Source organism: Citrobacter sp. Ce129 (genome assembly GCF_030334545.1).
GTDB classification, from domain to species: Bacteria; Pseudomonadota; Gammaproteobacteria; order Enterobacterales; family Enterobacteriaceae; genus Citrobacter; species Citrobacter europaeus.
Genome location: NZ_JAOWDS010000059.1, coordinates 230,687 through 337,721, shown reverse-complemented (window position 1 = coordinate 337,721; position 107,035 = coordinate 230,687). Strand labels below are relative to the sequence as shown.

At 53.1% G+C, this 107,035-nt stretch carries 93 protein-coding genes and 1 pseudogene (1 of these 94 only partly in view); 39 read left to right on the top strand and 55 right to left on the bottom strand.

Annotated features, from left to right (window positions below):
* Positions 1-145: 145 nt before the first annotated feature.
* Positions 146-712, bottom strand: coding sequence for a D-glycero-beta-D-manno-heptose 1,7-bisphosphate 7-phosphatase (gene gmhB, locus OGV77_RS11150; protein WP_087051041.1), 567 nt, complete (start codon positions 710-712; stop codon positions 146-148).
* 189 nt (positions 713-901) lie between these two features.
* Here gmhB and metN point away from each other — a divergent pair, with 189 nt between their 5' ends.
* From metN to OGV77_RS11115, 7 genes are all read left to right on the top strand, one after another.
* On the top strand, positions 902-1,933 hold the full coding sequence (gene metN, locus OGV77_RS11145) for a methionine ABC transporter ATP-binding protein MetN (RefSeq protein WP_043018505.1): 1,032 nt from the start codon (positions 902-904) through the stop codon (positions 1,931-1,933).
* Positions 1,926-2,579, top strand: a complete 654-nt coding sequence (locus OGV77_RS11140; RefSeq protein WP_003018471.1) for a methionine ABC transporter permease MetI — start codon at positions 1,926-1,928, stop codon at positions 2,577-2,579. Before metN ends, OGV77_RS11140 begins: the two co-directional genes overlap by 8 nt.
* A 44-nt stretch (positions 2,580-2,623) precedes the next feature.
* On the top strand, positions 2,624-3,439 hold the full coding sequence (metQ, locus tag OGV77_RS11135; RefSeq protein ID WP_006686809.1) for a methionine ABC transporter substrate-binding lipoprotein MetQ: 816 nt from the start codon (positions 2,624-2,626) through the stop codon (positions 3,437-3,439).
* Positions 3,440-3,555: 116 nt separating this feature from the next.
* Positions 3,556-3,960, top strand: a complete 405-nt coding sequence (gene rcsF, locus OGV77_RS11130; protein WP_043018504.1) for an envelope stress sensor lipoprotein RcsF — start codon at positions 3,556-3,558, stop codon at positions 3,958-3,960.
* Positions 3,957-4,664 carry a tRNA (N6-threonylcarbamoyladenosine(37)-N6)-methyltransferase TrmO gene (gene tsaA, locus OGV77_RS11125; protein ID WP_087051040.1) on the top strand — a complete coding sequence of 236 codons (708 nt, stop codon included), beginning with the start codon at positions 3,957-3,959 and terminating at the stop codon, positions 4,662-4,664. The genes rcsF and tsaA overlap by 4 nt, the downstream gene beginning before the upstream one ends.
* Before the next feature lie 113 nt (positions 4,665-4,777).
* A complete protein-coding gene (gene proS / locus OGV77_RS11120) occupies positions 4,778-6,496 on the top strand; it encodes a proline--tRNA ligase (protein ID WP_043018502.1) in 1,719 nt (572 codons plus the stop codon).
* Positions 6,497-6,549: 53 nt separating this feature from the next.
* On the top strand, positions 6,550-7,374 hold the full coding sequence (locus OGV77_RS11115; protein ID WP_087051039.1) for a YaeF family permuted papain-like enzyme: 825 nt from the start codon (positions 6,550-6,552) through the stop codon (positions 7,372-7,374).
* 66 nt (positions 7,375-7,440) lie between these two features.
* Here the strand turns inward: OGV77_RS11115 and nlpE are convergent, their stop codons facing one another.
* From nlpE to OGV77_RS11100, 3 genes are read right to left on the bottom strand one after another with little or no spacing between them, the layout of a single operon-like run.
* Entirely contained in the window at positions 7,441-8,142 is a 702-nt protein-coding gene (nlpE, locus tag OGV77_RS11110; RefSeq protein ID WP_087051038.1) for an envelope stress response activation lipoprotein NlpE, read from the bottom strand.
* 30 nt (positions 8,143-8,172) lie between these two features.
* Positions 8,173-8,595, bottom strand: coding sequence for an alternative ribosome rescue aminoacyl-tRNA hydrolase ArfB (gene arfB / locus OGV77_RS11105; RefSeq protein ID WP_047406060.1), 423 nt, complete (start codon positions 8,593-8,595; stop codon positions 8,173-8,175).
* Complete coding sequence (locus OGV77_RS11100) at positions 8,592-9,137, bottom strand: YaeQ family protein (RefSeq protein ID WP_003018497.1); 546 nt, start codon at positions 9,135-9,137, stop codon at positions 8,592-8,594. Before OGV77_RS11100 ends, arfB begins: the two co-directional genes overlap by 4 nt.
* 188 nt (positions 9,138-9,325) lie before the next feature.
* Between OGV77_RS11100 and OGV77_RS11095 the strand changes: the two genes are divergently transcribed.
* Both OGV77_RS11095 and rof read left to right on the top strand, forming a co-directional pair.
* Positions 9,326-9,526, top strand: coding sequence for a YaeP family protein (locus OGV77_RS11095; RefSeq protein ID WP_003018499.1), 201 nt, complete (start codon positions 9,326-9,328; stop codon positions 9,524-9,526).
* Positions 9,513-9,773, top strand: a complete 261-nt coding sequence (gene rof, locus OGV77_RS11090; RefSeq protein ID WP_003018503.1) for a Rho-binding antiterminator — start codon at positions 9,513-9,515, stop codon at positions 9,771-9,773. The genes OGV77_RS11095 and rof overlap by 14 nt, the downstream gene beginning before the upstream one ends.
* Positions 9,774-9,826: 53 nt before the next feature.
* Here rof and tilS read toward each other — a convergent pair whose 3' ends face one another.
* The 20 genes from tilS to rpsB form a co-directional block, all read right to left on the bottom strand.
* Complete coding sequence (gene tilS / locus OGV77_RS11085) at positions 9,827-11,119, bottom strand: tRNA lysidine(34) synthetase TilS (RefSeq protein WP_286502656.1); 1,293 nt, start codon at positions 11,117-11,119, stop codon at positions 9,827-9,829.
* Positions 11,120-11,180: 61 nt separating this feature from the next.
* Positions 11,181-11,570 (bottom strand): VOC family protein, encoded by a 390-nt coding sequence (locus tag OGV77_RS11080; RefSeq protein WP_043018497.1) that lies wholly within the window; start codon positions 11,568-11,570, stop codon positions 11,181-11,183.
* 66 nt (positions 11,571-11,636) lie between these two features.
* A complete protein-coding gene (gene ldcC / locus OGV77_RS11075; RefSeq protein WP_043018496.1) occupies positions 11,637-13,775 on the bottom strand; it encodes a lysine decarboxylase LdcC in 2,139 nt (712 codons plus the stop codon).
* A 99-nt stretch (positions 13,776-13,874) separates the two neighbouring features.
* On the bottom strand, positions 13,875-14,834 hold the full coding sequence (accA, locus tag OGV77_RS11070) for an acetyl-CoA carboxylase carboxyl transferase subunit alpha (RefSeq protein ID WP_043018495.1): 960 nt from the start codon (positions 14,832-14,834) through the stop codon (positions 13,875-13,877).
* A gap of 12 nt (positions 14,835-14,846) precedes the next feature.
* Complete coding sequence (dnaE, locus tag OGV77_RS11065) at positions 14,847-18,329, bottom strand: DNA polymerase III subunit alpha (protein WP_043018494.1); 3,483 nt, start codon at positions 18,327-18,329, stop codon at positions 14,847-14,849.
* A 24-nt stretch (positions 18,330-18,353) separates the two neighbouring features.
* A complete protein-coding gene (gene rnhB, locus OGV77_RS11060) occupies positions 18,354-18,950 on the bottom strand; it encodes a ribonuclease HII (protein ID WP_047406069.1) in 597 nt (198 codons plus the stop codon).
* Positions 18,947-20,095 (bottom strand): lipid-A-disaccharide synthase, encoded by a 1,149-nt coding sequence (lpxB, locus tag OGV77_RS11055; RefSeq protein WP_003829168.1) that lies wholly within the window; start codon positions 20,093-20,095, stop codon positions 18,947-18,949. The genes rnhB and lpxB overlap by 4 nt, the downstream gene beginning before the upstream one ends.
* Positions 20,095-20,883, bottom strand: a complete 789-nt coding sequence (gene lpxA, locus OGV77_RS11050) for an acyl-ACP--UDP-N-acetylglucosamine O-acyltransferase (RefSeq protein ID WP_047406073.1) — start codon at positions 20,881-20,883, stop codon at positions 20,095-20,097. The genes lpxB and lpxA overlap by 1 nt, the downstream gene beginning before the upstream one ends.
* Before the next feature lie 3 nt (positions 20,884-20,886).
* Entirely contained in the window at positions 20,887-21,342 is a 456-nt protein-coding gene (gene fabZ / locus OGV77_RS11045) for a 3-hydroxyacyl-ACP dehydratase FabZ (protein ID WP_003018528.1), read from the bottom strand.
* A gap of 103 nt (positions 21,343-21,445) precedes the next feature.
* The gene (lpxD, locus tag OGV77_RS11040; protein WP_043018491.1) at positions 21,446-22,471 is read right to left on the bottom strand and encodes a UDP-3-O-(3-hydroxymyristoyl)glucosamine N-acyltransferase; all 1,026 of its coding nucleotides are present in this window, start codon (positions 22,469-22,471) and stop codon (positions 21,446-21,448) included.
* A 3-nt stretch (positions 22,472-22,474) separates the two neighbouring features.
* Entirely contained in the window at positions 22,475-22,960 is a 486-nt protein-coding gene (gene skp / locus OGV77_RS11035; RefSeq protein WP_016151765.1) for a molecular chaperone Skp, read from the bottom strand.
* A gap of 122 nt (positions 22,961-23,082) precedes the next feature.
* Entirely contained in the window at positions 23,083-25,497 is a 2,415-nt protein-coding gene (bamA, locus tag OGV77_RS11030) for an outer membrane protein assembly factor BamA (protein ID WP_043018490.1), read from the bottom strand.
* Positions 25,498-25,526: 29 nt separating this feature from the next.
* A complete protein-coding gene (gene rseP / locus OGV77_RS11025) occupies positions 25,527-26,879 on the bottom strand; it encodes a sigma E protease regulator RseP (RefSeq protein ID WP_043018489.1) in 1,353 nt (450 codons plus the stop codon).
* A gap of 11 nt (positions 26,880-26,890) precedes the next feature.
* Positions 26,891-27,748, bottom strand: a complete 858-nt coding sequence (cdsA, locus tag OGV77_RS11020) for a phosphatidate cytidylyltransferase (RefSeq protein WP_087051036.1) — start codon at positions 27,746-27,748, stop codon at positions 26,891-26,893.
* 12 nt (positions 27,749-27,760) lie between these two features.
* Positions 27,761-28,519, bottom strand: coding sequence for a (2E,6E)-farnesyl-diphosphate-specific ditrans,polycis-undecaprenyl-diphosphate synthase (gene ispU / locus OGV77_RS11015; protein ID WP_003018543.1), 759 nt, complete (start codon positions 28,517-28,519; stop codon positions 27,761-27,763).
* Between the two features lie 187 nt (positions 28,520-28,706).
* On the bottom strand, positions 28,707-29,903 hold the full coding sequence (gene ispC / locus OGV77_RS11010; protein ID WP_087051035.1) for a 1-deoxy-D-xylulose-5-phosphate reductoisomerase: 1,197 nt from the start codon (positions 29,901-29,903) through the stop codon (positions 28,707-28,709).
* 110 nt (positions 29,904-30,013) lie between these two features.
* Positions 30,014-30,571, bottom strand: a complete 558-nt coding sequence (gene frr / locus OGV77_RS11005) for a ribosome recycling factor (protein WP_043018486.1) — start codon at positions 30,569-30,571, stop codon at positions 30,014-30,016.
* A 139-nt stretch (positions 30,572-30,710) separates the two neighbouring features.
* Entirely contained in the window at positions 30,711-31,436 is a 726-nt protein-coding gene (gene pyrH, locus OGV77_RS11000; protein ID WP_005132114.1) for a UMP kinase, read from the bottom strand.
* A 145-nt stretch (positions 31,437-31,581) separates the two neighbouring features.
* Complete coding sequence (gene tsf / locus OGV77_RS10995; RefSeq protein WP_016151759.1) at positions 31,582-32,433, bottom strand: translation elongation factor Ts; 852 nt, start codon at positions 32,431-32,433, stop codon at positions 31,582-31,584.
* Positions 32,434-32,688: 255 nt separating this feature from the next.
* Positions 32,689-33,414, bottom strand: a complete 726-nt coding sequence (rpsB, locus tag OGV77_RS10990; protein ID WP_016151758.1) for a 30S ribosomal protein S2 — start codon at positions 33,412-33,414, stop codon at positions 32,689-32,691.
* Between the two features lie 450 nt (positions 33,415-33,864).
* Here rpsB and map point away from each other — a divergent pair, with 450 nt between their 5' ends.
* The 4 genes from map to OGV77_RS10970 all read left to right on the top strand — a co-directional run bounded on the left by map (position 33,865) and on the right by OGV77_RS10970 (position 38,786).
* Complete coding sequence (gene map / locus OGV77_RS10985) at positions 33,865-34,659, top strand: type I methionyl aminopeptidase (protein ID WP_043018485.1); 795 nt, start codon at positions 33,865-33,867, stop codon at positions 34,657-34,659.
* 102 nt (positions 34,660-34,761) lie between these two features.
* Positions 34,762-37,434, top strand: a complete 2,673-nt coding sequence (glnD, locus tag OGV77_RS10980) for a bifunctional uridylyltransferase/uridylyl-removing protein GlnD (protein ID WP_087051034.1) — start codon at positions 34,762-34,764, stop codon at positions 37,432-37,434.
* Positions 37,435-37,465: 31 nt separating this feature from the next.
* Positions 37,466-38,290 carry a 2,3,4,5-tetrahydropyridine-2,6-dicarboxylate N-succinyltransferase gene (gene dapD / locus OGV77_RS10975; protein WP_043018483.1) on the top strand — a complete coding sequence of 275 codons (825 nt, stop codon included), beginning with the start codon at positions 37,466-37,468 and terminating at the stop codon, positions 38,288-38,290.
* Between the two features lie 109 nt (positions 38,291-38,399).
* Positions 38,400-38,786, top strand: coding sequence for a DUF3461 family protein (locus OGV77_RS10970; protein WP_003018562.1), 387 nt, complete (start codon positions 38,400-38,402; stop codon positions 38,784-38,786).
* 87 nt (positions 38,787-38,873) lie between these two features.
* Here the strand turns inward: OGV77_RS10970 and cdaR are convergent, their stop codons facing one another.
* The 3 genes from cdaR to dgt form a co-directional block, all read right to left on the bottom strand.
* On the bottom strand, positions 38,874-40,031 hold the full coding sequence (gene cdaR, locus OGV77_RS10965) for a DNA-binding transcriptional regulator CdaR (RefSeq protein ID WP_043018482.1): 1,158 nt from the start codon (positions 40,029-40,031) through the stop codon (positions 38,874-38,876).
* Positions 40,032-40,179: 148 nt separating this feature from the next.
* The gene (gene degP, locus OGV77_RS10960; protein ID WP_043018481.1) at positions 40,180-41,613 is read right to left on the bottom strand and encodes a serine endoprotease DegP; all 1,434 of its coding nucleotides are present in this window, start codon (positions 41,611-41,613) and stop codon (positions 40,180-40,182) included.
* A gap of 129 nt (positions 41,614-41,742) precedes the next feature.
* Positions 41,743-43,260 carry a dGTPase gene (gene dgt, locus OGV77_RS10955; protein WP_043018480.1) on the bottom strand — a complete coding sequence of 506 codons (1,518 nt, stop codon included), beginning with the start codon at positions 43,258-43,260 and terminating at the stop codon, positions 41,743-41,745.
* A gap of 83 nt (positions 43,261-43,343) precedes the next feature.
* Between dgt and mtnN the strand changes: the two genes are divergently transcribed.
* Genes mtnN through OGV77_RS10940 form a run of 3 tightly spaced genes read left to right on the top strand, consistent with a single transcriptional unit; the run spans position 43,344 to position 45,496 of the window.
* Complete coding sequence (gene mtnN, locus OGV77_RS10950; protein ID WP_043018479.1) at positions 43,344-44,042, top strand: 5'-methylthioadenosine/S-adenosylhomocysteine nucleosidase; 699 nt, start codon at positions 43,344-43,346, stop codon at positions 44,040-44,042.
* Positions 44,035-44,835, top strand: coding sequence for a vitamin B12 ABC transporter substrate-binding protein BtuF (gene btuF, locus OGV77_RS10945; RefSeq protein WP_043018478.1), 801 nt, complete (start codon positions 44,035-44,037; stop codon positions 44,833-44,835). The genes mtnN and btuF overlap by 8 nt, the downstream gene beginning before the upstream one ends.
* Positions 44,836-44,872: 37 nt before the next feature.
* Complete coding sequence (locus OGV77_RS10940; protein WP_043018477.1) at positions 44,873-45,496, top strand: TRIC cation channel family protein; 624 nt, start codon at positions 44,873-44,875, stop codon at positions 45,494-45,496.
* 119 nt (positions 45,497-45,615) lie between these two features.
* Here OGV77_RS10940 and erpA read toward each other — a convergent pair whose 3' ends face one another.
* The 3 genes and pseudogenes from erpA to clcA all read right to left on the bottom strand — a co-directional run bounded on the left by erpA (position 45,616) and on the right by clcA (position 47,463).
* On the bottom strand, positions 45,616-45,960 hold the full coding sequence (gene erpA, locus OGV77_RS10935) for an iron-sulfur cluster insertion protein ErpA (RefSeq protein WP_003018581.1): 345 nt from the start codon (positions 45,958-45,960) through the stop codon (positions 45,616-45,618).
* Positions 45,953-46,018: pseudogene (gene yadW, locus OGV77_RS10930) on the bottom strand (small protein YadW). The gene erpA and the pseudogene yadW overlap by 8 nt, the downstream one beginning before the upstream one ends.
* 23 nt (positions 46,019-46,041) lie before the next feature.
* Complete coding sequence (gene clcA / locus OGV77_RS10925) at positions 46,042-47,463, bottom strand: H(+)/Cl(-) exchange transporter ClcA (protein WP_043018476.1); 1,422 nt, start codon at positions 47,461-47,463, stop codon at positions 46,042-46,044.
* Positions 47,464-47,631: 168 nt separating this feature from the next.
* On the opposite strand from clcA, the gene hemL reads away from it, so the two are divergent.
* Positions 47,632-48,912 (top strand): glutamate-1-semialdehyde 2,1-aminomutase, encoded by a 1,281-nt coding sequence (gene hemL, locus OGV77_RS10920; protein WP_087051033.1) that lies wholly within the window; start codon positions 47,632-47,634, stop codon positions 48,910-48,912.
* Between the two features lie 114 nt (positions 48,913-49,026).
* Here hemL and fhuB read toward each other — a convergent pair whose 3' ends face one another.
* From fhuB to hrpB, 11 genes are all read right to left on the bottom strand, one after another.
* On the bottom strand, positions 49,027-51,009 hold the full coding sequence (fhuB, locus tag OGV77_RS10915) for a Fe(3+)-hydroxamate ABC transporter permease FhuB (protein WP_087051032.1): 1,983 nt from the start codon (positions 51,007-51,009) through the stop codon (positions 49,027-49,029).
* The gene (gene fhuD, locus OGV77_RS10910) at positions 51,006-51,896 is read right to left on the bottom strand and encodes a Fe(3+)-hydroxamate ABC transporter substrate-binding protein FhuD (RefSeq protein WP_087051031.1); all 891 of its coding nucleotides are present in this window, start codon (positions 51,894-51,896) and stop codon (positions 51,006-51,008) included. Before fhuD ends, fhuB begins: the two co-directional genes overlap by 4 nt.
* On the bottom strand, positions 51,896-52,693 hold the full coding sequence (gene fhuC / locus OGV77_RS10905; protein WP_003845793.1) for a Fe3+-hydroxamate ABC transporter ATP-binding protein FhuC: 798 nt from the start codon (positions 52,691-52,693) through the stop codon (positions 51,896-51,898). Before fhuC ends, fhuD begins: the two co-directional genes overlap by 1 nt.
* Before the next feature lie 46 nt (positions 52,694-52,739).
* Complete coding sequence (gene fhuA, locus OGV77_RS10900; RefSeq protein ID WP_047406107.1) at positions 52,740-54,989, bottom strand: ferrichrome porin FhuA; 2,250 nt, start codon at positions 54,987-54,989, stop codon at positions 52,740-52,742.
* A 222-nt stretch (positions 54,990-55,211) separates the two neighbouring features.
* On the bottom strand, positions 55,212-56,177 hold the full coding sequence (locus OGV77_RS10895; protein WP_231130612.1) for a fimbrial protein: 966 nt from the start codon (positions 56,175-56,177) through the stop codon (positions 55,212-55,214).
* Positions 56,178-56,266: 89 nt separating this feature from the next.
* Positions 56,267-57,262, bottom strand: a complete 996-nt coding sequence (locus tag OGV77_RS10890; RefSeq protein ID WP_087051029.1) for a fimbrial protein — start codon at positions 57,260-57,262, stop codon at positions 56,267-56,269.
* Between the two features lie 14 nt (positions 57,263-57,276).
* A complete protein-coding gene (locus tag OGV77_RS10885) occupies positions 57,277-59,760 on the bottom strand; it encodes a fimbria/pilus outer membrane usher protein (RefSeq protein WP_087051028.1) in 2,484 nt (827 codons plus the stop codon).
* Between the two features lie 31 nt (positions 59,761-59,791).
* Positions 59,792-60,505 (bottom strand): fimbrial biogenesis chaperone, encoded by a 714-nt coding sequence (locus OGV77_RS10880; RefSeq protein ID WP_080625713.1) that lies wholly within the window; start codon positions 60,503-60,505, stop codon positions 59,792-59,794.
* Between the two features lie 51 nt (positions 60,506-60,556).
* Positions 60,557-61,099, bottom strand: a complete 543-nt coding sequence (locus OGV77_RS10875; protein ID WP_075145189.1) for a fimbrial protein — start codon at positions 61,097-61,099, stop codon at positions 60,557-60,559.
* Positions 61,100-61,760: 661 nt separating this feature from the next.
* The gene (gene mrcB, locus OGV77_RS10870; protein ID WP_075145190.1) at positions 61,761-64,301 is read right to left on the bottom strand and encodes a bifunctional glycosyl transferase/transpeptidase; all 2,541 of its coding nucleotides are present in this window, start codon (positions 64,299-64,301) and stop codon (positions 61,761-61,763) included.
* 135 nt (positions 64,302-64,436) lie between these two features.
* Positions 64,437-66,866: an ATP-dependent helicase HrpB gene (gene hrpB, locus OGV77_RS10865; protein ID WP_170928018.1), complete on the bottom strand. Its 2,430-nt coding sequence runs from the start codon at positions 66,864-66,866 to the stop codon at positions 64,437-64,439.
* A 73-nt stretch (positions 66,867-66,939) separates the two neighbouring features.
* Between hrpB and thpR the strand changes: the two genes are divergently transcribed.
* The 15 genes from thpR to panD all read left to right on the top strand — a co-directional run bounded on the left by thpR (position 66,940) and on the right by panD (position 80,411).
* The gene (gene thpR / locus OGV77_RS10860) at positions 66,940-67,470 is read left to right on the top strand and encodes an RNA 2',3'-cyclic phosphodiesterase (protein ID WP_043018465.1); all 531 of its coding nucleotides are present in this window, start codon (positions 66,940-66,942) and stop codon (positions 67,468-67,470) included.
* 15 nt (positions 67,471-67,485) lie between these two features.
* Positions 67,486-68,190 (top strand): DNA/RNA nuclease SfsA, encoded by a 705-nt coding sequence (gene sfsA, locus OGV77_RS10855; protein ID WP_043018464.1) that lies wholly within the window; start codon positions 67,486-67,488, stop codon positions 68,188-68,190.
* 177 nt (positions 68,191-68,367) lie between these two features.
* Positions 68,368-68,823, top strand: coding sequence for an RNA polymerase-binding protein DksA (gene dksA, locus OGV77_RS10850; protein WP_003018625.1), 456 nt, complete (start codon positions 68,368-68,370; stop codon positions 68,821-68,823).
* A 70-nt stretch (positions 68,824-68,893) separates the two neighbouring features.
* Positions 68,894-69,790, top strand: a complete 897-nt coding sequence (gluQRS, locus tag OGV77_RS10845; RefSeq protein WP_087051026.1) for a tRNA glutamyl-Q(34) synthetase GluQRS — start codon at positions 68,894-68,896, stop codon at positions 69,788-69,790.
* Between the two features lie 71 nt (positions 69,791-69,861).
* Positions 69,862-71,259 carry a polynucleotide adenylyltransferase PcnB gene (pcnB, locus tag OGV77_RS10840; protein WP_204363990.1) on the top strand — a complete coding sequence of 466 codons (1,398 nt, stop codon included), beginning with the start codon at positions 69,862-69,864 and terminating at the stop codon, positions 71,257-71,259.
* 51 nt (positions 71,260-71,310) lie between these two features.
* Positions 71,311-71,802 carry a 2-amino-4-hydroxy-6-hydroxymethyldihydropteridine diphosphokinase gene (folK, locus tag OGV77_RS10835; RefSeq protein ID WP_043018461.1) on the top strand — a complete coding sequence of 164 codons (492 nt, stop codon included), beginning with the start codon at positions 71,311-71,313 and terminating at the stop codon, positions 71,800-71,802.
* Between the two features lie 364 nt (positions 71,803-72,166).
* Positions 72,167-72,760: a fimbrial protein gene (locus tag OGV77_RS10830; RefSeq protein ID WP_043018460.1), complete on the top strand. Its 594-nt coding sequence runs from the start codon at positions 72,167-72,169 to the stop codon at positions 72,758-72,760.
* Positions 72,761-72,938: 178 nt separating this feature from the next.
* Positions 72,939-73,673, top strand: coding sequence for a fimbrial chaperone (locus OGV77_RS10825; RefSeq protein WP_043018459.1), 735 nt, complete (start codon positions 72,939-72,941; stop codon positions 73,671-73,673).
* A gap of 31 nt (positions 73,674-73,704) precedes the next feature.
* Positions 73,705-76,341: an outer membrane usher protein gene (locus OGV77_RS10820; RefSeq protein ID WP_087051025.1), complete on the top strand. Its 2,637-nt coding sequence runs from the start codon at positions 73,705-73,707 to the stop codon at positions 76,339-76,341.
* Positions 76,328-76,897, top strand: coding sequence for a fimbrial protein (locus OGV77_RS10815; RefSeq protein ID WP_043018458.1), 570 nt, complete (start codon positions 76,328-76,330; stop codon positions 76,895-76,897). The genes OGV77_RS10820 and OGV77_RS10815 overlap by 14 nt, the downstream gene beginning before the upstream one ends.
* A 14-nt stretch (positions 76,898-76,911) precedes the next feature.
* The gene (locus OGV77_RS10810; RefSeq protein ID WP_043018457.1) at positions 76,912-77,532 is read left to right on the top strand and encodes a fimbrial protein; all 621 of its coding nucleotides are present in this window, start codon (positions 76,912-76,914) and stop codon (positions 77,530-77,532) included.
* An 11-nt stretch (positions 77,533-77,543) separates the two neighbouring features.
* Positions 77,544-78,128, top strand: a complete 585-nt coding sequence (locus OGV77_RS10805; RefSeq protein WP_043018456.1) for a fimbrial-like protein — start codon at positions 77,544-77,546, stop codon at positions 78,126-78,128.
* A 146-nt stretch (positions 78,129-78,274) separates the two neighbouring features.
* A complete protein-coding gene (gene panB, locus OGV77_RS10800) occupies positions 78,275-79,069 on the top strand; it encodes a 3-methyl-2-oxobutanoate hydroxymethyltransferase (RefSeq protein WP_047406146.1) in 795 nt (264 codons plus the stop codon).
* 11 nt (positions 79,070-79,080) lie between these two features.
* Entirely contained in the window at positions 79,081-79,935 is an 855-nt protein-coding gene (panC, locus tag OGV77_RS10795; protein ID WP_286502655.1) for a pantoate--beta-alanine ligase, read from the top strand.
* A 95-nt stretch (positions 79,936-80,030) separates the two neighbouring features.
* Positions 80,031-80,411: an aspartate 1-decarboxylase gene (gene panD, locus OGV77_RS10790; RefSeq protein ID WP_000621526.1), complete on the top strand. Its 381-nt coding sequence runs from the start codon at positions 80,031-80,033 to the stop codon at positions 80,409-80,411.
* Between the two features lie 6 nt (positions 80,412-80,417).
* Here panD and OGV77_RS10785 read toward each other — a convergent pair whose 3' ends face one another.
* From OGV77_RS10785 to OGV77_RS10770, 4 genes are all read right to left on the bottom strand, one after another.
* Entirely contained in the window at positions 80,418-81,647 is a 1,230-nt protein-coding gene (locus tag OGV77_RS10785; RefSeq protein WP_043018453.1) for a polysaccharide deacetylase family protein, read from the bottom strand.
* Between the two features lie 61 nt (positions 81,648-81,708).
* Entirely contained in the window at positions 81,709-82,149 is a 441-nt protein-coding gene (locus OGV77_RS10780) for a PTS sugar transporter subunit IIA (protein ID WP_043018452.1), read from the bottom strand.
* A gap of 103 nt (positions 82,150-82,252) precedes the next feature.
* Positions 82,253-83,023, bottom strand: a complete 771-nt coding sequence (locus OGV77_RS10775) for an ABC transporter permease (RefSeq protein WP_008786229.1) — start codon at positions 83,021-83,023, stop codon at positions 82,253-82,255.
* Positions 83,020-83,946 carry an ABC transporter ATP-binding protein gene (locus tag OGV77_RS10770; RefSeq protein ID WP_047406150.1) on the bottom strand — a complete coding sequence of 309 codons (927 nt, stop codon included), beginning with the start codon at positions 83,944-83,946 and terminating at the stop codon, positions 83,020-83,022. The genes OGV77_RS10775 and OGV77_RS10770 overlap by 4 nt, the downstream gene beginning before the upstream one ends.
* 108 nt (positions 83,947-84,054) lie before the next feature.
* Between OGV77_RS10770 and can the strand changes: the two genes are divergently transcribed.
* On the top strand, positions 84,055-84,717 hold the full coding sequence (can, locus tag OGV77_RS10765) for a carbonate dehydratase (protein WP_043018450.1): 663 nt from the start codon (positions 84,055-84,057) through the stop codon (positions 84,715-84,717).
* Between the two features lie 69 nt (positions 84,718-84,786).
* Here can and hpt read toward each other — a convergent pair whose 3' ends face one another.
* On the bottom strand, positions 84,787-85,323 hold the full coding sequence (gene hpt, locus OGV77_RS10760; RefSeq protein ID WP_042312274.1) for a hypoxanthine phosphoribosyltransferase: 537 nt from the start codon (positions 85,321-85,323) through the stop codon (positions 84,787-84,789).
* A 203-nt stretch (positions 85,324-85,526) separates the two neighbouring features.
* Between hpt and OGV77_RS10755 the strand changes: the two genes are divergently transcribed.
* On the top strand, positions 85,527-87,917 hold the full coding sequence (locus OGV77_RS10755) for a glucose/quinate/shikimate family membrane-bound PQQ-dependent dehydrogenase (protein ID WP_087051042.1): 2,391 nt from the start codon (positions 85,527-85,529) through the stop codon (positions 87,915-87,917).
* Positions 87,918-87,951: 34 nt separating this feature from the next.
* Here the strand turns inward: OGV77_RS10755 and OGV77_RS10750 are convergent, their stop codons facing one another.
* Both OGV77_RS10750 and cueO read right to left on the bottom strand, forming a co-directional pair.
* Positions 87,952-88,473: a hypothetical protein gene (locus OGV77_RS10750; protein WP_087051023.1), complete on the bottom strand. Its 522-nt coding sequence runs from the start codon at positions 88,471-88,473 to the stop codon at positions 87,952-87,954.
* A gap of 121 nt (positions 88,474-88,594) precedes the next feature.
* Positions 88,595-90,211, bottom strand: coding sequence for a multicopper oxidase CueO (gene cueO, locus OGV77_RS10745; protein ID WP_087051022.1), 1,617 nt, complete (start codon positions 90,209-90,211; stop codon positions 88,595-88,597).
* Positions 90,212-90,364: 153 nt separating this feature from the next.
* Between cueO and OGV77_RS10740 the strand changes: the two genes are divergently transcribed.
* The gene (locus tag OGV77_RS10740; protein ID WP_003018667.1) at positions 90,365-90,712 is read left to right on the top strand and encodes a YacC family pilotin-like protein; all 348 of its coding nucleotides are present in this window, start codon (positions 90,365-90,367) and stop codon (positions 90,710-90,712) included.
* 33 nt (positions 90,713-90,745) lie between these two features.
* On the opposite strand, the gene yacL is transcribed toward OGV77_RS10740, so the two are convergent.
* Positions 90,746-91,108: a protein YacL gene (gene yacL, locus OGV77_RS10735; protein ID WP_043018447.1), complete on the bottom strand. Its 363-nt coding sequence runs from the start codon at positions 91,106-91,108 to the stop codon at positions 90,746-90,748.
* Positions 91,109-91,282: 174 nt separating this feature from the next.
* Positions 91,283-93,880, bottom strand: a complete 2,598-nt coding sequence (gene acnB / locus OGV77_RS10730; RefSeq protein ID WP_016151723.1) for a bifunctional aconitate hydratase 2/2-methylisocitrate dehydratase — start codon at positions 93,878-93,880, stop codon at positions 91,283-91,285.
* 448 nt (positions 93,881-94,328) lie between these two features.
* On the opposite strand from acnB, the gene OGV77_RS10725 reads away from it, so the two are divergent.
* Together OGV77_RS10725 and OGV77_RS10720 are read left to right on the top strand one after the other, a co-directional pair.
* Entirely contained in the window at positions 94,329-95,906 is a 1,578-nt protein-coding gene (locus OGV77_RS10725; RefSeq protein ID WP_087051021.1) for a DUF3300 domain-containing protein, read from the top strand.
* Positions 95,907-95,916: 10 nt separating this feature from the next.
* Positions 95,917-96,711: a DUF2950 family protein gene (locus OGV77_RS10720; protein WP_087051020.1), complete on the top strand. Its 795-nt coding sequence runs from the start codon at positions 95,917-95,919 to the stop codon at positions 96,709-96,711.
* Between the two features lie 65 nt (positions 96,712-96,776).
* Here OGV77_RS10720 and traT read toward each other — a convergent pair whose 3' ends face one another.
* From traT to pdhR, 5 genes are all read right to left on the bottom strand, one after another.
* Complete coding sequence (traT, locus tag OGV77_RS10715) at positions 96,777-97,508, bottom strand: conjugal transfer complement resistance protein TraT (protein WP_043018444.1); 732 nt, start codon at positions 97,506-97,508, stop codon at positions 96,777-96,779.
* A 194-nt stretch (positions 97,509-97,702) separates the two neighbouring features.
* Positions 97,703-99,127: a dihydrolipoyl dehydrogenase gene (gene lpdA / locus OGV77_RS10710; RefSeq protein ID WP_003829486.1), complete on the bottom strand. Its 1,425-nt coding sequence runs from the start codon at positions 99,125-99,127 to the stop codon at positions 97,703-97,705.
* A gap of 175 nt (positions 99,128-99,302) precedes the next feature.
* Complete coding sequence (aceF, locus tag OGV77_RS10705) at positions 99,303-101,195, bottom strand: pyruvate dehydrogenase complex dihydrolipoyllysine-residue acetyltransferase (protein ID WP_043018443.1); 1,893 nt, start codon at positions 101,193-101,195, stop codon at positions 99,303-99,305.
* 14 nt (positions 101,196-101,209) lie between these two features.
* Positions 101,210-103,873 (bottom strand): pyruvate dehydrogenase (acetyl-transferring), homodimeric type, encoded by a 2,664-nt coding sequence (gene aceE, locus OGV77_RS10700; RefSeq protein WP_043018442.1) that lies wholly within the window; start codon positions 103,871-103,873, stop codon positions 101,210-101,212.
* Positions 103,874-104,036: 163 nt separating this feature from the next.
* Positions 104,037-104,801, bottom strand: coding sequence for a pyruvate dehydrogenase complex transcriptional repressor PdhR (pdhR, locus tag OGV77_RS10695; protein ID WP_003018699.1), 765 nt, complete (start codon positions 104,799-104,801; stop codon positions 104,037-104,039).
* A 564-nt stretch (positions 104,802-105,365) separates the two neighbouring features.
* Between pdhR and aroP the strand changes: the two genes are divergently transcribed.
* Together aroP and OGV77_RS10685 are read left to right on the top strand one after the other, a co-directional pair.
* Positions 105,366-106,739: an aromatic amino acid transporter AroP gene (gene aroP / locus OGV77_RS10690; RefSeq protein ID WP_008786209.1), complete on the top strand. Its 1,374-nt coding sequence runs from the start codon at positions 105,366-105,368 to the stop codon at positions 106,737-106,739.
* Positions 106,740-106,896: 157 nt separating this feature from the next.
* Positions 106,897-107,035 carry the 5' portion of a glycoside-pentoside-hexuronide (GPH):cation symporter gene (locus OGV77_RS10685; RefSeq protein ID WP_047406163.1) on the top strand. 1,268 nt of this gene lie beyond the right edge of the window, so 139 of the gene's 1,407 nt are visible here — the first part of the coding sequence; it begins with the start codon at positions 106,897-106,899; its stop codon lies beyond the right edge, outside the window.

The window sequence follows — 107,035 nt, the reverse complement described above, 5'->3', positions numbered from 1 at the left end:
AATTTTTCTCTTCAATCAACCGGCTGTTTGTGTGAAGTGATTCACATCCGCCGTGTCGATGGAGGCGCATTATAGGGAGTCGACTCAGGAAGACAAGCGGAAAAATGCATTTTTGTTTCAACCGCTCACCTTTTATCCATTACGCTTACTTTTGCTGCTTTTTTATTGCCATTGGCAAGTCTGCCAGACTGTTTATGACCAAATCTGCCGCATTTTCTGCTTCCGGGGTAACAGGTTTACCCGTGCGCACCAGTACCCTAGTGCCAACATTCGCAGCCGCCGCCGCCTGCATATCTTCTATTTTGTCGCCTACCATATAAGAAGCGGCCATATCGATGTGCAGGAAGTCTCGGGCGGAGATCAACATTCCAGGATGCGGTTTACGGCAGTCGCAGACCTGACGATATTCTTCTATAGTTCCTTGCGGATGATGTGGGCAATAGTAGATACCATCCAGATCAACGTCGCGATCCGCCAGCGACCAGTCCATCCATTCGGTCAACGTTTCAAACTGTGCCTCAGTAAATTTACCGCGAGCGATACCAGACTGGTTGGTCACGACGATCAGTGCGTAACCCATGCTTTTAAGTTCACGCATGGCATCAATAACGCCGTCGATAAACTCGAACTCGTCAATCTCATGTACGTAACCATGGTCCACATTAATGGTGCCGTCACGGTCGAGAAAAATTGCGGGTACAGATTTTGCCACCTTTTATAGCTCCTGAATAAGGCATGTGGCTCTAGTATCGCATGTTTCGGCGGGCAAGAAAGTGCTCATCGTGCAAAGCTAGATTGATTTAGACGTCTGGATGCCTTAACATCCATCTTGTTGACGGCTTCGACCGTACCAGACAGACGAAAATGCCACGGCTAACTTAATTACGATAATAAATAACCAATGATTAAACTTTCGAATATCACCAAAGTGTTCCTGCAGGGGACTCGCACCATTCAGGCGCTTAATAACGTCAGCCTGCACGTTCCTGCCGGGCAGATTTATGGCGTCATTGGCGCCTCGGGTGCCGGTAAAAGTACGCTCATCCGCTGCGTTAACTTACTTGAACGCCCTACCGAAGGCAGCGTTCAGGTTGGCGGTCAGGAGCTGACGACGCTTTCTGAGTCAGAACTGACTAAAGCTCGCCGTCAAATCGGCATGATTTTCCAGCACTTTAACCTGCTATCTTCCCGTACCGTGTTTGGCAACGTCGCGCTGCCGCTGGAACTGGATAACACGCCAAAGGAAGAGATCAAACGCCGTGTAACAGAGTTGCTTGATTTAGTCGGTCTTGGCGACAAGCACGATAGCTATCCGGCCAACCTTTCCGGTGGACAAAAACAACGTGTGGCGATCGCCCGTGCGTTGGCAAGTAATCCCAAGGTGCTGCTGTGCGATGAAGCTACCAGCGCACTCGATCCGGCAACAACCCGTTCGATTCTGGAATTATTGAAAGACATTAACCGTCGCCTGGGACTCACCATTCTGCTGATTACCCACGAGATGGACGTTGTAAAACGTATTTGTGACTGCGTGGCGGTCATCAGTAATGGTGAACTGATTGAGCAGGACACCGTCAGCGAAGTGTTCTCACACCCGAAAACGCCGCTGGCACAGAAATTTATCCAGTCCACGCTGCACCTGGATATTCCGGAAGATTATCTGGAACGTTTAAAAGCGGAGCCGGAAGCCGACAGCGTGCCGATGCTGCGTATGGAATTCACCGGTCATTCGGTCGATGCACCATTACTCTCTGAGACGGCCCGTCGCTTTAATGTGAATAACAACATTATTAGTGCGCAGATGGATTATGCCGGCGGCGTGAAGTTCGGCATCATGCTGACTGAAATGCACGGCACACAAGAAGATACACAAGCGGCCATTAACTGGTTGCAGGAACACCATGTAAAAGTAGAGGTACTGGGTTATGTCTGAGCCGATGATGTGGCTGCTGGTTCGCGGCGTATGGGAAACGCTGGCAATGACCTTTGTGTCCGGTTTTTTTGGCTTTGTGATTGGCCTGCCGGTTGGCGTGTTGCTGTACGTAACCCGCCCTGGGCAAATCATTGAGAACGCGAAGCTCTATCGTACGCTCTCTGCGCTAGTGAACATTTTCCGTTCCATCCCATTTATCATCTTGCTGGTGTGGATGATTCCGTTCACCCGCATGATCGTGGGTACCTCTATCGGGCTGCAGGCCGCTATCGTCCCGCTGACCGTTGGCGCCGCGCCTTTTATCGCCCGTATGGTGGAAAACGCGCTGCTCGAAATCCCGACCGGGCTGATTGAAGCCTCGCGTGCAATGGGCGCTACTCCGCTGCAGATTGTGCGTAAGGTATTACTGCCAGAAGCACTGCCAGGACTGGTCAATGCGGCCACCATCACCCTCATTACGCTGGTTGGTTACTCGGCGATGGGCGGTGCCGTCGGTGCAGGTGGTCTTGGACAGATTGGTTATCAGTACGGCTATATTGGTTACAACGCTACCGTAATGAATACAGTACTGGTATTGCTCGTCGTTCTGGTTTATTTAATTCAGTTATCCGGCGATCGCATCGTTCGGGCTGTCACGCACAAATAACGTTGCACACAACACTAAAAACTCATTAAGAAAAGGAAATAAGCATGGCGTTCAAATTCAAAACCTTTGCGGCAGTTGGAGCCCTGATCGGTTCTCTGGCACTTGTGGGTTGCGGTCAGGATGAAAAAGATCCTAACCACATCAAAGTGGGCGTTATTGTTGGCGCAGAGCAGCAGGTTGCAGAAGTCGCGCAGAAAGTGGCTAAAGAAAAATACGGTCTGGACGTTGAGCTGGTCACGTTTAACGATTACGTTCTGCCTAACGAAGCGCTGAGCAAAGGCGATATCGATGCTAACGCCTTCCAGCACAAACCGTACCTGGATCAGCAGATCAAAGATCGCGGTTACAAACTGGTTGCCGCAGGTAATACTTTTGTTTACCCGATTGCGGGTTACTCCAAAAAAATCAAATCATTGGATGAGCTGCAGGAAGGTTCTCAGGTCGCGATTCCAAACGACCCGACTAACCTTGGCCGTTCCTTACTGCTGCTGCAAAAAGTGGGCTTAATCAAACTGAAAGACGGTGTTGGCCTGCTGCCGACCGCACTGGACGTGATTGAAAACCCGAAAAACCTGAAGCTGGTTGAACTGGAAGCGCCGCAGCTGCCGCGTTCTCTGGACGATGCGCAAATCGCACTGGCGGTCATCAACACCACCTACGCCAGCCAGATCGGCCTGACCCCGGCAAAAGACGGTATCTTTGTTGAAGATAAAGATTCTCCGTACGTAAACCTGATCGTGACTCGTGAAGACAATAAAGATGCTGAGAACGTGAAGAAATTCGTTCAGGCATACCAGTCTGATGAAGTGTACGAAGCAGCAAACAAAGTCTTCAACGGCGGTGCTGTTAAGGGCTGGTAATTTTAGGCTGTTTACAGAATCTGTAATATCATCAGGACGGGCGCTTGCCCGTCTTGTCATTTATGCAAGCACCTGATTCAATATCTGACGTTTAGATCATTCATTGAGGAAATATTATGCGTGCTTTACCGATCTGTTTAGTAGCACTCATGCTGAGCGGCTGTTCTATGTTAAGCAGATCCCCTGTTGAACCCGTTCAAAGCACCGCTACCCCGCCTAAAGCGGAGCCGGAAAAACCAAAAGCACCGCGCGCGACGCCGGTAAGAATCATTACTAACGCTGAAGATTTAGTGGGTAAACCGTTCCGCGATCTCGGCGAAGTTAGCGGCGAATCCTGCCAGGCATCCAACCAGGATTCCCCTCCGAGCATTCCAACCGCACGCAAACGCATGCAGATTAACGCCTCTAAAATGAAAGCGAATGCGGTATTGCTGCACAGTTGCGAAGTGACCAGCGGAACGCCGGGTTGCTATCGCCAGGCGGTTTGCATCGGTTCTGCACTGAACATTTCGGCGAAATGAGCCATTTTCAGTTCGAGCAAATAGGCGTTATCCGCTCACCCTATAAAGAAAAGTTCGCCGTGCCACGCCAGCCAGGTCTGGTGAAAAGCGCCAGCGGTGAACTGCATTTGCTCGCACCTTATAACCAGGCCGATGCCGTTCGCGGCCTGGAAGCCTTCAGCCATTTGTGGGTGATTTTTGTTTTTCACCAGACGATGGAAGGTGGATGGCGTCCAACCGTGCGCCCTCCCCGTCTTGGCGGCAACGCCAGAATGGGTGTTTTCGCCACGCGTTCAACGTTTCGTCCTAACCCTGTTGGCATGTCATTGGTTGAGCTGCGGGGCATTCGCTGCCATAAAGAGCACGTCATCCTCGAGCTTGGCGGGCTGGATCTTGTTGATGGCACGCCGGTAGTGGATATAAAACCGTATCTGCCGTTTGCCGAATCGCTGCCTGATGCTCGCGCCAGCTATGCTCAGAACGCGCCGCAGGCCAGTGTAGATGTGACGTTCAGTAAAGAGCTCACTGAGCAGCTATTAAAGCTCGAACAACGTTACCCGCATCTTCGTCAGTTTATTGCCGAAGTGCTGGCGCAGGATCCACGCCCTGCCTACCGTAAAAACGAGGAAGAAGGCAAAACCTACGCCGTCTGGCTGCTGGACTTTAACGTTCGCTGGCGCGTCACGCCGTCAGGATTTGAGGTCTTTGCGCTGGAAGCCCGCTAATTTGCGTCGCCTACTCTTTTGACATCCCTTTCTCGCTGGTAAACTAAACCACTTTTGTTTTGTGCCAGGCTCATTTTGAGCCTGTTCGATCGTTCAACTGGAACCGTAACAACATGCGTACTAGCCAATATTTGCTCTCCACTCTGAAGGAGACACCTGCCGACGCCGAGGTCATCAGCCACCAGCTGATGCTGCGCGCCGGGATGATCCGCAAGCTGGCCTCCGGGTTATATACCTGGCTGCCGACCGGCGTGCGCGTCCTGAAAAAAGTCGAAAACATCGTGCGTGAAGAGATGAATAACGCCGGTGCGATCGAGGTGTTGATGCCGGTCGTTCAGCCTTCTGAACTGTGGGAAGAGAGCGGCCGTTGGGAACAATATGGTCCGGAACTGCTGCGTATTGCTGACCGTGGCGATCGTCCGTTCGTACTCGGCCCAACGCATGAAGAAGTGATCACAGATCTGATCCGTAACGAGCTGAGCTCCTACAAACAGCTGCCGCTGAACTTCTATCAGATCCAGACCAAATTCCGTGACGAAGTCCGTCCGCGCTTCGGCGTGATGCGTTCCCGCGAATTCCTGATGAAAGATGCCTACTCTTTCCACACCTCTCAGGAATCCCTGCAGGAAACCTACGACGCGATGTACGCCGCGTACAGCAAAATCTTCAGCCGTATGGGTCTTGATTTCCGTGCGGTACAAGCGGATACCGGTTCTATCGGCGGCAGCGCCTCTCACGAATTCCAGGTGCTGGCGCAGAGCGGTGAAGACGATGTGATCTTCTCCGACTCCTCCGACTATGCAGCAAACATCGAATTCGCCGAAGCCGTGGCGCCGAAAGAGCCGCGTGCGGCAGCAACCCAGGAAATGACGCTGGTCGATACGCCGAACGCTAAAACCATCGCCGAGTTGGTTGAGCAGTTCAACCTGCCTATCGAAAAAACCGTGAAAACCCTGCTGGTGAAAGCGGTTGAAGGCAGCAGCTACCCGCTGGTTGCGTTGCTGGTTCGTGGCGATCACGAGCTGAACGAAGTCAAAGCGGAAAAACTGCCGCAGGTTGCCAGCCCGCTGACCTTCGCCACCGAAGAAGAAATTCGTGCGCTGGTAAAAGCAGGTCCAGGATCGCTGGGGCCAGTGAACATGCCGATTCCTGTGGTTATCGACCGTACCGTTGCGGTAATGAGTGATTTTGCCGCCGGTGCCAACATCGACGGTAAACACTATTTCGGTATCAACTGGGATCGCGACGTGGCTACGCCAGAAGTTGCTGATATTCGTAACGTCGTCGCCGGAGACCCAAGCCCGGATGGCAAAGGTACGCTGATGATCAAACGCGGTATCGAAGTGGGCCACATCTTCCAGCTGGGGACCAAGTACTCTGAAGCGATGAAAGCCGCCGTTCAGGGCGAAGATGGTCGTAACCAAACGCTGACCATGGGCTGCTACGGTATCGGGGTTACTCGCGTGGTAGCTGCCGCTATTGAGCAAAACTTTGACGATCGCGGCATTGTATGGCCAGACGCTATCGCCCCGTTCCAGGTGGCGATTCTGCCAATGAACATGCACAAGTCCTACCGTGTGCAGGAGCTGGCTGAGAAGCTGTACGCCGAGCTGCGCGCGCAGGGTATTGAAGTACTGATGGACGATCGTAAAGAGCGTCCGGGCGTGATGTTTGCCGATATGGAACTGATCGGTATTCCACACACTATCGTGCTGGGCGACCGTAACCTCGACAACGACGATATCGAATACAAATACCGTCGTAACGGCGAGAAAGAGCTGATTAAAACCGGCGACATCGTCGACTTCCTGGTCAAAGCCATTAAAGGCTAATACCGACAAAAGGCCCTGATTATCAGGGCCTTTTTTTACATGGATTGTATAAAATGGCTAAACCAGCGGCGTATTATCGCCTGCTCTTCCCCTTCTTTTTTCTGCTTTCAGCCTGCACGCTTGACGTCAGTCAACAGAATTCATCTGCAACCGCCGTCGATGCCCAGGCAAAAAAATGGGCGATAAAATTCCAGCGACAAAGCTCCTTTACTGCTAAGGCATTGCATGAGATTACAGATACCGAACTCAAGCCTGGCGATCTGTTATTTTCTTCTAGCCTTGGGGTTACCTCATTCAGTATCCGCGCGTTCAGTACTTCTTCTGTCAGCCATGTTGCCGTTTACCTGGGTAATAATGAAGTTGCAGAAGCAACCGGGGCGGGCGTGCAAATCGTTTCTCTTGAGCAGGTGGAAAAGCACAGCGATAAGCTTTTTGCCCTGAGGGTCCCCGACCTCACTCCACTGCAGGCCGAAGAAATCAAAATATTTACCTATAAAATCAAGGACAGCGGCTATAACTATCGCGGCATCGCAGAATTTATTCCGTTTATGATGACCAGGCAAATATGTTCGTTAAATCCTTTCTCAGAGGATTTTCGCCAGCAGTGCGTCAGTGGACTGGCGAAAGCACAACTGAGCAATGCCAGCGAGGGAGAAAAGAAGGCGTGGTTTTGCTCCGAATTCGTGACTGATGCGTTTGCCAAAGCCGGGCACCCGCTAACGATGGCGCAGTCGGGTTGGATTAGCCCTTCCGACCTGATGCATATGCGCGAAGGCGACATTTCCGCGTTTAAGTCTGAAACGAAGCTGCAGTATGTCGGCCACCTGAAGTTAGGTATTTATATCAAAACGAGTCGTTTTGTTGGATTGATCCGATAAAACCTTATCAGCCGAAAACAGGAAAACTGTCCGGGAAATCACCGGACAGTTTTTAAAAGCGACAGATTAATTTTCGCAACTCTGCCCAGGGATAAACTTAATTTCTTTATCCGCTATTAACGTTTTCACGGGCGCGCCCGTATCCGGATTTGCTTCCATCGTGAAGTGCCCTTCCACCGTGAGCAGCACCGCCTTATCCGTTGCGCCACGCGCAACCAGATAATCTCGCTCCAGTTGTGCATTGTTCGCGACAGAAACACGCTTACCCGTTGTGCAGTCGGTAAAGATTGCGGCATCCGCCATATAGAAATACATCCCCCGCATCGGCATTGGCGTCACCGGTAAGCTGGCGGAAACCGGCTGGAGCGTGTAGTTGAACTGTGACTCAATCGGGTTACCTTCACGATCGAGCATCTCCAGCGCTTCACCTTTTGCCCGGTAGTACGACTTTTCACCTTTACTGTCAGTCAGCACCAGTTTGTCGGCAGTGCGCGCCCATGTACCATAAGAGGCAAAAGAGGACGGTTCATCCCGCACGCCCTGATAGCGTTCGTTCATCACCCATGTGCCGTCTTTTTCCAGGAACAGAGAAGTTTCAATTCCTTCGCAGTCCGCGCAAGGCAAAATGCCACGCCAGCTTTGCTGCATCGGTTTTAATTCTGCCGCCCGCGTCGGCTGTAGTACTTCGACTTCAGTACGGTTGTTACAGCCGATCAAGGAAAAAAGCGTACATGCAGCGACTACGGACAATATTGCTGTTTTCACTATGAATTCCTTATAAATTTTTATTCCTGCTCGTCAGTCTTGTGTTCGACGAACTCTCCCGCGCAGTGCTTTCACTGTGGACTTTTGCGCCTTCGATGACAACCTGCGCTCTTTCGAGGCGCGCGTAGGGCGAGTTGCCTGTCGGCTTTTTTGCACTGCGGTTAATTCTTTTATTACCGCGACCAGTCGGGCGATTGCCGCTTCCCGATTAAGCTCCTGGCTACGGTATTCCTGTGCCTTAATGATAATCACGCCATCACCGCTAATCAGATGATGGCTGGCGGCAAGCAGTCGTTCCTTATAATACTCTGGCAGGCCAGAGGCCCGAATGTCAAAGCGCAAATGGATAGCCGTCGAGGTCTTGTTAACGTGCTGACCGCCCGCGCCCTGCGCCCGAATCGCCGTGATTTCCAGCTCATTGTCAGGGATAGAGACGTTTCGGGAGATAACAATCATGAACGCGGCTGCCACGCGGTCAGATGAATTTCCAGATTGTTCTGAGAGTCAGACAACCAGATAGCGCCGTCCTGGATAGTCGCCTGCAGCGCCATTGTACGACCAGCAAAATCACTCAGTTGCGCCAGTTGTTCATCATCCAGATACCACACGGTCAGATTTTTAAACTGCGCGCACTTGTTCTGGTTTTGCTGCCACCAGATCTGGGCCGCACGGCTGTTGTAAGCAAACAGGGCAACCTCACCAGACTGGGTACAGGCTTTTTTAATACGGCGCTCATCCGGCAAACCCAGCTCAATCCAGAGATCAATGCCCAGATGGTCGTTACGCAGCCATGCTTCAGGCTCGTCTTCCGCGCTCAGGCCACGCGTGAACTGCAGCCGTTCATCGGCATATTTAATCCATGCCAGCAGGCGCAGCATCATGCGCTCCTGGGTTTCAGAGGGGTGACGCGCCAGCGTCAAGGCCGCGTCAAGGAACTGGTTGCGGTCGAGATCCGCTACGTTGACAACGGCTTTATAAATTGTCGCTTTAAGCGCCATGAGAGAACTCCTTTCGAATCAGGCGCACATTGTAGCGAAAACTGCGGCAAAAGGCTGCTAACTGCTCCTCTATCAAGGCGCTGATATTGCTTGAATGAGTATGGTATAGTCACCTTGCTAAACAGAGTTTATCTTCGTAGGCTTAGACTTGCATCCACGGTTAAGTCAGAATGCTGACAGGAGGGCATGTGGAAAAATATTGTGAGTTAATACGCAAGCGGTACGCGGAAATCGCCAGCGGAGACTTAGGGTATATCCCGGATGCGCTGGGTTGCGTATTGAAGGTGCTTAATGAAGTGGCGGCAGACAGCGCCCTTCCAGAGTCGGTCAGGGAAAAAGCGGCGTATGCTGCCGCGAACTTACTGGTGAGCGATTATGTCAATGAATGAAACGTATCAACCCATCAACTGCGATGATTACGACAATCTTGAACTCGCCTGCCAGCACCATTTGTTACTGACGCTGGCGCTAAAAGATGGCGAAGTTTTGCAGGCGAAAGCGAATGACCTGGTTTCGCGTAAAAACGTGGAATATCTGGTCGCCGATGTCGCGGGTGAAACCCGGGAGCTTCGTCTCGACAAAATTGCCAGCTTCAGCCACCCGCAAATCGGTACCGTGGTGGTCAGCGAATCTTAATTTTCTTGTACCTTATCAGGCCTAAATGACCAGGCCTGATAAGCGCAGCGCCATCAGGCATGCCAAACCAGACTCACACCAGCCCCATCTTCCGCTATACCCTCACGCGTCACAAAAACACCCGCAGCCGCTATCAGCGTTTCGCCATAAAACAACAGCGGCGTGGTATCTCGACGCCAGGGTGGGATCCCCTGCTCCTGCCAGATTTTCTTTAATTTACGTCCACCGTTACGCCCGACAATATGCAATACGCCTGGCGCTTTAAAACGAATGCTGACGGCTTCATCCGCTTGTGGCATACGCAATTCACCAGCAGAGATGAGCTGCACAGAGCCTAACCCAACTGGCAGCGTCAACGGCGTTTCCCAGCATGGCCACGGGATGACGGTTTCACTTTGCCCATCGACCGGTTTGACCCACCATAGCTGTGACTGATAGCGACGGACCTCGTATTCTCCAAGTCGAAAACAGGGAGAAGCATCTTCCCGCGCCAGCGCCACTTCCTGCCAGATACGTTCCAGTCCATCACGGGAAGGCATCGGTGCATTTAACCCCGCCAGCCAGCGACGAAGCAGAGCGGCACGCCGTACGCCGCTCATTGTCATTAACGGCGTCAGTAACAGTGTGCCCTGGACAGTCACACATTGCGCTAAATCGTTGGCCAGCAGTTCATCCAGTAAACTTTCCTGCTCGGCGCACAGCGCGGCGCTGCGGGCAACGGCTTGCGCGAAGTGCGGCCAGCGCTGTTGCAGTTGCGGGATAACGCGCAGACGCAGGAAATTGCGATCGTAGGCATCATCCTGATTACTTTCATCTTCGATCCAGCATAATTCATGCTGCCGCGCCCATGTTTCAAGCGCCTCTCGCGTTTGCGCCAGCAACGGTCGAATCAGTTGGGTTCCGGCGAACGGTGAGTTTTCGCCCATGGCAGAAAGTCCGGCAGGACCGCTGCCGCGCTTAAGCGCCAGCAGAAAGGTTTCACACTGGTCATTGAGATGCTGGGCGGTCATCAGCACCTCGCCCGGTAGTAAGGTCTGTGCAAATGCCTGATAGCGCGCGCGTCGCGCCTGAGCTTCGATGCCCAGACCATCATCCTCAAGATGGACTCGTTCAACCACCAGCGGCACCTGCCACTGCGCACATACCGACTCACAGTGCTGCACCCAACTGTCTGCCTGCGGGCTTAATCCGTGATGAATATGGATTGCGCGTAAAGCGAGCTCAGGATTTTGCGCTCGCCACAGCACCAGTTGATGCAGCAGTACGGTAGAGTCCAGCCCGCCGCTAAAGGCGACCAGAATCGATTGAGAATTCAGCAGTGAAGTGTTCAGCGTGAGTGTCGTCATGATGGTTACTTACAAGGGCATTGCCCGGCACGTTACCGGGCTAACGCCACAATGACAAGCCTTACAGCTCGTACAGTTCGAGCGGTAATCCGTCAGGATCGTTAAAAAACGTAAAGCGTTTGCCGGTAAACGGATCGATACGCACGGATTCGCACTTCACGTGGTGAGCTTCCAGATGCGCAATCGCTTTTTCCACGTCGTCCACGCTGAACGCCAGATGGCGTAAACCGCAGGCTTCCGGTCGACTCGGGCGGCAAGGTGGAAACGGAAAAGAAAAAAGCTCAATCACATAATGACCGTTCAATGCCAGATCGCCTTTCCACGAGTCACGTTCTTCCCGGTAGGCTTCGCTGATTAGCGTAAAGCCCAGCACATCGCAGTAAAATGCCTTACTCGCCGCGTAGTCCGTCGCAATGATAGCAATATGGTGAACCTGTTTTAATCCCAGCATAGGGTCATCGCCTCTTTCGTTTTTCTGTCAGCACGTTACTCATGCGTAATGGGTTCAGGCAAGTCGTTATGCCATTTTTAAGACTCTCACACGATACACGCCGTCCTCACCCAGTTTAGCGCCATGAATATCGGTTTCAAATCCAGGATAATGCTGGCCCACTGAACACAACATCAGCAGAAAATCGAGTACAGCGCGGCTATTGGCAGTGATCATTTCTCCAGGCATCAGGAGCGGCACGCCGGGAGGATAAGGCAGGATCATATTAGCGGAAATGCGCCCCACCAGTTGATCAAGCGCGACGGTTTCAACCTCACCTTTGATCTGCCGCTGCCAGGCCTGGTGCGGCGTCATTTTCATCTCCGGCAAGGTATCAAATGCCCGCAGCATCAGCCCGGAGAGATCGTGTTGACGGATGAGCTTATGGATCCCCTGCGCCAGATCCTGAATACGCATATTGCGATAGAAATCGGGATCCTCGGCATACAGATCCGGCAGCATATTTTTCACGCGTAAATTCAGATCGTACGAGCGCTTAAATTCCGTCAGGCCGCGCAACAGCCCCATCGCCCGGGTTTTATCAATGCCGATACTGAACAGGAATAACAGATTATACGGTCCTGTTTTCTCGACAACGACGCCGCGTTCATCAAGGAATTTCGCCACCAGCGCGGCAGGAATCCCCTCTTCACTCATATTTCCCTGTTCATCCATCCCCGGCGTCAGAATCGTGACTTTCACCGGGTCGAGGAACATGTGGTCGGCATCAGCATCGACAAATCCGTGCCAGTCTTCACCAGGCGCTACTGGCCAGCACTCCGCTTCATCTACCTTTTCCGGCTGCCAGATATCAAAGAACCAGCCATCTGATTCTTCGCGTAGCCGCTGCACTTCTTTGCGAAAATGCAGTGCTCGTTCCACCGAACGATTGATTAACCGCTTGCCTGAATTGCCACGCAGCATTGCCGCCGCCGTTTCTATCGACGCCACTATCGGGTAGCTCGGAGACGTGGAGGTGTGCATCATAAAGGCTTCGTTGAACGTGTCTTCGTCGTAATCGCCCTTAATGTGGATCAGAGAAGCTTGTGACAACGCCGCCAACATCTTGTGGGTGGACTGGGTCTCAAAAATCACCTTTCCCGGTACCCGTTCACCGCTCATCCCGCTTTTCCCCTGATAGATCGGATGAAAATGGGTATACGGCACCCAGGCAGAATCAAAATGGATGGAGGGCACATCCAGGGTTTGCTTGATCCAGTTGGTGTTATACAGCAGGCCGTCATAGGTGGAGTTGGTGATCACCGCATGTACCGGCCATTGCGCCTGAGGGGTCTCTTCTACCTTGCGTTCAATACTTACGCGGGTAAATTCCCGGCGGGGTATACCGCCCAGGATCCCCAGCGCGTTACGCGTAGGCTTCAGCCAGATGGGCACGACATCGTTCATCATCAGCAAATGCGCCAGCGACTTATGGCAGTTGCGGTCGATCAGCAGCGTACTGCCTGCAGGCGCGGCGTACATGCCAACAATCTTGTTCGACGTCGAGGTGCCGTTGGTCACCATATAGCTCTGCTCGGCGCCAAAAGTGCGCGCAATATACTCCTCCGCTTCCAGATGCGGCCCGGTATGATCCAGCAACGAGCCCAGCTCGGTCACAGAAATTGACACGTCGGCTTTCAGCGTATTGCCGCCAAAGAAATCATAGAACAGGCAGCCGACCGGGCTTTTCTGATACGCCGTTCCCGCCATGTGTCCGGGCGTGCAGAAGGTATACTTTCCTTCCTTCACATAGGTAAACAGCGCTTTGGTGAAAGGAGGCGTGATGTTATCGAGGTATTCGCTGGTATACTGGCGAATGCGGGTGGCAATGTCCTCAGACTGGCCCAGCGCATACTCAAAAAACCACAACGCCATGCGCAGGTCGTGCGCGCTGACATCCATCGTCGAATGGGTATTAATAAAGGCGTAGAGCGGGAGATACTCGTTGAGCTGGTTGATATCACTGCACAGCTCCAGGCTATATTCATCCCAGTCAAAAATGACGCCGCAAATTCGCGGGTTGTGTTCGATAAACTTCAGCAGGTCGACGCTGTTCTGCGGCCAGATAATCTGAAACCCCTGCTGTTGCAGCGCACGCTCAAGTTCCTTGATGGGCTCATCTTTATAAAAGACGCCATGCGGTCCCATGATGGCAATGATATTCATTCGTTCCTCCTGGAAAAACCTTAGTTAATCATAGCCTGGCCAAACCACAGGTAAAAAAAAGGGCCACAGCATAGTGGCCCTTTTCAGAATTAATGCAGTTTACGCGTAACCGTAGCTCATCAGACGCTGGTAACGACGGTTTTTCAAATCTTCTTTGCCTAACACGTCGAGGTCGGCGAGATCGGCCAGCAGCTGTGCCTTCAGGGACGCAGCCATGACTTCCGGGTTGCGGTGCGCGCCGCCCAGCGGTTCCGGGATGATAGAGTCGATAAGCTTCAGCTCTTTCAGACGCGGCGCGATAATCCCCATCGCTTCTGCGGCCAGCGGCGCTTTGTCGGCGCTTTTCCACAGAATGGAGGCGCAACCTTCCGGGGAGATAACGGAATAGGTGCTGTATTGCAGCATGTTCACTTTATCGCCTACGCCGATCGCCAGCGCGCCGCCGGAACCACCTTCACCGATGACGGTGCAGATTACCGGTACGCTCAGACGCGACATTTCACGCAGGTTGCGTGCGATCGCTTCAGACTGACCACGCTCTTCCGCGCCCACGCCCGGGTAAGCCCCTGGGGTATCGATGAAGGTAATGATCGGCATATTGAAACGCTCGGCCATTTCCATCAGACGCAGCGCTTTGCGATAGCCTTCCGGCGCTGGCATGCCGAAATTGCGACGGATTTTTTCTTTGGTCTCACGGCCTTTCTGATGACCAATAATCATCACCGGACGGCCATCCAGACGCGCGATGCCGCCGACAATAGCTTTATCATCCGCATAGGCACGATCGCCCGCCAGCTCATCAAATTCATCAAATGCCAGGCGGACATAATCCAGGGTGTACGGACGCTGTGGATGGCGCGCCAGCTGGGCTACCTGCCATGCGCCGAGATCGGCGAAGATTTTACGCGTCAGTTCTACGCTTTTTTCACGCAGACGATGCACTTCTTCATCGATGTTAATATCCAGTTTCTCATCCTGACGGCTAACCGCAGTCAGAGAATCGATTTTTGCTTCCAGCTCTGCAATCGGCTGTTCAAAATCAAGGAAATTCAGACTCATAGTATTCCTGTATTAGTCAAACTCCAGTTCCACCTGCTCCGAACCAATAAGGCCACGGAGATCGTTTAGCAAACGATCGCTCGGAGAGACACGCCACGTTGCGCCAAAACGCAATCGCGCACGTGCATCCGCCCTCTGATAGTAGAGATGTACTGGAATTGTCCCCGAGCGGTGGGGTTCCAGAGACTGACGGAGTCGGTTTAAAAGCTGGTCATCAATTTGCCTGTCCGTCAGCGAGATAGCAAGCCCGCGAGCATATTTTTCCCGGGCTTCGTCAATATCCATGACTTCACGGGCCATCATTTTAAGCCCGCCGCTGAAGTCATCAAAGCTGACCTGTCCGCTGACGATAAGTATGCGGTCTTTTTCCAGCAATTGCTGGTATTTATCCAGGGCATCGGTAAACAACATAACTTCCAGACGCCCGGAACGGTCATCCAGGGTACAGATGCCGATACGATTGCCGCGCTTGGTGACCATTACCCGCGCAGCAATGACGAGCCCCGCAGCCGTGGTGACTTTACCACGTTCTGTCGGATGCATGTCTTTCAGCCTGTGGCCTCCAACATAGCGCTCAATTTCTTTTAGATACTGATTGATGGGATGTCCCGTCAGGTAAAGCCCTAACGTTTCACGTTCCCCTTCTAATACCACCTGCTCCGGCCATGGAGTACAGTTGGCATAAGACTGTTCAATTTGTTCCGGCTCTTCCGCCAGCACGCCAAACATATCAGCCTGACCAATAGCCTCGGCTTTCGCATGCTGATCGGCGGCTTTGAGCGCATCGTTGAGCGAATTCATCAACGCCGCGCGATGTGGTCCAAGGCGGTCGAACGCCCCGGACATGATTAACTTTTCCAGCACCCGACGGTTGAGTTTTTTGATATCCGTGCGGGCACAGAGATCAAACAGCTCGCGGAAATAACCACCTTCGTTGCGCGCCTCAATAATAGCTTCAATTGGCCCTTCACCCACGCCTTTTATCGCGCCGATGCCGTAGACAATCTCACCATCATCATTCACGTGAAAATGATAAAGCCCGGAGTTGATATCCGGCGGCAGGATTTTGAGCCCCATACGCCAGCACTCATCCACCAGCCCGACCACTTTCTCGGTGTTATCCATATCGGCCGTCATTACTGCCGCCATAAACTCGGCTGGGTAATGCGCCTTCAGCCACAGCGTCTGGTAAGAGACCAACGCATAGGCAGCGGAGTGCGATTTGTTAAATCCGTAACCGGCGAATTTCTCCACCAGGTCAAAGATTTTCATCGCCAGTTCGCCGTCGACGCCGCGCTTTTTCGCCCCTTCCTCAAAGGTGCCGCGCTGCTTAGCCATCTCTTCCGGCTTTTTCTTACCCATCGCACGACGCAGCATGTCCGCGCCGCCAAGGGTATATCCGGACAGCTCCTGGGCAATCTGCATAACCTGTTCCTGATACAGGATAATGCCGTAGGTCGGCTCCAGCACCGGTTTCAGACACTCATGCTGCCATTGTACATCCGGGTAGGAAATCTCTTCGCGACCATGCTTACGGTCGATAAAGTTATCTACCATCCCCGACTGCAGCGGACCAGGACGGAACAGGGCCACCAGTGCGATCATATCTTCGAAGCAGTCAGGCTGCAGACGTTTGATAAGATCTTTCATGCCGCGGGATTCAAGCTGGAAGACCGCCGTGGTCTCCGAGCGTTGCAGCATGTCGAAGCTTTTCTTGTCATCCAGCGGGATCGCGGCGATATCCAGCGGCGGCTCGCCGTTTTTTTCACGGCGCGCGTTGATCATTTCCAACGCCCAGTTGATGATGGTGAGCGTACGCAGACCAAGGAAGTCGAACTTCACAAGGCCGGCATATTCCACGTCATTCTTATCAAACTGAGTAACCGGGTGCAGCCCCTGTTCATCGCAGTACAGCGGCGCAAAATCGGTAATTTTGGTCGGCGCGATAACCACGCCACCGGCGTGCTTACCGGCGTTACGCGTGACGCCTTCCAGCTTACGCGCCATATCAATCAGCGCTTTAACCTCTTCATCTGCCTCATAAATTTCCGGCAGTTGGGGCTCGGCTTCAAAGGCTTTGGCCAACGTCATGCCCGGATCGGGCGGCACCAGTTTCGAAATACGGTCAACGAAGCCGTACGGGTGACCGAGCACACGGCCCACGTCACGGATAACCGCCTTAGCCGCCATGGTACCGAAGGTAATAATCTGCGAAACCGCATCACGACCGTACATTTCTGCCACGTGCTCGATGACCTGGTCGCGTTTCTCCATACAGAAGTCAACGTCGAAGTCGGGCATTGAGACACGTTCCGGGTTCAGGAAACGTTCGAACAGCAGGTCAAATTCCAGCGGATCCAGGTCGGTAATTTTCAGTGCATAGGCGACAAGCGAGCCGGCGCCGGAACCACGTCCCGGGCCTACCGGTACGCCGTTATCTTTCGACCACTGGATAAACTCCATAACGATCAGGAAGTAGCCTGGGAATCCCATCTGGTTGATAACTTTAAGTTCAATCTCCAGACGTTCGTCATAAGGTGGGCGCTTCTGCGCGCGAACTTCTGGGTCAGGGAACAAAAATTCCAGACGTTCTTCCAGACCTTCGCGTGATTTTGCCACGAGGAAATCCTCAGTGGTCATATCACCAGTCGGGAACTGCGGCAGGAAATACTCGCCCAGACGCACCGTCACATTACAACGTTTGGCTATCTCGACGGTGTTTTGCAGCGCTTCCGGAATATCCGAGAACAGCTCACACATCTCGTCTTCACTGCGCATATACTGCTGCGGTGAATAGTTACGCGGGCGTTTCGGGTCATCAAGGGTGAACCCGTCGTGGATTGCCACGCGGATTTCATGCGCGTCAAAATCACCGGTTTCAAGGAAGCGAACATCGTTGGTCGCCACCACCGGAAGACCACGCGTTTCAGCCAGTTCTACTGCGGCATGCAGATAATTCTCTTCATCTTGCCTGCCGGTGCGGATAAGTTCGAGGAAGTAGCAATTGGGAAAATGTTCTTCGTAAAACCCCACGCACTCATCAACCAGTGCGCTATTACCGCGCAGCAGGCTACGCCCGACGTCGCCCATGCGACCGCCGGAAAGCAAAATCAAACCTTCTTTAAGCTCGACCAGCCAGTCCCTGTCGATGACCGGCCCTTCTGCGCCATAACCACGCTGATAGGCTTTCGATATCAACAACGTCAGGTTCTGATAGCCGGTATTGTTTGCGGCCAGCACGGTGAGCTGTGTGAGTTCATCGCCCAACAGCTCGCTGCGGACATGAAAATCTGCGCCAACTATCGGCTTGATACCCGCACCGTGACCCGCTCCGTAAAACTTCACCAGACCACACAGGTTGGTAAAATCGGTGATCGCCAGCGCAGGCATGCCTAACGCGGCCGCCTTTTTCACCAGCGGCCCGGTTTTCGCCAGCCCATCGATCATGGAGTAGTCGCTGTGCACCCGCAGGTGGACGAAACGAGGTTCAGACATCTTCAGATTCCTTCGACACAAGAATCAGGACGTGAGTCCCAGTGCGCGTTTGACGGGGCCAAAACTACGGCGATGGTGCTCGGTTGCACCATGCATTGCCAACTTTTCCAGATGAAAAGCGGTTGGATAGCCTTTGTGCTGTGCAAAGCCATACTGCGGGAACACCGTATCCAGGGCCGCCATTTCAGCGTCACGGGTGACTTTTGCCAGTATCGACGCCGCGCTAATCTCCGCCACGCGGCTGTCGCCTTTGACCACCGCCATCGATGGCACCGGTAATGCCGGGCAACGATTGCCGTCAATTAATACGTATTCCGGCGCAATATGCAGACCCGCAACCGCACGCTGCATGGCCAGCATGGTGGCATGCAAAATATTCAGTTCGTCGATTTCATGCGGTTCTGCACGCCCCAGACTCCAGCTTAACGCTTTTTCTTTAATTTCATCAAACAGCGCCAGGCGACGTTTTTCTGACAGTTTTTTTGAGTCGTTAAGACCGATAATCGGGCGAGCCGGATCCAGAATGACGGCGGCGGTGACAACGGCGCCGACCAAAGGACCACGTCCAACTTCATCCACACCCGCCACTAAATGCGTATGTGGATACACAAACTCAATCATTGCGCTAACTCCAGGACCGCATCCGCCGCCTGCTCATCAGCATTACAACGGATCTGCTGGTGCAGTTCACGGAATGTGTCGTGCATTGCATGGCTGGTTTTACCATTCGCCAGCAACGGCAACAGCGCTTGCGACAGCGCCTGCGGTTCACACTCTTCCTGCAACAGCTCTTTAACCAGTTCTCTTCCCGCCAGCAGGTTAGGTAGCGAAACGTAGTCTGTCTTCACCAGACGCTTCGCCAGCCAGAAGGTGAAAGGTTTCATTCGGTAGCCAACCACCATCGGGCATTTTGCCAGCATACATTCCAGCGCGGCGGTACCTGAAGCCAGCAGTGCAGCATCGCTGGCCACCATTGCTTCACGTCCCATCCCGTTGAGCAGATGAACAGAAAGCTCCGGTGCTACTTCAGCTTTAATTCGCTCAAACTGCTCGCGACGTTTGGCATTCACCAACGGCACCACCACTTCGAGATCCGGATAATGCTGACGTAACAGCTGCGCCGTTTTCAGAAAATCGGCACTGAGCATCTCCACTTCTGCGCCACGGCTTCCAGGCAATAGCGCCAGGCAGTGAGCGTCATGGGGAATGCCCAGAACATCGCGTGCCGCGTTTTTATCCGGATCCAACGGCATGGCATCCGCCATGGTATGGCCGATAAAGCGACACGGGACGTTAAATTTGTCATAAAACGCTTTTTCGAAAGGCAGAAAGGCCAGCACCATATTGGTGGATCTGCCTATTTTGAAAACGCGTTTCTGTCGCCAGGCCCAAACAGAAGGGCTGACGTAATGAATGGTTTTAATGCCCTGCTTTTTCAGGTTCCCTTCAAGGGTAATGTTGAAGTCAGGCGCATCAATACCAACAAAAACATCCGGCTTTAAGTCGGTGAACCGGCGAGTAAGATCGGCGCGAATATGCAGTAAACGGCGCAGGCGTCCGAGCACTTCAACAATGCCCATTACCGCCAGCTCTTCCATTTCGTACCAGGCTTCACAGCCTTCGGCCTGCATCAGCGGACCCGCCACGCCAACAAAACGCGCATTCGGAACGCGAGCCTTGAGCGCACGGATTAACCCTGCACCAAGAATATCGCCGGAGGTTTCTCCGGCGACGAGGGCAATCGTTAAAGGACGCTGCTCAGTCATTAACGAATCAGGCCACGCGTTGAGCGCTCAAAGAAGTCGCTGAAAGCCTGAACTTCGGGATACTGTTTCGCCAGTTCCGCGATTTCTGGTTTCACTTCTTCCAGCGTTTTACCACTACGGTACAACGCTTTGTAGGCGTTACGAATCGCGGTAATCGCTTCGCGGGTGAATCCACGACGCTTCAGACCTTCGATATTGACGCCAAACGGCGTCGCGTGGTTGCCCTGGGCGATAACGTATGGAGGCACGTCCTGGGCTACGCCAGAACAGCCGCCAACCATCACATGCGCGCCAATGATGCAGAACTGATGCACCGCAGTCATGCCGCCGATGATAACAAAATCATCAAGCGAAACATGTCCGGCAAGCGTGGCGTTATTCGCCAGAATACAGCGGTTGCCTACCGTACAATCATGCGCGACGTGCGCATTAATCATCAGTAAGTTATCGCTGCCCACCTTCGTCACTCCACCGCCCTGCACTGTGCCACGATGAATGGTGACGCTTTCGCGGATGCGGTTGCGATCGCCAATTTCCACGCGGGTCGGTTCGCCAGCATATTTCAGATCCTGGTTAACTTCGCCGATGGAGGCAAACTGATAGATCTCGTTATCGCGACCAATTTTTGTATGGCCATTCACGACAACGTGAGACTTCAGTACGGTACCCTCACCAATTTCAACATGGGGTCCAACAATACAAAATGGGCCAATGTGAGCGTTAGCGCCAATGCTGGCGCCGTCTTCCACAATGGCGGTTGGGTGAATAAAGGCGGATTTATCAATCACGTATCAGGCCTCCCGGCTACGGGCACACATCATCGTTGCTTCGCACACAACTTTACCGTCGACCAGCGCAACCCCTTTAAAACGGGTCAGGCCGCGGCGCGTTTTCTCGAAAGTCACTTCCATGATCATCTGATCGCCTGGCACGACAGGACGCTTAAAGCGCGCTTCGTCAATACCCGCGAAATAGTACAGTTCGCCTGGTTCCAGCTTTCCTACGCTTTTAAACGCGAGGATACCGGTGGCCTGCGCCATCGCTTCCAGAATCAGTACGCCTGGGAAAATAGGTTTACCCGGAAAGTGGCCCTGGAAGAAAGGCTCGTTAACGGATACATTTTTCACTGCGCGCAGAAAACGACCTTCTTCAAAATCCAGCACGCGGTCAACCAGCAGAAACGGAAAACGGTGCGGCAGAAGTTCTAAAATCTCTTCAATATGCAGAGTATGAGTGTTAGTAGTCAAAATACTCTTCCTGTCAAAATATACTAAAAGGCAATAATAACACGGCCTGTCGCAATCGTATGAATGGGACAGGCCGAAAAGTCAGACATGCAAAAAAGGTGTTTTAGTCTTGTTGATTAACCTTGCGCTCAATCGCTTTGAGACGCTTGCTCATATCATCAATATTCATCACCAGTGCAGCTGTTTTACGCCATACCTTGTTGGGCTGTAGCGGAATGCCTGAGGAATAGACGCCAGGTTCAGTGATAGGACGCATCACCATACCCATGCCAGTAACCGTGACTTTATCGCATATTTCCATATGCCCATTGATCACGCTGGCGCCACCAATCATGCAGTAACGGCCAATCTTCAGGCTACCCGCCATAATGACGCCACCGGCTACCGCCGTATTGTCGCCAATCACAACGTTATGCGCAATCTGGCACTGGTTATCAATGATAACACCATTGCCGATCACAGTATCGTCCAGAGCACCACGGTCAATAGTGGTACAAGCGCCGATCTCGACGCGATCGCCGATAATCACCCGACCAAGCTGTGGGATCTTCACCCAGTTACCGCGATCGTTCGCGTAACCGAATCCATCAGATCCGACGACAGTACTGGACTGGATCAGGCAATTCTCACCGATCTGAATATCGTGGTAAATCGTCACATTCGCCCACAAGCGAGAACCTGCGCCGATTTTTGTATTTTTTCCGACGAAGCAGCCTGCGCCGATAACGACGTTATCGCCCAGTTCTACGCCAGACTCAATGACCGCATTTGCGCCCACAGAGACATTATTACCCAGCTTCGCCGTCGCATCGATCGCTGCACTCGGTGCAATGTTTTGTGCGGGCTGCGGCGTGGTATCTAAGATTTGCGCCATGCGTGCATAGGTCAGGTAGGGATTCTTCACTACCAGCGCTGCACACTTAGCAAAAGGAAGATCGTCCTGCGTCATCACAACGGCAGAGGCCTGGCATACGCCTAAGTGTTCACGGTACTTAGGATTCACCATGAACGTGATATTGCCAGTTTGCGCAGATTGCATGGACGCTACGCCGGTGATGACGATATCGCCATCACCGTGTAATTCTGCATCCAACTGCTCTGCTAAATCAGCCAGTCGAATTGAAGGCATTACTTATTTAACCTGTTTCAGTACGTCAGCGGTGATGTCTTTTACATCGCTGCTGTTGTATGCAACGGTGTTAGCGTCAACAACCAGATCGATGCTCTGGCTGTTAGCAACAGATTTCACAGCTGTCTGGATACGAGTAACCAGTTTGCCACGTTCTTCGTTGGAACGACGCGCACGATCCTGCTCAAAAGCCTGAGCTTTCTGAGAGAAAGTCTGACGCTGAGCCATAACGTCTTTTTCCAGCTTGGTACGATCGCTACCCGCTTTCATGGATTGCAGACGCTGCATTTTAGATTGCAGATCGGATTCCATACGCTGCAGTTCGCTGGCACGGCCTTTGAACTCGTTTTCCAGCGTAGCAGAAACGCCCGTCTTCTGTGCAACCTGTTGGAACAGGCTACCCATGTTGACGATTGCAATTTTGTCAGCAGCCTGTGCGGACGTTGCCATCGCTAAACCGAGACCTGCAGCTAATAACCACTTTTTCACAATTAACTCCTTACCATCCCATTTGCACCCGAAGGTACAGTTCTTTGCGTGGCCAGGCGATCCCATGCAAGATCGCCTAAAGTCAGCGCTACACTACCACTACATTCCTTTGCGAAGAACAATTACCAGGTTTTACCAATGTTAAACTGGAACTGTTCCGCTTTGTCTCCATCGTACTTCTTGAACGGCTGGGCGTAGGAGAAAACCAACGGCCCCAATGGGGACATCCATTGTAAAGCGATACCCGCGGACATACGGATATTGCTTGGATCGCTGTAGTCCGGATAACCAGAGTACTTAGCTGAATCCCAGTTCGTATCCCAAACGGTACCCATATCCCAGAAGAACGAGGTACGGACCGAGTTGGCATACTTGTCGCTGATAAACGGCGTCGGGGTGATGAATTCCAGGCTGGCGACAGCCATGGCGTTACCGCCCACCGCATCATCCGATTCACACGGTGAAGTATTGCTGGCGTCACACTCGTTATCATAATTGTCATCGTCGTGATAACGATTAGCCGGTAAATAGACAGCCTTCGGACCGATGGTATTGGACTGGAAGCCACGCACGGTGCTGGAACCACCGGCATAGAAGTTCTCGTAGAACGGCATCTCTTTGCCGCCTATTCCATCACCGTAACCCCACTTGGTACGACCCAGAACAACCCACTTGTGATCGTCATCGATCGGTACATAGGTCGCGGTATCCAGCGTCGCTTTGTAGTATTCGTTGTCAGAACCCGGAATGGTCACTTTACCGTTCAGGTTGACACGCGTACCTTCCGTTGGGAAGTAGCCACGGTCCAGCTTGTTATATGTCCAACCATAGTTGAAGGTGAAGTCGTCTGATTTGAAGCTATCAGCGTCAGGATTTTCACCCATGGATTCCAGATAACGTTGCATCGCAACCTGTGGATCCATGTTAGACAAGGAGTTATGTACATAACCGACACCCGCACGCAACGTGTTGTATTCGTTAATCGGGAAGCCAAGCGTTACGTCAGTACCATAACTTTTGTTGGTATAGTCAGACAGGTCTGCGTCATCCGCTTCAAAATCGTTATAAAAGACGCGGCCACCGAGACTCACACCATCAACGGTGAAGTACGGGTTAGTTACAGACAACTCAGTATAGGTCTGGTAGTCGTTTTTGGTGCCGTTAATTCCGACAGAATAACCGGTACCTAACCAGTTATCTTGCTGGACACCGGCCTGGAAGCTCACACCGCTCTCAGTACCGTAACCGACGCCGAAGTTAAAGCTACCGGTGTTACGCTCTTTGACCTTGTAGACCACATCAACCTGATCCGGGCTGCCCGGTATACGCTGAGTATCGGTATCAACGGTTTCAAAGTAACCCAGACGGTTCAGACGCTCTTTACCCTGATCGACCAGATCGCTACCCAACCAGGCACCTTCCATCTGGCGCATTTCGCGACGCAGAACGGAATCTTTAGAGGTGTCGTTACCTTCAAAACGAATCTTACGCACATAGAAACGGTTACCCGCATCTACGTTTACACGTAATTTAACGGTTTTATCGGCATCGTTGATTTCAGGCTGCGATTGTACGCGCGGATAGGCATAACCATAGCGACCCAGAAGCTTCTTGATATCATCTTCCATTTTGGTCACTTTGGTGCCGTTATAGAGTTCGCCTGGCTCGATTTTAGTCAGGGTCTCAATTTCGGCGGAATGCCCGGCCAGGTTACCGCTCACCTGTACCCCAGAAAGCTTGTACTGCTCGCCTTCAGTGATGTTAACGGTGATATAGATACCTTTTTTATCCGGCGTCAGGCTGACCTGGGTAGAATCGATATTGAAGCGAGCATAACCGCGATCCAGATAGTAACTGCGCAGGGTTTCGAGGTCGCCCGCCAGTTTCTGTTTCTGGTATTTACGATCGCCCACTACGTTCCACCACGGCACTTCATCACGCAGTTGGAAATGAGAGATCAGTTCGTCGGTCGAGAAGGCATGGTTGCCGACGATGTTGATCTGTTGGATCTTCGCCGAAACGCCTTCCTGGAAGACCAGCTTGAGGTCAACGCGGTTACGCGGCAACGGCGTTACCACCGCTTTCACACTGGCGCTGTACTTACCGACGCTGTAGTAGAAATCTTCCAGCCCTTTTTCGATATCGGCAAGCGTGGTGCGATCCAGAGACTCGCCAACACGTACGCCAGACGCCTCGAGGTTTTGCTTGAGCATGTCATCTTTCACCGATTTGTTACCGGAGAAAGTGATGCTGGCAATCGTCGGACGTTCTTTTACCTGAACCAGAAGGGTATCACCATCGCGCAGGACGCGGACATCCTCAAAGTTACCGGTGGCGAACAGAGCACGAATGGTATTACTGATGTCTTCATCATTAACCGTGTCGCCTGTGCGCACCGGCATACTGAGGAGAGCCGCACCAACGGCGACTCGCTGTAGGCCTTCGAAATGAATGTCCTTCACTACGAACCCTTCAGCACCGTATACGGTGGCGCTGCTAAACAGCAGCGACGCTATGAGCAACTTTTTCATCGCCATCGTTATTATGCGTTCTTCCTAACACTCTCTTACAACCGAGAGAAATCATTGAAAAGTGCAAGCCCCATTAACAACACCAGCAAGATAGAGCCAATGCGATAACTAAAGTCTTGAACCCGCTCGGATACCGGACCGCCCTTCAGCTTTTCAATCGCCAGGAACAGCAGATGCCCCCCGTCAAGAACGGGCAACGGAAACAGGTTGATTATCCCTAAGTTCACGCTGATAAGCGCAAGGAACATCAGGTAATAAATAACCCCGAACTCCGCTGACATCCCAGCCCCCTGGGCGATAGAAATCGGCCCACTGAGGTTGTTCAGTTTTACATCACCGGTAATCAATTTTCCCAGCATACTGACCGTCAGCTTCATCAACTGCCACGTTTTATCCGAGGCTTCGAGGATGGCGCTGAATGGCCCATACTGGCGTACAGTCTTATACTCATCAGGCAGAGGAATAACTTTAGGCACCACGCCCGCAAAACCTTCTGCCTTTCCGTTAACCTGTTTTGAATCTGGGGTTAACGTTAAAGACAAGGAACTTCCTTGTCTTTCAATATCTAGCGCTAACGGCTTATCCGGATTATCGCGCACCAGCGTCACGAACGTCATCCATTGCGTAAGCGGCTGACCATTGACTTTAACGATCCTGTCGCCAGCTTGCAAACCCGCCTTACTTGCAGCGGAGTTAACCTGCACTTCTGACAGCACCGATTCGATCTGCGGACCGCGCGGACGAATCCCTAAACTGGAGACGGGATCCTCTTTGTCTGGCTCAAATGCCCAATGGCGTAAATCCAGCGTTTTGTTCTGCCGCTGGTCGCTGCCAAACTGCGCCACGCTGAGAGTCGTACGCTCATCGCCGATTTTGGATACCAGTTGCAATCGCACAGCATCCCAATCAGGGGTTTCGATACCATCAACCGCTTTTAGTTCCGTACCCGGCTGAATTTGCGCCTGTGCGGCAATCGAGTTGGGCGTTATTTCACCAACAACCGGACGAACGCCAGGGACACCGATGATAAACACCAGCCAGTAAGCGAAAATAGCAAAAAGGAAGTTTGCAATCGGACCTGCGGCGATGATGGCTGCGCGTTGTCCAACCGTTTTATTGTTGAAAGCGTAATGGCGCAGCTCCGGTGCGACCGGTTCAGCGCGCTCATCCAGCATCTTGACGTAACCGCCGAGGGGAATCAGAGCGATGACGTATTCCGTACCTGATTTATCGGTACGCCGCCAAAGCGCTTTTCCAAAGCCAATGGAAAAGCGTTCGACGCGGACTCCGCAGCGCCGTGCAACCCAGAAATGACCAAATTCATGCACGGTGATAAGCACACCAAGTGCGACAATGAATGCAGCCAGATTCCAGAGAATACTCAGCATAAGACCATCCGTTAGAGCGTCCTGAATACCAGTAACAACAGGCAGGCAAAGACCGGTACCGCAGCCGTCAGGCTATCAATACGATCCAGAATACCGCCGTGTCCTGGAATTAAGTGACCACTGTCCTTAATACCTGCTTCACGCTTAAACATACTCTCTGTCAGGTCACCCAGCACGGAGGCCAGGGCTGCAACGATGGAGCAAATGAGCAAGGTGACAGGCGCAACCTCAAGATTCGCCCACATGCCATAACCCCATGAGATCACGGCCGCAGTGGCGAGTCCGCCAATAAAACCCTGCCAGGTTTTACCGGGAGAAACCTTCGGCGCCAGCTTATGTTTGCCAAACAGCTTACCAAACATATAGGCACCAGAGTCCGCTCCCCAAACGAGGATCATGACATACAGAAGCCATAGCGCGCCACTATAATGATTCTCATCATAGTGCCATGCGCGTAGCGCCAGCATTCCCCAAAAGAATGGGACAATGGTTAACACGCCGAAAATTATGCGTAATGTTTTGGAATTACGCCAGACCGACGCAGAGCCGGGATAAAACAGCACCAGTAACAGCGCCACAATCCACCAGCCCAGCGATGCCCACAGCGATATTTCAACCAGCGGTTGATGAATATTGCGATGATATTCTGGCAGCAAAAATAGCATCAGTGCCAGCAATAGCCCGCACAAAACCGCCAGCCAGACTCGCTGCGTACGCGTGGTAAAACCGCTTAACTGTCCCCATTCCCAGGCGGCCAACATACAGACGACCAACGTAACAATGGCGAACCCCACCGGCGGCAGCAAAAACAGCGCCGCGATGACAACGGGTATTAAAACAAAAGCAGAAATCAGGCGATACTTCAGCAAAAGCGACCCCCATCAGGCTTTTTCATCACCGGGCTCGGTGCCGCCGAAACGACGCTCACGATTAGCAAAGGCATGCAGCGCACCTTCAAAGTCTTGTTCATCGAAATCGGGCCAGAGAACATCCGTAAAGTAAAGTTCGGCATAGGCGATTTGCCACAACAGAAAATTACTAATTCGATGCTCCCCCCCAGTCCTTATCACTAAATCCACAGGAGCCAGTTCATGCATACAAATTTGCTGCCCAAGCATCTCTTCATCGATTTGCTCTGGACGCAGCAGACCATCCTGCACCTGTTGTGCCAGTTGCCTGACTCCCTGGACTATATCCCACCGTCCACCGTAATTCGCTGCAATATTCAGCGTCAACCCGGTATTCTGGGCGGTAATCGCTTCTGATTTGCGAATCCGTTCTTGCAAACGTGAGTTAAATCGACTGATATCCCCGATAATACGCAGGCGTACGTTATGGCGGTGCAGGTTTTTCACTTCGCTATCAAGCGCCCACACAAACAGTTCCATTAACGCGCTCACTTCCTGCGCAGGTCGGTTCCAGTTCTCACTGCTAAAGGCATACAGCGTTAACGCATCAATACCGTTATTGGCAGCAAAAGAGACAGCCCGGCGGACGGATTTTGCTCCGGCCTTATGCCCAAAGGCGCGAATCTTCCCTTGCTTTTTCGCCCAGCGGCCATTGCCATCCATGATAATTGCTACATGGCGACAACCATGTGCTGGCAAATTTTCGCTTAATGGTTTAGTTGCAGACAACATAACGCGTTTTTAGTCCCTGAAAGGATTTACGGTACTCAGGAATACTGAAGCCCATCCACAAAAAAGCCGTGTCAAACCACGGCTTACCCGACCGGAAAAAAGCAAATACCCGCGATCGAGTGGCGCAGACTATATCACTGAAGCCCAACGCTAACAAATAGCGCGATTCTCCGTAGAGGGATTATCATCAGCTTGAGAGTCGCATCACTTCTTTTCTGGCGACGTCCCGTGCGATGGCATCAACCTTCAGCACGTCATCAACGCTCTGCGGCTCCTGCAAATCCATCTTATCCAGCACGGATAAATTCAGGTCAGCAATATCGGTAAATCGGATCTGCTGCGCCAGGAACGCGGCAACGGTAATTTCATTCGCAGCATTCAACGCGGTCGTCGCCGCCTGCCCTTGCTCAAACGCGTCCATCGCCAGTTTCAGGCACGGATAACGCTGGTAATCAGGTGCGGAAAACGTCAACGCACTGAGTTGGCAAAAGTCGACAGGCTTAACGCCGGACGTCACTCGTTCTGGCCATGCCATGGTATGGGCAATTGGTGTACGCATATCAGGTTCCCCCAACTGCGCCAGAACGCTACCATCCTGATAACGAACCATCGAATGAATAACCGACTGCGGGTGAATCAGCACTTCCATCTGGCTTGCGCTGGCATTAAATAGCCAACGCGCTTCAATGTATTCCAGACCTTTATTCATCATAGTGGCGGAATCGACAGAGATTTTTCGTCCCATCGACCAATTCGGATGACGACATGCCTGATCGGGGGTCATAGAAACCAGATCGGACAATGGCGTTTCACGGAAAGGGCCACCAGACCCGGTAAGCAGAACTGACATAACGCCGTTTTGCTCAAGGTCAGCGTATCCCAGATTGTGTTGGATAGGTTGCGGTAAACTCTGAAAAATCGCGTTATGTTCGCTATCTACCGGCAAAAGCTGCGCTTTGTGGCGTTTCACGTCGTCCATAAACAAACGCCCACAGGTCACCAGAGACTCTTTATTCGCCAGTAAAATGCTTTTACTCGCACGAATTGCCGCCAGCGTCGGCAGCAGGCCCGCCGCGCCAACAATCGCCGCCATCACCTGATCAACATCATCCAGCGCAGCCATATCACAGGCAGCCTGCTGACCGCTCATGACCTCAGTGCGACTGCCCTGCTCCAGCAGAGCTGCTTTTACCAACGCAGCGCTTTTTTCATCGTCCATTACCGCATAGCGAGGAGAAAACTCCAGGCACTGCTCTACCATGCGGGCGACATTTTTACCCGCCACCAACGCAGCAACACGAAATTTTTCCGGGTTATGGCGTACTACATCCAGCGTACTGCAACCAATGGAACCGGTTGATCCCAGGATGGTTAATTGCTTCATGAGACATCCAGAAGAATTTTACCCTTTAAGGTATATAGACAGAAAAAAGCAAAACGCCGCCATCCAGCCTTCTCAGGCCTTCTAAGCGGCGTTTTTAGCGTACAGGCGAATCAGAACTGCATCAGTTCCGTTTCTTTCTCTGCCAGCGCCGCATCAACTTTCTTGATAGCTGCGTCAGTCAGTTTCTGCACGTCGTCCTGAGAACGGCGATCGTCATCTTCGCTGATCTCTTTTTCTTTCAACAGCGCTTTCACTTTGTCGTTGGCATCGCGACGAACGTTACGTACGGCAACGCGCGCGCCTTCTGCTTCGCCACGCACGATCTTGGTCAGATCTTTACGACGTTCTTCAGTCAGCGGCGGCAGCGGAACGCGGATGTCGGAACCGGCAGAGCTTGGATTCAGACCGAGGTCGGAAGCCATAATTGCTTTCTCAACGGCTGGACCCATAGAACGGTCGAACACGTTGATTTTCAGGGTACGGGAATCTTCAACCGTTACGCTTGCCAGCTGGCGCAGCGGGGTCGGCGTGCCGTAATATTCCACGACAATACCATCCAGCAGGCTAGGAGAAGCACGGCCCGTGCGAATTTTGCTGATTTGGTTTTTGAACGCTTCGACGCATTTTTCCATGCGTACTTCAGCATCTTTTCTGATATCGTTGATCACGTTACGAATCCTTGAAAGCTTGTTTCAGTCAGACCATACCCACCACGAAAGATGTGACAAGTATAGTCTTGATTAATTTTGAGGGACGTATCCCGCGACATTAAAGCGGAATATTACCTGCATTTAGCCGCAACGGGAATTATTCCGTGATTAACGTGCCTTCTTTTTCACCCATAACAACGCGGCGCAGTGCACCCGGTTTGTTCATGTTAAAGACACGAATCGGTAATTTGTGGTCACGAGCCAGCGTGAACGCCGCCAGATCCATCACTTTCAGCTCTTTATCCAGTACTTCAGCATAGGTCAACTGTTCGTACATGGTCGCGGTTGGATCTTTAGCCGGGTCAGCAGTAAATACGCCATCGACTTTGGTGGCTTTCAGTACCACATCCGCTTCAATTTCAATACCGCGCAGGCAGGCCGCAGAGTCGGTAGTAAAGAACGGATTGCCAGTACCCGCAGACAAAATAACAACGCGGTTGTTACGCAGCAGGCTGATCGCTTCCGCCCAGCTGTAGTTATCACACACGCCGTTCAGAGGAATTGCGGACATCAAGCGAGCGTTCACATAGGCGCGGTGAAGCGCATCGCGCATCGCCAGACCGTTCATGACGGTGGCTAACATGCCCATGTGGTCGCCCACAACACGGTTCATCCCTGCTTTCGCCAGACCAGCGCCACGGAACAAGTTACCACCACCAATCACTACGCCAACCTGGATACCCAGCTCAACCAGCTCTTTGATTTCCTGAGCCATACGGTCAAGGATGCTTGCATCAATACCGAAGCCTTCTGAACCTTGCAGGGCTTCGCCACTTAACTTAAGCAGAATACGTTTGTAGACGGGTTTTGCATTGGTAGCCATGTTTCTTTCCTGAGACTGTCAACGAATGAGATGAGTTAATTCCGGCGACATTGTATGTCGCTTTTCAGCATGACCACTATAGCGGTTCGCTGAATTTACAAGCCAGACACAAAAAGAAGCCGCCCTCAGGCGGCTCCTTTAAAAATTAAGACTGCTTGGACATCGCAGCAACTTCTGCTGCAAAGTCAGTCTCAACTTTCTCGATACCTTCACCCACTTCAAAGCGGATGAAGCCTGTTACGTCAGCGTTGTGCTCTTTCAGCAGCTGACCAACAGATTTGCTCGGATCCATAACGAAAGGCTGGCCAGTCAGAGAAACTTCGCCGGTGAATTTCTTCATGCGGCCTTCAACCATTTTCTCTGCGATTTCTTTCGGCTTACCAGACTGCATCGCGATGTCCAGCTGAACCTGGTATTCTTTCTCTACTACTTCAGCAGAAACGTCTTCCGGCTTAACGAATTCTGGTTTGCTTGCAGCAACGTGCATTGCCAGCTGTTTAACCAGCTCTTCGTCAGCGCCAGTTGCAGCAACCAGAACACCGATACGAGCACCGTGCTGGTAGTTACCCAGAACTTCGCCTTCCAGGGAAGCAACGCGACGGATGTTGATGTTCTCACCGATTTTAGCAACCAGAGCAACACGTTCTTCTTCGAACTGTGCTTTCAGAACTTCAACGTCAGTGATTTTGCCAGCAACGGCAGCGTCCAGTACTTTGTCAGCAAATGCCTGGAAACCAGCATCTTTAGCAACGAAGTCAGTCTGGCAGTTAACTTCCAGAATGAAAGCGATGTTGCCGTCGATTTTGGTTTTGATTACGCCGTCAGCAGCAACGTTGCCTGCTTTTTTCGCCGCTTTGATTGCGCCAGACTTACGCATGTTTTCGATTGCCAGCTCGATGTCGCCATTAGCTTCAGTCAGTGCTTTTTTGCAATCCATCATGCCTGCGCCAGTACGCTCACGCAGCTCTTTTACCAGGGATGCGGTAATTTCAGCCATTCTAAAATCCTCGGAAGATTTGATCTGCCCGGCATGAAACCGCACAGATTTAAAAGTGAAAAAGGGGCCTAAAGGGCCCCTAACCAAACATGATACTACCTGGTTTATAAGGGCTCTTCCCCTTCATATTCCGAGCCGCAGGTGCGTTGCCTTCGCTCGCTCATCCCAGTCACTTACTTATGTAAGCTCCCGGGAATTCTCGAGCTTGCCGCCTTCCTGCAACTCGAACTATCTCAGGGAAGTTATCAAGCCTTATTATTCAGCTTCTACGAAGCTTTCTTCCGCCTGGGAAGCCAGATCCTGAGAACGGCCTTCACGAACGGTAGTAGCTACAGCGCCCAGGTACAGGGTCACAGCACGGATTGCGTCGTCGTTACCCGGGATAACGAAATCAACACCGTCCGGATCAGAGTTGGTATCAACGATAGCAAATACTGGGATACCCAGGTTGTTTGCTTCTTTAATAGCAATGTGCTCGTGGTCAGCATCGATTACGAACAGAGCGTCCGGCAGACCGCCCATGTCTTTGATACCGCCCAGGCTGTTTTCCAGTTTCTCAAGCTCACGAGTACGCATCAGCGCTTCTTTCTTGGTCAGCTTTTCGAAAGTACCGTCCTGAGACTGAGTTTCCAGATCTTTCAGACGTTTGATGGACTGACGAACGGTTTTCCAGTTAGTCAGCATGCCGCCCAACCAGCGATGGTTCACGAAGAACTGGTCGCAGTTGTTAGCAGCTTCTTTCACCGCTTCGCTTGCAGCGCGTTTAGTACCAACGAAAAGGATTTTACCTTTACGAGCAGAGATCTTGTTCAGTTCAGCCAGAGCTTCGTTGAACATCGGTACAGTTTTCTCAAGGTTGATGATGTGAACTTTGTTACGCGCACCGAAGATGAACGGCTTCATTTTCGGGTTCCAGTAACGGGTCTGGTGACCAAAGTGAACACCAGCCTTGAGCATGTCGCGCATGGAAACAGTTGCCATGATTAAAACCTCTATATATAAAAGTTGGGGTTAAGCCTCCACGCATCCCATATTACCGACCCCAAAGGGCACCCCGGAATATGTGCCGATACGTGTGTGTTGTTACACAAAGTGAGATTTGTCGCTCCCGTCCATCGTGTGTAGTCTTCGAATGGATCGGAAGTCCGGCGCGCTTTATACCACAAATACGCCACCGACACCAATAATTGTTGGCGGTCCGTGCTGGATTGAACAATGAATTTCGTGTTACAGGCAGGCGGCAAATTTTTGAATCCCCGGGAGCTTACGACCAGTAAGTGACCGGGGTGAAAAAATGTAGCCAACGCATCTGTGGCACGAAAGGCGAAGTTCAGAATGATTCTCAATTTGGCAGGGTACACCCCAGACTGATACCATTGACCGCACTTACACAATTATTGTCGAAATAATCGACACTGATGGACAGAATTCATGGCTATCTCAATCAAGACCCCTGAAGAAATCGAAAAAATGCGCGTCGCTGGCCGCCTGGCCGCCGATGTTCTGGAAATGATCGAACCGTTTGTTAAACCGGGCGTCAGCACCGGCGAACTGGATCGCATCTGTAATGACTACATCGTGAACGAGCAACAGGCCATTTCCGCCTGCCTTGGCTATCACGGTTATCCGAAATCCGTGTGCATCTCTATTAATGAGGTGGTGTGCCACGGGATCCCGGACGACGCCAAGCTCCTGAAAGACGGCGATATCGTCAACATCGACGTCACCGTGATTAAAGATGAGTACCACGGTGACACCTCGAAAATGTTCATCGTCGGCAAACCAACTATTCTGGGCGAGCGTCTGTGCCGCGTCACGCAGGAAAGCCTGTATCTGGCGCTGCGGATGGTAAAACCGGGTATTCGCCTGCGTACGCTGGGCGCTGCGATTCAGAAATACGCGGAAGGCGAAGGCTTCTCTGTGGTCCGTGAATACTGCGGTCACGGCATTGGTCGCGGCTTCCACGAGGAGCCTCAGGTTCTGCACTACGATGCGGACGACGGCGGCGTGGTACTGCAGCCGGGCATGACCTTCACCGTAGAACCCATGCTGAATGCTGGTGATTACCGCATCCGCACCATGAAAGACGGCTGGACGGTGAAAACCAAAGACCGGAGCTTGTCTGCTCAGTACGAGCATACTATTGTGGTGACGGAAAATGGCTGTGAAATTCTGACGCTGCGCAAGGATGACACCATCCCGGCGATTATTACGCACGACGAATAACTTATTGCCTGATGGCGCTGTCGCTTATCAGGCCTACAAATGGCACTCTCCCGTAGGCCGGATAAGCGTAAGCGTCATCCGGCTTTTTAATGGGTGGTAACAATGAATACTCTTCCTGAACAGCACGCAAATACGGCCCTCCCCACCCTGCCAGGCCAACCGCAAAATCCCGGCACCTGGCCACAGCACGATCTCAACTGCCCCGGAATTAAAACGCATATCGACACGTTCCAGCTCTGGTTAGGTGACGCGTTTGACAGTGGAATTTCCGCAGAGCAGCTGATAGAAGCCCGCACCGAATTTATTGATCAGTTGCTTCAGCGCCTGTGGATTGAAGCCGGTTTCGGCCAAATTGCCGACCTGGCGCTGGTTGCCGTTGGCGGTTACGGGCGCGGCGAACTACATCCGCTTTCCGACATCGACCTGCTGATCCTCAGTCGTAAAAAGCTACCTGACGCGCAGGCCGAAAAAGTCGGCGAACTGTTGACGCTGCTCTGGGACGTAAGGCTGGAAGTGGGGCACAGCGTGCGTACGCTGGAAGAGTGTCTGCTGGAAGGATTGTCAGATTTAACCGTCGCCACCAACCTGATAGAAACACGCCTGCTGATTGGCGACGTGGCGCTGTTTCTTGAGCTACAAAAACATATTTTTAGCGAAGGTTTCTGGCCTTCCGATAAGTTTTACGCCGCCAAAGTGGAAGAACAAAATCAGCGCCACCAGCGCTATCACGGCACCAGCTACAACCTGGAGCCGGATATCAAAAGCAGTCCCGGCGGCCTGCGCGATATCCATACCCTGCAGTGGGTGGCCCGCCGCCATTTTGGCGCCACCTCGCTGGATGAAATGGTCGGTTTCGGCTTTTTGACGCTGGCAGAACGTGCCGAGCTCAATGAATGTTTGCATATCCTGTGGCGCATACGTTTTGCCCTGCATCTGGTCGTTAGTCGTTACGACAATCGTCTGCTGTTTGACCGTCAGCTCAGCGTGGCGCAACGCCTGAACTACGGCGGCGAAGGCAACGAGCCTATCGAGCGGATGATGAAAGACTATTTCCGCGTTACCCGACGGGTCAGCGAGCTGAACCACATGCTGTTGCAGCTATTCGACGAGGCGATCCTCGCCATGCCCGCCGACGAAAAGCCGCGTCCGATTGATGACGACTTTCAACTGCGCGGCACATTGATCGATCTGCGCAACGACGACCTGTTTATCCGCAAACCCGAAGCGATACTGCGGATGTTTTACATCATGGTGCGCAACAGCGCGATCAGCGGGATTTACTCCACCACGCTGCGCCATCTGCGCCATGCCCGCCGTCATTTAACCCAGCCGCTATGCTACATCCCGGAAGCGCGTTCGCTGTTTCTCAGTATGTTGCGCCATCCAGGCGCGGTGAGTCGCGGCCTGCTGCCAATGCATCGCCACAGCGTGTTGTGGGCCTATATGCCGCAATGGTCGCATATTGTCGGCCAAATGCAGTTTGACCTGTTTCATGCCTATACGGTGGATGAGCACACCATCCGCGTAATGCTCAAGCTGGAAAGTTTTGCCAATGAAGAAACCCGTCAGCGCCATCCGCTGTGTGTGGATCTGTGGCCGCGTCTGCGACAGCCGGAGCTGATTCTGATTGCCGCGCTGTTCCACGATATCGCCAAAGGTCGCGGCGGCGATCATTCGGTTCTCGGCGCTCAGGACGTGCTCAAATTCGCCGAACTGCACGGTCTGAACTCCCGCGAAACGCAGCTGATCGCATGGCTGGTGCGCCAGCATTTACTGATGTCGGTTACCGCTCAGCGTCGCGATATTCAGGATCCCGAAGTGATCAAGCAATTCGCCGAAGAAGTGCAAACGGAACATCGTCTGCGCTTTCTGGTGTGCCTGACCGTCGCGGATATTTGCGCCACCAACGAAACGCTGTGGAATAGCTGGAAGCAAAGCCTGCTGCGTGAGCTGTATTTCGCCACGGAAAAACAGTTACGTCGTGGGATGCAAAACACGCCAGATATGCGTGAGCGCGTGCGCCATCATCAGCTTCAGGCGCTGGCGCTACTGCGCATGGACAACATCGATGAAGAAGCGCTGCACCACATCTGGTCACGCTGTCGCGCCAACTACTTCGTGCGTCACAGCCCAAATCAGCTGGCCTGGCATGCGCGTCATCTGCTGCAACACGATCTCAGCAAGCCGCTGATCCTGCTAAGCCCGCAGGCCACCCGCGGCGGGACGGAGATTTTCATCTGGAGCCCTGACCGCCCTTACCTGTTTGCCGCCGTTTGCGCCGAACTGGACCGGCGTAATCTTAGCGTCCACGACGCGCAGATCTTCACCACACGCGATGGGATGGCGATGGATACGTTCATCGTACTGGAACCGGACGGCAGTCCGCTGTCGTCAGACCGACACGAAGCGATCCGTTTTGGACTGGAACAGGCGATCACCCAGCGCAGTTGGCAGCCACCGCAACCGCGTCGCCAGCCGGCAAAACTACGCCACTTTACCGTCGATACTGAGGTCACCTTTTTGCCGACCCATACCGACCGAAAATCATTCCTGGAGCTTATAGCTCTCGACCAGCCCGGCCTGCTGGCGCGGGTCGGGCAGATTTTTGCCGATCTGGGAATTTCGCTGCATGGCGCCCGAATTACAACTATTGGCGAGCGAGTAGAAGATTTATTCATAATCGCCACCGCCGACCGGCGCGCTCTTAATAATGAGCTGCAGCAGGAAGTGCATCAACGGTTGACAGAGGCCCTCAATCCAAACGATAAAGGGTAATGTTTTTATTTATTATGGAAAGAGTTTAACAATGCAGCAGTTACAGAACGTTATTGAGTCCGCTTTCGAGCGCCGTGCCGACATTACTCCGGCAAATGTAGATACCGTAACCCGCGAAGCGGTGAATCAGGTTATTTCCTTACTGGATTCCGGTGCACTGCGCGTCGCAGAAAAGATTGAGGGTCAGTGGGTCACGCATCAGTGGCTGAAAAAGGCGGTCCTGCTCTCTTTCCGTATTAACGATAATCAGGTTATCGAGGGTGCGGAAAGCCGTTACTTCGATAAAGTGCCGATGAAATTCGCCAACTACGACGAAGCGCGCTTCCAGAAAGAAGGTTTCCGCGTGGTTCCGCCAGCTGCCGTGCGTCAGGGCGCGTTTATCGCCCGTAACACCGTGCTGATGCCGTCTTACGTGAACATCGGCGCTTATGTGGATGAAGGCACGATGGTTGATACCTGGGCGACCGTGGGTTCCTGCGCGCAAATCGGTAAAAACGTTCACCTGTCCGGCGGCGTTGGCATCGGCGGCGTACTGGAGCCGTTACAGGCTAACCCGACCATCATCGAAGACAACTGCTTCATCGGCGCACGTTCTGAAGTGGTTGAAGGCGTAATCGTCGAAGAAGGCTCTGTTATTTCTATGGGCGTATACCTGGGCCAGAGCACCAAAATCTATGACCGCGAAACCGGCGAAGTTTTCTACGGCCGCGTTCCGGCGGGCTCCGTGGTTGTCTCCGGCAACCTGCCGTCGAAAGATGGCAAGTACAGCCTGTACTGCGCGGTCATCGTGAAGAAAGTCGATGCCAAAACGCGCGGCAAAGTGGGAATCAACGAACTGTTACGCACCATCGACTAACAGCGATTTGAAAAAGCGGGCTTAGCCCGCTTTTTTTACATCTGCGAGTGGCATAAACAAGGCTTTTCGTTAATTATTCAATGGTTATAGTGAGCTTAAGGGTACCGCTATGTATGACAATCTGAAAAGTCTGGGCATTACTAATCCTGAAGAAATCGATCGTTACAGCCTGCGGCAAGAAGCCAACAACGATATCCTGAAAATCTATTTCCAGAAGGATAAAGGCGAGTTTTTTGCCAAGAGCGTGAAGTTCAAATATCCCCGTCAGCGTAAAACGGTTGTCGCCGATGGCGTCGGCCAGGGTTACAAAGAGGTGCAGGAGATCAGTCCCAACCTGCGCTACGTGATCGACGAACTGGATCAGATCTGCCAGCGCGATCGCAGCGAAGTCGATCTTAAACGCAAGATCCTTGATGATTTACGTCATCTGGAAAGCGTTGTGACCAACAAGATCAGCGAAATTGAAGCCGATCTGGAAAAACTAACGCGTAAATAACCTTGAGTGGATGTATTTGTAGGCCGGGTAAGGCGACGCCGCCACCCGGCATTTTGCCTGATAAGCGTGCCGCCATCAGGCAATTAATCAATGCTGCTCATCTAACTGCAACGCCACATACAACAGCAGTCGATCGTCAAAATTCCCCAGATCCAGCCCGGTCAGTTCTGAAATACGGTTCAGGCGATACTCCAGCGTATTGCGGTGAATAAACAATGCTTTTGAGGTTGCCAGCGGCTGAACGTTATGCCGAAACCATGCCGCTAATGTCCGACGCAGCAAGCCGTTGTTATCCATCGCTTTCAGCCTTGCCAGCGGGCGCGCCAGCTCATTGGCCTGCCAGCCGCCACGCAGACTGTCCAGCAGTACAGGCAGCATCAAATCCTGATAGAAATAGCTACGGCTTTCCGGCATCCGCTGCTTGCCGACCATCATGGTGGTGCGCGCCGTACGATACGAACGGGCAATGCTGCCAGGCCCGGTAAAATAGTTGCCCAGCGACACGCGAAAACGCAGCTGTCCATTCTCTTTCATACGGGTAATAAGCTGCTCAACGCGCTTGCGATGATCTTCAGCGTCCCAGCGACCAAACTGATTGAGCGCCGGTTTCAACACTACCATCTCGGTCAGGGAAACAATCGCAATCAGATTATTACGTTCAGGCGTGGTCAACGCGTTCTGCAATTGCTGTAGCTCTGCCATCGCGCTGTCAACGCCAAGCTGGCCGCTGTCGACCTCCACCACCGCCACCACGCGCGGCTGGTTTAAATCAATGCCCAGTCGCTGGGCCCATTCCATCAGCGCCGGAGTATTCTCCTCCGCCTGAATCAGGTTCATCACCAGCTCTTCACGCAGACGGCTATCCTGCGCTAACAGATGCATCAGACGCGACTGTTCCAGCATCATTTCGGCGGTCATGCACACCAGTTCGCCATACTTGCGCAGATGTTCCGGTTCGCCGGTAAGGCCGATAACGCCAACAATTTCGCCTTCCAGACGCAGCGGCAGGTTTATCCCCTGACGCACACCGTGCAGATGCCGGGCTACCGCATCGTCAATATCGACCACTCGACCTTGCGACAGGACCAGCAGCGCCCCTTCGTGCAATTCACCAATACGCTCGCGATCGCCGCTGCCGATTATCCGCCCACGGGCATCCATTACGTTGATATTGGTATCGATGATGCGCATGGTGCGCGCAACGATATCCTGCGCCATTTTGGTATCAAGATGCCAGCCAGCCATAAATCCCTCCTGTGAGCAGAGCTCAAGCATAGGGAAGATAATAAGCGCCGACATTGTGCAAATGCACAAAGCAGAAGGGAGAAGTATGGAGTTGTGGCAAATATCACAAAAAGAAACCCCTTCCTGTGCAGGAAGGGGTTGAGGGAGATTACTGCATCAACAGATAGATGGAGCTGTCACCACGCTGAATGTTCAGCGCCAGCACCGCCGGTTTGCTGTCGAGGATTTTGCGCAGTTCGGCGATGTTTTTCACCGGCTGCTGGTTAGCACCGATAATCACGTCACCTTTCTTCAGGCCAATCTGTGCAGCCGGAGTATTCGGTTTCACGTCGCTGACCACGACCCCTTTATCCTGGCCTTTGTTGCTCATATCGGCACCTTCAATGCCTTTGAAGATAGAGCTGGAATCAACCTGAGTCTGGCTGCTCTGCTGCAGTTCCAGATTCACGGTGACCGGCTTACCGTCGCGCAGCAGGCCAAGGTTAATTTTGCTGCCTACCGGCATCGTACCCACCTGCGCACGCAGGGCGGCGAAGCTGCTGATAGGTTTGCCATTCAGGGAGGTAATCACATCCCCGGCTTTAATACCGGCTTTCGCTGCGGAAGAGTTCGGCATTACCTGGCTGACGAATGCGCCGCGCTGAGCGTCAACTTTCATCGCTTTCGCCAGCTCAGAGCTCAGTTCGGTCCCCATAATACCCAGCTCACCACGTTTAACCTGACCAAACTCAACCATCTGCGAAGTCAGGTTTTTCACCATGTTGCTTGGGATTGCAAAACCGATACCGATGTTACCGCCGTCCGGCGCGAGGATCGCAGTGTTAATGCCGATCAGCTCACCGTTCAGGTTGACCAGCGCGCCACCGGAGTTACCACGGTTGATCGCAGCATCCGTCTGAATAAAGTTTTCATAGTTCTCCGCGTTCAGGCCGCTACGACCCAGCGCAGAAACGATGCCGGAGGTCACGGTCTCACCGAGGCCAAACGGGTTACCGATTGCTACGGTGTAATCACCCACGCGCAGCGCGTCGGAATCTGCCAGCTTAATCGCCGTCAGATTTTTCGGATCCTGAATTTGGATCAGCGCGATATCGGAGCGCGGATCTTTACCCACGATCTTCGCGTCAAATTTACGGCCATCGCTCAGTTGAACCTTAATCACCGTAGCGTTATCCACCACGTGGTTGTTGGTTACGACATATCCTTTCGCGGCATCAATAATTACACCAGAACCCAGCGCCATAAATTTCTGCTGCTGGCCGCCGCCGTTACCAGCGCCCGGCGCGCCGCCCTGACAGAACGGTGAACTCTGGAACGGAGAACCGTCCTGGCAGAACGGTGAGTTATCACCAAAGAACTGCTGGAAATTACGCGGCATACGCGGCGTATTTACCGTCGTGCTCCCCTCGACGTTAATACTTACCACCGATGGCATCACTTTTTCGAGCATCGGGGCCAGGCTTGGCATCTGTTGGGCGGTCATTGCTGAAGACGACGTCTCAGCCGCTGTGGCAGACAGGGGGGACAACGCCAAACCTAAACTCAGAGCCAGTGCACTCATTGCTAATGTGGTTTTTTTCATGTGTTTCGTTCTCGATTAACAGATAACGCAAAATTGCTGTATACGTCAGAGTCGTTTTATAGCGCTAAGTTCCAGAATTGAGTTTAAGGAAAAAGTAAAATTTTATTGGCCGTCTTTACAAATGAGTATTTATTGTTCTACGGCCATCAAGCGACGATATTCATCCCATGCATACAAATCTGTCATCCCGCTGATATAATCCTGAATCAGCCGACAGCGATAATAATATTCCAGAACAGGAAACTCGGCGCAACCCGTTGATATTTTACTAACCGCCTCAACATAAGCAAGACGATGGCGAGTTGACAACTTCTGAAATAATCGGGATTCGATAGGAAAACGTTTTACTCTTTCATTGTCGACCAGTTCAGTAAAATCTGACTGGGACATTTTTAATAAAGGCTGATAGATTTCCAACAACCCGGTGATCACCCGATAGCCCTGCAATTCCAGCTGCTCTACGTCAGGATGACTAAAGACATGTTTTACCGCCACATTTTTATAGACACCCAGCAACTGGCTAAAGCTACTGGCATCTTCCAACAGCGCGTGATTAAAGCTGCCGGCAAAAATCTGCGGTAAGTTATCAATAAAACGCTGGGCCGCATACGGCACCAGTTTATTCAGCGTATTAACGCGTAAATACATAAAGAACTGATCTTCGGTGCTCCGGCTTAATGTATTTGAACGTGACTTCTCCCAGGCGTTCTCAACAACCTGACTAAACAGAGAGCCTTTTTCGTGATGCCCCCACGCCTCATGCAGATGGTGATAAAGTTGCTCGACGCTAAAGATTCTTTTCTCAACGGCATCTTCCAGGTCGGCCACGCAATATGAGATATCATCGGCAGCTTCCATAATCCAGGTTAATGGAAAACGACTGTAAGGTGCTAATGATAATTCTTTACGTAACCGCTCAATATACGGTTCCTCGGAAAGGTAATAGCCCGGCTTCTTCATTAAATAGTTATGCGTCGCGGGCGTATCGCCTCGCCACCACGCCGGACGGGTATATTTTAAAATACCGCCGACCTGCGCCCAGGTAAGATTCATACGCATCAAAGTATGCACCAGACGAATACCCTGCGCATTGCCTTCAAAATGGCACAGGTCCTGGCGCACCTTACGGCGAATATCATTCAGCGACTCTTCACCTTCGCGCAAACGCAACGCCGCTACCAGGCAGCGGTCATCGCTAAGCGGCTGACTTTCCGCGTCGGCCGGATACAATCGCTGGCGGAACCAGTCATTAATCGCCGCTTCGCCAAAATGACCAAACGGCGGATTACCGATGTCATGCATCAGACACGACATTTCGACAATACTCTCAAACGGTCCCGTCAGTTCATCCAGACCATACAGCTCCAGCAGCTTTAGCTCTTTCAGCCGGCTGAGGATCTCTTTCGCGATATAGCGCCCAACCTGCTGCACTTCCATCGAGTGCGTCAGGCGCGTACGCACCGCCGCGTTACGCTCCAGCGGAAAGACCTGGGTTTTTTGTTGCAGTCGGCGAATTGCCGGAGAATTGATAATACGTCCACGATCGCTTTCAAAAATTCGCAGGATCTCATGCTCCGTCTTCACGCCCTGCGGCGAACGGTAACGGCGATGCCAGTTTATTTTTTTTCGGAAATCGATCTGTACCATATCCTCTCCCGCCTGAGAAATGCGCTACCCCTTAAGCGCATGATAGACTATGCCCTCAAATCTGGCTTATCGCGAGTAAATCTATGAAAATCGGCATCATTGGTGCAATGGAAGAAGAAGTTACGCTGCTGCGTGACAAAATCGAAAACCGTCAGACCATCACTCTCGGCGGTTGTGAAATTTACACCGGCCAACTGAACGGTACAGAGGTTGCGCTACTGAAATCAGGTATCGGTAAAGTGGCTGCAGCGCTGGGCGCTACGCTGCTGCTTGAACGCTGCAAGCCGGACGCCATTATTAACACCGGTTCAGCGGGCGGCCTGGCCTCAACGCTGAAAGTCGGCGATATCGTGGTTTCTGACGAAGCGCGCTATCACGATGCTGACGTTACCGCCTTTGGCTATGAGTTTGGCCAACTCCCGGGCTGCCCGGCTGGTTTTAAAGCCGACCCGGCGCTGATTGCTGCAGCAGAATCCTGCATTGCAGAACTCAATCTGAACGCCGTTCGCGGTCTTATCGTCAGCGGCGATGCCTTTATTAATGGCTCTGTGGGCCTGGCTAAAATCAAGCATAACTTCCCGCAGGCGATCGCCGTTGAGATGGAAGCGACCGCAATTGCGCACGTTTGCCACAACTTTAATGTGCCGTTCGTCGTGGTTCGCGCCATCTCTGACGTCGCCGATCAGCAGTCCCATCTCAGCTTTGACGAGTTCCTGGTCGTTGCCGCGAAACAGTCAAGCCTGATGGTTGAAACGCTGGTACAGAAACTGGCGCATGGCTAAATTACTCTCCAGGGCGCTGGTCGCCCTGCTTTTCACTCTCCCGGCGTTCCTTTACGCCGCACCGCGCGTTGTGACGCTTTCTCCTGCCAATACTGAACTCGCTTTTGCCGCTGGCATTACCCCCGTAGGCGTCAGTAGCTATTCAAATTACCCGCCAGAGGCCAAAAATATCGAGGAGGTCTCCACCTGGCAAGGCATGAATCTGGAACGCATTGTGGCGCTCAAACCGGATTTAGTCATCGCCTGGCGCGGGGGAAATGCAGAGCGGCAGGTGAATCAACTGACCGCCCTGGGAATTAAGGTCATCTGGGTAGACGCCGTTACCATCGAGCAGGTTGCCGATGCGCTCCGCCAGTTGGCGGCATGGAGCCCTAAGCCTGAGCAAGCCAAACAGGCGGCGCAAACCCTGCTTGATGACTATGCTTTACTTAAATCTCGATATGCCAACAAACCGAAAAAACGCGTGTTTCTCCAGTTTGGCGCTAATCCTCTGTTTACCAGTGGAAAAGGCTCCATTCAGCACGAGGTTCTTGAGGTATGCGGCGGAGAAAACATCTTTGCCGGCAGTCGGGTTCCCTGGCCACAGGTTAGCCGTGAGCAGGTCCTGGCACGAGCGCCCCAGGCGATTGTTGCAACCGGAGGCCCGGGCGAAACTCTGAAAATTGAGCAATACTGGGGAAACCAGCTAAAAATACCCATTATTACACTTAATAGTGACTGGTTCGAACGCGCGAGCCCGCGTATTATCCTCGCCGCAAAACAACTCTGTAATGCGCTTTCACAGATAAATTAGCGCCTGCCCCCACCAGGTCTGTTGTGAGGATTTAAAAATGCTCGTCTATTGGCTGGATATTGTCGGCACCGCGGTATTTGCTATCTCTGGCGTCTTACTGGCCGGAAAATTGCGTATGGATCCGTTTGGCGTCCTGGTCCTCGGCGTGGTTACCGCCGTTGGCGGCGGTACGATCCGCGATATGGCATTGGATCACGGACCGGTTTTTTGGGTTAAGGATCCGACCGATCTGGTGGTGGCGATGATCACCAGCATGCTGACAATCCTGCTGGTACGTCAGCCACGACGAATACCGAAGTGGATCCTTCCGGTGCTGGATGCCGTGGGCCTGGCGGTGTTCGTAGGAATTGGCGTCAATAAAGCATTTCTTGCAGGGACGGGACCGCTAGTGGCGATTTGTATGGGGGTGATTACCGGCGTTGGCGGCGGGATCATTCGCGACGTGTTAGCGCGTGAAGTCCCAATGATTCTGCGCACCGAAATCTACGCCACGGCGTGTATTATCGGCGGCATCGTACATGCGACAGCGTTTTATACCTTTAATGTATCGCTGGAAAACGCCAGTATGATGGGGATGATCGTTACCCTGCTGATTCGGCTTGCCGCCATTCGCTGGCATTTGAAATTGCCGACGTTTGCGCTGGATGATAACGGGCGTTGATGTGACGATACAGAACATGTAGGCCGGATAAGGCGTTTACGCCGCCATCCGGCACATTGCCCGGTGGCGCTACGCTTACCGGGCCTACACCATCAGACCATCGGTATTACAGACAGCAATCAGATGCTGAAAGAAGAGCCACACCCGCAGGTGCTTTTCGCATTCGGGTTAGTCACAACGAAGCGGGAACCTTCCAGACCTTCGGTATAGTCAACCGCGCCGCCCACCAGATATTGCAGGCTCATCGGATCAACTACCAGACCAACACCTTGTTTCTCAATGGTCATATCACCATCGTTCACCTGATCATCAAAGGTGAAACCATACTGGAAACCGCTGCAACCACCGCCGGTGATATACACGCGTAATTTCAGATTCGGGTTATCTTCGTCAGCGATCAGGCTTTTTACTTTATTGGCTGCTGCTTCTGTAAATTGCAGTGGCAGCGCTACGTCATCACTCATATTTTGCTCCAAACGACATTGGCAATTGGGCAAATTATAACCCAATGGTTAAGGCCATTATCTAATACCCTGGTATTTCGTTCAAGTATTCTCGCCAGCGGCAGTACCCTGACTTTTTGCCGCCTGCTCCGCTTCCTGTTTTGCCAGCGTGCGGGCAAGGATAGTCGAGTATAGCGGCTTTCCGCCCATAAATTGGGCTAATAGTGTTGCGCCAAGACAGGTAATAATCATTGGCAAAATGAGCTGATAGTTATCGGTCATCTCCAGCACCAGCACAATACCGGTTAACGGCGCACGCACCGAAGCCGCTAACAAAGCCCCCATTCCGGCAATGGCAAAGGTTCCGGCCTCCAGATGATACTGCGGAAAAGAAGCTGCCGCAGCCATACCGAACGCGGTGCCAAGCAACGTGCCCAACGCCAGCATCGGGGCAAAAATCCCACCGGGCGCGCCGGACGAGAAGCACAGCAGCGTGGTGACGACCCTGGTAATAAATATAAACAGCAGCAGACCAACGCTAAAATTGCCTGCCGCGGCGATAGGAATCAGGTTAAACCCGCCGCCTGCCGCTTCCGGTTGAATTAACCCGAGGATCCCGCACAGGCCGCCGATCGCGCCGCCCATCAGCACCCATTTTTTAATTTCACCACCGTGGAAGCGCTGGAACATATCCTGGGTACGCAACACCATGGTGTTAAACAATGGTCCGACACAGCCAAAAATAAGCCCGAGCACCAGATACAGCCACAGCGTATTTACCGGCGCATTGGAGAGCTTCCCAACTTCAATAATCGGCGCTTCGCCGTTGAACACGCGAAACACAATGCTCGACATAATAACGCCGGTAAACACGGCTTTGATCGAGACAAGGTTATAGCGAAACTGCGGGCGCATCTCTTCAATAATGAACAGGATCCCGGCCAGAGGCGCATTAAACGCCGCCGACAGCCCCGCAGCCGCACCGGTGGCCAGCAGGGTATGCCGCGCTTCGGCGCTGCGCATGCGGAAAATATCCAGCACCATGCGCCCAATATTGCCGCCAATCTGCACGGTCGGCCCTTCTCGCCCAAGCACCATCCCGGCCCCCAGCGTCCCCATACCGCCGATAAATTTCACCGGCAGAACGCGCCACCAGCGCACAGGCCGTAGCTCTTCCAGCGCACCTTCAATCTCAGGGATCCCGGAACCTCCCGCTTCCGGCGCAAATTTACGCACCAGAAAATAGCCGACCATCGCCAGCAGCGCGGAGAGAATAAACGCCAGCGGCCACAGCAGAATGGCATGGTCCGCAACCTGAGCCAGCGCGCCAATACGGTGGTTCTGTACCCAGGTCACCGCTTTTTCAAATGCCACGCCAACCAGTCCCGTCACGGTACCGACAACTGCGGCCATCAACAGGATCGCCAACGGCGTTTTGTCTCGTTCCAGGAGTCGACGGATTTGATCCCTGCGGCGTAAACGCACAATTTGTTGTGCTTCAAAAGAGGGAGAGTCAGTCTTCATCAGATGATCATTAATTGGTAATACAAATACGGAATCGGCATTCTACTCGCACATTTCACGAAAATCCCCTGCAAATCGCATTGTTTCAATTGCGTAAAACTTTCATAACCTTCTCTGAATAACTAGAATAGCGGGCATTTACTTTTTCTACGAACCAGGACCCCATCCATGAGTAAGTCTGAAAATCTCTACAGCGCAGCACGCGAACTTATCCCTGGCGGCGTTAACTCCCCCGTTCGCGCCTTTACTGGCGTGGGTGGAACTCCGCTGTTTATCGAAAAAGCGGACGGCGCATATCTGTACGATGTTGATGGTAAAGCCTATGTCGATTACGTCGGTTCCTGGGGACCGATGGTACTGGGCCATAACCACCCGGCAATCCGTAATGCGGTGATTGAAGCTGCGGAGCGCGGTTTAAGCTTCGGCGCGCCGACCGAGATGGAAGTAAAAATGGCGGCGCTGGTCACTGAACTCGTGCCAACCATGGACATGGTACGTATGGTGAACTCCGGTACGGAAGCGACGATGAGCGCAATCCGTCTGGCGCGCGGTTTCACCGGACGCGATAAGATCATCAAATTTGAAGGCTGCTATCACGGTCATGCCGACTGCCTGCTGGTCAAAGCCGGTTCCGGCGCATTAACGCTGGGCCAGCCTAACTCCCCGGGCGTTCCGGCCGACTTTGCGAAACACACCCTCACCTGCACCTACAACGATCTCTCTTCAGTACGTGAGGCATTTGAACAGTATCCACAAGAGATCGCCTGCATCATCGTTGAGCCGGTCGCGGGCAACATGAACTGCATCCCGCCGCTGCCGGAATTCCTGCCGGGCCTGCGCGCGCTGTGCGATGAGTTTGGCGCGCTGTTGATCATCGATGAAGTCATGACCGGTTTCCGCGTAGCGCTGGCCGGTGCACAGGATTATTACGGCGTCGTTCCGGATCTGACCTGCCTGGGTAAAATCATCGGCGGCGGAATGCCCGTTGGCGCATTCGGCGGCCGCCGCGATGTGATGGACGCGCTGGCGCCGACCGGTCCGGTTTACCAGGCGGGTACGCTTTCCGGTAACCCAATAGCGATGGCAGCAGGTTTTGCCTGTCTGACCGAAGTGGCCCAACCGGGTATTCATGAAACGCTGAACGAACTGACGACGCGTCTGGCGGAAGGTCTGCTGGAAGCTGCCGAAGAAGCGAATATTCCGCTGGTAGTTAACCATGTGGGCGGAATGTTCGGGATTTTCTTCACCGATGCAGAAACCGTAACCTGCTATCAGGATGTGATGGCATGCGACGTTGAACGCTTCAAGCGTTTCTTCCACATGATGCTGGATGAAGGGATTTACCTGGCGCCTTCTGCTTTCGAAGCGGGCTTTATGTCCGTGGCGCACAGCGAAGACGATATCAATAACACCATCGACGCCGCGCGCCGGGTGTTTGCGAAACTGTAAAAGAGAACGTACAGAAACAACGTAGGCCGGGTAAGGCGAAGCCGCCACCCGGCTTTTTTATTGCCGGATGGCGACGCAAAGCGTCTTATCCGACCTACATGAAAAGAATCAGCCTCAGCGACTCTGTTTTCTCAGCAGATAGATAAAGTACGGCGCGCCAATAAACGTCGACAATAACCCCGCCGGGATCTGATACGGAAACAGCACCATTCTGCCGCACCAGTCAGCAAAGACCAGAAGTACGCCTCCCGCCAGCGCCGAAATCAGCATATGCGGCATCGCCCGACGAAAACCCATCATTCGGGCAATATGCGGAGCCATCAACCCGACAAAGCTCAACGGTCCAATGGTCATGGTTGCTGTCGCCGTCAGCCCTGCTGCCAGGAGTAGTAACCCCACGCGCGACGGCGTGATTGCCATCCCCACCGCCCGCGCCGTATCACCGCCGAGCGGTAAAATCGTCAGCCAACGACGGCACAGCGGCGTCATCGCCAGCAGGATAACCACCACAATCCCGGTGCGCAGTACCTGTTCACCCGTCGCGTTATAGGTTGAGCCGGAGATCCAGGTCAGTACGCCCGCCATACGCGGATCGCCGCTGGCCTGCAGCATCATCAGCAACATTGTAAACGCCGTGCTGAGCGCCATCCCTGCCAGCAGCATACGGTGCGGCGAAAAACCACCGCGCCCGGCGGCAATCATAATGATAAGCAAGGTGGCCGCAGCCCCGAGACTCCCGGCAGGCATCAGCCAGCCAAAGGCATTTCCTGGGACCAGAAACAGCATCAGCACTACGCCAAATGCCGCACCGGAGCTAATGCCCAGCACTTCCGGGCTGGCCATTGGGTTGCCCGTCAGACGTTGAATAATACAGCCCGCTACCGCCAACATTACCCCGGCAATCAGCGCCGCCATAATACGTGGCCAGCGCCAGGGCATCAGCTCATCCAGCATCGCGCCGCTGGCCCATGTCCAGCCGTGCGCATCGCGGCCAAACGACAGCGCCACCACCAGGGTCAACAGCAAGAGCGCCCCACCCGCCAGCGTAAACATCAGCACATTCTGACGCTCAGCGGCGATGCGGTTGCTGGCATTCATATCCGGCGCGCTCATACTCCTAAGGCGCGGTAACAGCCACAGCAGTAATGGCGCGCCAATCAGCGCCGTCACCGATCCGGTGGAGACTTCCATCCATACGCGGGTCAGCCACAGAATGATTTGGTCGGAGAGCCAGAGGATCAACGCACCAATCAGCGGGGCCAGCATCAGACGCGCCAGCAGACGACGTGCACCAAGCATTTTCGCCAGCAGCGGCGCAAACAGGCCAATAAAGCCGATAATTCCCACGGCGTTCACCAGCAAGGCGCTGAGAACAATCGCCAGCGATAAAGCCGCCAGACGCGCCAGCGACAGCGCCAGACCAAGGTTACGCGCCACGCCGTCATCCAGTCCCATTAGCGTCATAGGCCGCAACAGCAACAGAGTCAGCATCACGCCACCCAGCAGTTGCGGCCACAGGCGCTGTACGCCGCTCCAGTCGGTTTGCGTTAGCGTACCGCTGCTCCATAAAAACATGCTTTGCAGTTGATCGTGATGGAAGATAACCATCAACTGGTTAATTGCCCCGCAGTACAGGCTGACCACCAGCCCGGCAAGGATTAACGTCACCGGGGAAAGACGCTTGCCCCAGGCTACGCCAAACACCAACGCCCCAACGACACATGCCCCCGCCAGCGCCGCAAATTGCGTGGTCAGCGCACCGGGAATAGCCCACAGCGTGGTAACCGTAATGCCCAACTGCGCACCGGTCGCCACGCCCAACGTGGTTGGCTCCGCCAGCGGGTTACGCAGCACCTGCTGAAACAATACGCCGACCAGCCCCAGCCCGGCACCGACCAGAAGCGAAATCGCCAGCCTCGGCAGCAAGCTGTAGTGGAAAACCATCTGCTCAATAGCATTGATATCCGGTGACCAGATAGCCTGTTGCCACTGGCTGCGCGGTAGCGCAACGGAGAAGTTAGCCCACGTGAGCCAGCAGGCAGCAACAAACAGAACCGCCAGCAGAAGCGTTGGGAACAGCGCAATACGTTTACTCACGCTTTGCCTCCCAGCGCATTATCCAGAATACGGGCAAAATGCATTGCCGAGAGCGTTGCGCCATAGAACCAGACGGCCGGCACGCGCTGAAAACGTCCGCTACGGACAAACGGCATCGCTTGCCACAACGGCGTAGACATCAATGCAGCCATCTCTTTATCGTTGCCGTGGTCAAAGCACAATACATCAACATCCTGAAAGGTAGCCAGACGGTCAATACTCACGGCAGTGCTGCCCCAAAAGTTTGTCTCTCCCTGCCAGGCGTTGGGGATCCCATAATCGTCCAGCACGTCCTGGAACAGGCTATTTGGGCCAAACACCAGCATATGTCGCGAATCAAGCAGGGAAGTGAGAAGTACAGGGCGCGCGCCGCGTTGAATGAAGCGCGGCTTCAGACTGGCGATAAAACGATCGTACTCGGCCAGATGGCGTTCAGCAGAGGCCTGCAGATTGAACAATTGCGCCATTTCCTGCAGCGATTGTCGCGCAACCGCCAGCGGTTTTTTGCCGTCGCTGAAGTTAAATCCCCGGCCAGGCGCAATCCGCGCCAGCTTTTCGGGAGAAGGACCATAGCCTGCCGACCAGAGCAAAAACGAGGGTTTCATTTCGGTCAGCAGTTCAAGATTGGGTTCCGTGCGTAGCCCGACATCAATCACCGAGTCCGGCAGCGGGGGCTCATTGACCCACAGCTTGTAGTTAGGGATATCGGCAATGCCATACGGCGTAATACCCAGCGCCAGCAATAGCTCTACCGGCAGCCATTCCAGCGCCACAATGCGCTGTGGATCAACAGACGCGGCGTGCGCCGTATTCATCTGCCACAGCAGCGGCGACAGCGCCATCGCCGTAAGCAAGCGCCGACGGGTAATATGATGTAATTCAATCATTAATAGACAAAACTCACGGGTGCGGCACCGGCCGGATGCGGCAAAATGCCCATCGGGATACCGTAAATCTGTTCCAGAGTTTCACTGCGCATCAGTTCAGCAGGCGTCCCTTGCGCAATCATTTCTCCGCCGCGCAACGCAACTAAGTAATCACAGTAGCGGGCCGCCATGTTGATATCATGCAGCACCGCAATCACCGTCAGCCCGCGCTGTTGGCTTAAGCGATGCACCAGCGCCAGTACATCAACCTGATGGGCGATATCCAGCGCGGAAGTCGGTTCATCAAGCAGCAGACAGCGGCTGTCCTGCGCAACCAGCATGGCAATCCACGCGCGCTGACGTTCTCCGCCGGACAGACTATCAACCAAACGGTGCGCCAGCGGTTTTAAGCCGACCAGCGAAATCGCTTCTTCTACTTTCTCTCTGTCGGCAACGCCAAAACGTCCCAGCGCCCCGTGCCACGGATAGCGGCCAATCGCCACCAGTTCGCGCACCGTCATCCCTTCGGCCTGCGGCAGCTGCTGCGGCAGATAGGCGACCTTGCGGGCAAACGCTTTACTGCTCCAGTTCTCCAGCGGCTGTTCGTCGAGCAGGATTTCACCTTCTGACGGCGGCTGATGACGTCCCAGCATTTTCAATAACGTCGATTTTCCGGAACCGTTGTGGCCGATAAGACCAGTCACTTTTCCCACAGGAAAAGTTAATGAGAGAGGATGCAAAAGCGTGCGGCCAGGCACACGAAAGGAGACATTACGCAACGCAAAAGTGGTGTCGGGATGGGATCTGTTTTCCTGCATAGCAGCCAACTTGTAAAACGGGCACGCAAAGCGTGCCCAAAAGAAATTAGAAACGGAAGGTTGCGGTTGCAACGACCTGACGTTCTGCGCCCCAGAAGCAGCCATAGGTATTGAAGCAACTGGCGACGTATTCACGGTCAAACAGGTTGTTCACATGCAGCGCCACGTTGGAGCCCGCCATGCCGACGCGCGCCAGATCGTAACGTACTAACGCATCCACCAGCGTATAGCTCCCCACTTTAAATGAGTTTGCCGGATCGCCATAGCTGGAGCCAGTATAACGAACACCCGTACCCAACGTCAGCCCGGAAAGCGCGCCGTCATAAAGGGTGTAGTCCCCCCACAGTGATGCCATATGTTTTGGCACCTGAGCAGGCGTGTTGCCTTTGTAGTTGGTGTCGGTAGTGTATTCCGCGTCGGTGTAGGTATAAGAACCCACTACGTTGACGCTGGCAGACAGCGCCGCTTTCGCTTCGATTTCCACACCGCGTGAACGAATTTCACCGCCTTCAACTGACCAGAACGATCCATTCGGGTCGGCCATCAGGTTGTTGGTTTTGGTCAACTGGTAAACGGCACCAGTGATCACGATCGGACGATCGCTCGGCACGTACTTCACGCCAGCTTCGTACTGCTTACCTTTAGATGGCGCAAAGATGTTGCCGCTTTCCCCGACCTGAGAAGCAGGTTCAAACGACTCGCTGTAGCTGAAATACGGGGTCACACCGTTGTCGAACAGGTAGTTAACACCGCCACGCCAGGTGAATTGCTTATCATCACGGGAATCCTGCACGCCAGAAACGCGGTTCAGGGAGTCCTGTTTAGCCCAGTCGTAACGACCGCCCAGAGTGACCAGCACCTTATCCCACTGCATCTGATCCTGAGCGTACAGGCCAGTCTGCTTCTGCTTATTCAGCACTTTATAAGGACCGGAAGGACCAGGGTGTGAGCCAAAATCGAAGTCGCTGCGATCAAGGTTATAGATATCTGACGGCGATACGGAACCGGCATAACCAAACCAGGAGTCGATATCGTTACGCATACGCATGAAATCAACGCCGGTCAGCAGCGTGTGATCAACATCGGCAGTTGCAAACTTGCTTTGCAGTTGGGTATCAACAGAGAAGTTCTGCAATTTCTCATTATCGATAACGTATTGGCGAGTCAGCGTGTGATCCCAATCGGCCTGAGGAACGCTGGCGCAAGGACTGTTGGCCGGATCCTTTGTATAGAGCGGATCGGAGCACATTCCGTAGCCATACACGCTATTCTGCGAAACCTTGTTTTGCGCATAACGCAGGTTCTGACGCACGGTAAAGGTATCGTTAAATTCGTGATCGAAGCTGTAGCCCACCATCTTCTCGTTACGAGAATAGGTATTGTTGTTCGCACCTTCGTTGAAATCGGTAGGCAGACGTGAACCGTTTGGCAGCTTAGATACGGTCCCCTCTTTCGGCAACCAGCCGTAATAGCCGGTTTCCGGCTCGTTCTGGAAGTAGGAGAGGAAGGTGAAGTTTGTCTTATCATCCGGACGCCATGAGAACGATGGCGCGATGGCGTAGCGTTGTTCTTCCGCACCCTGCTGCTGCGCATTCGCAGAACGCGCCAGGCCGGTCAGGCGGTATGAGTACACGCCATCGTCATCCAGCGCATCGCTGAAGTCGAAACCGGTCTGGAACAGGCTGTCGGTGCCCATTTTGAACTGAACTTCTTTCAGCGGCTCCGTCGTCGGACGCTTGCTGACCATGTTCAACAACCCGCCAGGGTTGCTCTTTCCGTAAAGAACGGAAACCGGACCGCGCATCACTTCAGCGCGTTCCAGCATATAGGGGTCGATTACCGCATCGTTATAGAAGTTACCCTGCATCTTCAGGCCATTCAGATAGTTATTCTGACTTTGGCCGTCGGCGGCAAATCCGCGAATAATCAGATAGTCATAGGTATTGGACGCACCACGCGTACCCACGGCAACGCCAGGGGTGTAGCTGAGCGCCTCTTTAACCGATTTCGGCTGATGCAACGCCATCTCTTCGGCGGTGACCACGGAAATAGACTGAGGAACTTTTTGAATCGGAGTATCGGTTTTGGTCGCCGTAGCAGACTGTCGTGCAGCGATGGTTGCCGCTGGTCCCCATGCGCTTTCCTGCGGGGCAGGTGCAGCAGTTACGGTGATGGTTTCTTCTTTCGGGTCAACCGCCGCCTGTGCATAGACAGACATGCCGCTAACCGCTGTGGCTACCACTACTGCGATTTTACGCAGCGATGAACTTGGCTGAGCAGTTTTAAGACGCGCCATTGGTATTTCTCTGATGAAAGTGAATGATAACGTAAACGAGAATTATTATTATAACGGCAGCATAATATTCGAAACTCTGGCGAGATAGCAAGCAATACGCGTCCCTACTAAAACTGAGGGGTTAAGAAATAACCAGATGAAAAGAAAGGGTTAATAAATTAGGCTAAAATGTTAGGGCTCAAAAAGAACCCCGTAGGGGTATCGCGTCTGCATAGATCCACATTAGCGGTAATACACTTCAAAGGTAGCCACCGCATCGACCTGGCCCCCCTTCACCGTTCCGGTTTTAGCGTATCGCGCTTTCAGCGGGATCACCTCTGTTCCCTGCCCGGTCGCGCTTTCGATCCCCGTATATTCCTGATCAAAATTCAGCACATGATTGTCTTTGTCGAGGATCTGGATCCCGACGCCGCTGGCGGCCCCTTCTCCGTGGGCAATGTTCAGAATAGTGCCGTCGGTAACACCGGTTGAACCGGCGCTGGTAAACTTATAATCAATGTGCGTTCCGGCAGTACAATTGGCGACTTCAATTTTAAAGCTGTCATCGGTGAGCACGGATGAATATCCCTGAGATAACCCACCGGCTGTCACCGTATCCAGCAACACATTGATATTTTTGCTTTTCAGATTGCAGGTATTAGCAATCACATCAACCGTGGCAGGCGCAAAGCGTAATTTCGCTACGGTTAAACTTCCCATTTGATAATCGGCGTTAAATTTACTGGTATCCAGCGTGCCAGACTGGACCGTCCCGATAACCACTAACTGAACGCCGACATGATAAGTTGAATCATACGAGACCCAGTTGCCCGTCATCCCCAGATAATGCCAGGGAGTAATAATGTTATCGTCGGTAAAGGTGGCGGTTTTATTTTCCGCGCGGGCGGCGCGAACCCCGATGCCCGGCACCGTGGTTTTATAAACGCCGCTTAACACTCCCGAGTAATCGGCATCGGTTAATACCGTGTAACCTTCGCGAACCTGTACATCTGTATTACAGGTCAATCCGTGTGATTCTCCGACCGTTTCTCCGGAATAGACAATGGTTCCTACGGCGGCATCGGAGTCAATCACAATCTGCGCGGGCATGGTAAACGTAATCGTTGGATTCGCATTCGGATTGGTAAACGAGCAGTCCGCTCTGGCCTGCTGAAAACAGACGCTCACCAAGGCTAAAACCAACATCATGAAGAGCCTGGAAAATCCCTTTTTCCCTTTACTCATTGGTTAACTTTCCTGTTTGCTAAACAACATCCCTGGGCGCGTTCCCCAGTGGATTACCGGTAATAAACGGCAAACGTCGCCACCGCATCAACCTGACCCGCCTTCACGTTACCCGTTTTGATATAGCGCGCCTTAAGTGGAATGGTCACCGACTGATCCTGTGTCGTTTGCGCGACCGCCGTATAGTTGCGATCAAACTGCAGCACGTTGTCGTTACTGTCCATAATTTGAATGCCGACCCCGTCAGCAGCGTGATCGCCCGTAGCAATATTCAGGATATTGCCATCCGTGACGCCGGTCGAACCCGCGGTAGTGAACTGATAGTCAACCTGGATGCCCGCGCTGCAATTATTAAGCTGAATTTTAAAGCTGTCATCGGACACCGTTCTGGACACGCCATTAGCCAGTTCGCTGGCAACAATCGTAGAGAGCGGCGCCAGAACATTCTTTTCAACCAGGTTACAGCTGTTTGACTGAACGATTACGGTAGTCGGTGAAACTCTGATCCTCGCCACAGTAACGCCGTCGTAGATCCAGTCAGCACTTAACTGTGAAGTATCAATGTCCCCTGAGCTCACTTCTCCGGTCACGACAAACTGTGCCTCCGCGTGTGAGTCCATTGCATAAATACTCTTCGGTTCGGTTCGGGATGACCCAGTATGCATCGGTGTTACCAACGAGCCTGGCGTTATCACCTGGATGTCTTTAACCCACGCCATGCGTACGCCAATTCCGGGAACGTTGGTCTGATAAACCCGGGACAATGGATTATCGGTACGCTCATCGCTGGCGGTTAAAAAGGTGTAGCCCGTCTTGATCTCTCCATCGCTGGTACATGAAACAGAAATCGCATCCCCTAATGACTCTTGCGAGTAGAGCACGGTTCCCGGTTCGGCATCGGCATTCACCACTAATGCTGGCAGCGTGATTACCGCAGTCGAAGGTTCCTTACCATTTAAAATTGAACAACTGGCGCTTGCCATCTGGTAGCACATCAACAATCCACCGCATACCACCACCTGACACCCGCGTTTTATCATCCTTTGCATATTGCCTCCTTTTATCAATGGCAGTTAAGCGTTGTGGTAAAAATACCCGGTTCCGGTTGTGCCGGAACCGTCACCTCCGCCGAGCAGCGCTGCTGCGCCGTATCGCCCCATTGTGCGGTCACACGCTGCGTCCCTTTTAACCCGGTGACATACACTTCACCGGCATCGCCTACGATTGACGTCGCGCCGTCCATACTCAGCACGGCCCCAAAAGGCACTACGCCCTGGCCATATCGCAACGTCAGCAAGGCGCGTTTACCTGCCCGCGCGGTAAAGTCAGCCGCCACCACCGCACCTTTCGTCGGAATCACGTCCAAAGACGCATCCTGAATATCTAAATCATCGCGCCCCTGGGTATTCACGGTGATAGTATTGCGCCGATAGTTGGTTAAGGTCGGCACAATGGCATTGCCCCAACGGTCGGTATACACCCCTTGTGAATTCTGGATTTTGACGTTATCGCCATCGGCGATATGCACCACCGCAAAAGCGTCCTGGATTGATTGTCCCAGCGTGATTCCCTGCGAGTGCGCGACCACGGATCCCTGCGCGCTATAGCCCCACTGCTTGCTGTCTTGCTGATAGCTGTAATTCGCGCTGAATTCCCCCACCGAGGCCCGATAGCGCGAGGAGAGATAGGCGCCGTAGCCCACGTTGTTATCGGTGTAGGTCTGCTGAAGATTGTAATTTAAGTTGTTATTTTCCAGCAGCGTGCCGCTGACGCCCGCCTGGTGTGAAGTGTTACCTTTTTTCGAACTGGTCAGGTTGTAGGTGCCCCAGGAGTTCGCCAGCCAGCGCGAGAGCGGTACGTTAATCGAAATCGAAACCTGCTGGTCGTTATCGGTTGAAGGCGTTTTCGTCAGGCTGTAGTTCAGCGACCAGTTAACGCCCTGCCAGCTACTGCTGTAACCCAGGCTGACGCTGCGCTCATGGCCTTCCATTCCCCAGTAGTCCTGCTGATAGGCGTTGGCATATACCGACCCCCAGCTATGTAACGACTGTGAAAGGTTTAGCTGTAAGCGGCTCCGGCGGTTAAAAGCATTGCGATAGCTGTAAATGCTGTCGTCATCATAGGTGTTATTGCGCTGATCGAGCGCCTCCTGAAAGGTATAAAACCCGGAGGTGGAATAACGATAGCTGGCCAGCGTGACCGTGGTATTGGTCAGCGGAAAATCTTTTGCGTACTGCGCGCGCCACGACTGGCCGTTCGCATCTGCGCGACCGTCGTCAAACGCGGTTCTGGCCGCCGTCAAATCCATCGACACGGAACCAAAATCGCGTAAATCGGCCCCGATGCCGACCAGCCCGGCATGATACATCGACGCGCCCTGCAGACCGCCGTAGGCGGTAATCCCGTAAGGTAAGCCGTAAATGGCCGTCGCCTGGCCGAATTCCGGCTCCTCGCCGTTATCCACATCGCGATATTTTCCTGCCGCCAGGCTGTACTTCAGCGCGCCTTCGCGCTGCATAATCGGCACCGAGGAGCTGGCCTGAATAAAGCTGCGCTCCGTACCGTCGGCCTCCGTGACGGTGACTTCCAGATCCGCCCCTGCCGTGACCTGGGTTAAATCACGGATTTCAAACGGGCCGGGCGAGACGTTGGTCTGGTAGATGGTGTAACCGTTTTGTTTGATGGTCACTTTGGCATCGCTGTTGGCGATGCCGCGCACCACCGGGGCGAACCCCTGTAATCCGCTGGGCAGCATGCTGGTATCGGTCTCCAGCTTCACCCCGGTCATTTGTACGCTGTCGAACAGTTCGCCGTTGGTGTAGGTTTGCCCAAGCTGAAGCTGGCTGCGCAGGCGTTTGATATCACGCTCCAGCGTTGTGCTTATAGATTGCCAGCCGCTGTCATTCCCCCAGTTGCTGGAATTGCGCACCCGCCATGGGCCGATGTTCATACCCGAATTGAGACTGGCCCAGTTAGAGGTATTGTTGTCCCCATTCGACTGCTGATGCGAACCCGAAACATAGTAGCTGGTCCACAGCGCCGGAATGCCATCGTCCCAGGAAGCAGGATTGCTTTCGCCCGAAATTTGTTTGTCGCGGTAGATTTGCGGAATACGTAATTGCAGCACCTGAGTTTCCGGGCTGAAGTCATAGCGCGCATCAGCAATATATTCACTAATATCGCCCAGCAGCGTATCTTCATTAATATTATTTAATGCCGGGACGGTATCGACTTTGACGCCTAATTCGCGCAGTTCCGCTTTGGTGAATTGCGGAATCAGTTTGCTGTTATCTTTTGAAAGGAGGTAATTTAAATTTCGTTTATCGATGCGATCCTGATCCCAGACAATGGACGTTAAATACCGCCCGGGAGATAATCCGTTATGGCGTAAATAGGCTTCAAGCGCGCCGGTATTCTCCAGCGGCGTCCCCGTTTCCAGCGCGTTGAGATTGAAATAATCGTCAGCGCAAACGGAACCACTCGCCGTTAATATCGCGAATGTCAGCGTATTGAGTGCAAAAAGCCGGACAGTACGATGAGAAGACATAAACGCCACCCGTAAGAAATCGATAGCTCATTTACAGCGACTGTTTCCGCTGTCCGGTTTCTGATCCGTAATCATTAATTGCGGTCCAGACAACGTTACCTTTTACTGCCGATGGCAACGGAAAACGCTGCTCAGCAAACGGCGCGACCATCATGGTTAATGCCGAGGGAGAGTTTTGCTCTGATGCTGCTTTAATCTCTGTTCCCGCGACTTTTAGCTGTCCAAAGGTGACATAGAATGGCGTAGGGTTTTTCACCACTAACTGGTTTTGGCTGCGGCTAAACTGCAATGACTGCCAGGCCGTTTTCGCCTCACTTTCTTTCAGCGAAGCCGGGCGATAGAACAGCTTTAATTTGGTCTTAATAGCAAATTGCAGCGTGTTGTTATCGCGTAATTCTTCCGGGATCGCAGAAACAGATTTTATATTCGCCATAAACAGCGACTCACGGTCCTGCGGCAAGGCCGTTTTATTACCGGTATAAACTACGTGCAGCAGCGTCTGGCGATTTTCATCCAGTTTATAAATCGGTGGGGTAATAATAAATGGCGCTTTACTGTCATCAATATTACTGACCCAACTATGCACCAGATAACGTTTATCATTATCTTTATTTTTTAATGTTACCTGTACTTCAGACTGGTTGGCAGGATAAATAATTCGCGTTCCGCCAACCACTACGCCAGCATGAGCAATATTAATGCCAGTAGCTAACACCAGGGCTAATGTGGTAATGAGTCGTTTCATTTTTCCATTCCATTGAAATACTGGCCCAGCCTGGGCCAGGTTGTATGACAATTAACGATAAATCAGGGTATAAGTCGCTTGCGCGGTATAATCACCGGTGGTCGGTACCGTGCTGCCAACCTGAATAACTTCAGCTTTATAATTGAACACTACGCTGTCGCCATTGGCTTTATTCAAAGACGCATCAGGATCTGAGCCATCAAATTTTACGTAATTACTGCTGCCTTCCGGCAACATACGCACGCCGAGGTTCGTCGCGGTTCCCGTCGGTTGCAATACTTCCTCGTTATATCCGGCGATACGCGTACCATCAAATTTGATATTGAGGTTGGCAATCGCGGCATCACATTCCGTCAGCGTGATAGCAAAAGATTGTGAATCCCCCACTTTCTTATCTGCGCCAAATGCGGTTTGTGAAAGATTATTAAACGTCACCGTACCGTTTGTCGTTGTACCGTTAACATCCACTACGCAGCTATCAGGAATAATTTTTCCGTTAAAGGTTACGGTTCCCGTATCAACGGCTAATACAGGCATTGCGGCACCCGCCAGCACACTGCTTACAAACAACGAGGTGAGAATTTTTTTGCACATAACGTATTCCTTACATATGCTCACAAAAAGTAACAAAGAAAAAAGCAATTTTAACGAAAGGAACTTAAGACTGGCTGTAGATACGGATGCAACAACATCACTTGATATATAATATATCTTTATCGACTCATTCAATCCAAAACATTCCTTTGCGTGATCTATTCTACGGTTCATAACCTATAAAAGCGAACTAACATATTCACCAAAGATGATGCCGAACGCTGACTATTCCTTTAAATTCATAACGATAAGAATAGACACAATATTTTCTTAAATTTGAATTAAGAAGACTTTAATCAATTCAACAAGGGAATATTAAATACCACCTTATGATCCCAAAAAATAAGAATAGCGAAAAAACCAGCACAAAAATGCGAGTAAAATTAGTCAATACCGAATATATACAAAAAAGTAATATATTGAGTCTATAATTAACAGCCCAAGTGCGGGCTACAAATACCACAGCAGATCAATTTTACTTACTGCGGCAATTAACAAAGAAATGTGATCTACAGCAAATTAGTCGCATACGCGAAGGCAAGCGCAGACATTCAGCACGCAGAGAGAAAATGAAAAGAGAGGGAAAGGTGCCAGCAACGCGTGGGGGAAGTCCCCCACACCGGCCTGTGCCGATGCGGGGGAAGAACAGTTAAAACCAAAATCAGTTACTGCCGAACATGTCCTTAATCCAGCCAGCGACACCGTCGCTATCTTTCTTCTCCTGCTGCGGCGGTTGTTGCTGTTGCTGCTGTTGTGGCTGCTGCTGCGGCGTTGACTGATCGAACGGATTCCCCGACTGCTGCTGCATTTCACCCTGCTGACACAGTGAATCCGGATCGGTGGTCCACACCGGGAGCGTACGCATCCCGCCGCTACATACGAAGTTGCCGTCGTAGTCCACGCCCATATCTACCACATCTTCCGGCGGCGTCAGCACCAGCGGTGTCGGCGTCTGGTTCGCCAGATAACGCTGATAAATCGACATCGCGCCGCTGGCGCCGTACAGCTTGGTTGGCTGGTTGTTATCACGGCCAACCCAGGTAATGGTCACCTGGCTGCCGTCAATCCCGGCAAACCAGGTATCCACGTTGTTGTTGGTGGTCCCGGTTTTCCCTGCCAGATGCAGCCCTGGATACTTCGCGCCAAGCTGGCGACCCGTACCACGCTGAACCACCTGCTGCATGGTCCACAGCGTCATATACGCCGCCTGCGCCGGAACGGCGCGCTCGGCCTGCGGGAAGCTCTGGTACAACACCGTACCATCTTCAGCAATCACCGAACGCAGCGCTGACAGCGGCGCGCGGTTCCCGCCACTGGCGATAGTCTGGAACGCCTGTGCTACTTCGATTGGCGTCAGGTTCAACGCTCCAAGCAGCATGGCCGGAACCGGGTTAAGCTGATCTTTCGGCGCGCCCAGCTTCAGCCAGGTGTCGGTCACAGCAGGCAGGCCCAGCGCCATCCCCAGATTTACCGTTGGCACGTTCATCGAGCGCGTTAACGCATCCACCAGCATCACTTTTCCGCTTTCGCTATAGCGACGGTCATCGTTCTGCGGCGACCACACCTGGCCGTTCGGCTGACGCAGCGCAATCGGCGCATCGGCAATCCAGGTATTGAGACGGTACAGCTTCGGCTGACTGAGTGCGGTCAGATAGGTCGCAGGCTTGGCCAGAGAGCCAATCGAACGACGCGCCTGCATCGCACGGTTATAGCCCGCAAACTGCGGTTCTGCTCCGCCGACCATGGCGCGAACTTCACCGCTAAAGCGGTCAACCACCACAATCGCCGTTTCCAGATCGCTCAGCTTACGCTGTTTCTTCAGCACCGGAATGCCTTCCACCGCCGCTTTTTCGGCGGCGTCCTGCGCCACGGAATCAAAGGTGGTGAAGATTTTCACGCCGGAGAGATCTTTAACTTTATCGCCCAGCTTCGCCTGTAGCTCCTGACGCACCATCTGCATAAACGCAGGCTGCGGGGAGATCACCCCACCACGCGGCTGTACGCCTAATGGACGCGCGCTCAGCATGTCATACAGATCCTGGTCGATAATCTGCTGCTGTTGCAGCAAACGCAGAACCAGGTTACGACGCTCCAGCGCCAGCTTCGGGTTACGCCATGGGTTGTAGATCGACGCCCCTTTAACCATCCCTACCAGCAGCGCCTGCTGGTCGAGGCTCAGTTCTTCCACCGGACGACCGAAATAATAGAGGCTCGCCAGCGGGAAGCCGCGGATCTCATTATCACCGCTTTGACCGAGATAGACTTCGTTCATGTACAGCTCAAGAATGCGATCTTTGCTGTAACGCGCGTCCATAATCAGCGCCATATAGGCTTCGTTGGCTTTACGCCAGTAAGAGCGTTCGCTGGAGAGGAACAGGTTTTTCACCAACTGCTGAGTCAGCGTACTGGCACCCTGTACCGTACGACCCGCCGTCAGGTTCGCCAGCACCGCACGACCAATGGAATAGAGGCTGATACCGTCATGTTCATAGAAGTGACGGTCTTCGGTCGCCAGCAGCGTATCCACCAGCAGATCCGGGAAGCCGCTACGCGGAACAAACAGGCGCTGCTCGCCGTTAGGCGAAGAAAGCATGGTGATCAGACGCGGATCGAGACGGAAGAAACCGAACTGGCGGTTGTTATCCATATTCTCGATGGTGTCCAGATGATCGCCGTCAAAGGTCAGACGCGCGCGCACCTGCCCTTCTTTGCTGTCCGGGAAGTCAAACGGACGACGAATCATCTCGATGCTCTTCGCCTGCACGGTAAATTCGCCCGGACGCGTCATCTTCGTCACCTGACGATACTGCGTAGCCTCCAGCAGCTTCACCATCTCGTTCTTACCGATAGGCATTTCTGGCTCAAGGTTAACCATACGGCCATATACCGCCGCAGGAAGCTGCCAGACTTTGCCATCAATACGACTACGGATTTTTTGGTCCAGATACACGCCGTAAATGGCGATCAGCACCAAAAAGACAATCGACAGTTTTACCAGCAGCCAGAACCAGCCGCGCTTACCACGAGGCTTACGCCCTTTGCCCTTACCCTTACGCGGCATCGGTTCTTCATCCTCATAGTCATCATCATCATAATCGTCGTCATACTCTTCATCTCTGAGTTGACGACGGCTCACCTTTTGTTTCACCGGACGCGATGGTTTCCCTTTACGTCCAATTGGCTCGCGGTCATTCCCCGCCATGCTTTTTCTCCGCAACATTCAGGCGCAAGGGCCCGATTCTCTGTTCTTCCGTCCTGCGACAGAAGAAGAAATCTCTCAATTATTACCGCTCTTTGCCGGATGCGGCATAAACGCCTTATCCGGCCTACCGTTTCATTACGAATACTTTTTGGTGCGCCGCGTTGGCGCGGTATTCGCCGGATCGTCCGGCCAGACATGTTTGGGATAGCGCCCTTTCATCTCTTTTTGCACCTCGCGGTACGATCCCTGCCAGAACGCGCTCAAATCACTGGTCACCTGTAGCGGTCGCTGGGCAGGAGACAGCAGTTCCAGCACCAACGGTATGCGTCCCTGGGCGATGGTTGGGGTCTTCGCTTCACCAAACATTTCCTGCATCCGCACCGCCAGTACCGGAGGATTATCCTCATGATAGCGAATGGCGATCCGGCTTCCCGTCGGCACAGTGTAATGCGCCGGCAGTTCACTATCCAGACGTTGCAGCATTGACCAATCCAGCAAACCGCGCAACGCCTGAGCCACATTTAGCGCTTTTAACGCGCGTAACGAGTGCACACCGCTCATGTGCGGCAGCAGCCAGCTCTCCAGCGACGCCAGCAGAGAGTCCTCATCTACCGCGGGCCAGTCATACTCTGGCAACCAGTTTGCCGCGCATTGCAGACGCAGGCGAAACTGCTCGGCTTCCGGCGTCCAGTTGAGCACACTGAGTCCTTTATCGCGAATGCCGTTCAACATCGCCTGGTGCAACTCCTCTTCCGAGGGTTTGGCCAGCGGCTGTACTTTTACCGTTAGCTGACCAATGCGCGACCGACGCAAGGCCTTTAACGTTCCCTGAGTCTCATCCCATTCGATGGTGTCGGACTGTTGCAGCAGTTCAGGACATGCCTGCATCAACGCCTCGATATCCAGCGGCAAGGCCAGCAGAATACGCGCATCCGGCGAAGCGCTGCCCTGCAGTAACAACGGTGCTATCAGCCATTCATGGCGTCCTGAGGCGTCATCAGCATCCAGCATTGCCCCCATACCGTTGGCCAGTTGATAGCGCCCTTCCTGCCCGCGTCTACGCGCGATCCGATCGGCAAACGCCTGCGCCAGCAATGAGGGGAGCAGCGCGCTGTCGGGGTGTCCGTTGCGAACGTTAAGCCGTTTCAGCAATTGTTGACTGCGCTGCTGCCAGGCAGGCTGATTTCGTGAAAACGCCACGGCCAGATCGGTACTGCCGCCGCGCGGCGGCTCTTCCAGAATCGCAGCCAGTTTCGCCGCCGTTGCCGCTTCATCGTCATTGTTGGCGCTAACCAGCATAGCCGCTAAACGGGGGTCGTTACCCAACGCCGCCATTTTCTGCCCCGTGGCGCTGAGCCTGTCGCCTGCAAGCGCGCCCAGCATCTCCAGCAGCCGTTTTGCCGCCTGCAGGTTGATAGTGGGCGGCGCATCCAGCCAGTTCAGTTGCTCAGGGTCAGTGCATCCCCATTGCAGCAACTCCATCAACAGCCCGGACAGGTCGCTCTGTAATATCTCCGCGTCTCCCTGCGCCGCCGCTCTTTCCGCCTGCTCTTTAGCAAGCAGATGCAAACAGATACCGGGCTCCAGACGCCCTGCGCGACCCGCTCGCTGGGTCATTGAAGCCTGACTGATGCGCTGGGTAATCAGCCGCGTCAAACCGGTACGTGCGTCATAGCGCGCCATGCGCTCCTGCGCGCAGTCCACCACCAGCCGGATACCTTCAATCGTTAAGCTGGTTTCGGCAATATTGGTCGCCAGCACCACTTTGCGCTTACCTTGCGGCGCGGGCAAAATCGCCTGACGCTGTTCGGCAAGCGTCAATGCGCCATACAGCGGGCACAGCACCACATCGCTGCCTACTCGCGTTGCCAGCTGCTCCTGCACACGCAGGATTTCTCCCACTCCCGGTAAAAACAGCAGCAGCGACCCGCTTTCATGGCGCAGTAGATCTGCTGTTGCTATCGCCACCGCTTCATCAAAACGCAGATACGCCGCTAACGGTTGAAACCGCCGCTCAACGGGGAATGCGCGGCCTTCAGAGACGATCGTCGGCGCATCGGGCAACATCTGCTGCAAACGCCCGTTGTCCAGAGTGGCGGACATAATCAACAGTTTTAAATCGTCACGCAGCCCTTGCTGTACGTCCAGCAACAAAGCCAGCGCCAGGTCGGCCTGCAGGCTCCGCTCGTGAAATTCGTCGAGGATCACTAACCCAACGCCCGCCAGTTCAGGATCGCGCTGGATCATGCGCGTCAGCACACCTTCCGTTACCACCTCCAGTCGGGTCTGCGGCCCTATGCAGCTTTGCGCGCGCATGCGATACCCCACGGTCTCGCCAGGCTTTTCATTCAGCAATTCCGCTAACCGCTGCGCCACGTTGCGCGCCGCCAGACGGCGCGGCTCCAGCAAAATAATCCGTCCCTTGATCCCGCGATGCTCAAGAAGCCGCAACGGCAGCCAGGTCGATTTCCCGGCCCCGGTCGGCGCCGTTAGCAGAACCTGCGACGAGGCATCAAGGGCGGTAAGCAGTTCAGGCACTACGGCGGCAACGGGCAACGACGTCACAAATGGCTCCAGAGGGTTAACATTCTTCGCGCTGCATTGTAGCATCGCGTTAATTCATAACCGAGTATCCATCATGTCTGAGCCAAAAAGGCTGTTCTTTGCGATTGAATTGCCAGGCGAGGTTCGGGAGCAGTTAATCCACTGGCGGGCCGCGCAGTTCCCCCCAGAAGCGGGTCGTCCCGTCGCCGCCGATAATCTGCATCTGACGCTGGCCTTTTTAGGCGATGTCAGCGCGGAGAAGCAGCAGGCGCTGTCGCAGCTCGCGGGGCGTATTCGCCAGCCGGGTTTTACGCTCAAGTTCGATGATGCCGGGCAATGGCTGCGATCCAGGGTCGTGTGGCTGGGAATGCGTCAGCCACCGCGCGGGTTGCTGCAGTTGGCGAATATGCTGCGGGCACAGGCCGCACGCAGTGGGTGCTACCAAAGCCCGCAGCCGTTTCACCCGCATATCACGCTGCTGCGCGATGCCGGCCACGCGGTTCCCATCCCCCCACCGGGCTTTGGCTGGTCGTTTCCGGTCACGGAATTTGCGCTTTACTCCTCCTCATTTGCACGAGGACGCACGCGTTATACACAGCTGCAACGCTGGACGCTGACTGAATAATTAAAGGGACTGCTGATGCAATTTTCTCCACCTTTACAACCGGCTACGCTCATTCAGCGCTACAAGCGCTTTTTAGCGGATGTGATCACACCGGATGGCACTGAGTTAACGCTACACTGCCCAAATACCGGCGCGATGACCGGATGCGCAACCCCGGGTGACACCGTCTGGTATTCGACATCAGAAAATACTAAACGGAAATATCCACATACCTGGGAATTAACGCAAACCCAATCCGGGGCATTTATTTGTGTTAACACACTGTGGGCCAATAGATTAACGAAAGAGTCGATTCAGCAGGCGTTAATTTCGGAAGTTTCAGGCTACAGCGTCTTGAAAAGCGAAGTAAAATACGGCGCCGAAGGGAGCCGCATCGACTTTTTGTTGCAGGCGGATTCCCGACCAGACTGCTATATTGAAGTGAAATCAGTCACGTTGGCGGAAAAAGATCAGGGTTATTTTCCCGATGCCATCACTGAACGAGGTCAGAAACATCTTCGGGAATTGATGAGCGTAGCGGCCGAAGGCAAGCGGGCGGTGATATTTTTCGCGGTGCTGCATTCAGCCATTACACGGTTTTCACCCGCGCGCCATATCGATGCAAAATATGCGCAATTATTAGTTGAAGCACAGCTTAAGGGGGTAGAAATTCTGGTTTATAAAGCGGAACTTTCTGCCCATGGTATGACTCTTAAAGAGCCGTTGCCCATTACCTTGTAATGGTGTAAACATTTGGTTAATTAGTATTCTGGGCGCGTGGGCAAATACGCTTTTCCTCACAGGGTTGTCAAGTGTTACGTTTAGATAATTGCTATCCGGAAAAGCATCTGCTATTTATAGCGACCTGATTTTTCCCCCGAACATGGGGATCGATAGTGCGTGTTAAGGAGAAGCAACATGCAAGAAGGGCAAAACCGTAAAACATCGTCCCTGAGTATTCTCGCCATCGCTGGGGTGGAGCCGTACCAGGAGAAACCGGGCGAAGAGTATATGAACGAAGCCCAGCTGTCGCACTTCAGGCGTATTCTTGAGGCATGGCGTAATCAACTTAGGGATGAAGTTGATCGCACCGTATCTCATATGCAAGACGAAGCGGCTAACTTCCCTGATCCGGTGGACCGCGCCGCACAGGAAGAAGAATTCAGCCTTGAGCTGCGTAACCGTGACCGTGAGCGCAAACTGATCAAAAAGATCGAGAAGACGCTGAAGAAAGTGGAAGACGAAGATTTCGGCTACTGCGAATCATGCGGCGTAGAAATTGGTATTCGCCGTCTGGAAGCGCGTCCGACAGCCGATCTGTGCATCGACTGTAAAACGCTGGCAGAAATCCGCGAAAAACAAATGGCAGGTTAATTCCGGTCATTTTTACCACGTTTACTACAGGCGGGAGCATCTCCCGCCTTATTATTTGTTAGTCCGCAAAATGAGCGATTCACACTATATTGGCCGCTTCGCCCCTTCCCCCTCCGGCGAACTGCATTTCGGTTCACTGATTGCCGCCCTCGGCAGTTACCTGCAGGCTCGTGCCCGGCGCGGAATCTGGCGAGTACGCATTGAAGATATTGACCCCCCTCGTGAAGTTCCCGGTGCTGCAGATACGATTCTGCGTCAGCTGGAACATTACGGACTGCACTGGGATGGCGACATTTTGTGGCAATCCCAGCGCCATGACGCCTACAGAGAAGCGCTCGCCTGGCTGCATCAACAGGATCTGAGCTATTACTGCACCTGTACGCGCGCGCGTATTCAAAGCGTCGGCGGCATTTACGATGGTCACTGCCGTGAGCTACGCCACGGGCCTGAACAGGCCGCAGTTCGCATTAAGCAACGCCATCCGGTAATGCAGTTTACGGACCAGTTGCGCGGCGTGATTCAGGCCGACCCACAGCTTGCAGGCGAAGATTTTATTATCCACCGGCGCGACGGACTGTTTGCCTATAACCTCGCGGTGGTCGTCGATGACCACTTCCAGGGCGTAACCGAGATTGTGCGCGGCGCCGATCTTATCGAGCCAACCGTACGGCAGATTTCATTGTATCAACAGTTTGGCTGGCAGGCGCCGGACTATATTCATCTGCCGCTGGCGCTTAACGAGCAAGGCGCTAAACTTTCCAAGCAAAATCATGCACCTGCATTGCCGAAAGGCGATCCGCGTCCGGTGATTGTCGCCGCGCTGCGCTTTCTCGGCCAGCGCGCCGATCTTCCGTGGCAGGAGATGCGCGTGGAGCAGATCCTGGCGTTTGCAGTGGAAAACTGGAGCCTGAAAGCAGTGCCAGAATCGGCGATATTAAATCCGCCATTCTCAAATGCGCCATGCTGAGCTATGATTAGCCGCTATTTTTACACAGCAACACTTGTTCTGATTGAAGTTTGACACTACCGAGGTGCACTATTTTTACCCGAGTCGCTAATTTTTGCCGCAAGGTGCTAAGCCGCGAGGAGCGCGAGGCCGAGCTTGCCGTCGCCCGTCCACATATGACGGTAATCCCGCGTGAGCAGCACTCTATCTCCCGCAAAGATATCAGTGAAAATGCCCTGAAGGTAATGTACAGGCTCAATAAGGCCGGATACGAGGCATGGCTGGTTGGCGGAGGCGTACGCGATCTTTTGCTGGGCAAAAAGCCGAAAGATTTTGATGTCACCACTAACGCTACGCCAGATCAGGTGCGAAAACTGTTTCGTAACTGTCGCCTGGTCGGTCGCCGTTTCCGTCTGGCCCATGTCATGTTTGGCCCGGAAATCATCGAAGTGGCGACTTTCCGCGGTCATCATGAAGGCAGCGAGTCCGATCGCACAACCTCCCAGCGCGGACAAAACGGCATGCTGCTGCGCGACAACATCTTCGGCTCCATTGAAGAAGATGCCCAGCGTCGCGACTTCACGATTAACAGCCTGTATTACAGCGTGGCCGATTTCACCGTGCGCGATTACGTCGGCGGCATGCAGGATCTCGAAGAGGGCATCATTCGCCTGATCGGTAATCCGGAAACGCGCTATCGCGAAGACCCTGTGCGTATGCTGCGCGCCGTGCGCTTTGCCGCCAAGCTCGACATGCGTATCAGCCCGGAAACCGCAGAGCCGATCCCGCGTCTGGCAACGCTGCTTAACGATATTCCCCCCGCACGCCTGTTCGAAGAAGCGCTTAAGCTGTTACAGGCGGGCTATGGGTATGAAACCTATAAAAAACTGCGTGAGTACAGCCTGTTCCAGCCGCTGTTCCCAACCATTACGCGCTATTTCACCGAAGACGGTGACAGCCCGATGGAACGCATCATCGCCCAGGTACTGAAGAATACCGATAACCGCATTCACAATGATATGCGCGTTAACCCGGCGTTCTTGTTCGCCGCCATGTTCTGGTATCCGTTACTGGAAGCCGCACAGAAAATTGCGCAGGAAAGCGGTCTGGCCTACTACGACGCATTCGCGCTGGCAATGAACGACGTGCTGGACGAAGCCTGCCGCTCGCTGGCTATACCAAAACGTCTGACCTCGCTGACCCGCGATATCTGGCAGCTGCAGCTACGCATGTCTCGTCGTCAGGGTAAACGCGCCTGGAAGCTGATGGAGCATCCGAAGTTCCGCGCCGCTTACGATCTGCTGGCCCTGCGCGCCGAAGTAGAAAACAATGCCGAACTGCAACGACTGGCGAAATGGTGGGGTGAATTCCAGGTTTCAGCGCCGCCAGAACAAAAAGGCATGCTGAACGAACTGGATGAAGAGCCAGACGTACGCCGTCGCCATCGTCGCCCGCGTAAACGCGCGCCGCGTCGCGAAGGTTCCGCATGACCCATCACGTATACCCAATGGATTTCGGGTTGCATCAAGGCGGTGACGCAGATGCAGCCTGAAACACGACGGGTATATATCGCCCTCGGCAGTAACCTCGCTTCCCCGCTGGAGCAGGTTAATGCTGCCGTCAAAGCGATTGGCGACATTCCCGACAGCCGCATCGTGGCAATCTCCTCGTTTTACCGCACACCGCCGTTAGGTCCGCAGGATCAACCAGACTACCTGAACGCCGCCGTGGCGCTGGAAACCGCCCTCGCCCCCGAAGCATTGCTGGACCATACTCAGCGTATTGAACTGCAACAGGGCCGCGTGCGCAAAGCTGAACGCTGGGGGCCACGCACGCTGGACCTCGACATTATGCTGTTTGGCGACGAAGTGATTAACACCGACCGTCTGACTGTGCCGCACTACGACATGAAAAACCGTGGTTTTATGCTGTGGCCGTTATACGAAATTGCGCCAGAGCTTTTCTTCCCGGATGATCAACAATCACTTGCGTTGCTCGTCCAGCAAACCTCCCCCTGCCCTGCACGCTGGTAGTAGCGTTATATAACAAAGTTAATTACGGGAAAAACACTTTCCATATTAATTAAACTACATTTCGTTTTCAGCAAAACTAATTTATACACGTTCTTCCACTACAACCCATGTAAAATAATTATTATTAAAGAATAATTATTGATTAGTTTCTGCGCCCCCTTACAAAAAACCATATTCTGTAAAAATATGACAAAAAGAACCAAATGAGAATTTCCCCAAAATAATGCCAAAATTAAATGATTTTACCAAATCCATAAACCCAAATTATTTTACAAAACATTACCAACAGCTAAAATATGCCCCTGCTATTTAATATAGCAAAATAGCAATTATCTAATATTTCAAATCCTGTAAGGATACAGTAATGAAAAAAGCAATTTTGGCAGCAGCCATGGTTATGGCAATGGGTTCAACTTCAGCAATGGCAGCGGATGCAGAAGGCGGCCAGATTAATTTTCACGGTTTAGTGAGCGCAACAACCTGTTCTAAAGTGGTTTCCACTAGCCGTGGTGACGAGTCCACCGATGGCAACGTCTATCTGGAGACCGCAACACCTGCTGATATCACCACTGAAGTCGCTGATTCTACTTACGGCGCAAAAGCAGAACCTTTCTCCATCATTCTGAACTGTAAAGATGCTGCCGAAGTGACCACCGGTACTAAGGCTAGTCTGTCAATGGTCTCTGCTTTTGGTAACACCAAAGGGACTCTGGATAACGACACCAACCTGACTGCTGCTGGCATGGCTGCTGCGAAGAACGTAAACATCGCTATCCATGACGACGTCACCAAAACGCTGATGAAAGTTGATGGTGCAGACGTTCACGAAGCCACCTTCAGTGAAGGCAAAATCGCGACCTATAACTTCGTAGCTTCTTACGTTAAAGCGAACGGTACTGATACAGTAACCCCAGGTCACGTTACCACCAACGCAATGTATACCTTTACCTATCAGTAATCGTTTTTTTAAACGATGAAATAAACAGGTAATAAGACGATCGTTAATAGCACCATGTAGTAATCAGGATTCATTTTCTATTAACACGTCGTGTAATAACGGGGTAGTGATGACTACAGCAATCACTCCCCCGTCATTGATTTATAAACATCCAACTCACTACAAGCAAGGAATGCTCATGTTGAATTTTAAGAAAACGCTTACCACATTGGTACTTGCAGGAAGCTTATTTAGTAATATCAGCCATGCCGATATCATTATTTCCGGCACGCGCATCATTTATGATGAAAATAAAAAAGATGTCAGTGTTCGCCTGGAAAACAAAGGGACTCGCCCATTACTGGTGCAAAACTGGATTGATATGGGGAATGAAAACAGCGATCCGGGCAGTATTAAGGCGCCTTTCGTCTCTACGCCTCCGGTTTCACGAATTGAACCCAAACGCGGTCAATCCGTAAAAATCATGTATACCCAGGCCACCGCATTGCCAAAAGACCGCGAAAGCGTGTTCTGGTTCAACGTGCTGGAAGTGCCGCCTAAAGCCGACACCAGCAAAGAAGAAAACAAAAATTTGCTGCAGTTAGCCTTCCGCACTCGCATCAAATTGTTTTACCGCCCTGCAGGTCTTCAGGGTTCACCTGCCGAAGCCACCAAACAGTTGAAGTGGCAGATGGGGAATGAACAAGGCAAAGCAGCCGTGCAGGTGAATAACCCAACCCCTTACTACGTTTCGTTTAATGATGCTGTCGTTACGGTTGGCGGAAAACGCTACACCGTAGACGCCACCATGGTTGCACCTCTGAGTAAAGCATCCTTCAGCGTTAAAGGTCTGCAAAACGCCACCTCAGGCAAGCTGGACTACCACGCCATTAATGATTACGGCGGTATGATCGAAGGTTCCGTTTCTCTGTAATCAATTAATCAAAACGCAGGATGAAAAGACGGTGCAAAACGTTCCTCATAAAAATAAGATGCCGAAAAAAACGCTGCTGGCGGTTTGCTGCGCACTGTTTTATAGCCAGTCGGGTTTAACCGCCGAAAGCGTTGAATATGACAGCACCTTCCTGATGGGGAGCAGTGCCTCAACGATTGATATCAGTAAATATGCCGATGGCAACCCAACGCCAGCGGGGATCTACAATGTAAAGGTTTACGTTAACGAAAAAGCGGTCGCCACCCTGTCGATACCGTTTATTGATACCGGTAAAAAGAGTGCGCAAGCCTGCCTGACGTCAAAAAACCTGGCGCAGTTGCATATCAAACAGCCTGAACTCTCCGGTGAGCAGGCCATTCTGAAGAAAGGCAATGAAGAAGAGGAAGACTGTTTAAATCTTCCGGCGCTTATCGATCAGTCAAACGTGAGCTTTGATATGGGCGAACAACGTCTGGATGTCTCCATTCCACAGGCGTGGCTGATCAAAGGTTATTCTGGCTATGTTGAACCGTCCCTGTGGGAAAGCGGTATTCCGGCGGCGTTATTTTCCTATAACCTTAACGGCTACCACAGCACCAGCAGTGGTACTGACAACGACAGCCTGTACGCCGCATTTAACACCGGTATCAACCTCGGCGCATGGCGCCTGCGCGCCAGCGGCAACTATAACTGGACGAAAGATGGCGACAGTAATTTCGACTATCAGAACCGTTATCTGCAGCGCGACCTGCCGGCGCTACGCTCACAACTGATCGTCGGCGAAGCTTATACCACCGGCGAAACCTTCGACTCGGTGAGTATTCGCGGCGCGCGTCTGTATAGCGACACCCGCATGCTGCCTTCGCAGTTGGCTAACTACGCGCCGATCATCCGTGGCGTCGCCAACACCAACGCCAAAGTGACCATCACTCAGGGCAGCTACAAGATTTATGAAGCGACCGTCCCGCCGGGACCTTTCGAAATCAACGATATCAGCCCGTCCGGCTACGGTAGCGATCTGGTCGTCACCATCGAAGAAGCCGACGGCAGCAAACGCACCTTCTCTCAGCCGTTCTCTTCAGTTATGCAGATGCAGCGTCCGGGCGTCGGGCGCTGGGATCTGAGCGTCGGGGAAGTCAATAACGACGAACTTCACGACAAGCCCAATATGGCGCAGGGTTCGTACTACTACGGTCTGAACAACGTGCTGACGGCCTACACCGGCGTTCAGGCCACGGATAATAACTACCTTGCAGGGCTCTTCGGCCTCGGCCTGAACACGTCCTTTGGCGCGCTGGCGGTCGACGTAACCCACTCGCGCGCGGAAATCCCGGACGACAAAACCTATCAGGGACAAAGCTATCGCGTAACGTGGAACAAACTGATTGAAGCGACCGATACGTCGTTCAACGTCGCGGCTTACCGCTATTCGACGCAAAACTATCTCGGCCTGAATGATGCTATCGAGCTTATCGACGACGCCAAATTCAAAGGTGAAGATGCCGAGCAGGACACCATGAATAACTTCTCGCGCATGAAGAATCAGGTCACCGTCAGCATGAACCAGCCTTTGCAGTCGGCTGAGGTTGATTACGGTTCATTTTATCTGTCAGCCACCTGGACCGACTATTGGGCGAGCAACGAGAGCCGCAGCGATTACAGCATGGGCTACGGCAAAGGCTTCTCCTGGGGCAGCATGAGCATCAACCTGCAGCGCACCTGGGATGAAGAGGGTCAGAAGGATGATTCGCTCTATATCAACTTCAACATACCGCTGGCAAACCTGCTGGGCGGTGAACATCGCCGCTCAGGTTTCAATAACCTGAGCACCCAGATGCGTACCGATTTTAACGGTGGGCACCAGCTCAGCATGAACAGTAGCGGCAGCAGTGAAGACAACAAGTTCAACTACAGCGTCAACACCGGCTACACCATGCAAAAAGAGGGTAAGAACATCTCTGATGTCGGCGGCTACACCAGCTACCAGTCGCCGTGGGGTGATATTTCGGCCTCTGCCTCCGCCAATAACGACAGCAACCGTCAGTACTCGCTTTCCACCAATGGCGGCTTTGTACTGCACAGCGGCGGGCTGACCTTTACTAACGACAGCTTCGGCAACAACGATGCCATCGTGCTGGTGAAAGCCCCTGGCGCTAAAGGCGCCAAAATTAACGGCGGCAGCAGCACCATTGACCGCTGGGGTTACGGCGCAACGAACTCGCTGACGGCCTACCGTGAAAACCAGGTCAACCTCGACATTGACACAATGGATAACGACGTCGAGCTCAAGAGCACCAGCGCCACCCTGGTTCCACGCGATGGCGCGGTCGTTTTCGCCAGTTTTGAAACCGATGAAGGGCGTTCAGCCATTCTCAACATGACGCGCGACGATGGTAAAACCATTCCATTCGGCGCTGAAGTTTACGAGAACGACGTGCAGATCGGCAATATGGGCCAGGGCGGCCAGGCATTTGTTCGCGGCATTAGCGACAGCGGCGAACTTTCGGTGAACTGGTTCGAAAACAACCAGCCAACCCGTTGTAAGGCAATCTTCCAGTTGCCGGCAACACAACAAACGGTCGGCGCCAGCCAGACCCTACTGTTAGACAACATTACGTGTCGTGTCATCAACCACAATGTAAATGGAATCCCCAATGAAAAGGAATAAGCGCTTTTTAGCTGCCTCCGTACTCGCGGTACTGTTTCCGCTGACCAGCCAGGCGGAAACAGTGAACGTCGACTTCACCGCCACCGTACTGGGCACCACCTGTAACATGACCATTGCCGCGCTGGATGGTTCATCAGTTTCCGGCGACGCCACCAACGGCTATAAGTTAACGGTGGGCGACGTCGGTCTGGATAAGATCGTTAAGAAATCAGCAGAGTCGCAGAAGAACTTTAAGTTTGTCTCCAGCGAATGTGCCGGTTCAATGACCAGTATCACCACCACACTGGCGACATCCGCATCCGCCAGCGGCAATTTTATTAAAAATGAATCCCTCGAAACCGGTGCCGCCACCAATATTGGCATGGGCTTTAAGCGTAAAAGCACCAGCGGTGAAACCTATATGACGCCGGGTGCTTCTAGTACCCTCACCTGGTCTCCTGAGGAGCGCACCAACAACGCCCTTGAAATGACCGTGGCGCTGCGCGAACTGACGGATGGCGCGGGTACCACCGGCGCATTCAGCTCCAAAGCGACCTTTACCTTCACTTATCAATAACAGGGACGATGATAATGAAAAAACAATTTTTGCGCGGGTTAATTTTTGGCGCACTGGCAACGATGGGTACGGGCGTTTCCACCCTGGCGCAGGCCGACGGCACGGCAAGCCTGGATTTAACCGTAGAAGCCAATATCACCGCCGGCACCTGTTCAGCATCGGTGGTTGACGGCGGGACAGCCACCGCTACGATTGGTCTGGGCAACGTGTATATCTCGGAAGTCTGGGCTAAAAGCAAATCAAAACCTTTTAGCCTGCGCTTTAGCGACTGCGCCGGGTTAAAAGATAAAACGGCGACACTAAAGATTGAAGCGGCGGAAGGAAAGTGCGCTGGAGGCAACTCCGATAACCCCGAGTTTGCCAACGCCTCAGCATCAGCAACAAAGGCAGCTAAAACCGGTTTGGAAATCTGGACGACAGCAACGCCAGAAGGCGCGGATAGCGTACGGTTCTACTGTGGCCATGCTGCAACAGACCTGCATACTATCGATCTCTCAACTGCGACATCTACCACGCCTCTGGATTATCCGCTAAGCGCGCGTCTGGTGCCGGTATCCACTGGGTCAACGCTACTTTCTCAGCTGACTGCGGGTGATTTTCTGGCTTCAACTATTTTCACCATTACTTACCAGTAACGGTAATCGCCATGATGCGTTTGCGTAGATTCACACTCTCCGCGTTAATTTCAGGGCTGGCAACAGCCCTGGTTGTCGCGCCGCTGTATGCCGACACCAACGTGGATTTCACCGCCACCGTGCAGAAGGATACCTGCCAGATAGAAATTAATGGCAGTGGAACGGTAAATTTCGCAACCGTAGGTCCCGCCTATTTCGCTGACGGCATTTCCGCCGAAAGCGACTATAAGGGGGGAGAAGAGTTCTCCATTAAGCTCCTGAGTTGCCCGGTCAGCGACGGAGCCATGACCAATGTGACGTTTGAATTCACGCCGCAAAGCGGGCAGTTTGCCGCGGGCAATCAGCAGGTGTTTGCCAACGAGCTTATTCAGAGCGCAGGCGGAGCAGACAACGTAGGCGTGGTGATCTTTACCACGGACGCCCCGCGTAAGAATGTGTTGAATACGGATGGCACATCGCGAGCAACCTTTAACGCAACGGCCTACAGCGATACCAGCTGGACCTTTTACTCCAGAATGCAAAAAATCCTTGATAGCGGCACGGTGACGCCAGGTGAGTTAAGCAGCCGTGTGTTAGTGAATGTAAAATACGAATAACGCCACGGTCCGTTCACAACAGCCAGTTCCCTAAACATATTCCCGACGGAACACCGTCGGGAATTCCCACAAAGGGCTAACGCTTTTCTGCTTCATTCCCCTACAATGCGCCCATTCTATTCATCAATATTATGGCCGGAGAGGTTATGAGCAAACCCACTACTATCGCTGTGCTGCAGAAATGCAAACAAGAGAAAAAGCGCTTCGCAACAATCACTGCCTACGACTATAGCTTTGCTAAACTGTTCGCCGATGTTGGCCTCAACGTGATGCTGGTTGGCGATTCGCTGGGCATGACGGTACAGGGGCACGACTCCACCCTGCCGGTCACCGTGGAAGACATTGCCTACCACACCCGCGCCGTGCGCCGTGGCGCGCCCAACTGCCTGCTGCTCTCCGACCTGCCGTTTATGGCTTACGCCACTCCGGAGCAGGCATTTGAAAACGCCGCCATCGTGATGCGCGCGGGCGCGAATATGGTCAAAATCGAAGGTGGCGCCTGGCTTACGGATACCGTAAAAATGCTCACCGAACGCGCGGTGCCGGTTTGCGGTCATCTGGGATTAACCCCCCAGTCGGTGAATATCTTCGGCGGCTATAAAATTCAGGGTCGCGGCGACGCCGGACAGGTACTGCTGGACGACGCGCTGGCCTTAGAAGCCGCCGGCGCTCAACTGCTGGTGCTGGAGTGCGTGCCGGTTGAGCTGGCGAAGCGCGTCACTGAGGCGCTGTCGATTCCGGTTATCGGTATTGGCGCAGGTAACGTAACCGACGGTCAGATCCTGGTGATGCACGATGCGTTTGGCATCACCGGCGGTCATATTCCAAAATTCGCGAAAAATTTCCTTGCCGAAGCGGGCGACATGCGCGCCGCAGTGCGGCAGTATATGGCTGAAGTGGAGTCCGGCGTTTATCCGGGCGAAGAACACAGTTTCCATTAAGGAGTCAAGGTGTGTTAATTATCGAAACCCTGCCGCTGCTGCGCCAGCATATTCGTCGTCTGCGTCAGGAAGGCAAACGCGTCGCCCTGGTTCCCACCATGGGCAACCTGCACGATGGCCATATGAAGCTGGTCGATGAAGCAAAAGCCCGGGCCGATGTGGTCATCGTCAGCATTTTCGTCAACCCGATGCAATTTGACCGGCCGGACGATCTGGTGCGTTATCCGCGCACGCTGCAGGAAGACTGCGAAAAGCTGAACAAGCGCAAAGTCGATTATGTATTTGCCCCAGCCGTGGAAGAAATCTATCCGCAGGGTCTGGAAGGCCAGACTTTCGTTGATGTTCCCGGCCTCTCCACCATGCTGGAAGGCGCCAGCCGTCCAGGCCACTTCCGTGGCGTTGCCACGATCGTCAGCAAGCTGTTTAACCTGATCCAGCCAGATATCGCCTGCTTTGGTGAGAAAGATTTCCAGCAGCTGGCGCTGATCCGCAAAATGGTGGCGGATATGGGTTATGACATTGAGATCGTCGGCGTGCCGATTATTCGCGCCAAAGACGGTCTGGCGCTTAGCTCGCGTAACGGTTATCTGACCGCAGAGCAGCGTAAAATTGCGCCGGGTTTGCACAAAGAGATGAACGGCATCGCTGAAAAACTGATTGCGGGTAATCGTGAGCTGCAAGAGATTATTGCCATTGCCGAGCAGGAACTGAATGAAAAAGGCTTTCGCGCCGACGATATTCAGATTCGTGATGCCGACACCCTGCTGGAGCTGACGGAAACCAGTAAACGCGCGGTGATTCTCGCCGCCGCCTGGCTGGGTCAGGCGCGCCTTATCGATAATCAAAGCGTTACATTAGCCCAGTAGACACGGGTTAAAAATCAGGCAATACTGCCTGAGAATTTCTCAAAGCAGGCCACTCGCGCCTGCTTAGCCAAGGTAAACGACAGGGTATAGAAGTTATGATTCGCACCATGCTGCAAGGCAAGCTCCACCGCGTAAAAGTTACGCAGGCGGACCTGCACTACGAAGGCTCCTGCGCCATCGACCAGGATTTTCTCGATGCCTCTGGTATTCTGGAAAACGAAGCTATTGATATCTGGAACGTGACCAACGGTAAACGTTTCTCAACCTATGCGATTGCGGCTGAACGCGGCTCCAGAATCATCTCGGTGAACGGCGCGGCGGCGCACTGTGCTGAAGTTGGCGACATTGTGATTATCGCCAGCTTCGTCACCATGTCTGATGAAGAAGCCCGTACCTGGCGTCCGAAAGTCGCCTACTTTGAAGGCGACAACGAGATGAAGCGTACCGCGAAAGCCATTCCGGTACAGGTTGCCTGACAGCCCTTACCCCTGCGGCTGATTGACTATCAGCCGCGACATCGTCTCCAGCGAATCCGTTCTTAAAATATAAAGTCTTTTCAATAAGAACGGATTATCCCCCGGCTTAACCTTCCCTCTCACCGTGGTGACCGCCATGTGGAATCCCGCGTCGCCAGCCGCTTTTACCGCCGTAGCGTTATAACCGCCAAACGGATAGGAAAGATACAGGACGTGAGGATTGAACTGGGACAGCGCCCGGCGCGAACGGGCAAAATCAAACAGAATGTTGTGATAGCTGCGACTCAAAAGGATTGGCCGGTGATTGGCATCCACCCGATGTAAAAAATGAGTATGCGACTGGAAGTCGAACACGTCGCGGATCTCGTTCAGTTCAGAGAGGCTCATAAACTGCAGCGATTTCGGATCCCACTTCTGCGGGTGGCGCTTGATGCGTGAGGAGATGATAAACGCCGTTGCCTTCATGCCGTGCTGCTTCAGAATCGGGTAAGCATAACGGCTCACCGACTTCAGCCCATCATCAAAAGTCAGCACCACCGCCCGCGCCGGGAGGTTCATGTTGTTGCGGATATAGCCTTCCAGTTGGTACATCGTCAACGTGGTATAGCCGCGGTCCTGGAGCCAGGCCATCTGGTTGCTGAAGGCGCGTACGGAGGTTGTCGTGGAGGTGTGACGAAAGCGGGTGTTCTCTTCATCGCGCAGAATATGGTGATAGGTTAACACCGGGATACCGTTGTCTTCCTGCGCATCCAGCGCGCTAATGTAGGCCAGTCTGCCGCCGATGCGGATCTGGTACCAGGTCTGGTTGAGACGGTCTTTAAGCTTGCTGATAACCGGATATCGCAGATTATCCGCCAGCACGCCAAACGGAGCGCTACCGACATCCGGAGCGTTATACACCGGCGTATCTTTCCAGGTCACCAGGCTTTGATTGCTGAGGGGTTTATTGAGATCGCCCAGACCATCGTCAACTTTCTGCCGCCCCTGAACCGGCTCCAGATGTCCCTTATCAATAAATCCGGTGCCAAAGCCAAAGGTAAATTCGTAATAGTCTGCCGCGATGGGCTCAACGGCAAGGATCTGCCCGGCGCGAATATTCCCGACCGTCACCATCTTATTGCCAATCTGCGCCCATACGGCGGCCGCTTCGGTGGTTTGCATATAGCGAGCAGGCAAAGCCGCGGCGACGCTGCCAGAGAACAGGAGCACTACAACAAGCAGAACGCGCATAACCATATCAGATAACCGAGGCGAGAAACCCCGGCTATTGTAGCAAAAGCGCCATCAATACCAATGATTAATACTCATACAAATCATGCTTCAACACGAACGGGGGATTTTTCTGTTGTTGGTGCCACAGGCTAGAGACTTCAGGCCCGCCAAGCGCGACGATGCAATCGCGAAACGCAGAACTGCTCATCGATTCCCGCGATGAAATCATTCGCTCAAGCAATGGATAGCTGATACCTGAAATCACTTCACACTGGGAATGTTTGTGGCTCATTAACGAAGCGACGCGGTAAGGCGCGGCCCCGGCCATATCTGTCAGGAAGATCACGCCCTCGCCTGAGTCAGTGGCATGCAGGGCATGGCACATCATGCGGCTTAGCATATTCGAACTGAGTCCACGCCAAAAGCTTACCGCCTGGCATTGGACCAACGGGCCGTACTTTTTCTCCAGACGATGCAGCATGTCCTGTGCCTTATCGTCATGACAGGTAATTACCCAACCTAACATTGCCTACCTCCTTAGCAGGCAAGTAGTTTATCAGGGTGATAAATCGGTAATGGTGATAAGCATCAAAAGTCTTCCTCTCCCGGCCAGAGAGAGGAAGAAAGAATTAGCTACGCAGGCCGCGTCCTCGCTGAATCAGGTACCAGCACAGCAGGTAGAACGCTGCAATGAACACCACCAGCACGCCAAACGTGGTGACTAGCGGAACATCATGAATACCCAGGAAGCCGTAGCGGAAACCGCTAATCATGTAGACAATTGGGTTCAGATGCGACAGTCCCTGCCAGAAAGGCGGCAGCAGCGTTAACGAATAGAACACGCCACCCAGATAGGTCAGCGGCGTCAGCACGAAGGTCGGGATCAGGCTAATATCGTCAAAGGTTTTAGCGAAAACCGCGTTCAACAATCCGGCCAGCGAGAACAACACCGCCGTCAGCACCAACGTGAGCGCCACAAAGACCCACGAGTGCACCTGGAACGGCACGAAGAACAGTGAGATAGCGGTGACCAGAATGCCTACACACAGGCCGCGTGCCACGCCGCCGCCGACAAAACCGGCGATGATCACGTGCGTCGGCACCGGGGCGACCAGCAGTTCTTCAATATTGCGCTGAAACTTGGCGCTAAAGAATGACGATGCCACATTAGCGTACGAGTTGGTGATCACCGCCATCATAATCAGCCCCGGCACGATAAACTGCATGTAGCTAAAACCGTGCATTTCACCGATACGCGAGCCGATCAAATTACCGAAGATAATAAAATAGAGCGTCATGGTAATGACCGGAGGAACCAGCGTTTGGATCCAGATCCGCATAAAGCGGTGGATCTCTTTCGCCCAGATGCTTTTCAGCGCTACCCAGTAAAGCTGCATCATGCGCGATCTCCTTGTTTTTCATGCACCAGGGAAACAAACAGTTCCTCCAGTCGGTTCGCCTTGTTGCGCATACTCAATACCTGAACCCCCTGGGCGCTCAGCTGTGAGAACACGCTGTTGACCCCCTGTTCACGCAGAACTTCCACTTCCAGCGTGGAGGTATCCACCAGCCGGTACTGATAACCTTCCAGTTTTGGCAGCGGGCTTTTCGGCGCCAGATCGAGAATAAAGGTTTCGGATTTCAGCTTGGAGAGCAGGCTCTTCATCGAGGTATTTTCCACCAGCTCGCCGTGCTGAATAATGCCGATATTGCGACACAGCATTTCCGCTTCTTCGAGATAGTGGGTGGTCAGAATAATGGTGGTGCCTTTATCGTTTAAATCCTTTAAAAAGCCCCACATTGAACGGCGCAGCTCAATGTCGACGCCCGCCGTCGGTTCATCCAGGATAAGTAATTTTGGCTCGTGCATCAGCGCCCGGGCAATCATCAGACGGCGCTTCATCCCACCGGAAAGCATGCGCGCGCGCTCGTTACGTTTTTCCCATAAATCGAGCTGCTTTAAATATAATTCGCTGCGTTTGACCGCCTCTTTATGCTCAACGCCGTAGTAACCCGCCTGGTTGACCACGATCTGCTGCACGGTTTCAAACGGGTTAAAGTTAAACTCCTGCGGTACTAACCCAAGCTGGCGTTTAGCGTTAACCGTATCTTTTTCAAGATCGTAGCCGAAGACGCTCACCCGCCCGGAAGATTTATTCACCAGCGAGCTGATTATCCCGATGGTGGTGGACTTCCCTGCGCCGTTAGGGCCTAAAAGCGCATAAAAATCACCCGCTTCGACTTGCAAATCTATGCCGCGTAGCGCCTGAACGCCACCGGGATAGGTTTTTTTAAGTTGTTGAAGTTCCAGAGCAATGGTCATGGTTTTTTACTTACCTTACGTTCTGACATTTTATATATAGTTTAATTAATGCTGGAGTTACCCTATATTAGCCCATCGAATTTATCTGGCTTCGGGTCGTACAACTCCATGAAAGACATAGATACACTCATCAGCAACAATGCACTATGGTCAAAGATGCTGGTAGAAGAAGATCCCGGATTTTTTGAAACCCTGACACATGCGCAGAATCCGCGTTTTCTATGGATTGGATGTTCCGATAGCCGCGTTCCCGCTGAGCGTTTAACCGGTCTTGAACCGGGTGAACTTTTTGTTCACCGTAACGTGGCCAACCTGGTTATTCACACCGACCTGAACTGTCTCTCAGTGGTTCAGTATGCGGTGGATGTGCTGGAAGTGGAACATATTATTATATGCGGCCACTATGGATGCGGCGGCGTCCAGGCGGCTATTGAAAATAAAGAACAGGGGCTGATTGATAACTGGTTACTGCATATTCGCGATATCTGGTTTAAACACAGCTCACTGCTGGGCGAAATGCCGCAGGAACGTCGCATGGACACCCTGTGCGAACTTAATGTCATGGAGCAGGTGTATAACCTGGGCCACTCAACCATTATGCGTTCAGCCTGGAAGCGCGGTCAGAAAGTTACCATTCACGGCTGGGCTTACGGTATTCATGATGGCCTGCTGCGCGATCTGGACGTCACCGCCACCAGTCGCGAAACGCTGGAGCAGCGTTATCGCCAGGGGTTGTCTAACCTTAGTCAGAAACACATCAACCATAAATAATGTGACATTGCCGGGAGGCGGCTACGCCTTACCCGGCCTACAAACCTGCGCCACCAGGCGCTCCCGACATTACTCGTCCAGCAGCACCACTTTGCCAACGTACGGCAGATGGCGATAACGCTGGGCATAGTCAATGCCGTAGCCGACAACAAACTCATCTGGAATAGAGAATCCGATAAACTCAACCGGAACATCCACTTCGCGACGGGAAGGTTTGTCCAGCAGCGTACAGATAGCCAGGGATTTCGGCTCGCGCAGGCTCAGAATCTCACGCACTTTGGACAGCGTGTTGCCGGAGTCGATGATGTCTTCAACAATCAGCACGTCTTTGCCACGAATGTCTTCATCCAGGTCTTTCAGGATTTTAACATCGCGCGTGGTAGACATGCCGCTGCCATAGCTGGATGCAGTCATGAAATCGACTTCGTGGGAGACATGCACTTCACGGCACAGGTCCGCCATAAACATAAATGAGCCGCGTAACAGACCAACCAGCACCATATCGCTGCCGCTGTCCTTGTAACGTTCATTAATTTGACGTCCCAGTTCAGCAATACGCGCTTTGATCTCCGCTTCCGGGATCATGACTTCAACAGTATGTTTCATATCTCTAACCATATGATTTAAAAACAAATCACTTAATGCTTACTTTTAATAAGCCAGCATCTAAGCGCAAGGCACGCAGTATACCAGCAAAAGCATTCATACGCGGCATCTGTTGATAAAGTTCATAATGTGACAATGGTCACGCGTTTTAGCTCCTATAATTAACTGCTATTAAAGAAATAACACATGTGATGGTATTTTTTATGGCAAATAACAACGTACGTTCTCAACGGCTTATCGTGACCCTGAGCGCCGTGTTCGCGGCACTTTGTGGACTGTATCTCCTGATTGGCGGAGGCTGGCTCGTCGCCATTGGCGGCTCCTGGTATTACCCGATCGCGGGCCTCGCCATGCTCGGTGTGGCGCTTCTGTTATGGCGCAGTAAACGCTCTGCCCTTTGGCTGTATGCCGCCCTGCTTCTCGCCACCATGATTTGGGGCGTATGGGAGGTCGGCTTTGATTTCTGGGCGCTGACGCCGCGTAGCGACATCCTGGTCTTCTTTGGTATCTGGCTTATCCTGCCTTTCGTCTGGCGTCGCCTGATTATCCCTTCCAGTGGCGCAGTAGCGGGGCTGGTGGTGGCCCTGCTGATTAGCGGCGGTATCCTGACCTGGGCTGGCTTCAACGACCCACAAGAGGTTCACGGTATGCTGAGTGCTGATGCCACCGAGGCTGAGGCTATCTCTCCGGTTGCCGATGAAGACTGGCCGGCTTACGGTCGCAATCAGGAAGGTCAACGCTACTCTCCGTTGAAACAAATCAACGCAGACAACGTTCATCAGTTGAAAGAAGCCTGGGTATTTCGTACCGGGGATTTAAAACAACCCAACGATCCCGGTGAAATCACCAATGAAGTTACGCCCATAAAAGTAGGCGATACCCTTTTTCTGTGTACCGCCCACCAGCGACTGTTTGCCCTGGACGCGGCCAGCGGTAAAGAGAAGTGGCATTTCGATCCTCAACTTAATACCAATACCAGCTTCCAGCACGTAACTTGTCGCGGCGTTTCCTATCATGAAGCCAGACCGGATACGGCTTCAGCAGAGGTGATGGCCGACTGTCCGCGCCGTATCCTTTTACCGGTCAATGATGGGCGACTGTTTGCATTGAATGCCGAGACCGGCAAGCTGTGTGAAACCTTCGCCAATAAAGGCATTTTGAATCTGCAGACCAATATGCCGGATACCACGCCGGGTCTGTATGAGCCAACATCACCGCCCATCATCACTGATAAAACCATTGTGATTGCCGGGTCGGTGACTGATAACTTCTCCACCCGCGAAACTTCCGGCGTTATCCGTGGCTTCGATGTGAATACCGGTAAGCTGCTGTGGGCGTTCGACCCAGGCGCCAAAGATCCTAATTTCATCCCTTCGGATGAACATACCTTCACCTTTAACTCGCCGAACTCCTGGGCGCCTGCGGCCTACGACGCGAAGCTGGATCTGGTATATCTGCCCATGGGCGTCACCACGCCGGATATCTGGGGCGGTAACCGCACACCGGAGCAGGAACGTTATGCCAGCTCCATCCTGGCGTTAAATGCCACTACCGGGAAATTGGCCTGGAGCTATCAGACCGTTCACCACGATCTGTGGGATATGGACTTACCGGCGCAGCCAACTCTGGCGGATATCAACGTCAACGGAGAGAAAGTTCCGGTCATTTATGCCCCGGCAAAAACCGGTAATATCTTTGTGCTCGATCGCCGTAATGGTGAACTGGTGGTGCCAGCCCCGGAAAAACCGGTGCCGCAAGGGGCAGCCAAAGGTGATTATGTCAGCAAAACCCAGCCGTTCTCCGACCTCAGCTTCCGTCCGCATAAAGATCTCAGTGGCGCGGATATGTGGGGCGCAACCATGTTTGACCAGCTGGTGTGCCGTGTAATGTTCCATCAGTTGCGCTATGAGGGCATTTTTACCCCACCTTCAGAGCAGGGCACACTGGTGTTCCCGGGTAATCTCGGCATGTTCGAATGGGGCGGCATCTCTGTTGATCCTAACCGTCAGGTCGCCATTGCCAACCCAATGGCGCTGCCGTTTGTTTCGAAGCTGATCCCACGCGGTCCCGGCAACCCAATGGAACCGCCAAAAGACGCCAAAGGTACAGGCACGGAGTCCGGTATTCAGCCGCAATACGGCGTACCGTTCGGCGTAACGCTCAATCCGTTCCTTTCACCATTTGGCCTGCCGTGTAAGCAGCCAGCATGGGGTTATATCTCCGCGGTGGACCTGAAAACCAATCACGTGGTGTGGAAAAAACGTATAGGTACGCCACAAGACAGCATGCCGTTCCCAATGCCGGTTCCGGTGCCGTTCAATATGGGGATGCCGATGCTGGGCGGACCTATCTCCACCGCGGGGAACGTGCTGTTTATCGCTGCGACGGCGGATAACTATTTGCGTGCGTACAACATGAGTAACGGTGAAAAACTGTGGCAGGGCCGTCTGCCGGCCGGTGGTCAGGCAACGCCGATGACCTATGAAGTGAACGGTAAGCAGTATGTGGTGATTTCCGCTGGGGGCCACGGCTCATTTGGTACGAAGATGGGCGATTATATCGTGGCATATGCCTTGCCGGACGACGCGAAGTAAAATGGAAAACGCCCGCTATTCAGCGGGCGTTTTTTTATTCAAACTTCAGTGACAGTAACGACGCTTTTGCGGCTTCCTGATACTGAGCCACCAGATCTTTGGTCATATTGAAGGAGACCTGCACCGCTTTCTCGTTTTGCGAGGTAATCAGCAGCATATTGAGAATTTCAGTATCCGGCGCTTGAGAACGGAAGGTAATCAGCCACGCTTTATGTCCGTCAACCGTGACAGGTTCGGCCTGCGGGTTGAAGTTGGTCAGCATCTTCAGCGTCGCATCCTTTGCCACATCCAACTGAGCGGCAGGCAACGCGTTGCGCCCGGCGGTAATACCTAAAGACGCCTTACCGCGTTCGTCACCGTAAATCACCTGTGGACGGTTTTCAGAAGGGTATTTGATTTTTGCCATTTCGTCCGGCATCGGCGTGAGCGTCTGCGGAATTTCAAGGCTTAAATTCAGTTTTGAAATCTGTTGGCGTTCCATCTTCATCGCAGCCTGTGCCGAAACAGCCAGAAGCATAATAAAAGATGCCGTCAGTATTTTACGCAAAAGGGTCATGAATACCTCGTGATGAGTGATTAACCTCATCAGTATATGCATGCTTCTACTGGACGATAGGGTAATAATCCGTTTTTGGAATAAACATTTAGCGGATAGCGCCACCGCTATCCGCCGCTGTTTATACGGTAAAACCGAGCATCATCCCGGTGTCTTCATGCTCTAACAGATGACAATGCGCCATATAGGCATGCTCTTTTGGCGCGTCGTGGTCAAACTTCACCAAAACCTCACTCACGCCGCCTTCTACCCGCACCGTATCTTTCCATCCCGCGCGGTGCGCGGCAGGCGCTTTGCCATTTTCAGACAAAATGCGGAACTGCGTGCCGTGAATGTGGAACGGATGCAGCATCATGTCGCCCTGACCGGAAATCACCCAGCGCTCATGCTGACCCTTCGCCGCGGCAAACATCGGTTTATTCATATCAAACGCCTGGCCATTAATCCGATTGGCATTATGGAAATCGAATGTTCCATGCTTCATGTTGCCCATGTCGCCATGCTGCATATTCCCCATCTCACCGTGGTCCATATTGCCATGATTCATATTCCCGTGACCCATATTGTCATTGTCCATATGGCCCATCATTTTCCCATGATCCATACCCGCCATAGCCTGAGCGCCGTACTTCTTCATCAGCATTTGCATACCCATCATGTCGAGCATCGGATCCATAGACAATTGCAGTTTGCGCACCGTCAGCCCCTCAAGCGATGGCAGCGCGGGCATAGATGTCAGCGTATCCGGCAGCGTGCCGGAAGCGGTAATCAGCAGCGGCTGAACGCGCATCACTGGGTGCGGCTTATCAAATGGCGCAATCGCCATGCCCATCTGGCTGACAGGCAGAGTGACCAGATCAAATGCTTTACCGTCGCTCACATCCACCAGCACTTCGAAGCGTTCGCCCATCAGCATAGGTAGTTCGGTCACTTTTACCGGCTCCGCCAACAGTCCGCCATCGCTGGCAATAACGTACAAAGGACGATTGTCGCTGGCTGCAATATTCAATGAGCGCGCGTTACAACCATTCAACAGACGCAAGCGCAGCCAGCCGCGCGGTGCCGCATGCTGAGGATAAATCGCCCCGTTGGTCAGCAGCGTATCGCCAAACCAGCCGACGGCAGCGGTCATGATGTCGAGTTGATAGTTAACCTGACCATCAGCAGAGAACTGTTTGTCCTGAATAATCACCGGCACATCATCAATGCCCCACTGCTTAGGCAGCAGCAGCTTGCGAATCTCTTCATCTTCAATCAACACGAGTCCGGCCAGGCCCATCGCCACCTGGCGACCAGTCTTCCCATGCTGATGCGGGTGGAGCCAGCAGGTTGCTGCGCGCTGATCCGGCGTGAAGGTCACTGAACGTTTCCCGCCCGCCGGGATAATGCCCTGCGGCCCACCGTCGACCTCTCCGGGGATTTCCAGCCCGTGCCAGTGCAACGTCGTTTCTTCGGCAAGCTGGTTGTGGATATCCACCGTGACCGCCTGCCCTTTGCTCAGCTTGACCGCTGGCCCGAGCAAGTTGCCGTTATATCCCCATGTGGTAGCAGTTTTACCTGCAAAGCTCGACTGCCCGGCTTGTGCAATCAACTGAATGCGATTAGAAGCATCGGCGGTTAACAGGTCTGGAATGGGTAATGCGGGACGGTCTGCGGCGAATACGCTCCGGCTCCACAAAGGTAACGCTGACGCGACGCCCAGCGCCACGGAGTACTTTAAAAAATCACGACGTTGCATAATCACTTCCTTATATTCAGCAGCTTAAGCAGGCTATCTTTTAAGCATAAGCCTTCCCCTTACGGGAAGGTCAAGTGAACGGCTAATAATAAAGGTCGTCGCTTCGCTCGCAGTGTGCTAACGTTTAAATTCCGTGATGCAGTGGTAGAAGCAATGAAGACGTTTTTCAGAACAGTTTTGTTCGGCAGCCTGATGGCCGTATGCGCAAATAGCTACGCGCTGAGTGAGTCCGAAGCCGAAGATATGGCCGATTTAACGGCAGTTTTTGTTTTTCTGAAAAATGACTGTGGATACCAGAATTTGCCTAACGGGCAGATTCGTCGCGCACTGGTCTTTTTTGCCCAGCAAAACCAGTGGGACCTGAGCAATTACGACACCTTCAACATGAAGGCACTGGGTGAGGACAGCTATCGCGATCTCAGCGGTATCGGCATCCCAACGGCAAAAAAATGCAAAGCGCTGGCGCGTGACTCGTTAAGCCTGCTGGCGTACGTGAAGTAACAGGCATAGCGGAGCCCGCTGGCTCCGCATGAATTAACGCTGTTGCACAAATTCACGATATGCGGCCACGACCTGAAGAAAATCCTCTACGCCGCAAAGTGAAAAGCTCTCTTCGTCGTAGTAGTTCATCCCTTCTTCCATTTCATCTCCGGTGAACTCCAGCTGATTAGCACGAACCATCACCTCTTCACCATCCAGCCAGAGCGTGTATTCATGCCCTGCTCGCTGCCAGGAGCGCTCACTGCCCTTCACCGCACGCGCCGCCTGTTCCACTTCATCCAGTAAGGCCAGGTTCTCTTTCACTTCTTCATTAAACCAGTGCCCCACCACCTCGTGGCCCATGGACATACGCACTTTTACCACCCCGGTAATATCGCGCAGAAATTCGTAATCCATAATGTCTTCCTCTGCTCCCGGCAATGCGCCAATACCGCATTGCGCCTTGCTGTAATTATCGCAGCAGCGCGGCAGAAAAAAAGCGTAGCGGGTATAAGGAATAGAAATAAAAATGCCCGGAGAAGCAGACTTCTCCGGGCATTGATGCGTTTTTAAACAAAACGCGTTAGCGCATTACACCGCGGTCTGGAAAATCACACCATCGGCTTTCTCGGTGTATTGAGACAGCTGGTCGAAGTTCAGATAACGGTAGGTATCTACGGCAGTTTTATCCACCTGCGCCACATAGGTCTGATACTCTTCCGCCGTCGGCAGTTTACCAATCAGCGCCGCAACCGCCGCCAGCTCAGCAGAAGCCAGGTAGACGTTCGCTCCGGTACCTAAACGGTTCGGGAAGTTACGGGTAGAGGTGGACACTACCGTTGCGCCGTCAGCCACACGCGCCTGGTTGCCCATGCACAGGGAACAGCCCGGGATCTCAATACGCGCGCCGCTCTTACCGAACACGCTGTAATAGCCTTCTTCGGTCAGCTGTGCCGCATCCATACGGGTTGGCGGAGCCACCCACAGACGCGTCGGCAGTTGGCCTTTGTGCGCATCCAGCAGCTTACCGGCGGCACGGAAGTGGCCGATGTTGGTCATACAGGAGCCGATGAACACTTCGTCGATCTTCTCGCCCTGCACGTCAGACAGCAGGCGCGCATCGTCCGGATCGTTCGGCGCACACAGGATTGGCTCTTTGATATCCGCCAGATCGATGTCGATCACCGCCGCATATTCTGCGTCAGCATCGGCTTCCAGCAACTGCGGATCCGCCAGCCATTTTTCCATCCCCTGCACACGACGTTCCAGCGTACGGCGATCGCCATAGCCTTCAGCGATCATCCACTTCAGCAGCACGATGTTAGAGTTCAGATACTCAACGATCGGCTCTTTATTCAGTTTGATGGTACAGCCGGCAGCGGAACGTTCAGCGGAGGCATCGGTCAGTTCGAACGCCTGCTCGACTTTCAGATCCGGCAGACCTTCGATTTCAAGGATGCGGCCAGAGAAGATGTTTTTCTTACCTTTCTTCTCAACGGTCAGCAGACCCTGTTTGATCGCGTACAGCGGAATGGCATGTACCAGATCGCGCAGGGTAATACCCGGCTGCATTTTGCCTTTGAAGCGCACCAGAACGGATTCCGGCATATCCAGCGGCATCACGCCGGTCGCCGCGGCAAACGCTACCAGACCAGAGCCCGCCGGGAAGGAGATACCAATCGGGAAACGGGTATGGGAGTCACCGCCGGTGCCGACGGTATCCGGCAACAGCATGCGGTTCAGCCAGGAGTGGATAACGCCATCACCCGGACGCAGCGACACGCCGCCACGGTTCATAATGAAGTCCGGCAGCGTATGGTGTGTGGTCACGTCAACCGGCTTCGGATACGCGGCGGTATGACAGAAAGACTGCATCACCAGATCAGCAGAGAAGCCCAGGCATGCCAGGTCTTTCAGTTCGTCACGGGTCATCGGGCCGGTAGTATCCTGAGAGCCCACGGAAGTCATCTTCGGTTCGCAGTACGCGCCCGGACGGATACCTTTCACGCCGCAGGCGCGACCCACCATTTTCTGTGCCAGAGAGAAGCCGCGGCTGCTTTCCGCCACGTCTTTCGCCTGACGGAAGACGTCTGAGTGCGGCAGGCCCAGCGCTTCGCGCGCTTTGGTGGTCAGGCCACGACCGATGATCAGCGGAATACGGCCACCAGCGCGCACTTCGTCGATCAGCACGTCGGTTTTCAGCTCAAAGCTTGCCAGCAGTTCGCCGGTTTCGTGGTTGCGTACTTCGCCCTTGAACGGGTAAACGTCAATCACGTCACCCATGTTCATGTTCGACACATCCACTTCGATTGGCAGCGCGCCCGCATCTTCCATGGTGTTGAAGAAGATAGGTGCAATTTTACCGCCGAGGCACAGACCGCCGCCGCGCTTGTTCGGCACATGCGGAATATCATCGCCCATGAACCACAGTACGGAGTTGGTAGCGGATTTACGCGAAGAACCGGTACCGACAACGTCACCCACATAAGCCAGCGGGTAGCCTTTTTTCTGCAGTTCTTCGATCTGTTTGATCGGACCTACCGCGCCCGGCTGATCCGGTTCGATACCTTCACGGGCGTTTTTCAGCATCGCCAGCGCGTGCAGAGGGATATCCGGGCGAGACCATGCGTCAGGAGCCGGAGAGAGGTCATCGGTGTTGGTTTCACCGGTCACTTTAAAGACGGTAACGGTGATTTTTTCAGCCAGAGCTGGACGGTTCAGGAACCATTCGGCATCGGCCCAGGACTGCATTACCTGCTTCGCATATTCGTTGCCCGCTTTGGCTTTTTCTTCTACATCGTAGAAGTTATCGAACATCAGCAGCGTTGAAGAGAGCGCTTTGGCGGCAATCGGCGCCAGTTTTGCATCGTCCAGCGCGTCAATCAGCGGATGAATGTTGTAACCACCCTGCATGGTGCCCAGCAGTTCAATGGCTTTTTCTGGCGTAACCAGCGGGGAGGTAGTGTCGCCTTTCGCGACGGCAGCGAGAAAACCAGCTTTAACATACGCGGCTTCATCTACGCCAGGAGGAACGCGGTTGATTAACAGATCTAACAGGAATTCTTCTTCGCCCACAGGCGGGGTCTTCAGCAGCTCGACAAGTGCGGCCATTTGGGTTGCGTCTAAAGGTTTTGGCACAATCCCCTGGGCAGCACGCTCAGCTACGTGCTTACGGTATTCTTCTAGCACGACGATATCTCCTCGCTCTCATTGTCATAATGCGGCGCTTTTGTAGATGGGCGATTCTCTTCACGCTCCTGTGAGACAGTAGTTAGTAGGGTAAATGCCCGGTACCGCATAAGGCACAATAACAGGATTTTCATTAAGTGTTAATCCGTTTACAAAAAAGCAACATAAAAAATTGGCTGAATCGTTAAGAATGGTATAGCGACAAGGCGGGAGGTAATTAAGGCTACCTGAAACCGCCCTGAAACGGTTGATTTTCAAGCGTGACCTGCTGAATATTCCAGCGACTTTTCAGCCATCAGATATAATTGTGTAATAAATCTTCACACTCTTTTTCCGGACCTGCCGGGTGAATCCCCAATAAAAGTCAAAACTGTCTAACACGGGTGAATAATACTCGCGGCAACAGGAACGCCTCACGGCACAGCACTTGTCTCGTTGGAGTCATTTTATGAAGTTGCCCTTTAAGCCACACCTGCTTGTCCTTCTGTGCAGTGCCGGGCTGTTTGCCGCCTCTGGCGTGATGTTCGTTAAAAGTCGCGCAACGGAGCCCGCAGCTCCAGCCCCCGTCGCACAACAACCGTCAGCGCCGGCTCCGGCTCCCGTAGAGGCCCCTGCCCCAGCGCCTGCTGCAACACCTACGTACACGGCGGCACAAATCGATCAGTGGGTTGCGCCTATCGCGCTCTATCCGGATTCACTGCTGTCGCAGATTTTGATGGCCTCAACCTACCCAGCCAACGTCATCCAGGCCGCGCAGTGGTCAAAAGACAACCCCAAAATGCAGGGTGATGCCGCCATTCAGGCCGTTGCCAGCCAACCCTGGGATCCCAGCGTGAAATCACTGGTCGCATTTCCGCAACTGATGTCGCTGATGGGTGAAAATCCGCCGTGGGTACAAAGCCTGGGCGATGCTTTCCTTGCGCAGCCGAAAGATGTTATGGATTCCGTGCAACGCCTGCGTGCGCTGGCGCAACAGACCGGTGCGTTGCAATCGACACCGCAGCAGACAGTCACCACGAGTGTGAAAAATGTGCCTCCTCCTCGTACCCAAACTCAAGAAGGAGTAACAGTTCAATCGACGGCCCCACCGGCTCCAACGGTAATCAAAATTGAATCCGCCGATCCACAGGTAGTGTACGTTCCCACCTATAACCCGAATACGGTTTACGGTACCTGGCCGAACACCGCCTATCCGCCAACCTATCTGCCGCCAACGCCCGGTGAGCAGTTTGGCAACAGCTTCGTTAACGGTTTAGGCTTCAGCCTCGGTGTTGCCACAACCTATGCCATCTTTAGCAATATCGACTGGGATGACGACGATCACCATCATAACGATGACTGGGATAACCATGGCGGTTATAACCGCAATGGTGATAACAATATTAATATCAACGTTGATAACTTCAATAAAATCAGTGGGCAACGGCTGACGGACGCTAACCGTACCTGGCAGCATAACCCGGCCTATCGCGAGGGCGTGCCGTACCCTAACAACCAGCTTAATAACCGCTTTCACTCCACTAACACGGCGACGGGATTAAGCTCAACCCAGCAAAGACCGGTCAACCGTGATAGCCAGCGTCAGGCAGCCCTGAGCCAGATGGAAAAATCGACGGGGAAAACATTCCCGCAGGCGGCGCGTCCAGGCACGAAAGACGCCCAGCGTCAGGCATCCAGCCAACAGCTGAAGCAAATTTCCCAGCGTAATAACTACCGGGGTTACGATACCAAACCGCAAACGGCGAAACGGGCGAACACTCAGCAGCGCGAAAATCGCCAGGCCGCGACCCAACGCCAGGAGAAACGGATCACGCAACCAGCGCAGCACCATAATGTGCAGCAGCGTAATCTTCAACAGCGGACCAGCCAGCCACGCGCTAATGCACTGAGCGGCAACGACAGTCGCTCCGCCAGTTGGCAGGCGCAGCAGCAGCGAGGTGCTCAAAGCAGACAGGTCGCCCGCAACCAGCCATCTCGCCAGCTTTCCGGCGGTCGTGCTGAACACCGTGAATTCCGTCATCGTTAAGGCAGCCGACATGAAAAATAAACTACTCAGTGGAATGGTGTTGTTCATGGTTTCGGCCACCGCGATGGCACAGCAATCCTTCAGTACGCCAGACCAGGCGACCGATGCCCTGGCAAGCGCTATCAGCGAGCAAAATGAAAGCGCGATGAACAACTTACTTGGGGAAAACTGGCGCGAGTTTCTGCCGCCGGAAGGCGTTGATCCTGATGCGGTTGATCGCTTCCTGCGCGACTGGAAGGTTCGCCATAACACCATCGTCGACGGCAATACCGCGCATCTGGTGGTCGGGGACAGCGACTGGCAACTGCCGATCCCCGTTGTTAAAACCGCTTCTGGCTGGCAATTTGATATCAAGGAAGCGGCGGAAGAGATCCTGACTCGTGAGATTGGGCGCAACGAACTTTCCGCGATTGAAGCATTACACGCCTATGTAGATGCTCAGCAAAGCTACTTTGCGATGAACCAAAAATACGCGCAAAAGATTGTCAGTTCTGAAGGGAAAAAAGACGGTCTGTACTGGCCTGTTTCGCCCGGCGAAGCCCCCAGCCCGCTAGGCCCGGCCTTTAGCCCACCGGAGCCAGGTACGGGCTATCACGGCTATCATTTCCGTATCCTTCCCGATAAAGCCAGCGGCTTTGCGATGGTTGCCTGGCCCGTCAGCTACGATCACACCGGTGTCATGAGTTTTATCATTAACGGTGAAGACAAGGTCTACCAGGCGGATCTTGGCGAGGAGTCGCAGCAGAAAGCTCAGGCGTTAACCGCATACCATCCGGATAAAAACTGGCAGCCCGTAGCACCCTGATCCCCAGAGGCGAAAAGTTAGGAGGCCGGGTAAGGCGAAACCGCCACCCGGCAACTTTCAACAGATTACAGGATGTTAGCGACGGATTTCGCCAGCTGCGCTTCAAGAACCGGTTTCGCTTCTTCGAACTTCAGATTCACCTTGTTAGCATTCGACACCACGCGGGTCTGGTATTTTGCGCGATCGCCCTGCGCGCTGCTGGTTTGTAGCTTAATGCCAGACGTGCCCTGACGCAGAGCGGCAACGTTATCCGTTGTCACTTTCGCTTTGCTGCGTTCGGAGATTTGCAGGTCAGTAACCATGGTGTAGTTCACATCCTCCACCATAGCATCAGCAGCCATACCGATCAGTCCCGCCGCCAGGCCAACACCCAGCGCCGCACCGGAGGAGTTGCTGTTATAGGCGGTAATCCCCGCGCCTAAAGCAGCGCCCACCGCCGCCCCTTCGTAGCCGGTCTTCAGGAAGCCCTGAGCTTCGCGCAGATCCATTTTGTCTGCTTTCAGTACGTTCGCCTGCACCCAGTAGTAGGCGCTGTCCGGTGAACTGGTCACTTTATAGCCCTTCGCGGACAAATCGTTTGCCAGCAGGGTTTGCAGGTTGCTCATGTCTTTATCAGAAGTGTTTTTTACCTGAATGTAGACGGTCTTCTCGCTGGAAGGCTCCAGCCAGATGGTTTCGCTCATCTGCGTTTTCACTTCGAGGTTACGTTTTTTAACGGCAGTGGTCATCGCACCACAACCGGTCAGCGTCATTGTCGCGACAACCATGCCAACAACCGCGATTTTTTTTAAAGACATGTATTTTCCTTTTTTCGTGTAATAGAGAGTCCAGAGCCTCTTCTCCGTGCAGCCAGTAGCCACACAATGGCGAAAAAAGTATCGGCAGTTGCGCAGTTTTTTTTAGTGGAAATATCAATAACATGACTACCAAAACTGGTAGCTTTCAGGCAAAAAAAACGCCTCCGAAGAGGCGTATTCACAAAAGCGGGAGATTACTTTTTCTTCGCTTTCGGATTTGGCAGGTCGGTGATGCTACCTTCGAAGATTTCTGCCGCCAGGCCCACGGACTCGTGCAGAGTCGGGTGAGCGTGGATGGTCAGCGCGATGTCTTCAGCGTCACAACCCATTTCGATCGCCAGACCGATTTCGCCCAGCAGCTCGCCGCCGTTGGTGCCGACAATCGCACCACCGATAACACGGTGAGATTCTTTGTCGAAGATCAGTTTGGTCATACCGTCTGCGCAGTCAGAAGCGATAGCACGGCCCGAAGCAGCCCACGGGAAGGTGGCGGTTTCGTAGCTGATGCCTTTTTCTTTCGCTTCTTTCTCAGTCAGGCCAACCCATGCAACTTCTGGTTCAGTGTAGGCGATGGATGGGATAACTTTCGGATCGAAGTAGTGTTTCTTACCGGCGATAACTTCAGCCGCAACGTGACCTTCGTGAACACCTTTGTGCGCCAGCATCGGCTGACCGACGATATCGCCGATAGCAAAGATGTGCGGGACGTTGGTGCGCAGTTGTTTGTCAACGCGGATGAAGCCACGGTCATCAACTTCCACGCCAGCTTTGCCCGCATCGAGGTTTTTGCCGTTCGGTACACGACCGATAGCCACCAGCACCGCATCGTAACGCTGAGCTTCAGCAGGCGCTTTTTTGCCTTCCATGGAAACGTAGATACCGTCTTCTTTCGCTTCAACGGCGGTCACTTTGGTTTCCAGCATCAGGTTGAATTTCTTGCTGATGCGTTTGGTGAAGACTTTAACCACGTCTTTATCGGCAGCCGGGATAACCTGGTCAAACATTTCAACCACGTCGATCTCTGAACCCAGCGCATGGTACACGGTACCCATTTCCAGACCGATGATACCGCCGCCCATTACCAGCAGGCGTTTAGGAACAGTTTTCAGTTCCAGAGCATCGGTGGAATCCCACACGCGTGGGTCTTCATGCGGAATGAATGGCAGTTCGATCGGACGGGAACCCGCCGCGATGATCGCGTTGTCGAAGTTGATCACGGTTTTGCCGTTTTCGCCTTCAACTTCCAGGGTGTTAGCCCCGGTAAATTTACCCAGACCGTTAACCACTTTCACTTTACGGCCTTTGGCCATACCAGCCAGACCGCCGGTCAGTTGAGTGATAACTTTTTCTTTCCAGGTACGAATCTTGTCGATATCGGTTTTCGGCTCGCCAAAAACGATACCGTGTTCAGCCAGCGCTTTGGCTTCTTCGATAACTTTTGCTACGTGCAGCAGCGCTTTAGAAGGGATACAGCCGACGTTCAGACAAACACCACCGAGGGTGCTGTAACGTTCTACGATGACGGTCTCCAGACCTAAATCTGCGCAACGGAAGGCAGCAGAGTAACCTGCAGGGCCTGCCCCAAGTACCACGACCTGAGTTTTGATTTCAGTGCTCATCATGACCTCTTAATTTATACCCGTCGTCCACCGGGTCGTTCTATCCGCCCGTATTTTACAAAATTGTTAACAATTTTGAAACAACAAACGGCAACCGATTTGTCTTTCGCACAATAACCTCACTGACTTCATGAGATTACCAGAAAAAAGCCGGCCGTCGGGCCGGCTTTTTCGCTTACATCACCAGGCGGCGAATGTCAGACAGCATGTTGTTGATGATGGTGATAAAGCGCGCACCATCCGCACCGTCGATTACGCGGTGGTCGAAGGAGAGCGAAATCGGCATCATCAGACGCGGCATAAACTCTTTACCGTTCCACACTGGCTCCATAGAGGACTTGGAGACACCGAGGATAGCCACTTCCGGCGCGTTCACAATCGGCGCGAAGTGGGTAGTACCCAGGCCACCGATGCTGGAGATGGTGAAGCAACCGCCCTGCATTTCGCCAGCGGTCAGCTTGCCATCACGCGCTTTCTTGGAGATGGTGGTCAGTTCACGAGACAGCTCGGTAATGCTCTTCTTGTTCACGTCTTTGAAGACCGGAACAACCAGACCATTCGGCGTATCCACCGCAACACCGATGTTGATGTATTTTTTCAGGGTCAGGCGCTGACCGTCTTCAGACAGGGAGCTGTTGAAGCGTGGCATCTGTTCCAGAGCGGCGGCAACGGCTTTCATGATGAAGACCACTGGGGTGAATTTCACGTCCAGTTTACGTTTTTCAGCTTCCGCGTTCTGCTGTTTACGGAACGCTTCCAGATCGGTGATATCAGTTTTGTCGAAGTGCGTAACGTGCGGGATCATCACCCAGTTACGGCTCAGGTTAGCACCAGAGATTTTCTGGATACGGCCCAGTTCCACTTCTTCGATTTCACCAAACTTGCTGAAGTCCACTTTCGGCCAGGGCAGCATGCCCGGGATACCGCCACCAGCAGCAGCCGGAGCAGACTCGGCGCGTTTGATAGCGTCTTTCACGTAAGCCTGAACGTCTTCACGCAGGATACGACCTTTACGGCCAGAACCTTTCACTTTCGCCAGGTTCACACCGAATTCGCGCGCCAGGCGACGAATCAGCGGCGTTGCATGAACGTAAGCGTCGTTCTCAGCAAACTCAGATTTGCCTTCCGCTTTCGCTGCTGGCGCCGCGGCTGGTTTAGCAGCCTGAGCCGGTGCAGCGGCCGGAGCCGGAGCTGCGGCTTGCGCAGGAGCGGCAGCAGGCGCTGCGCCTTCAACTTCGAAGACCATAATCAGAGAACCGGTTTTGACTTTGTCGCCGGTGCTGATTTTGATTTCTTTCACGGTGCCCGCGAACGGTGCCGGAACTTCCATAGAGGCTTTGTCACCTTCTACGGTGATCAGTGACTGCTCAGCGGCAATTTTATCGCCCACTTTAACCATCACTTCAGTGACTTCAACTTCGTCACCGCCGATATCCGGTACGTTAACTTCTTTCGAGCCAGAAGCTGCCGGAGCCGCCGCTGCTGCTGGAGCTGCCGCTTGAGCCGGTGCTGCAGCAGGCGCTGCGCCCGCAACTTCGAAGACCATAATCAGCGAGCCGGTAGACACTTTGTCGCCGGTGTTGATTTTGATCTCTTTAACAGTACCTGCGAACGGCGCCGGAACTTCCATAGAGGCTTTGTCGCCTTCTACGGTGATCAGAGACTGTTCAGCTGCAACGGTGTCGCCGACTTTAACCATGACCTCGGTAACTTCAACTTCGTCACCACCGATGTCCGGTACGTGTACTTCTTTCGCTGCTGAGGCGGCAGGTGCTGCTGCCGGAGCTGCTTCTTTCTTCTCTTCTGCCGGAGCAGGTGCAGCGGCTGCTGCACCATCGGCGGAATCGAAAATCATGATCAGTTTGCCGGTCTCAGTTTTGTCGCCAACAGAGACTTTGATCTCTTTAACGATACCAGCCTGAGGAGACGGAACTTCCATAGAGGCTTTGTCGCCTTCTACGGTGATCAGCGACTGTTCAGCTTCAACTTTGTCGCCCACTTTGACCAGGATCTCGGTGATTTCAACTTCATCAGCCCCGATGTCCGGTACATTGATTTCGATAGCCATTATTCTTTTACCTCTTACGCCAGACGCGGGTTAACTTTATCTGCATCGATGTTGAATTTGATGATTGCGTCTGCAACCACTTTCTTATCGATTTCGCCACGTTTAGCCAGTTCGCCCAGGGCCGCTACAACCACGTAGGAAGCATCAACTTCGAAGTGGTGACGCAGGTTTTCACGGCTGTCAGAGCGACCGAAACCGTCAGTACCCAGTACGCGATAATCATCAGCCGGTACATAAGTACGAACCTGTTCGGCAAACAGTTTCATATAGTCAGTAGATGCTACTGCCGGAGCGTCGTTCATCACCTGAGCGATGTACGGAACGCGCGGAGTTTCCATCGGGTGCAGCATGTTCCAGCGCTCACAATCCTGGCCATCACGCGCCAGTTCAGTGAAGGAAGTTACGCTGTAAACGTCAGAGCCTACACCGTAGTCGTTCGCCAGAATCTGTGCTGCTTCACGCACGTGACGCAGGATAGAACCGGAGCCCAGCAGCTGAACTTTACCTTTCTTACCTTCGAGGGTTTCGAGTTTGTAGATACCTTTACGGATACCTTCCTCGGCACCTGCTGGCATTGCCGGCATGTGGTAGTTTTCGTTCAGCGTGGTGATGTAGTAGTAAACGTTCTCTTGTTTCTCACCGTACATACGCTCCAGACCATCGTGCATGATGACCGCAACTTCGTACGCGTAAGACGGATCGTAAGAGATACAGTTCGGGATAGTCAGAGACTGAATATGGCTGTGACCATCTTCGTGCTGCAGACCTTCGCCGTTCAGCGTAGTACGACCTGAAGTACCCCCTACCAGGAAGCCGCGAGCCTGTTGGTCGCCAGCCTGCCAGCACAGGTCGCCGATACGCTGGAACCCGAACATGGAGTAGTAGATGTAGAACGGAATCATCGGCAGATCGTTGGTGCTGTAAGAGGTCGCAGCAGCCAGCCAGGATGCGCCAGCACCCAGTTCGTTGATACCTTCCTGCAGGATCTGACCTTTCTCGTCTTCTTTATAGTAAGCAACCTGCTCACGGTCCTGCGGGGTGTACTGCTGACCGTTCGGGCTGTAGATACCGATCTGACGGAACAGACCTTCCATACCGAAAGTACGCGCTTCGTCAGCGATGATCGGAACCAGACGATCTTTGATCGACTTGTTCTTCAGCATCACGTTCAGGGCACGAACGAAAGCGATAGTGGTGGAGATTTCTTTGTTCTGCTCTTCCAGCAGCGCACCGAAGTCTTCCAGAGCTGGCAGTTCCAGCTTCTCGGTGAAGTTCGGCTGACGAGCAGGCAGGTAGCCGTGCAGTTTCTGACGCTGAGCGTGCAGATAAGTGTGCTCTTCAGAACCTTCCGGGAAGGTGATGTAAGACAGGTTTTCAACCTGCTCGTCGGTCACAGGAACGTTGAAACGGTCGCGGATATAACGCACGCCGTCCATGTTCATTTTCTTAACCTGGTGAGCGATGTTTTTACCTTCAGCGGTGTCACCCATGCCGTAACCTTTAATGGTATGGGCGAGGATTACAGTTGCTTTGCCTTTGGTTTCCTGCGCTTTTTTCAGTGCAGCGTAAACTTTCTTCGGATCGTGACCACCGCGGTTCAGAGACCAAATCTGCTCATCAGTCCAGTCAGCAACCAGGGCTGCAGTTTCCGGGTATTTACCGAAGAAGTGCTCACGTACGTATGCGCCATCTTTGGATTTGAAGGTCTGGTAGTCGCCGTCAACAGTTTCGTTCATCAGCTGGATCAGTTTACCGCTGGTGTCTTTACGCAGCAGCTCATCCCAACGACCGCCCCACATGACTTTGATAACGTTCCAGCCAGCACCCGCGAAGATGCCTTCCAGTTCGTTAACAATCTTGCCGTTACCGGTTACCGGGCCGTCAAGACGCTGCAGGTTACAGTTGATAACAAAGACCAGGTTGTCCAGTTTTTCACGGGTCGCGATGGTGATAGCGCCCTTAGATTCTGGCTCATCCATCTCGCCGTCGCCCAGGAAGGCGTAAACGGTTTGTTTAGAGGTATCTTTCAGGCCACGGTGTTCCAGATATTTCAGGAACTTAGCCTGGTAGATGGCACCGATTGGGCCCAGACCCATAGATACGGTCGGGAACTGCCAGAATTCCGGCATCAGTTTCGGGTGCGGGTAGGAAGACAGGCCTTTGCCATGTACTTCCTGACGGAAGTTGTTCATCTGCTCTTCAGTCAGACGACCTTCCAGGAATGCGCGTGCGTAGATGCCCGGAGAGATGTGGCCCTGGAAGTACACCAGATCGCCGCCATCTTGCTCGTTGCGTGCACGGAAGAAGTGGTTGAAGCAAACATCATATACCGTTGCGGAGGACTGGAAGGATGCCATGTGGCCACCCAGCTCGAGGTCCTTTTTAGACGCGCGCAGTACGGTCATGATGGCGTTCCAACGGATAGCAGAACGAATACGACGTTCCAGCTCCAGATTGCCCGGGTATTCCGGTTCATCTTCAACGGCAATAGTGTTTACATAATTGCTGGCCCCTGCACCTGCCGCTACTTTCACGCCGCCTTTGCGGGCTTCTGAAAGCAGTTGGTCGATCAGATACTGAGCACGCTCAACACCTTCTTCACGGATGACCGATTCGATCGCCTGTAGCCAGTCGCGAGTTTCGATCGGATCCACGTCATTTGGGAAACGTTCTGACATGGGGGTATTCCTTATCTATCTAATACGTTGAGTTATCTGGAACCTGTCCCATTACGTTCTCGTCAGAGAGCGTAATAAGACAGGTTCTGCGTTTAGTTGCCGCGCACTTTATATGGCGCTTGATTTACAACATCTTCTGGTTAACGTTCTGCCAGAAAAATCACTAATTCTTTCGTTGCTCCAGGCGGCGTAAGGCGCGTTCACGACGACTTTCCTCACGGCTTCTGTCCAGCAGAATCTCTTCGATAAAGGCCAGGTGACGATGAGACGCTTCACGCGCTTCTTCAGGCTTCCCGGCGATGATTGCTTCAAAGATACGGGTACGATGACTGCTTACCAGCGGCAGCATCTCGCGACGCGCATACAGCAATTCGAAGTTTTGCCGAACGTTCTGGGCCAACATCGGCTCCATACACCTTAGCAAATGGAGCAGCACTACATTGTGTGCCGCTTCGGTGACAGCAATTTGATACTGAAGTACCGCATCAGATTCGCCGTCAAGATCGCCGGACTGTTGCGCAAGCTCGATCGCATGGTGGAGTTCACGGATACGCGTTTTGTCTTCATCCGTGCTGCGCAGTGCAGCGTAATAAGCTGCAATACCTTCCAACGCATGGCGCGTTTCAAGCAGGTCAAACTGGGATTCAGGATGGTCGGAGAGCAGCTCTACCAGTGGGTCGCTAAAGCTCTGCCACAGGCTGCTCTGAACAAAAGTGCCACCGCCCTGACGACGAAGCAGTAACCCCTTCGCTTCAAGGCGTTGGATCGCCTCGCGTAAGGAGGGGCGGGAGACGTCGAACTGTTTTGCCAGCTCGCGTTCCGGTGGGAGTTTTTCTCCGGGGCGAAGTGTCCCCTCAAGAATTAAAAACTCCAGCTGCTGCTCAATCACATCGGAGAGTTTTGGTTGGCGGATTTTGCTGTAGGCCATGATTTCCTGTCTTAAGCCATTTGCCCGGAGTCAATTGGTCTTACCAATTTCATGTTCTTGACGCTAAAGTAACAAAGTATTCACCTTCTGTCCATACAGGTTTTGATTGAAATCAGTAAAGGGGGCATATTTTAACAACATTACAGAAATAACGTTTCAAACATGTAACTATGCACAAATGTTAAATTTACCCACCACGGGGTAGTTTTAACGGAATTGAAACGAAATATTATCTCATCTGAACCGATTCACCTGCTTATTTATCGACGTATCAACCACAATTAATGAATAGAAATTCAAAACGGAAATTTTGTGGTAGATAAACTCGTATTTACAAATGGTTTCTTTTTATTCAACTCGTCATCTTCCCCGCACAAAGCAGGTGCATTCGCGCTCGCATATCATTATTCTGATCAAGACAAAAGTCTTAAGGCAACATTTTATCTAAAGCATCTGTAAACTAATTAATACAACAAACGGAATTGCAAACTTACACACGCATTACTGCGTAGTTCACAAAATAAGTACTCGAAATATGAAGAGTAAAACCACACACGAGGTTTAATGATGGAAAGTCAACAGCATGGCGATCAGCTCAAGCGCGGTCTTAAGAACCGCCATATACAGCTAATCGCACTGGGTGGCGCGATTGGTACCGGGTTATTCCTCGGTAGCGCATCCGTTATCCAGTCTGCAGGACCGGGTATTATTCTGGGTTACGCTATTGCCGGCTTTATCGCCTTTTTGATTATGCGTCAGTTAGGTGAAATGGTGGTTGAAGAGCCGGTTGCAGGCTCCTTTAGCCACTTTGCTTATAAATACTGGGGCGGTTTCGCAGGCTTCTCTTCTGGCTGGAACTATTGGGTTCTGTACGTGCTGGTTGCCATGGCTGAACTGACAGCCGTGGGTAAATATATCCAATTCTGGTATCCAGAGATCCCAACCTGGGTTTCTGCGGCGGCCTTCTTCGTGCTGATCAACGCCATCAACCTGACCAACGTGAAAGTGTTTGGCGAAATGGAGTTCTGGTTTGCCATTATTAAAGTCATTGCCGTGGTTGCGATGATCCTGTTCGGCGGCTGGTTGCTGTTTAGCGGCAACGGCGGTCCGCAGGCCAGCGTCAGTAACCTGTGGGACCAGGGGGGCTTCCTACCGCATGGATTCACCGGTCTGGTGATGATGATGGCTATTATTATGTTCTCTTTCGGTGGGCTGGAGCTGGTCGGGATCACCGCGGCAGAAGCCGATAACCCGGAGCAAAGCATTCCCAAAGCAACCAACCAGGTTATCTACCGTATCCTGATTTTCTATGTAGGTTCGCTGGCGGTTCTGCTTTCCCTGATGCCGTGGACGCGCGTCACGGCTGATACCAGCCCGTTTGTCCTTATTTTCCACGAGCTGGGCGACACCTTTGTTGCTAATGCCCTGAACATCGTAGTGTTGACCGCCGCCCTTTCTGTCTATAACAGCTGCGTATACTGCAACAGCCGTATGCTGTTCGGTCTGGCACAACAAGGCAATGCGCCAAAAGCGCTGATGAACGTCGACAAACGCGGCGTACCAGTAAACACCATTCTGGTCTCCGCACTGGTTACGGCGCTGTGCGTACTGATCAACTATCTGGCGCCGGAATCCGCCTTTGGCCTGCTGATGGCGCTGGTGGTTTCCGCACTGGTGATCAACTGGGCAATGATCAGCCTGGCGCACATGAAGTTCCGCAAAGCCAAACAGCAGCAGGGCGTTACCACACGCTTCCCGGCGCTGCTTTATCCGCTGGGTAACTGGGTGTGCCTGATTTTCATGGCTGCGGTGTTGGTGATTATGCTGATGACGCCGGGTATGGCGATTTCGGTATACTTAATTCCGGTATGGATTGCCATTCTTGGCATCGGCTACCTGTGCAAGCAGAAAACCGCTGGCGCGGTTAAAGCGCATTAATTCTCCCTCCCCCACCTGCATCGGGTGGGGGTTGTTACCTGCCTCACACTTTCCCACTCACGACTGTTTAGTCCATATCAGTGGCGTTATCCTGCAACGCAAAAACAACGGTACCAGACAATAATTCTCTCCATATCTCATTAATGGAGTGCAGTTGATGGAAACCAGTAAGCTCACGGTGAAAGAAAAGATCGGCTATGGAATGGGCGACGCCGGATGCAACATCATATTTGGCGCCATCATGTTGTTTGTTAACTATTTTTATACAGATATTTTTGGTCTGGCGCCTGCCCTGG

What these genes read in the sequence shown, in the direction of transcription:
- metN (WP_043018505.1), top strand. Translation starts at nt 902, where the DNA reads ATGATTAAACTTTCGAATATCACCAAAGTGTTCCTGCAGGGGACTCGC.
- OGV77_RS11140 (WP_003018471.1), top strand. Translation starts at nt 1,926, where the DNA reads ATGTCTGAGCCGATGATGTGGCTGCTGGTTCGCGGCGTATGGGAAACG.
- metQ (WP_006686809.1), top strand. Translation starts at nt 2,624, where the DNA reads ATGGCGTTCAAATTCAAAACCTTTGCGGCAGTTGGAGCCCTGATCGGT.
- rcsF (WP_043018504.1), top strand. Translation starts at nt 3,556, where the DNA reads ATGCGTGCTTTACCGATCTGTTTAGTAGCACTCATGCTGAGCGGCTGT.
- tsaA (WP_087051040.1), top strand. Translation starts at nt 3,957, where the DNA reads ATGAGCCATTTTCAGTTCGAGCAAATAGGCGTTATCCGCTCACCCTAT.
- proS (WP_043018502.1), top strand. Translation starts at nt 4,778, where the DNA reads ATGCGTACTAGCCAATATTTGCTCTCCACTCTGAAGGAGACACCTGCC.
- OGV77_RS11115 (WP_087051039.1), top strand. Translation starts at nt 6,550, where the DNA reads ATGGCTAAACCAGCGGCGTATTATCGCCTGCTCTTCCCCTTCTTTTTT.
- arfB (WP_047406060.1), bottom strand. Translation starts at nt 8,595, where the DNA reads ATGATTGTTATCTCCCGAAACGTCTCTATCCCTGACAATGAGCTGGAA.
- OGV77_RS11100 (WP_003018497.1), bottom strand. Translation starts at nt 9,137, where the DNA reads ATGGCGCTTAAAGCGACAATTTATAAAGCCGTTGTCAACGTAGCGGAT.
- rof (WP_003018503.1), top strand. Translation starts at nt 9,513, where the DNA reads ATGTCAATGAATGAAACGTATCAACCCATCAACTGCGATGATTACGAC.
- tilS (WP_286502656.1), bottom strand. Translation starts at nt 11,119, where the DNA reads ATGACGACACTCACGCTGAACACTTCACTGCTGAATTCTCAATCGATT.
- OGV77_RS11080 (WP_043018497.1), bottom strand. Translation starts at nt 11,570, where the DNA reads ATGCTGGGATTAAAACAGGTTCACCATATTGCTATCATTGCGACGGAC.
- ldcC (WP_043018496.1), bottom strand. Translation starts at nt 13,775, where the DNA reads ATGAATATCATTGCCATCATGGGACCGCATGGCGTCTTTTATAAAGAT.
- accA (WP_043018495.1), bottom strand. Translation starts at nt 14,834, where the DNA reads ATGAGTCTGAATTTCCTTGATTTTGAACAGCCGATTGCAGAGCTGGAA.
- dnaE (WP_043018494.1), bottom strand. Translation starts at nt 18,329, where the DNA reads ATGTCTGAACCTCGTTTCGTCCACCTGCGGGTGCACAGCGACTACTCC.
- rnhB (WP_047406069.1), bottom strand. Translation starts at nt 18,950, where the DNA reads ATGATTGAGTTTGTGTATCCACATACGCATTTAGTGGCGGGTGTGGAT.
- lpxB (WP_003829168.1), bottom strand. Translation starts at nt 20,095, where the DNA reads ATGACTGAGCAGCGTCCTTTAACGATTGCCCTCGTCGCCGGAGAAACC.
- lpxD (WP_043018491.1), bottom strand. Translation starts at nt 22,471, where the DNA reads ATGCCTTCAATTCGACTGGCTGATTTAGCAGAGCAGTTGGATGCAGAA.
- bamA (WP_043018490.1), bottom strand. Translation starts at nt 25,497, where the DNA reads ATGGCGATGAAAAAGTTGCTCATAGCGTCGCTGCTGTTTAGCAGCGCC.
- rseP (WP_043018489.1), bottom strand. Translation starts at nt 26,879, where the DNA reads ATGCTGAGTATTCTCTGGAATCTGGCTGCATTCATTGTCGCACTTGGT.
- ispU (WP_003018543.1), bottom strand. Translation starts at nt 28,519, where the DNA reads ATGTTGTCTGCAACTAAACCATTAAGCGAAAATTTGCCAGCACATGGT.
- ispC (WP_087051035.1), bottom strand. Translation starts at nt 29,903, where the DNA reads ATGAAGCAATTAACCATCCTGGGATCAACCGGTTCCATTGGTTGCAGT.
- pyrH (WP_005132114.1), bottom strand. Translation starts at nt 31,436, where the DNA reads ATGGCTACCAATGCAAAACCCGTCTACAAACGTATTCTGCTTAAGTTA.
- tsf (WP_016151759.1), bottom strand. Translation starts at nt 32,433, where the DNA reads ATGGCTGAAATTACCGCATCCCTGGTAAAAGAGCTGCGTGAGCGTACT.
- rpsB (WP_016151758.1), bottom strand. Translation starts at nt 33,414, where the DNA reads ATGGCAACTGTTTCCATGCGCGACATGCTCAAGGCTGGTGTTCACTTT.
- map (WP_043018485.1), top strand. Translation starts at nt 33,865, where the DNA reads ATGGCTATCTCAATCAAGACCCCTGAAGAAATCGAAAAAATGCGCGTC.
- glnD (WP_087051034.1), top strand. Translation starts at nt 34,762, where the DNA reads ATGAATACTCTTCCTGAACAGCACGCAAATACGGCCCTCCCCACCCTG.
- dapD (WP_043018483.1), top strand. Translation starts at nt 37,466, where the DNA reads ATGCAGCAGTTACAGAACGTTATTGAGTCCGCTTTCGAGCGCCGTGCC.
- OGV77_RS10970 (WP_003018562.1), top strand. Translation starts at nt 38,400, where the DNA reads ATGTATGACAATCTGAAAAGTCTGGGCATTACTAATCCTGAAGAAATC.
- cdaR (WP_043018482.1), bottom strand. Translation starts at nt 40,031, where the DNA reads ATGGCTGGCTGGCATCTTGATACCAAAATGGCGCAGGATATCGTTGCG.
- degP (WP_043018481.1), bottom strand. Translation starts at nt 41,613, where the DNA reads ATGAAAAAAACCACATTAGCAATGAGTGCACTGGCTCTGAGTTTAGGT.
- dgt (WP_043018480.1), bottom strand. Translation starts at nt 43,260, where the DNA reads ATGGTACAGATCGATTTCCGAAAAAAAATAAACTGGCATCGCCGTTAC.
- mtnN (WP_043018479.1), top strand. Translation starts at nt 43,344, where the DNA reads ATGAAAATCGGCATCATTGGTGCAATGGAAGAAGAAGTTACGCTGCTG.
- btuF (WP_043018478.1), top strand. Translation starts at nt 44,035, where the DNA reads ATGGCTAAATTACTCTCCAGGGCGCTGGTCGCCCTGCTTTTCACTCTC.
- OGV77_RS10940 (WP_043018477.1), top strand. Translation starts at nt 44,873, where the DNA reads ATGCTCGTCTATTGGCTGGATATTGTCGGCACCGCGGTATTTGCTATC.
- erpA (WP_003018581.1), bottom strand. Translation starts at nt 45,960, where the DNA reads ATGAGTGATGACGTAGCGCTGCCACTGCAATTTACAGAAGCAGCAGCC.
- clcA (WP_043018476.1), bottom strand. Translation starts at nt 47,463, where the DNA reads ATGAAGACTGACTCTCCCTCTTTTGAAGCACAACAAATTGTGCGTTTA.
- hemL (WP_087051033.1), top strand. Translation starts at nt 47,632, where the DNA reads ATGAGTAAGTCTGAAAATCTCTACAGCGCAGCACGCGAACTTATCCCT.
- fhuD (WP_087051031.1), bottom strand. Translation starts at nt 51,896, where the DNA reads ATGATTGAATTACATCATATTACCCGTCGGCGCTTGCTTACGGCGATG.
- fhuC (WP_003845793.1), bottom strand. Translation starts at nt 52,693, where the DNA reads ATGCAGGAAAACAGATCCCATCCCGACACCACTTTTGCGTTGCGTAAT.
- fhuA (WP_047406107.1), bottom strand. Translation starts at nt 54,989, where the DNA reads ATGGCGCGTCTTAAAACTGCTCAGCCAAGTTCATCGCTGCGTAAAATC.
- OGV77_RS10895 (WP_231130612.1), bottom strand. Translation starts at nt 56,177, where the DNA reads ATGATGTTGGTTTTAGCCTTGGTGAGCGTCTGTTTTCAGCAGGCCAGA.
- OGV77_RS10890 (WP_087051029.1), bottom strand. Translation starts at nt 57,262, where the DNA reads ATGCAAAGGATGATAAAACGCGGGTGTCAGGTGGTGGTATGCGGTGGA.
- OGV77_RS10885 (WP_087051028.1), bottom strand. Translation starts at nt 59,760, where the DNA reads ATGTCTTCTCATCGTACTGTCCGGCTTTTTGCACTCAATACGCTGACA.
- OGV77_RS10880 (WP_080625713.1), bottom strand. Translation starts at nt 60,505, where the DNA reads ATGAAACGACTCATTACCACATTAGCCCTGGTGTTAGCTACTGGCATT.
- OGV77_RS10875 (WP_075145189.1), bottom strand. Translation starts at nt 61,099, where the DNA reads ATGTGCAAAAAAATTCTCACCTCGTTGTTTGTAAGCAGTGTGCTGGCG.
- mrcB (WP_075145190.1), bottom strand. Translation starts at nt 64,301, where the DNA reads ATGGCGGGGAATGACCGCGAGCCAATTGGACGTAAAGGGAAACCATCG.
- thpR (WP_043018465.1), top strand. Translation starts at nt 66,940, where the DNA reads ATGTCTGAGCCAAAAAGGCTGTTCTTTGCGATTGAATTGCCAGGCGAG.
- sfsA (WP_043018464.1), top strand. Translation starts at nt 67,486, where the DNA reads ATGCAATTTTCTCCACCTTTACAACCGGCTACGCTCATTCAGCGCTAC.
- dksA (WP_003018625.1), top strand. Translation starts at nt 68,368, where the DNA reads ATGCAAGAAGGGCAAAACCGTAAAACATCGTCCCTGAGTATTCTCGCC.
- gluQRS (WP_087051026.1), top strand. Translation starts at nt 68,894, where the DNA reads ATGAGCGATTCACACTATATTGGCCGCTTCGCCCCTTCCCCCTCCGGC.
- folK (WP_043018461.1), top strand. Translation starts at nt 71,311, where the DNA reads ATGCAGCCTGAAACACGACGGGTATATATCGCCCTCGGCAGTAACCTC.
- OGV77_RS10830 (WP_043018460.1), top strand. Translation starts at nt 72,167, where the DNA reads ATGAAAAAAGCAATTTTGGCAGCAGCCATGGTTATGGCAATGGGTTCA.
- OGV77_RS10825 (WP_043018459.1), top strand. Translation starts at nt 72,939, where the DNA reads ATGTTGAATTTTAAGAAAACGCTTACCACATTGGTACTTGCAGGAAGC.
- OGV77_RS10815 (WP_043018458.1), top strand. Translation starts at nt 76,328, where the DNA reads ATGAAAAGGAATAAGCGCTTTTTAGCTGCCTCCGTACTCGCGGTACTG.
- OGV77_RS10810 (WP_043018457.1), top strand. Translation starts at nt 76,912, where the DNA reads ATGAAAAAACAATTTTTGCGCGGGTTAATTTTTGGCGCACTGGCAACG.
- OGV77_RS10805 (WP_043018456.1), top strand. Translation starts at nt 77,544, where the DNA reads ATGATGCGTTTGCGTAGATTCACACTCTCCGCGTTAATTTCAGGGCTG.
- panB (WP_047406146.1), top strand. Translation starts at nt 78,275, where the DNA reads ATGAGCAAACCCACTACTATCGCTGTGCTGCAGAAATGCAAACAAGAG.
- panD (WP_000621526.1), top strand. Translation starts at nt 80,031, where the DNA reads ATGATTCGCACCATGCTGCAAGGCAAGCTCCACCGCGTAAAAGTTACG.
- OGV77_RS10785 (WP_043018453.1), bottom strand. Translation starts at nt 81,647, where the DNA reads ATGGTTATGCGCGTTCTGCTTGTTGTAGTGCTCCTGTTCTCTGGCAGC.
- OGV77_RS10780 (WP_043018452.1), bottom strand. Translation starts at nt 82,149, where the DNA reads ATGTTAGGTTGGGTAATTACCTGTCATGACGATAAGGCACAGGACATG.
- OGV77_RS10775 (WP_008786229.1), bottom strand. Translation starts at nt 83,023, where the DNA reads ATGATGCAGCTTTACTGGGTAGCGCTGAAAAGCATCTGGGCGAAAGAG.
- OGV77_RS10770 (WP_047406150.1), bottom strand. Translation starts at nt 83,946, where the DNA reads ATGACCATTGCTCTGGAACTTCAACAACTTAAAAAAACCTATCCCGGT.
- can (WP_043018450.1), top strand. Translation starts at nt 84,055, where the DNA reads ATGAAAGACATAGATACACTCATCAGCAACAATGCACTATGGTCAAAG.
- hpt (WP_042312274.1), bottom strand. Translation starts at nt 85,323, where the DNA reads ATGAAACATACTGTTGAAGTCATGATCCCGGAAGCGGAGATCAAAGCG.
- OGV77_RS10755 (WP_087051042.1), top strand. Translation starts at nt 85,527, where the DNA reads ATGGCAAATAACAACGTACGTTCTCAACGGCTTATCGTGACCCTGAGC.
- OGV77_RS10750 (WP_087051023.1), bottom strand. Translation starts at nt 88,473, where the DNA reads ATGACCCTTTTGCGTAAAATACTGACGGCATCTTTTATTATGCTTCTG.
- cueO (WP_087051022.1), bottom strand. Translation starts at nt 90,211, where the DNA reads ATGCAACGTCGTGATTTTTTAAAGTACTCCGTGGCGCTGGGCGTCGCG.
- OGV77_RS10740 (WP_003018667.1), top strand. Translation starts at nt 90,365, where the DNA reads ATGAAGACGTTTTTCAGAACAGTTTTGTTCGGCAGCCTGATGGCCGTA.
- yacL (WP_043018447.1), bottom strand. Translation starts at nt 91,108, where the DNA reads ATGGATTACGAATTTCTGCGCGATATTACCGGGGTGGTAAAAGTGCGT.
- OGV77_RS10725 (WP_087051021.1), top strand. Translation starts at nt 94,329, where the DNA reads ATGAAGTTGCCCTTTAAGCCACACCTGCTTGTCCTTCTGTGCAGTGCC.
- OGV77_RS10720 (WP_087051020.1), top strand. Translation starts at nt 95,917, where the DNA reads ATGAAAAATAAACTACTCAGTGGAATGGTGTTGTTCATGGTTTCGGCC.
- traT (WP_043018444.1), bottom strand. Translation starts at nt 97,508, where the DNA reads ATGTCTTTAAAAAAAATCGCGGTTGTTGGCATGGTTGTCGCGACAATG.
- lpdA (WP_003829486.1), bottom strand. Translation starts at nt 99,127, where the DNA reads ATGAGCACTGAAATCAAAACTCAGGTCGTGGTACTTGGGGCAGGCCCT.
- aceF (WP_043018443.1), bottom strand. Translation starts at nt 101,195, where the DNA reads ATGGCTATCGAAATCAATGTACCGGACATCGGGGCTGATGAAGTTGAA.
- aceE (WP_043018442.1), bottom strand. Translation starts at nt 103,873, where the DNA reads ATGTCAGAACGTTTCCCAAATGACGTGGATCCGATCGAAACTCGCGAC.
- pdhR (WP_003018699.1), bottom strand. Translation starts at nt 104,801, where the DNA reads ATGGCCTACAGCAAAATCCGCCAACCAAAACTCTCCGATGTGATTGAG.
- aroP (WP_008786209.1), top strand. Translation starts at nt 105,366, where the DNA reads ATGATGGAAAGTCAACAGCATGGCGATCAGCTCAAGCGCGGTCTTAAG.